99 protein-coding genes and 4 tRNA genes (2 of these 103 running past the window's edge) are annotated in these 115,343 nt (G+C 62.1%); 55 read left to right on the top strand and 48 right to left on the bottom strand.

All coding sequences use genetic code 11. The annotated features are described in order from the left end of the window. Positions 1–99, bottom strand: the 5' portion of a protein-coding gene (locus VPH40_RS27740; protein WP_328575020.1) for a DUF1175 family protein. It extends 576 nt beyond the left edge of the window; only the first 99 of its 675 coding nucleotides appear in the window; the start codon lies at positions 97–99; the stop codon falls past the left edge of the window. After that, positions 96–1,712: a DUF2138 family protein gene (locus VPH40_RS27735; protein ID WP_328575019.1), complete on the bottom strand. Its 1,617-nt coding sequence runs from the start codon at positions 1,710–1,712 to the stop codon at positions 96–98. Before VPH40_RS27735 ends, VPH40_RS27740 begins: the two co-directional genes overlap by 4 nt. Before the next feature lie 134 nt (positions 1,713–1,846). On the opposite strand from VPH40_RS27735, the gene VPH40_RS27730 reads away from it, so the two are divergent. The 9 genes from VPH40_RS27730 (at position 1,847) to VPH40_RS27690 (ending at position 10,540) form a co-directional block, all read left to right on the top strand. Then, on the top strand, positions 1,847–3,367 hold the full coding sequence (locus tag VPH40_RS27730; RefSeq protein WP_328575018.1) for a B12-binding domain-containing radical SAM protein: 1,521 nt from the start codon (positions 1,847–1,849) through the stop codon (positions 3,365–3,367). A gap of 57 nt (positions 3,368–3,424) precedes the next feature. Next, positions 3,425–4,558, top strand: a complete 1,134-nt coding sequence (locus tag VPH40_RS27725) for an MlaE family ABC transporter permease (protein ID WP_289913961.1) — start codon at positions 3,425–3,427, stop codon at positions 4,556–4,558. Beyond that, positions 4,558–5,454, top strand: coding sequence for an ABC transporter ATP-binding protein (locus VPH40_RS27720; protein ID WP_289913963.1), 897 nt, complete (start codon positions 4,558–4,560; stop codon positions 5,452–5,454). Before VPH40_RS27725 ends, VPH40_RS27720 begins: the two co-directional genes overlap by 1 nt. Continuing rightward, the gene (locus VPH40_RS27715) at positions 5,454–6,413 is read left to right on the top strand and encodes an MlaD family protein (RefSeq protein ID WP_099666176.1); all 960 of its coding nucleotides are present in this window, start codon (positions 5,454–5,456) and stop codon (positions 6,411–6,413) included. Before VPH40_RS27720 ends, VPH40_RS27715 begins: the two co-directional genes overlap by 1 nt. A gap of 12 nt (positions 6,414–6,425) precedes the next feature. Next, a complete protein-coding gene (locus tag VPH40_RS27710) occupies positions 6,426–7,049 on the top strand; it encodes an ABC-type transport auxiliary lipoprotein family protein (RefSeq protein ID WP_328575017.1) in 624 nt (207 codons plus the stop codon). Next, positions 7,046–8,233 (top strand): VanZ family protein, encoded by a 1,188-nt coding sequence (locus VPH40_RS27705; protein ID WP_099666174.1) that lies wholly within the window; start codon positions 7,046–7,048, stop codon positions 8,231–8,233. The genes VPH40_RS27710 and VPH40_RS27705 overlap by 4 nt, the downstream gene beginning before the upstream one ends. A gap of 40 nt (positions 8,234–8,273) precedes the next feature. Further along, positions 8,274–8,591 carry a (2Fe-2S) ferredoxin domain-containing protein gene (locus tag VPH40_RS27700; RefSeq protein WP_034781335.1) on the top strand — a complete coding sequence of 106 codons (318 nt, stop codon included), beginning with the start codon at positions 8,274–8,276 and terminating at the stop codon, positions 8,589–8,591. 35 nt (positions 8,592–8,626) lie between these two features. After that, positions 8,627–9,280 (top strand): alpha/beta hydrolase, encoded by a 654-nt coding sequence (locus tag VPH40_RS27695; protein ID WP_070280179.1) that lies wholly within the window; start codon positions 8,627–8,629, stop codon positions 9,278–9,280. 114 nt (positions 9,281–9,394) lie between these two features. Further along, entirely contained in the window at positions 9,395–10,540 is a 1,146-nt protein-coding gene (locus tag VPH40_RS27690; protein WP_099668326.1) for a D-alanyl-D-alanine carboxypeptidase family protein, read from the top strand. 70 nt (positions 10,541–10,610) lie between these two features. Here VPH40_RS27690 and VPH40_RS27685 read toward each other — a convergent pair whose 3' ends face one another. The 3 genes from VPH40_RS27685 to VPH40_RS27675 are packed head-to-tail and all read right to left on the bottom strand — an operon-like array spanning position 10,611 to position 14,541. Next, positions 10,611–12,008, bottom strand: a complete 1,398-nt coding sequence (locus VPH40_RS27685; protein WP_328575016.1) for a cytochrome c — start codon at positions 12,006–12,008, stop codon at positions 10,611–10,613. Positions 12,009–12,022: 14 nt separating this feature from the next. Further along, complete coding sequence (locus VPH40_RS27680; RefSeq protein WP_328575015.1) at positions 12,023–13,810, bottom strand: GMC family oxidoreductase; 1,788 nt, start codon at positions 13,808–13,810, stop codon at positions 12,023–12,025. 38 nt (positions 13,811–13,848) lie between these two features. Then, a complete protein-coding gene (locus tag VPH40_RS27675) occupies positions 13,849–14,541 on the bottom strand; it encodes a gluconate 2-dehydrogenase subunit 3 family protein (protein WP_289900485.1) in 693 nt (230 codons plus the stop codon). A gap of 230 nt (positions 14,542–14,771) precedes the next feature. Between VPH40_RS27675 and VPH40_RS27670 the strand changes: the two genes are divergently transcribed. Beyond that, the gene (locus VPH40_RS27670) at positions 14,772–15,335 is read left to right on the top strand and encodes a TetR/AcrR family transcriptional regulator (RefSeq protein ID WP_218965297.1); all 564 of its coding nucleotides are present in this window, start codon (positions 14,772–14,774) and stop codon (positions 15,333–15,335) included. 56 nt (positions 15,336–15,391) lie between these two features. Next, positions 15,392–16,318 (top strand): aldo/keto reductase, encoded by a 927-nt coding sequence (locus VPH40_RS27665; RefSeq protein WP_251351656.1) that lies wholly within the window; start codon positions 15,392–15,394, stop codon positions 16,316–16,318. Here the strand turns inward: VPH40_RS27665 and pssA are convergent. Beyond that, positions 16,315–17,055, bottom strand: coding sequence for a CDP-diacylglycerol--serine O-phosphatidyltransferase (pssA, locus tag VPH40_RS27660; protein ID WP_328575028.1), 741 nt, complete (start codon positions 17,053–17,055; stop codon positions 16,315–16,317). The two genes, VPH40_RS27665 and pssA, sit on opposite strands and share 4 nt — an antisense overlap. Before the next feature lie 269 nt (positions 17,056–17,324). Here pssA and VPH40_RS27655 point away from each other — a divergent pair, with 269 nt between their 5' ends. Together VPH40_RS27655 and VPH40_RS27650 are read left to right on the top strand one after the other, a co-directional pair. Continuing rightward, positions 17,325–18,278, top strand: coding sequence for a CAP domain-containing protein (locus VPH40_RS27655; protein WP_328575014.1), 954 nt, complete (start codon positions 17,325–17,327; stop codon positions 18,276–18,278). Between the two features lie 108 nt (positions 18,279–18,386). After that, positions 18,387–19,022 carry an Hpt domain-containing protein gene (locus VPH40_RS27650; RefSeq protein ID WP_099666169.1) on the top strand — a complete coding sequence of 212 codons (636 nt, stop codon included), beginning with the start codon at positions 18,387–18,389 and terminating at the stop codon, positions 19,020–19,022. A 9-nt stretch (positions 19,023–19,031) separates the two neighbouring features. Here the strand turns inward: VPH40_RS27650 and VPH40_RS27645 are convergent, their stop codons facing one another. Next, the gene (locus VPH40_RS27645; RefSeq protein ID WP_077408887.1) at positions 19,032–19,232 is read right to left on the bottom strand and encodes a hypothetical protein; all 201 of its coding nucleotides are present in this window, start codon (positions 19,230–19,232) and stop codon (positions 19,032–19,034) included. 179 nt (positions 19,233–19,411) lie between these two features. On the opposite strand from VPH40_RS27645, the gene VPH40_RS27640 reads away from it, so the two are divergent. Beyond that, positions 19,412–21,109 carry a M1 family metallopeptidase gene (locus VPH40_RS27640; protein WP_328575013.1) on the top strand — a complete coding sequence of 566 codons (1,698 nt, stop codon included), beginning with the start codon at positions 19,412–19,414 and terminating at the stop codon, positions 21,107–21,109. Between the two features lie 23 nt (positions 21,110–21,132). Here VPH40_RS27640 and VPH40_RS27635 read toward each other — a convergent pair whose 3' ends face one another. The 6 genes from VPH40_RS27635 to rpmH form a co-directional block, all read right to left on the bottom strand. Beyond that, positions 21,133–21,432, bottom strand: a complete 300-nt coding sequence (locus VPH40_RS27635) for a hypothetical protein (RefSeq protein ID WP_143451424.1) — start codon at positions 21,430–21,432, stop codon at positions 21,133–21,135. Positions 21,433–21,441: 9 nt separating this feature from the next. After that, positions 21,442–22,821 (bottom strand): tRNA uridine-5-carboxymethylaminomethyl(34) synthesis GTPase MnmE, encoded by a 1,380-nt coding sequence (mnmE, locus tag VPH40_RS27630; protein ID WP_099666166.1) that lies wholly within the window; start codon positions 22,819–22,821, stop codon positions 21,442–21,444. 185 nt (positions 22,822–23,006) lie between these two features. Beyond that, the gene (gene yidC, locus VPH40_RS27625) at positions 23,007–24,737 is read right to left on the bottom strand and encodes a membrane protein insertase YidC (RefSeq protein ID WP_077408891.1); all 1,731 of its coding nucleotides are present in this window, start codon (positions 24,735–24,737) and stop codon (positions 23,007–23,009) included. A gap of 11 nt (positions 24,738–24,748) precedes the next feature. Continuing rightward, entirely contained in the window at positions 24,749–25,009 is a 261-nt protein-coding gene (gene yidD / locus VPH40_RS27620) for a membrane protein insertion efficiency factor YidD (protein ID WP_010401993.1), read from the bottom strand. Further along, positions 25,006–25,443, bottom strand: coding sequence for a ribonuclease P protein component (gene rnpA / locus VPH40_RS27615; RefSeq protein WP_099380766.1), 438 nt, complete (start codon positions 25,441–25,443; stop codon positions 25,006–25,008). The genes yidD and rnpA overlap by 4 nt, the downstream gene beginning before the upstream one ends. Before the next feature lie 23 nt (positions 25,444–25,466). Continuing rightward, on the bottom strand, positions 25,467–25,601 hold the full coding sequence (gene rpmH / locus VPH40_RS27610; protein ID WP_010401996.1) for a 50S ribosomal protein L34: 135 nt from the start codon (positions 25,599–25,601) through the stop codon (positions 25,467–25,469). 513 nt (positions 25,602–26,114) lie between these two features. Between rpmH and dnaA the strand changes: the two genes are divergently transcribed. From dnaA to VPH40_RS27585, 5 genes are all read left to right on the top strand, one after another. Further along, complete coding sequence (dnaA, locus tag VPH40_RS27605) at positions 26,115–27,509, top strand: chromosomal replication initiator protein DnaA (RefSeq protein WP_034781304.1); 1,395 nt, start codon at positions 26,115–26,117, stop codon at positions 27,507–27,509. Between the two features lie 141 nt (positions 27,510–27,650). Then, complete coding sequence (gene dnaN, locus VPH40_RS27600; RefSeq protein ID WP_034754341.1) at positions 27,651–28,757, top strand: DNA polymerase III subunit beta; 1,107 nt, start codon at positions 27,651–27,653, stop codon at positions 28,755–28,757. A gap of 81 nt (positions 28,758–28,838) precedes the next feature. After that, the gene (gyrB, locus tag VPH40_RS27595; RefSeq protein WP_099666165.1) at positions 28,839–31,337 is read left to right on the top strand and encodes a DNA topoisomerase (ATP-hydrolyzing) subunit B; all 2,499 of its coding nucleotides are present in this window, start codon (positions 28,839–28,841) and stop codon (positions 31,335–31,337) included. A gap of 144 nt (positions 31,338–31,481) precedes the next feature. Beyond that, complete coding sequence (locus tag VPH40_RS27590) at positions 31,482–32,402, top strand: bifunctional helix-turn-helix transcriptional regulator/GNAT family N-acetyltransferase (RefSeq protein WP_289919951.1); 921 nt, start codon at positions 31,482–31,484, stop codon at positions 32,400–32,402. Positions 32,403–32,602: 200 nt separating this feature from the next. Further along, a complete protein-coding gene (locus tag VPH40_RS27585; protein ID WP_099666155.1) occupies positions 32,603–33,664 on the top strand; it encodes a GGDEF domain-containing protein in 1,062 nt (353 codons plus the stop codon). On the opposite strand, the gene VPH40_RS27580 is transcribed toward VPH40_RS27585, so the two are convergent. Continuing rightward, complete coding sequence (locus VPH40_RS27580) at positions 33,643–34,011, bottom strand: hypothetical protein (protein WP_328575012.1); 369 nt, start codon at positions 34,009–34,011, stop codon at positions 33,643–33,645. The two genes, VPH40_RS27585 and VPH40_RS27580, sit on opposite strands and share 22 nt — an antisense overlap. A 124-nt stretch (positions 34,012–34,135) precedes the next feature. Between VPH40_RS27580 and VPH40_RS27575 the strand changes: the two genes are divergently transcribed. Together VPH40_RS27575 and VPH40_RS27570 are read left to right on the top strand one after the other, a co-directional pair. Further along, complete coding sequence (locus tag VPH40_RS27575) at positions 34,136–35,146, top strand: hypothetical protein (RefSeq protein WP_328575011.1); 1,011 nt, start codon at positions 34,136–34,138, stop codon at positions 35,144–35,146. Positions 35,147–35,310: 164 nt separating this feature from the next. Beyond that, entirely contained in the window at positions 35,311–36,462 is a 1,152-nt protein-coding gene (locus VPH40_RS27570; protein WP_099666152.1) for an AI-2E family transporter, read from the top strand. Positions 36,463–36,591: 129 nt separating this feature from the next. Here the strand turns inward: VPH40_RS27570 and VPH40_RS27565 are convergent, their stop codons facing one another. The 3 genes from VPH40_RS27565 to VPH40_RS27555 all read right to left on the bottom strand — a co-directional run bounded on the left by VPH40_RS27565 (position 36,592) and on the right by VPH40_RS27555 (position 41,248). Further along, on the bottom strand, positions 36,592–38,325 hold the full coding sequence (locus VPH40_RS27565) for a methyl-accepting chemotaxis protein (protein WP_328575010.1): 1,734 nt from the start codon (positions 38,323–38,325) through the stop codon (positions 36,592–36,594). Positions 38,326–38,675: 350 nt separating this feature from the next. After that, complete coding sequence (locus VPH40_RS27560; RefSeq protein WP_328575009.1) at positions 38,676–40,292, bottom strand: toxin-antitoxin system YwqK family antitoxin; 1,617 nt, start codon at positions 40,290–40,292, stop codon at positions 38,676–38,678. Between the two features lie 41 nt (positions 40,293–40,333). After that, positions 40,334–41,248, bottom strand: a complete 915-nt coding sequence (locus VPH40_RS27555) for a DMT family transporter (RefSeq protein ID WP_328575008.1) — start codon at positions 41,246–41,248, stop codon at positions 40,334–40,336. 99 nt (positions 41,249–41,347) lie between these two features. Between VPH40_RS27555 and VPH40_RS27550 the strand changes: the two genes are divergently transcribed. The 3 genes from VPH40_RS27550 (at position 41,348) to VPH40_RS27540 (ending at position 43,429) form a co-directional block, all read left to right on the top strand. After that, a complete protein-coding gene (locus tag VPH40_RS27550) occupies positions 41,348–42,136 on the top strand; it encodes an AraC family transcriptional regulator (RefSeq protein WP_099666148.1) in 789 nt (262 codons plus the stop codon). 116 nt (positions 42,137–42,252) lie between these two features. Beyond that, positions 42,253–42,852 carry a MarC family protein gene (locus VPH40_RS27545; protein WP_077398149.1) on the top strand — a complete coding sequence of 200 codons (600 nt, stop codon included), beginning with the start codon at positions 42,253–42,255 and terminating at the stop codon, positions 42,850–42,852. Between the two features lie 31 nt (positions 42,853–42,883). Continuing rightward, on the top strand, positions 42,884–43,429 hold the full coding sequence (locus VPH40_RS27540) for a DinB family protein (protein ID WP_328575007.1): 546 nt from the start codon (positions 42,884–42,886) through the stop codon (positions 43,427–43,429). Here VPH40_RS27540 and VPH40_RS27535 read toward each other — a convergent pair. Both VPH40_RS27535 and VPH40_RS27530 read right to left on the bottom strand, forming a co-directional pair. Further along, the gene (locus VPH40_RS27535) at positions 43,394–44,596 is read right to left on the bottom strand and encodes an MFS transporter (RefSeq protein ID WP_328575006.1); all 1,203 of its coding nucleotides are present in this window, start codon (positions 44,594–44,596) and stop codon (positions 43,394–43,396) included. The genes VPH40_RS27540 and VPH40_RS27535 overlap by 36 nt on opposite strands. Continuing rightward, positions 44,593–45,774, bottom strand: a complete 1,182-nt coding sequence (locus VPH40_RS27530) for a serine hydrolase domain-containing protein (protein ID WP_328575005.1) — start codon at positions 45,772–45,774, stop codon at positions 44,593–44,595. The genes VPH40_RS27535 and VPH40_RS27530 overlap by 4 nt, the downstream gene beginning before the upstream one ends. A 124-nt stretch (positions 45,775–45,898) precedes the next feature. Here VPH40_RS27530 and VPH40_RS27525 point away from each other — a divergent pair, with 124 nt between their 5' ends. The 3 genes from VPH40_RS27525 to VPH40_RS27515 all read left to right on the top strand — a co-directional run bounded on the left by VPH40_RS27525 (position 45,899) and on the right by VPH40_RS27515 (position 52,222). After that, a complete protein-coding gene (locus VPH40_RS27525) occupies positions 45,899–46,789 on the top strand; it encodes a LysR family transcriptional regulator (protein ID WP_328575004.1) in 891 nt (296 codons plus the stop codon). A gap of 207 nt (positions 46,790–46,996) precedes the next feature. Beyond that, on the top strand, positions 46,997–48,709 hold the full coding sequence (locus VPH40_RS27520; protein ID WP_305054719.1) for a methyl-accepting chemotaxis protein: 1,713 nt from the start codon (positions 46,997–46,999) through the stop codon (positions 48,707–48,709). 174 nt (positions 48,710–48,883) lie between these two features. Continuing rightward, complete coding sequence (locus tag VPH40_RS27515) at positions 48,884–52,222, top strand: DEAD/DEAH box helicase (protein ID WP_328575003.1); 3,339 nt, start codon at positions 48,884–48,886, stop codon at positions 52,220–52,222. Positions 52,223–52,360: 138 nt separating this feature from the next. On the opposite strand, the gene VPH40_RS27510 is transcribed toward VPH40_RS27515, so the two are convergent. Together VPH40_RS27510 and VPH40_RS27505 are read right to left on the bottom strand one after the other, a co-directional pair. Beyond that, entirely contained in the window at positions 52,361–53,770 is a 1,410-nt protein-coding gene (locus tag VPH40_RS27510; protein ID WP_305054717.1) for a heavy metal sensor histidine kinase, read from the bottom strand. Continuing rightward, positions 53,767–54,477, bottom strand: a complete 711-nt coding sequence (locus tag VPH40_RS27505; RefSeq protein WP_289919929.1) for a heavy metal response regulator transcription factor — start codon at positions 54,475–54,477, stop codon at positions 53,767–53,769. The genes VPH40_RS27510 and VPH40_RS27505 overlap by 4 nt, the downstream gene beginning before the upstream one ends. Positions 54,478–54,615: 138 nt before the next feature. On the opposite strand from VPH40_RS27505, the gene VPH40_RS27500 reads away from it, so the two are divergent. Both VPH40_RS27500 and uraH read left to right on the top strand, forming a co-directional pair. Further along, positions 54,616–55,110, top strand: a complete 495-nt coding sequence (locus VPH40_RS27500) for a GlcG/HbpS family heme-binding protein (protein WP_328575002.1) — start codon at positions 54,616–54,618, stop codon at positions 55,108–55,110. Between the two features lie 11 nt (positions 55,111–55,121). Next, entirely contained in the window at positions 55,122–55,532 is a 411-nt protein-coding gene (gene uraH / locus VPH40_RS27495) for a hydroxyisourate hydrolase (RefSeq protein ID WP_328575001.1), read from the top strand. Positions 55,533–55,539: 7 nt separating this feature from the next. Here the strand turns inward: uraH and VPH40_RS27490 are convergent, their stop codons facing one another. Continuing rightward, positions 55,540–56,238 (bottom strand): glutathione binding-like protein, encoded by a 699-nt coding sequence (locus VPH40_RS27490; RefSeq protein ID WP_328575000.1) that lies wholly within the window; start codon positions 56,236–56,238, stop codon positions 55,540–55,542. 188 nt (positions 56,239–56,426) lie between these two features. Between VPH40_RS27490 and VPH40_RS27485 the strand changes: the two genes are divergently transcribed. Then, complete coding sequence (locus VPH40_RS27485) at positions 56,427–56,852, top strand: hypothetical protein (RefSeq protein ID WP_328574999.1); 426 nt, start codon at positions 56,427–56,429, stop codon at positions 56,850–56,852. 16 nt (positions 56,853–56,868) lie between these two features. Here VPH40_RS27485 and VPH40_RS27480 read toward each other — a convergent pair whose 3' ends face one another. After that, on the bottom strand, positions 56,869–58,515 hold the full coding sequence (locus VPH40_RS27480) for a methyl-accepting chemotaxis protein (protein ID WP_289900508.1): 1,647 nt from the start codon (positions 58,513–58,515) through the stop codon (positions 56,869–56,871). Positions 58,516–58,803: 288 nt separating this feature from the next. Between VPH40_RS27480 and VPH40_RS27475 the strand changes: the two genes are divergently transcribed. Together VPH40_RS27475 and VPH40_RS27470 are read left to right on the top strand one after the other, a co-directional pair. After that, positions 58,804–59,232: an EamA family transporter gene (locus tag VPH40_RS27475; protein ID WP_218965295.1), complete on the top strand. Its 429-nt coding sequence runs from the start codon at positions 58,804–58,806 to the stop codon at positions 59,230–59,232. A 73-nt stretch (positions 59,233–59,305) separates the two neighbouring features. After that, positions 59,306–59,671, top strand: coding sequence for a hypothetical protein (locus VPH40_RS27470; RefSeq protein WP_046683244.1), 366 nt, complete (start codon positions 59,306–59,308; stop codon positions 59,669–59,671). Here VPH40_RS27470 and VPH40_RS27465 read toward each other — a convergent pair. Further along, positions 59,665–60,102 (bottom strand): hypothetical protein, encoded by a 438-nt coding sequence (locus VPH40_RS27465; RefSeq protein WP_077398163.1) that lies wholly within the window; start codon positions 60,100–60,102, stop codon positions 59,665–59,667. The two genes, VPH40_RS27470 and VPH40_RS27465, sit on opposite strands and share 7 nt — an antisense overlap. A gap of 194 nt (positions 60,103–60,296) precedes the next feature. Between VPH40_RS27465 and VPH40_RS27460 the strand changes: the two genes are divergently transcribed. Beyond that, positions 60,297–61,115 (top strand): AraC family transcriptional regulator, encoded by an 819-nt coding sequence (locus tag VPH40_RS27460; RefSeq protein WP_442906697.1) that lies wholly within the window; start codon positions 60,297–60,299, stop codon positions 61,113–61,115. Between the two features lie 57 nt (positions 61,116–61,172). Here the strand turns inward: VPH40_RS27460 and folE are convergent, their stop codons facing one another. Both folE and nudC read right to left on the bottom strand, forming a co-directional pair. Continuing rightward, on the bottom strand, positions 61,173–61,736 hold the full coding sequence (folE, locus tag VPH40_RS27455) for a GTP cyclohydrolase I FolE (protein ID WP_099666133.1): 564 nt from the start codon (positions 61,734–61,736) through the stop codon (positions 61,173–61,175). A 74-nt stretch (positions 61,737–61,810) separates the two neighbouring features. After that, a complete protein-coding gene (gene nudC, locus VPH40_RS27450) occupies positions 61,811–62,650 on the bottom strand; it encodes an NAD(+) diphosphatase (RefSeq protein WP_328575027.1) in 840 nt (279 codons plus the stop codon). A gap of 292 nt (positions 62,651–62,942) precedes the next feature. Here nudC and VPH40_RS27445 point away from each other — a divergent pair, with 292 nt between their 5' ends. The 5 genes from VPH40_RS27445 to VPH40_RS27425 all read left to right on the top strand — a co-directional run bounded on the left by VPH40_RS27445 (position 62,943) and on the right by VPH40_RS27425 (position 71,443). Continuing rightward, positions 62,943–65,276, top strand: coding sequence for a catecholate siderophore receptor Fiu (locus VPH40_RS27445; protein WP_328574997.1), 2,334 nt, complete (start codon positions 62,943–62,945; stop codon positions 65,274–65,276). 384 nt (positions 65,277–65,660) lie between these two features. Then, positions 65,661–66,974 (top strand): dicarboxylate/amino acid:cation symporter, encoded by a 1,314-nt coding sequence (locus VPH40_RS27440; RefSeq protein WP_077398166.1) that lies wholly within the window; start codon positions 65,661–65,663, stop codon positions 66,972–66,974. Between the two features lie 108 nt (positions 66,975–67,082). Then, positions 67,083–68,075 carry a porin gene (locus VPH40_RS27435; protein ID WP_328574996.1) on the top strand — a complete coding sequence of 331 codons (993 nt, stop codon included), beginning with the start codon at positions 67,083–67,085 and terminating at the stop codon, positions 68,073–68,075. 121 nt (positions 68,076–68,196) lie between these two features. Next, positions 68,197–70,107, top strand: coding sequence for a sensor histidine kinase (locus tag VPH40_RS27430; RefSeq protein ID WP_289900512.1), 1,911 nt, complete (start codon positions 68,197–68,199; stop codon positions 70,105–70,107). Next, the gene (locus tag VPH40_RS27425) at positions 70,100–71,443 is read left to right on the top strand and encodes a sigma-54-dependent transcriptional regulator (RefSeq protein WP_077398169.1); all 1,344 of its coding nucleotides are present in this window, start codon (positions 70,100–70,102) and stop codon (positions 71,441–71,443) included. Before VPH40_RS27430 ends, VPH40_RS27425 begins: the two co-directional genes overlap by 8 nt. Here the strand turns inward: VPH40_RS27425 and VPH40_RS27420 are convergent, their stop codons facing one another. Continuing rightward, the gene (locus VPH40_RS27420) at positions 71,444–72,181 is read right to left on the bottom strand and encodes a metallophosphoesterase family protein (protein WP_328574995.1); all 738 of its coding nucleotides are present in this window, start codon (positions 72,179–72,181) and stop codon (positions 71,444–71,446) included. Then, positions 72,178–72,750 carry a GNAT family N-acetyltransferase gene (locus tag VPH40_RS27415; RefSeq protein WP_305063428.1) on the bottom strand — a complete coding sequence of 191 codons (573 nt, stop codon included), beginning with the start codon at positions 72,748–72,750 and terminating at the stop codon, positions 72,178–72,180. Before VPH40_RS27415 ends, VPH40_RS27420 begins: the two co-directional genes overlap by 4 nt. Positions 72,751–72,926: 176 nt before the next feature. Between VPH40_RS27415 and VPH40_RS27410 the strand changes: the two genes are divergently transcribed. Further along, entirely contained in the window at positions 72,927–73,775 is an 849-nt protein-coding gene (locus tag VPH40_RS27410; RefSeq protein WP_099666128.1) for a hypothetical protein, read from the top strand. Between the two features lie 6 nt (positions 73,776–73,781). Here VPH40_RS27410 and VPH40_RS27405 read toward each other — a convergent pair whose 3' ends face one another. Then, a complete protein-coding gene (locus VPH40_RS27405) occupies positions 73,782–74,270 on the bottom strand; it encodes a GNAT family N-acetyltransferase (RefSeq protein ID WP_328574994.1) in 489 nt (162 codons plus the stop codon). Between the two features lie 277 nt (positions 74,271–74,547). Between VPH40_RS27405 and VPH40_RS27400 the strand changes: the two genes are divergently transcribed. Then, positions 74,548–75,465, top strand: coding sequence for an ABC transporter ATP-binding protein (locus VPH40_RS27400; RefSeq protein WP_328574993.1), 918 nt, complete (start codon positions 74,548–74,550; stop codon positions 75,463–75,465). Positions 75,466–75,475: 10 nt separating this feature from the next. Further along, complete coding sequence (locus tag VPH40_RS27395; RefSeq protein ID WP_328574992.1) at positions 75,476–79,057, top strand: ABC transporter permease/M1 family aminopeptidase; 3,582 nt, start codon at positions 75,476–75,478, stop codon at positions 79,055–79,057. A gap of 89 nt (positions 79,058–79,146) precedes the next feature. Here VPH40_RS27395 and VPH40_RS27390 read toward each other — a convergent pair whose 3' ends face one another. Both VPH40_RS27390 and VPH40_RS27385 read right to left on the bottom strand, forming a co-directional pair. Continuing rightward, positions 79,147–79,578, bottom strand: coding sequence for a hypothetical protein (locus tag VPH40_RS27390; RefSeq protein WP_328574991.1), 432 nt, complete (start codon positions 79,576–79,578; stop codon positions 79,147–79,149). A gap of 105 nt (positions 79,579–79,683) precedes the next feature. Then, positions 79,684–79,947 (bottom strand): hypothetical protein, encoded by a 264-nt coding sequence (locus tag VPH40_RS27385; RefSeq protein WP_289900520.1) that lies wholly within the window; start codon positions 79,945–79,947, stop codon positions 79,684–79,686. 383 nt (positions 79,948–80,330) lie between these two features. On the opposite strand from VPH40_RS27385, the gene VPH40_RS27380 reads away from it, so the two are divergent. Further along, positions 80,331–80,747: a hypothetical protein gene (locus VPH40_RS27380; RefSeq protein WP_328574990.1), complete on the top strand. Its 417-nt coding sequence runs from the start codon at positions 80,331–80,333 to the stop codon at positions 80,745–80,747. 98 nt (positions 80,748–80,845) lie between these two features. Here the strand turns inward: VPH40_RS27380 and VPH40_RS27375 are convergent, their stop codons facing one another. The 4 genes from VPH40_RS27375 to ssb form a co-directional block, all read right to left on the bottom strand. Next, positions 80,846–82,087, bottom strand: a complete 1,242-nt coding sequence (locus VPH40_RS27375; protein ID WP_328574989.1) for an ArnT family glycosyltransferase — start codon at positions 82,085–82,087, stop codon at positions 80,846–80,848. After that, complete coding sequence (locus tag VPH40_RS27370) at positions 82,087–82,452, bottom strand: hypothetical protein (protein ID WP_328574988.1); 366 nt, start codon at positions 82,450–82,452, stop codon at positions 82,087–82,089. The genes VPH40_RS27375 and VPH40_RS27370 overlap by 1 nt, the downstream gene beginning before the upstream one ends. After that, positions 82,449–83,924, bottom strand: a complete 1,476-nt coding sequence (locus VPH40_RS27365) for a UbiA family prenyltransferase (protein WP_328574987.1) — start codon at positions 83,922–83,924, stop codon at positions 82,449–82,451. Before VPH40_RS27365 ends, VPH40_RS27370 begins: the two co-directional genes overlap by 4 nt. A 216-nt stretch (positions 83,925–84,140) precedes the next feature. Next, positions 84,141–84,650 (bottom strand): single-stranded DNA-binding protein, encoded by a 510-nt coding sequence (gene ssb, locus VPH40_RS27360; RefSeq protein WP_034781209.1) that lies wholly within the window; start codon positions 84,648–84,650, stop codon positions 84,141–84,143. A gap of 381 nt (positions 84,651–85,031) precedes the next feature. Between ssb and uvrA the strand changes: the two genes are divergently transcribed. Both uvrA and VPH40_RS27350 read left to right on the top strand, forming a co-directional pair. Further along, complete coding sequence (gene uvrA, locus VPH40_RS27355; protein WP_251351697.1) at positions 85,032–87,881, top strand: excinuclease ABC subunit UvrA; 2,850 nt, start codon at positions 85,032–85,034, stop codon at positions 87,879–87,881. 101 nt (positions 87,882–87,982) lie between these two features. After that, entirely contained in the window at positions 87,983–89,164 is a 1,182-nt protein-coding gene (locus VPH40_RS27350) for a hypothetical protein (protein WP_328574986.1), read from the top strand. 185 nt (positions 89,165–89,349) lie between these two features. Here the strand turns inward: VPH40_RS27350 and VPH40_RS27345 are convergent, their stop codons facing one another. Beyond that, positions 89,350–91,221 carry a phosphoenolpyruvate carboxykinase (GTP) gene (locus tag VPH40_RS27345; RefSeq protein WP_328574985.1) on the bottom strand — a complete coding sequence of 624 codons (1,872 nt, stop codon included), beginning with the start codon at positions 91,219–91,221 and terminating at the stop codon, positions 89,350–89,352. Between the two features lie 328 nt (positions 91,222–91,549). On the opposite strand from VPH40_RS27345, the gene VPH40_RS27340 reads away from it, so the two are divergent. Further along, complete coding sequence (locus tag VPH40_RS27340; protein ID WP_099666116.1) at positions 91,550–92,563, top strand: D-2-hydroxyacid dehydrogenase family protein; 1,014 nt, start codon at positions 91,550–91,552, stop codon at positions 92,561–92,563. Here the strand turns inward: VPH40_RS27340 and VPH40_RS27335 are convergent. Beyond that, positions 92,551–93,324, bottom strand: a complete 774-nt coding sequence (locus VPH40_RS27335; RefSeq protein ID WP_328574984.1) for an L-asparaginase — start codon at positions 93,322–93,324, stop codon at positions 92,551–92,553. The genes VPH40_RS27340 and VPH40_RS27335 overlap by 13 nt on opposite strands. A gap of 177 nt (positions 93,325–93,501) precedes the next feature. On the opposite strand from VPH40_RS27335, the gene VPH40_RS27330 reads away from it, so the two are divergent. Together VPH40_RS27330 and VPH40_RS27325 are read left to right on the top strand one after the other, a co-directional pair. Further along, the gene (locus tag VPH40_RS27330) at positions 93,502–93,987 is read left to right on the top strand and encodes an asparaginase domain-containing protein (protein ID WP_034781194.1); all 486 of its coding nucleotides are present in this window, start codon (positions 93,502–93,504) and stop codon (positions 93,985–93,987) included. A 522-nt stretch (positions 93,988–94,509) separates the two neighbouring features. After that, the gene (locus tag VPH40_RS27325) at positions 94,510–97,281 is read left to right on the top strand and encodes a TonB-dependent receptor (RefSeq protein ID WP_328574983.1); all 2,772 of its coding nucleotides are present in this window, start codon (positions 94,510–94,512) and stop codon (positions 97,279–97,281) included. Positions 97,282–97,413: 132 nt separating this feature from the next. Here VPH40_RS27325 and VPH40_RS27320 read toward each other — a convergent pair whose 3' ends face one another. Both VPH40_RS27320 and dinB read right to left on the bottom strand, forming a co-directional pair. After that, positions 97,414–98,310: a recombination-associated protein RdgC gene (locus VPH40_RS27320; RefSeq protein ID WP_034754435.1), complete on the bottom strand. Its 897-nt coding sequence runs from the start codon at positions 98,308–98,310 to the stop codon at positions 97,414–97,416. A 118-nt stretch (positions 98,311–98,428) separates the two neighbouring features. Further along, positions 98,429–99,613: a DNA polymerase IV gene (dinB, locus tag VPH40_RS27315; RefSeq protein WP_328574982.1), complete on the bottom strand. Its 1,185-nt coding sequence runs from the start codon at positions 99,611–99,613 to the stop codon at positions 98,429–98,431. A 181-nt stretch (positions 99,614–99,794) separates the two neighbouring features. Between dinB and VPH40_RS27310 the strand changes: the two genes are divergently transcribed. The 8 genes from VPH40_RS27310 to VPH40_RS27275 all read left to right on the top strand — a co-directional run bounded on the left by VPH40_RS27310 (position 99,795) and on the right by VPH40_RS27275 (position 104,999). Beyond that, entirely contained in the window at positions 99,795–101,966 is a 2,172-nt protein-coding gene (locus VPH40_RS27310; protein WP_328574981.1) for a S9 family peptidase, read from the top strand. 99 nt (positions 101,967–102,065) lie between these two features. After that, positions 102,066–102,141 (top strand) — tRNA-Val (locus VPH40_RS27305). Positions 102,142–102,195: 54 nt separating this feature from the next. Further along, a tRNA-Asp gene (locus VPH40_RS27300) sits at positions 102,196–102,272 on the top strand. Between the two features lie 217 nt (positions 102,273–102,489). Continuing rightward, positions 102,490–102,565 (top strand) — tRNA-Val (locus tag VPH40_RS27295). Between the two features lie 56 nt (positions 102,566–102,621). Continuing rightward, positions 102,622–102,698, top strand: a tRNA-Asp gene (locus VPH40_RS27290). Positions 102,699–102,803: 105 nt separating this feature from the next. Beyond that, on the top strand, positions 102,804–103,907 hold the full coding sequence (locus VPH40_RS27285; RefSeq protein WP_328574980.1) for a hypothetical protein: 1,104 nt from the start codon (positions 102,804–102,806) through the stop codon (positions 103,905–103,907). Continuing rightward, positions 103,898–104,524 carry an ABC transporter ATP-binding protein gene (locus tag VPH40_RS27280; RefSeq protein WP_328574979.1) on the top strand — a complete coding sequence of 209 codons (627 nt, stop codon included), beginning with the start codon at positions 103,898–103,900 and terminating at the stop codon, positions 104,522–104,524. Before VPH40_RS27285 ends, VPH40_RS27280 begins: the two co-directional genes overlap by 10 nt. 136 nt (positions 104,525–104,660) lie before the next feature. Then, on the top strand, positions 104,661–104,999 hold the full coding sequence (locus VPH40_RS27275) for a CzcE family metal-binding protein (protein ID WP_305063396.1): 339 nt from the start codon (positions 104,661–104,663) through the stop codon (positions 104,997–104,999). A gap of 72 nt (positions 105,000–105,071) precedes the next feature. Here the strand turns inward: VPH40_RS27275 and ahpF are convergent, their stop codons facing one another. From ahpF to VPH40_RS27230, 9 genes are all read right to left on the bottom strand, one after another. Next, a complete protein-coding gene (ahpF, locus tag VPH40_RS27270) occupies positions 105,072–106,667 on the bottom strand; it encodes an alkyl hydroperoxide reductase subunit F (protein ID WP_099666110.1) in 1,596 nt (531 codons plus the stop codon). Between the two features lie 106 nt (positions 106,668–106,773). Next, complete coding sequence (gene ahpC / locus VPH40_RS27265) at positions 106,774–107,337, bottom strand: alkyl hydroperoxide reductase subunit C (protein ID WP_077398190.1); 564 nt, start codon at positions 107,335–107,337, stop codon at positions 106,774–106,776. Between the two features lie 195 nt (positions 107,338–107,532). Further along, positions 107,533–107,925, bottom strand: a complete 393-nt coding sequence (locus VPH40_RS27260) for a DUF3597 domain-containing protein (RefSeq protein ID WP_099666109.1) — start codon at positions 107,923–107,925, stop codon at positions 107,533–107,535. 170 nt (positions 107,926–108,095) lie between these two features. Further along, positions 108,096–110,939, bottom strand: coding sequence for an EAL domain-containing protein (locus VPH40_RS27255; RefSeq protein ID WP_328574978.1), 2,844 nt, complete (start codon positions 110,937–110,939; stop codon positions 108,096–108,098). 134 nt (positions 110,940–111,073) lie between these two features. Beyond that, the gene (gene rbsD, locus VPH40_RS27250; protein ID WP_230506466.1) at positions 111,074–111,466 is read right to left on the bottom strand and encodes a D-ribose pyranase; all 393 of its coding nucleotides are present in this window, start codon (positions 111,464–111,466) and stop codon (positions 111,074–111,076) included. Between the two features lie 13 nt (positions 111,467–111,479). After that, on the bottom strand, positions 111,480–112,388 hold the full coding sequence (rbsK, locus tag VPH40_RS27245) for a ribokinase (protein ID WP_289906992.1): 909 nt from the start codon (positions 112,386–112,388) through the stop codon (positions 111,480–111,482). Then, entirely contained in the window at positions 112,385–113,443 is a 1,059-nt protein-coding gene (locus tag VPH40_RS27240) for a LacI family DNA-binding transcriptional regulator (protein ID WP_328574977.1), read from the bottom strand. Before VPH40_RS27240 ends, rbsK begins: the two co-directional genes overlap by 4 nt. A 14-nt stretch (positions 113,444–113,457) precedes the next feature. After that, positions 113,458–114,429, bottom strand: a complete 972-nt coding sequence (locus tag VPH40_RS27235) for an ABC transporter permease (RefSeq protein ID WP_099666105.1) — start codon at positions 114,427–114,429, stop codon at positions 113,458–113,460. An 18-nt stretch (positions 114,430–114,447) separates the two neighbouring features. After that, positions 114,448–115,343, bottom strand: the 3' portion of a protein-coding gene (locus VPH40_RS27230; RefSeq protein WP_099666104.1) for a sugar ABC transporter ATP-binding protein. 655 nt of this gene lie beyond the right edge of the window; 896 of the gene's 1,551 nt are visible here — the last part of the coding sequence; its start codon lies beyond the right edge, outside the window; the stop codon is at positions 114,448–114,450.

Here is a 115,343-nt window from a genome sequence, read left to right as displayed (position 1 = left end):
GGCGGCCGCGCGCAGGGCCCGGGCAGGGGGAAAGGTAACGGCGGCAGCGCCGCCAGCCAGCGCGCGCAAGGCGGCACGGCGCGCATGCCACACCGTCATCGCGCAGTCTCCTGCCATTCCAGCGTTTCCCATGACGTGCCGCTGTCTGGCTGCCGCTTGAGCACCATGCGCAGCGGCGGATATTTTTTCAAGGCGTTCAGGCGCGGCACCAGGTGTTCGTTGGCGGCCGCGCGCAGTACCGGTTCGTTATTCGCCGGCAGGGTATCGAAGGCTTCCAGCTGGATCAGCCGGGCCAGCGATGCCGGGGCGATCAGGCCGATGGTATGCGCGCCATCGGGCAGCAGGTCGCTGGCCGCCGGGGCCTGCTTGCGGCGCACGGCCAGCACCTGGTCCACCAGCTTGCCGTCGGCCGAGAAGACAACCGTATTGCCGGCCACGGCCAGCGCCGGCGTGGACTGGCCCAGGGCCGTGGCGACGCTGCGTTCCCAGCGTACGAACTCACCTTTACTATCCTTGCCGGTCGTCTTGCGCACGGGGTCCTTGCCGCCGATGGCCGCCTCGAACAGGCTGCCATATGCAGCGTCATCCCCGGCCTGCGCACTGCGCGTGGCGACAAACACCGGCGTATGCAGGCGCGAAGTGCCGTACCAGCAGGCGGCGGCCGGCCCTTGCAAGTGCCCGGCCAGCGGCACCACCGGCTCGGAAGTCTTGCTCCCCAGGCGCTTGAGCACGGGTTGCAGCGCGGACCAGTCCACCGGCACGCTGAAGCAGGCGCTGGGACTGTGCGGCAGCACGGGCCACAGGGCGCTGCTGTCATAGCCGCCGTTTTTCAGCTTGTCGGCATTGAGCAGCACCTTGGACTGCCAGGCGCCCTTTTGAAAATCGAAGCGCAGCGCTTCGAGCGCGCCGAAGAAGGGCTGGTAGCCGAACGACAGGAAGTCCGCCTTGACGGCGATGCTGTGGCCCTCGGGCGCGGCGCCGTCGAGATGGAATTGCGCATGAAAGACGTTCTGTTTGGCCGCTTCCGGCGCCAGCAGGCTGGCCACGGTTTTCTCGGCCGTTCCATCGCCGCTCTTGCCGTCGCTGCCGCCATACAGCATGCCGGGATGGGACAGGATGACCAGGCGCTGGCCGTGCGCGGCAAACAGCAAGGTGCGCTGGTAGGCGTAATTGAGCGCATACACGGGCACCTGGCCGCCATCGACGCGCAAGCTGCCGGCCACGCGCATTTGCGTATCCTTCAAGGCGATCTTGCCCGCTTCCTCGAGCAGGCGCGTCAGCTGGTTGCGCGACACGGCGATGGCGAAATGCTTGAGCGAGCCGTCGGCGTCGCGCCACAGGGCCACTTCCGCGGGCTGGTCCAGCACCATGCGCAGCAGCTGGTCGCCCCAGCCCAGTTCATGTTCGTAGGCGATGCGGCGCAAGCTGCCCTTGAGCCCCAGCCGGTCTTCGCTCTGCTCGTAATAGAACAGGAAATCCTCGCGCAGCACGTCGCGCGCCAGCGGTACCGTCAGCAAGTCGCGCGGCAAGGTCGACAGGCTTTTCGTGCGGACCAGCGCATCGGGCCTGGACAAGTCCAGCTTCAAGCCGTTGACCGGCCCCAGCATGCCCCAGCCGAAGACCCGGTAACCGACCAGCGCGGCAGCCACCACGGCCACGCCAGCCAGCGCCCCGAGCAGAACTTTCTTATTGAGTACTTTTTTCGCCAGCACCGTATATCCCTTTTACCCGCCGTAGCATTGACAAGTTAGTAATTATTGACAAATGGTAACATGGCATTTGTGGCCGCAGCGCACAGCTGACGCGACAGCGTAAAATAGCGGTTTCGCCGTTTCAATCGCCTCCCATGACCATCCTGCTCTCCACCCTGAACGCCCGCTACACCCACGCCTCGCTGGGATTGCGCTATTTGCTGGCCAATATGGGGCCGCTGCAAGCGCAGACGCGGCTGCAGGAATTCGTCATCGGCACGAAAACCACGGAACTGGTCGAGCGCATCCTCGTCAACAAGCCGCGCATCATCGGTTTTGGCGTGTATATATGGAACGTCGAGGAAACAACGAAGCTGGTGGCCATGCTCAAGCGCGTGGCGCCCGAGGTCATCATCGTGCTGGGCGGGCCGGAGGTGTCGCATGAGGCGGGCGAGCAAGAGATCGTCAAGCTGGCCGACTACCTGATCACGGGCTGGGGCGACGTCACCTTCCCCAAGCTGTGCGGCGAGATCCTCCACGGCCCGAAGCCGCTGATGAAGATCCACGCGGGCGTGCAAGCCCCGCTGGCGGAACTGCAACTGCCCTACTCCTTGTATACAGACGACGATATCCGCCACCGCACGATTTACGTGGAAGCGTCGCGCGGCTGCCCGTTCAAGTGCGAATTCTGCCTGTCGGCGCTGGACAAGACGGCCTGGCCCTTTGCGCTGGACAACTTCCTGGCCGAAATGGAGTCCCTGCATGCGCGCGGCGCGCGCCTGTTCAAGTTCGTCGACCGCACCTTCAACCTGAACATCAAGACCAGCCTGAAGATCATGCAGTTCTTTCTGGACAAGATCGAGGCGAATCCGGACGATCCGATCTACGCCCACTTCGAGCTGGTGCCCGACCACTTGCCCGACGCCTTGAAAGAAGGCATCAGCAAGTTCCCGCCCGGCGCGCTGCAATTTGAAATTGGCATCCAGAGTTTCAATCCGGACGTGCAATCGCTGGTCAGCCGCAAGCAGGACAATCAAAAGGCGGCCGACAACATCCGCTGGCTGTGCGAAGAATCAAACGCCCACCTGCACGTGGACTTGATCGCCGGATTGCCGGGCGAGGATGAAGCGAGCTTCGCGGCCGGTTTCAACAAGCTGGTGGCCCTGAAACCGCATGAAATCCAGTTCGGCATATTAAAACGGCTGCGCGGCACGCCCATCATCCGCCATACGGAAAACTATGGCATGGTGTTCGACCCGCACCCGCCCTATACCATCCTGGCGAACAAGCAGCTCGATTTCATGAGCATGCAGCGCCTCGTGCGCTTCGCCCGCTACTGGGACCTGGTGGCCAACTCGGGCCGCTTCGCCAATACGGTGCAATGGATGCTCGGTGATGCACCTTTTGAAAACTTCATGGATTTTTCGAACTGGCTGTACGCCCACACGGATGCCACCCACCGCATCGCCATGGAACGCCTGGCCAAGCTGGTGGCGCAATGGCTGCAGACGCGCGGCATGAGTGCGGTCGAGGCCAATGCCCTCGTGGCCAGCGACTATGCGGGCGGCGCGCAGGCGGCCGCGCATGGCAAGCCAAGCGAAGTGAGTACTAGCAATGCCAAGGTGCGCCCGGACGTGGCCCTGCCGCAGCGGCAGGCACGCCACCTGGCGTCCTGAGGGGCCGGCGATTGAACAGCGGTGGCGGTCTGCGCCATTCTCCCTTAAACTGGCACGATGCCGACTGTACAATCGCCGAAACTGACCCTCTCCCAGACCAGCTCCCAACAGGGAGCCCTTGTCACTGCCAGCGGCACCTGGCAGGTGCACGCGCTGGCGCATGACAATGCGATCAAGGCCATCGATGCCCAGCTCAAGCCCTTGCAGGGCGATGCGAAGGCGCAATGGGACCTGTCCGCCATCGACAGCATGGACCATATCGGTGCCCAGCTGTTCTGGAATGCCTGGGGCAAGCGGCGTCCCGCGCAACTGACCCTGGCGCCGTCGCAGGAAGAGTTTTTCCGGCGCATCGAGGAAACGGGACCGCTGCAAACGCCGCCCTCGCGCGCCAACCGCCTCACGCCCGTGATGAAGCTGGGCATGGCTATTTTGCTGTTTTTCCAACATTTGAAGGGTTTTATCGCCCTCGTAGGCCAGGTCACGCAGGATATCGGCCGCTTTGCGCGCCATCCCATGCGCGGGCCGTGGCGCGAAATTTCCGCCAATATCTTCCATGCGGGCTTCCAGGCGCTGGGCATCACAGCCCTCGTGGGCTTCCTGATCGGCGTCGTGCTGTCCTACTTGTCCGCGCAGCAACTGCGCGCCTTTGGCGGCGACATTTACCTGGTCAACCTGCTGGGCATGAGCGTCATCCGCGAACTGGGGCCATTGTTGGCCGCCATCCTCGTGGCCGGCCGCTCCGGTTCGTCCATCACGGCCCAGCTGGGCGTCATGCGCGTCACGGAAGAGCTCGACGCCATGCTGGTGATGGGCATTTCGCACGGTTTCCGCCTGATCATGCCAAAAGTGCTGGCCCTGGCCATTTCCATGCCCCTGCTCGTCATCTGGACGGACACGGCCGCGCTGATCGGCGGCATGGTGGCGGCCAAGGTGGAACTGAATCTGTCGGCGCGCTACTTCATCCAGAAGCTGCCGGATGCCGTGCCGCTGGCCAACTACATGATCGGCCTGGGCAAGGGCGTGATTTTCGGCATGCTGATCGCGCTGGTCTCGTGCCATTTCGGCCTACGCATCAAGGCCAACACGGAAAGCCTGGGGCGCGGCACCACCACCGCCGTCGTCACGGCCATCACCGTGGTGATCCTGGCCGACGCCGTGTTCGCCATCGTCTTCAATGGAGTGGGCTACTGATGGCGGACGACACCAATATCGCCTGTGGCACGGGCAAGGAAGGCCAGTTCAACCTGCATGGCGACGCGCCCGTGGTGGAAATCACCAATCTGTGGACCAAGTTCGGCCGCACCGTCGTGCACCAGGACTTGAACCTGGAAATCGAACGGGGCGAGATCCTGTCCATCGTGGGCGGCTCCGGCACGGGCAAGACGGTGCTGCTGCGCCAGATGCTGGGCCTGGAACATCCGGCACGCGGATGCGTCAAAGTCTTTGGCGAAGATATCAACCAGGCAAGTTCCGACCAGTTGCAGCAGTTGCGCAACCACTGGGGCATGCTGTTCCAGCAAGGCGCCCTGTATTCGGCCCTGACCGTGTTCGACAACGTGGCCCAGCCGATGCGCGAATTGCGCGTGCTGCCCGAGGCGCTGGTGCACGACGCGGTACTATTGAAGATGAATATGGTGGGCCTGGGCCCGGAACATGCGCTGAAAATGCCGTCGGACTTGTCGGGCGGCATGATCAAGCGCGTGGCCCTGGCGCGCGCCCTGGCGCTGGAACCGAAGCTGCTGTTCCTCGACGAGCCGACGGCCGGCCTGGATCCGGACCTGTCGGAAAGTTTCGTGTCGCTGATCCAGTCGCTGCACCGCGAACTGGGCTTGACGGTGGTGATGGTCACGCATGACCTCGACACTTTGTTCGCCCTGTCCACGCGCATCGCCGTGCTGGCGGAAAAACACGTGATCGCCATCGGCCCCACGCGCGAGGTGATCGAAGTCGACCACCCGTTCATCAAGCAATTTTTCCTCGGCGACCGCGGCAAGCGCGCGCTGGCCGTCCTCGACGAGAAACAGGCGGCCGGCAAGGCGGCGCAGCCGGGCGACGACGCCGGCACAGACAAGAAAGCGGAGAAGTAATGGAAAACAGATCACATGCCCTGATGACGGGATTTTTTACACTCACCCTGCTGGTGGCCGCCATCCTGTTCGGCGTCTGGTTCAACCGCGACCGCGTGGAACGGGTGCCGTACCTGCTCGCCACCACCCTGTCCGTGCCGGGCCTCAATCCGCAGGCGACCGTGCGCTACCGGGGCCTGGAAGTGGGCAAGGTCGACGCCATCGACTTCGACACGCAAAAAGCGGGGCAAATCCTCGTGCACATCAGCGTGGCGCCCGACACCCCCGTCACCAACACCACCTTTGCCACCCTGGGCTACCAGGGCGTGACGGGTATCGCCTACATCCAGCTCGACGACGAGCACGTGGGTTCGACACTGCTGGGCACCAGCAAGGACAAGCCCTCGCTGATTCCCCTGCGCGCGGGCTTGCTCGACCAGCTGGAAAAACGCGGCAAGCGCATCCTCGACCAGGCCGAACAGATCACCAACAAGGTGAATAACCTGCTCAGCCCCGACAACCAGGCGGCCATGCTGGGCGCCTTCAACGAAGTGGGCAAGGCGGCCAAGGCCTTTGGCGCCATTCCGCAGCAGCTGGAACCGACCCTGACGCAATTGCCGCAGCTGACGGAACAAACGCGCCAAACCTTGACGGCCGTCAGTACGGCCAGCAAGAACGTGTCGGACTTGACGGCCACGTGGAAAAAGCTGGGCAACGATATCCAGGCGCCCGGCGGCGTGCTCGAGAAGGTCAATGGCACGGTCGACCGGGTCGGCAATTCCGTGGAAACGGTGGCCAATGGCGTATCGCTGGAAGTCTTGCCGCAGGTAATCGAGCTGAGCGGCGAGGCGCGTTCCTCGATGCGCGCCCTGAAAACCACCATGAGCACGCTCAATGAACAGCCGCAGAGCATCTTGTTCGGCGCCCCAGACATTCCGCCCGGTCCGGGCGAGCCCGGTTTTTCGGCGCCGGGCAAATAAGGAGATTGCACGATGAACTTCCCCCGCTTTTCCCCTGTCAGCGTGCTGGCCCTGGCCACGGCATTGTTGCTCGGCGGCTGCGCCAGCCGCGGCCCCGTCCCCACTTTCTATGACTTCGGCCCGCCGGCGCCGCAGGCGGCGGCAGTACAACCGGCCGCGCCCGCCGTGCCCGTGCTGGTGATCGCCGACGCCAACGGCCCATCCTGGCTGGACAGCCAGCGCATGTATTACCGATTGCTGTACGCCGACGCGCAGCAATCGCGGCCGTACGCCTACAACCGCTGGAACACGCCGCCGCTGCAGCTGCTGAGCCAGCGCCTGAAGACGCGCGTGGCGCAAAGCGGCGTGAAAGTGCTGTCGACCACGGACGCGGCCGCCGGCATGCCCCTGCTGCGCATCGACGTCGATGATTTTTCGCAAAACTTCGATACGCAGACGCAGAGCAGCGGCCACGTGTCGCTGCGCGCCTCGCTGTTCCGCGGCCACCGCCTGATCGACCAGAAAACCTTCAGCCGCAGCGGCCCGGCAAGCAGCGCCGACGCGCAAGGGGGCGCGCAAGCGCTGGCGGCGGCCTCGGACGCCATCGCCGCCGACCTGCTGACCTGGCTGGGCACGCTGACCATCCCGAAAGAATGACGGCGCCAGCTTCCCCCGCCAGTCCGGCGGCACCACTGCCGCCCGCCCGCTCCTCGCCCGTGTCGCGCGCGACCCTGCTCGCCTACGTCTTCCTGATCGTGTACGCCAGCTGGTTTCCATTCACGGGCTGGCACAGCAATGGCTTGTCGCCGCTGACGTTCCTGGAAAACACGCGCATGCCCCGTTACTGGACGGGCTTCGACGTGGGCATCAACGTCGTCGGCTACATCCCGCTGGGCGCCTTGATCGTGTATTCGCTGTTTCCAAGGATCACAGGTTTCTTTGCAGTCATCGTCGCCAGCCTGTGCGGCGTGCTGATTTCCGGCAGCATGGAAGCCGTGCAAACCTATTTGCCCAGCCGCGTCTCGTCAAACCTGGATTTTTATACGAACTCGGCCGGCTGCTTCATCGGTTCCCTCATCGGCGCCTTGACGGCGCGCAAGCTGCTCGACCATAGCCATTTGTACCGCCTGCGCCAGCGCTGGTTTGCCCAGCACGCCAGCCAGGGCCTGGTGCTGGTGGCCCTGTGGCCGCTGGCGCAAATCTATCCGCAAGGCTATCTGTTCGGCCTGGGCCAGCTGCTGCCCATCCTGTCGGACTGGCTGTCGCGCCTGGCGGGCATGGAGATCGACCTGGCCACCTATCTGCGGCCCGACGTGATCTTAACTGTCGAGCAATATTGGCTTTCAGAAACCATCATCACAGCCTGCGGCATGACGGGCGCCGTGCTCACCTTGCTGTGCCTGCTGCGCCGCGCCGCGCCCCGCGCCGTGCTGATGCTGATCCTCATCGCCGCCGCCCTGACCGTGCGCTCGATGGCCAGCGCGCTGCTGTTTTCGCCGGAAAACGCCTTCGTCTGGATCACGCCGGGCGCCCAGGGCGGTTTCCTGATCGGCCTGATCATGCTGGGCGGCCTGGCGTTCGCACCGCACGTGGCGCAACGCCGCATCGCGGCCGCCACCTTGCTGCTGAGCCTGGTAATGGTGAATACGACGCCGATCAACCCGTATTTCATGTCGACCTTGCAAGGTTGGGTGCAAGGCAAGTTCCTCAACTTCAATGGCGCGGCGCAATTCCTCGCCTTGCTGTGGCCCTTCATGGCCCTGTGGTTCCTGTGCCTGCCCTCGCACCGCCTGAACCGGCAGGAAGACGCGCAGCGCCAGCGTCGCGAAGACCACCCATAAGCGTTATCATGGCGCATTGATGAATCAGCAGGAGAATAGTATGAGCGACGCACCGTATTTTGAACGCCACGTTTTTTTCTGCATGAATAAACGTGAAGACGGCCGCAACAGCTGCGGCGACCATGGCGCGGAAGCGGCGCAAAAGCATTGCAAGCGCCGCATCAAGGAGCTCGACATGAATGGCGCGGGCAAGATCCGCATCAACCAGGCCGGCTGCATGGACCGCTGCGAAGAAGGCCCGCTGCTGGTGATCTACCCGGAAGCGACCTGGTACACCTATGTCGATACCAGCGATATCGATGAAATCATCGATACGCACCTGGTGGGCGGCAAAATTGTCGAACGCCTCAAGATTTAATGCCAATTTAAGAGATACCCACCAGTATGAGCATCATGAACAGAAACTCGGAAAAATTTACCCTCGCCGGCCATGCAGGCAGCATGGAAGGCTTGCTCGATTTCCCGGCAGACACTCCGCGCGGCATCGCCCTCGTTGCCCATCCGCATCCGCTGTACGGCGGCACGATGGATAACAAGGTCACGCAAACCCTGGCGCGCGCGTTTGTCGCCCTCGGTTATGTGGTGGCGCGCATCAACTTCCGCGGCGTCGGTGCTTCCGAAGGCGTGCATGACCATGGCGCGGGAGAGACGGACGACATGCAATTGCTGTATGAACACATGCGCGGCCTGTATCCGGGCTTGCCCGTGGCCTTGTCCGGTTTCTCGTTCGGCACCTTCGTGCAATCGAAGCTGCAGGAACGCCTGGCCGCCGCCGGCACGCCCGCCGAGCGCCTGGCGCTGATCGGCAGCGCGGCCGGCAAGTGGGCCATGGCGGACATTCCCGCCGACACCATCTTGATCCACGGCGAACTGGACGACACGATTCCCCTGTCCGCCGTCTTCGACTGGGCCCGTCCACAAGACATTCCCGTGATCGTGATCCCCGGCGCCGACCATTTTTTCCACCGCAAGCTCAATCACATCAAGAACCTCGTGATTGCCCTGTGGCATGGTGACAAACCCGCAATAGCAGCAGATGATCATTGAAGTGTGGGCTTACTAGCGCCTCCACGGCTATAATTGATCCGTTTTTTCCACGCGGCCATGCAGGTAGCAACAGCATGGCCCTCAGCCTTCATCTTTTTCTCGCAGACCAGCCCCATGAAAAAACTTTTAGCGGCACTGGCCTCCAGTGTATTGTTCTTTTCCGCCGCCTACGCCCAGAGCGTTCCAGCCCCGACCATTGCCGCCAAGTCCTGGCTGTTGCTTGACGCCACCAGCGGCCAGATCATTGCTTCGCAAGATCCGGACGCGCGCATCGAGCCGGCTTCGTTGACCAAGATCATGACGGCTTACCTGACGTTTGCCGCCATCCGCGAAAAGAAACTGGCGCTGGACCAAAAAGTGAATGTGTCCGTGCGTGCCTGGAAAGTCGATTCGAGCAGCTCGAAGATGTTCATCGACCCGGCCACGCCCGTGTCGATCGACGACTTGCTGCATGGCCTGATGATTCAATCGGGTAACGATGCCGCCGTGGCCCTGGCTGAAGCCGTGGCCGGCGATGAAGGCACCTTCGTCGTGCTGATGAACCGCGAAGCGCAACGCATGGGTCTGAAAAACACGCGTTTTGCCAATCCGCATGGCTTGCCTAGCCCCGATAACTATTCCACAGCGCAAGACCTGTCCGTGCTGGCCAAGCGCGTGATCGCCGACTACCCGGAATTCTACAAAATCGATTCCGTGAAAAGCTTTACGTACAACAAGATCACCCAGCCTAACCGCAACCGCCTGCTGTGGCTGGACCCAACCGTGGACGGCATGAAGACGGGCCACACGGAAGCGGCCGGCTATTGCATGATCGCCTCGGCCCGCCGTCCAGGCGGCACGGGCGAGCGCCGCCTGATCTCCGTGGTGCTGGGCACCACGTCGGACCAGGCCCGCACGCAGGAAAGCCAGAAGCTGCTGAACTGGGGCTTCCAGAACTTCGATACGGTCAAGCTGTACTCGAAAGGCCAGGCCGTGGCCACGCCGGAAGTGTGGAAGGGCTCGAAAGGCACCGTGAAAATCGGTTTCGCCCGCGATGTGCTCGTCACCGTACCAAAAGGCACGGCCGCCAAGATGAAACCTGTGCTGGAACGCAAGGACCCGCTGGTCGCGCCACTGGCTGAAAACGCGCCTGTCGGCAAGCTGAAAATGATGGTCGACGACAAGGTCTTGCTGGAACTGCCGGTCGTTGCACTGGAAACCATCAACCAGGCCACGATCTTCGGCCGTGCCTGGGATTCGATGCGCCTGTGGTTGAAATAAGCAGTTAGCGTCCCCCATAAAAAATGCCCGCAGATGCTGCGGGCATTTTTTTCGTCTTGCGTTACGTCAATTACTTCGCCGGCGCATCCTTCAAGTGCGGCTGGCGCGCCACGGGCGGGAAGGTGCCGTGGCGGCCTGCCGCAAACGTCGCTTCCGTCTGCGATGGCTCCACCGGCACGGACACCTTGCGCACCTTGGCCACCTGCGCCGCCGTCACGGGCGTGCCGCGGTTGCCCCAGCTGGTCTGGATGAAGGTCACCACCTGCGCGGTCTGTTCATCGTTGAAGATGTCGGCATACGGCGCCATCGTCAGCGCCGACGGCGCCGTGCGCGTGGCGGGCACGGCGCCGCCCGACAGCACGATGTTGATGGCTGACGTGGGATCGTTCGTCTGCAGCACGGCATTGCCGGCCAGCGCAGGGAAAGCCTTGTCGTAGCCCTTGCCGTCGGAACGGTGGCAACCGGCGCAACGGTCCAGGTACAGCTGCGCGCCCGTGGAATTGACGATGCCGCTGAACAATTGCTTGCCCAGCTTGTCGTCCGCCACGAAGGCAGGCGTGGCCGGATTCGATGGCGGCAACGATTTCAGGTATTTCGCCATCGCCGCCAGGTCGCCATCCGTCATGTGCTGCATGGAGTGGGCCACCACGTCGTTCATGGCGCCGAACGAGGCCGTATGGCTGTTGCGGCCCGTCTTGAGGAATTCGGCGATCTCCGCCGCGCTCCAGCGCGCCAAACCGCCGCCGTGTTCATTGCGCAGCGAAGGCACGGACCAGCCGTCGATCACGCCGCCGCCCGCCAGGAAGGTGGTATTGCCCTCATCCGTCAGCGATTTTTCCTGCATGCCCACGCCGCGCGCCGTATGGCAAGCGCCGCAGTGGCCCAGACCCTGCACCAGGTAGGCGCCGCGCAGCAATTGCGCGTCGCCCGTGACCGGCGTTTTATACGGCTGCGGCGTGGGAGCGAAGGCCCAGCGCCAGATGGTCAAGGGGAAACGCATCGACAATGGCCACGGGATGTCGGCCGCCTTGTTCGGCGTCGGGTCCGCCTTCACGCCATGCATGAAATAGGCGTACAGCGCCTGCATGTCCGCCTCGCTCAGGCGCGAGTACGACGGATACGGCATGGCCGGATACACGGTATAGCCGTGCTTGGTCACGCCCGTGCGCATCAGCTTGTCGAAATCGGCAAAGCTCCAGTCGCCGATGCCGGCCTTCTTGTCCGGCGTGATGTTGGTGGAATACACCTTGCCGATCGGCGTTTCCATGCCCAGGCCGCCCGCGAACGGACGGCCTTTCGTGCCGGCCGTGTGGCAGGCGATGCAATCGCCCGCGCGGGCCAGGTATTCGCCCTGGCGTATCAGCTGGGCGTTCGGAGTGGTGGCAGCGGCCGTGGTGGCGGACCAGGCAGTGCCGGAGGCGAGCGCCAGCAGCAGCGCGCCCACGGTATGGGTGAATGTGTTGTTCATCTTCTTGTTCTTTATCAAGCGACCAGGGGACGGGGATCTTTCAGGTATTGCTCGCGGATGGCCTTGGCCGACCAGTAGGTCAGCGCGCAGACGAGGCCCGTCGGGTTGTAGCCGATGCCGACTGGGAACACGCTGGAGCCGACGGCAAACACGTTGTGCACGTCCCAGCTCTGCAGGTAGCGATTGACGACGCTGGTCTTGCGGTCCGCGCCCATGGCCGTACCGCCCGCCCAGTGGGTGGTCTGGTAGTTGCGCAAGTCGAGGTGGTCGCCCACGTTCTTGACGGACACCTTGATAGCTTCCGGATTCATGGCCTCGGCCACCTTCATCATCTTGTCGGTGACGAAACGGCTCATCTTGATGTCGTTTTCCTTCCAGTCAAAGGTAAAGCGCAGCAATTGCTGGCCATACTTGTCCGTGTAGGTGGGGTCGAGGTCGACATAGCAGTCGCGATACGTCATGTTGGCGCCGTGACAGTCGAAGGAGACCGTGTTCAGGTAGCTCTTCTTGACGGCCTTTTTCCAGGCCGAACCCCAGGCGGGCGTGCCGTCCGGCGTGGCAATGCCGGAAATTGGCTTGGAGCCGGCCGGGTTGCACCAGGCGGGCGAGCCGCCGACAAAACCCAGCGGGCCATGGTCGAAGTTGTCGCCATTCCAGTCGTCGAGCGCGACGCCGGTGCCGCCGGCGCCGATGAACGGGTTCGTGTTCGTGTCTTCCTTGAAGAAGGTCTGGATGGTGGACATCATCTGGTAGGCGATGTTGCGTCCCACCACGCCTTCATTGCTGACGGGGTCATATGGCTTGCCAATGCCCGACAACAGGAACAGGTGCGCATTGTTGTAGGCAAAGGCGCTGGCGATGACCAGGTCAGCCGGCTGCTCGACGGCCTTGCCGTCCGCATTGATATAGGTCACGCCCGTCGCGCGTTTTTTGCTGCCGTCGAGGTTGATGCGCACGACGTTGCAGTTGGCGCGCAATTCGAAGTTGGCCACCATGCGCAGGGCCGGCATGATGTTGACGTTGGGCGAAGCCTTGGAATAGTTGTAGCAAGCATAGCCGGAGCAGAAACCGCAGAAGTTGCACGGTCCCATCTGGCAGCCGTACGGGTTCGTGTACGGGCCGGATGCGTTCGACGAAGCGTTGACGAACGGGTGGTAGCCGACGGCCTTGGCCGCGCGGCGGAACAGTTCGGCCGTGTACGGCACTTTTTGCGGCGCCAGCGCGTAATTGTCGGAGCGGTCGCCCTCGAACACATTGCCGTCGCCGACGACGATGCCGTTGACCTTATATGCCTGGCCCGAGGTGCCGAAGACTTTTTCCACAAAATCGAAGTGCGGCTCCAGCTCGGCGTAGGTCACGCCAAAGTCCTGGATCGTCATGCCTTCGGGGATGAATTTCTTGCCGTAGCGGCGTTCGTAGTGGCTGCGGATCTGCAGCTCTTCCGGCAAGACGCGCCAGTGCATGCCCGACCAGTGCAAGCCCGCGCCGCCCACGCCCGTGCCGGGCTTGAAGGCGCCGATCTGGCGGTAGGGCACGGCCACGCCCGTGATGCTGTGGCGGAAGGTGAACGTGCTTTTCGACATGTCCTGGAACAGCTTGCTGCGCTGGATGTAGGTCAGCTCGTCGAGGGTCTTCGGATAGGCGCCGTCGGGATAGGTGTCGCGGTACTCGCCGCGTTCCAGCGCGACCACGTTCAGGCCCGCTTCCGTCAATTCCTTGGCCATGATGGCGCCGGTCCAGCCGAAGCCGACAATCACGGCATCGACAGGCTTCATTTTTACATCTGGTTTGATATCACTCATGATGGTTTTTCTTTTTCTTTGATCTGCTACAAAAAGTCTTATGCGATAGAAACAGGGGGCAGCGGGTATTTCTTCCCATACTGTTCCACCCAATCCATGTAGTCGGCGCGCGCGCCGGGGAAACCGACCATCTTCCAGGCCAGCATGTCCTTGTTGCCGCCGTGCACGGGATCGCAAAAGTAACCTTCGCGCGTGTTTTGCAGCAACTGGTTGAAGAAGACCTTGGCCGGCACTTCGCCGATGTCCAACGTTCCCTTTTGCAATTGCGTGATGACGGCGTCGCGCTCGGCCCCGTTCAGCTGCACGAAAGGCTTGCCCGACTGTTTATGGACGGCTGCGTTGACGCCGGCCAGGGCGCTCTTGTACAGCTCGCGCGGCGCCATGTGGAACTGGTAGCCGAACTGTTCGATCGACGGCACGAACGGTCCCTGCATGTACCACAGCGCGCCATACGCGTAGGGCGTGTTCATCTGCGCATCGATGAATTCATGCGCGCCCGATTCCAGCGCGCCCGGCCCTTCGCCGTCGGCGGGGATCAGGCGGTCGACCAGCGCCGTCAGGGTGGCCCATTCGGTGGCGTCGAAAAAGCGCGGTTTGTAGGCAGGCTGGTCCTTGGAGACGGCCATGGCCAGGCCGCCGCCGGCGCCGGCCAGCAAGGCCACGGCAGGCGCGGCGCCGACGGCCTTGCGCAGGAAGTTACGCCGATGGGGCGATATCCCGATGATTTTCATAGGTTTTCCTCAGGCGGCACGAGCCGCCACAGTGATGGATGTGGGAGTCAGAAAGAAAATGCGGGCATGCGCCGCGGAGAGTGCAGATTTCACGTAGAGATGACTGGAGTATCGCGGCGCGGCGTACCCACCTGTCGGTTAATTGATCAGGATGATTGACAAGCAGTTGCTTTGCATTTACGGTGCGCATCGTACCATAATTAAAAGAAACATTCAGAGACAGGTTAGACGTGATCAAAAAAGAGGCAGTGGCGCGTGGCCGCCCGCGCAAGGCGGGTGTGGAAGATGCGGTATTGGAAGCGATCGTCATGCTGGTGCGCCTGCATGGGCTCGACGCGGTGACGATACAGATGGTGGCCGACGCTGCCGGCGTGGGGCGCCAGACGATCTACCGGCGCTGGCCGCGCCGCGAAGACATGCTGCTCGACGCGCTCGTCAAGCGCACGGCGGAAAAGCTGCAGCGCGCGCTCGACATGCCGGACGGCCAGGAAATCGAGGCGATCTGCGCGCGCATCTTCGACAACCTGAACGCCGACGGCCGCTTCACCTGCGACCTGCTGGTGCTGATCCACAACGATGCGGCGGCGCAACTGCGCTTTCGCGAGCAGATCGTCGCGCCGTGGATCAGCCTGGTGGTGCAGCGCCTGCTCAACATCGGCGTGCGCGCCGACCTCGACCTGCGCCTGTTCGCCTTCATGCTGCAATCGGCGCTCGTGTACCAGATGCAGCTGGGCGGCCAGCTCGATGCGGCCTTGCAGGAGCGGTGTTGCCGCTTTATCCGCAGCATGCTCTAGATTAGCTGGCTATAATCGTGGCGAGTCCCCTCACGTCACCATCAGAAAGCCAGCCCATGAGCCATGTATTTCCCGCCAGCCTGCAAGCGCCGCGCAGCCGTTTGAGCAGCAACGGTCCCGAACTGTCGCGCATCGTCGCCGGCATGTGGCGCATCGGCGAGTGGAATATGTCTGCGCAGCAACGCCTGGCCTTCATCGAGCAATGCCTGGCGCTGGGCGTATCGAGCTTCGACCATGCCGACATCTATGGCGATTACAGCGCCGAAGGCCTGTTCGGCGAAGCGCTGGCACTGCAGCCGGGCTTGCGCGACAAGATGGAGCTGGTCAGCAAATGCGGCATCAAGCTGCTGTCGCCGCACCGTCCCGGCCATGCCATCCAGCATTACGACACGAGCGCGGCGCACATCACCAGTTCCGTGGAACACACCTTGCGCCAGTTGCAGACGGACCGCCTGGACTTGCTGCTGATCCACCGCCCCGACCCGCTGATGGATTTCGACGAGATCGCCGGCGCCTTCACGCAATTGAAAGCGGCGGGCAAGGTCTTGCACTTTGGCGTGTCGAATTTCAGCCGCCACCAGTTCGAATGCCTGCACCGGCGCTTCCCGCTGGTGACGAACCAGGTGGAATTTTCGCCGCTGCACGTGACGCCACTGTTCGATGAAACCTTCGACGGCTTGCAGGACGTGGGCGTGGCGCCGATGATCTGGTCGCCGCTGGCGGGCGGACGGCTGTTCCAGGGCGGCGATGCGAATGTGGAGAACTTGCGCAATGTCATCAAGCAGATCGCGGATGAACTGCAGCGTCCGTTTGCCAGCGTGGTATTCGCCTGGATCATGCAACTGCCATGCCGCCCCCTGCCGCTGACGGGCACGGGCCGCATCGAAGCCGTCGGCGTGGCCGTGGAGGGCACGCAATTTGCGCTCAGCCGCAGCGACTGGTTCGCCATCCTGCGCGCCGCGCGCGGGCACGAGGTGGCTTAGTCTATCTCGTCCGGGTCGTTGAAGACTTGCGGCAACGCAATACCCCGCCAGCCCAGGTGCCACGCCAGGTTGAGCAACAGGGTGGCGGCGATGTAGACGGCGAAGAACAGCGCGAAGAAGCTGGTCTTCAGCCACACCAGCAGGGCGACGGCGACGATCAGCACCAGCAGCGCGGCCAGGCTTTTCTTTTGCTTGGAGCTGGGGAAGCGCAAGGTCGACACCATCAGGCTGCCCACACCCACCAGCAATAGCATCAGCAGATAGCTGTGCAGCATGGAATCGATGGGTGCCGGCCAGGCCACCACGACGGCCGCCACGCAGGCGGCCCCGGCCGTGATCGGCATGCCGACGAAATACAGGGGATCCGTCCGTCCCACGTTCACATTGAAGCGCGCCAGGCGCATGGCGCCACACGCGACAAAGAAGAAGCTGGCCATGCCGCCAAAGCGCAGCAGCAGCGGATCGTGCACGCCCATCTGCACGAAGCCGTAGCAGTACAGCAATACGGCCGGGGCGCAGCCGAAATTCATCACGTCGGCGATGGAATCGAGCTGCACGCCGAACTGCGAGCTGGTATTCGTCAGGCGCGCCACGTAGCCGTCGAGCGCGTCGAACACCCCGGCCAGCACCAGCAGCGCGGCCGCCAGCCGGTAATCGGCGGGGTTGCCGACACCGGCGTTATCGACGGAGATGACGATGCTGGCAAAACCGCAGGCTATCGAAAGCAAAGTCACCATGCTGGGCAAGGCGTATTTGGCGCGCTGCAGGCGCGACTTGGGCAATGTGTTCAAATTTGTGGGCAATCAAAGTAGCGGAAATGAGGCAACGCAGCGGCAAACGCTGCACTATGCTCATTCTACCCTGCGCAGCTGCGGCACCGTCTGCGCACGAGCACGCGACATATCTTGTCATTGATGCTCTACGGCATATAAAAATGCCTTAGAATCGTTTCACAGGGCAGCACGCCGGCCCCCACCGCTGCCCGCCTACCTATACAGGAGTCAACTTGATTGTCTCGTCACTGCGTTGGAAGTACTGGATACCCGCCCTGCTGAGTGCAGCCCTGCTGAGCGCCTGCGGCGGCGGCGATAACGGCGGCAAGACGTCGCTGAACACCTCGACCCAGGCCGGGCAGCTGACACAGGAGCCGGGCGCTCCCGTCCTCAGCAACAATATCGCCACCGATGGTTTCAACTGGATCAATTACCGGCGCAGCCAGATCGGCCTGGCGCCGCTGGTGCGCAATAGCCAGATCGACAACGCGGCACTCGGCCACTCCAATTATCTGAACAGCAATAATGTGGTGGTGCACAATCAAGTCAAAGGCAAGCCCGGCTTTACCGGCGAAACACTGTATGACCGCCTGACCGCGTCCGGCTATGGCGTCACTTCCGTCTGGGGCGAAGTCATCGCGGGCGTGTCGACCAATTCCGGTTTCTACATGGCGGAAAACCTGATCACGGCCGTGTATCACCGCTTCCTCATCTTTGAACCGGTCTTCAAGGAAGGCGGCGCCGGCGCGGCCGTCAACACCAGCGGCTATGCGTATTTCACCACCGACCTGGCGGGCAACAGCCGCTACGGTCCCGGCTTGCCGGCCGGCCAGATCGTCAGCTACCCGTTCGATGGACAGACCAAGGTCGCCACCAGTTTCGCCAGCAATGAAGAGGAACCCGATCCCGTGCCCAACCAGGACGTGGTCGGCTACCCCATCAGCGTCCATGCGAATTTCGACGCCACCCTCAGCGTGACGACATTCACCGTGCGCCAGCGTGGCGCCGGCGCGGACCTGGCGGTACGCCTGCTCAGCAAGGAAACCGATGCCGTCAATACATCGCGCTCGGTGGCCGCCATCATCCCGCTGGCCCCCCTGCTGGCGGCCACCACCTATGACGTGAGTTTCATCGGCAAAGTCAATGGCGCGAGCGTCACGCGCAGCTGGTCATTCACGACGCGTTAGTCTGGCAGCGTCTGCCAAGCGGACGCAGTAGCGAGGGCAACTGGATGTAAAATAGTGGATATTGCATGAATGCAATTGACAAGTTTTGGGGCCCTCTGCACACCAGGCATGATGAAACCACACGCCACTTGCGATGATGATGCCGCCCTCGCGGCATCCGACATGGTCCGGATTCTCGATGTCGAGAACGGACTGGGCCGCATCATGGGCGACCGCATCCTGTACCTGAAAATCCTGCGCCGCTTCCTGCATGACCACGGCACCACGCCGTGCCAGATCCGCGCCGAATTCGACACGGGCAACTATGCCTCCGCGCGCCTGAAGGCGCATACCTTGAAGGGCGCCGCCGGCATGATCGGCGCGCACCACGTGCACGGCCTGGCGGAAACGCTGGAATCGGCACTGCGCGCGCAGGCGCCCGACCTGGCCCGGCAGATGCTGCAGCTGGAACTGGCGCAAGATCAATTGCTGGGCGCGGTCAGCAGCATGCTGGGCACGCCGGAGGCGACCCACACGGCGGCGCAGGACGTGGCGCCCGATCCGGCCGCGCCTGCCATCCAGCTGCTGCTGGCGCGCCTGGCCAGCCACCTGCGCGAAGGCGACGGCGCGGCCATCGACATCCTGGAAAACTCGGCCAGCCTGCTGGCGGCCAGCCTGGGCGTGCACGTCTACCAGGAAGTGGCGGCTGCCGCACATGAGTTCGACTACGACGGCGCGCTGGCGGCGCTGCTGCGGCGCCGCTAATTACCGAACTCAAGGGTGGTATTGCGCCTCTTCCGCGTAAGCCATGCCACAGCTCTTGCCGCAAAAGCGGCGCACGGCGTCGAGCGGCTTGTCGCAGTACCAGCACGCGCCTTTCGGCGGCAAGGTGGCGATCAATTCCGGCATGGCGGGCAATCGTCGCGCCACGACCTCATCCCCGCATTCAACGACATCCGGCTGTTTGCTGTCCATGGCGCTTCCTTTCCTAGCGGCACTTCAAGGCCGCTCAGCAAGATTACGTCAGCGCAGTTTGAAGCCCATGACATTTCTCAACGGCGGCCACGCTTGCCCCATCGGCGCCTTGAAATTTCCAAACGACAACGTTGTCACTTCACACTACAATCGGTGTTCCGTTCACTTGCGCGCCTGCCATGAAACCCATCCCTCTGCTGCTCTCCTGCTTGCTGCTCAGCGCCTGCGCCACGCAGGCGCCCACCGCCTACACCCTCAATTCGGGCGCCGAACGCACGCCGGAACAATTGGCGGTGGTGTTCGAACACGCCGACCTGACCTTGCGCATCGACCCGGCCAGCCGCAGCATCGCCGGCGACGCGCGCCTGACCTTCCTGGCGACGCAGCCGATCTCGCGCTTCGCGCTGGACCTGGACCGCAACCTGCCCGTCGATGCCATCGAAATCGACGGCAAGGCGCTGCGGCCGCAAGACTATGCCAACCCGGACGGGCGCCTGAGCATGACCTTGCCGGCCACCCTCGCGGCCGGCGCGCGCACCACCATCCGCGTCGTCTACCACGGCGTGCCGCACGTCGCCGTGAAGGCGCCGTGGGATGGCGGCATGGTGTGGTCGAGCACGGCAGATGGCGCGCCGTGGATCGCCAGCGCCGTGCAAGGCGAAGGCTGCGACCTGTTCTGGCCCTGCATCGACCACCCGATGGGCAAGGCCCAGCTGATCGACCAGCACATCCAGGTGCCGGCGCCGCTGGTGGCGGCCGGCAACGGCGTCGCGCTTGGCATGGATGAGGCCGACGGCTGGCGCACCTGGCACTGGCGCGCCAAGCACCCGAGCACCTATGGCATCGCCCTCAACGTGGCGCCCTACCGCAGCCTGCAGGGCGAGTACGCCAGCCGCTACGGCAACCGCATCCCCCTGCAATTCTGGTATCTGCCGGAAAGCGAAGCCAAGGCGGGCGCCCTGTTCGCGGAATTGCCGCCCATGCTAGATTTTTTTGAAAGCGTCATCGGCCCCTACCCGTTTGGCGATGAAAAGGTCGGCATCGCCGAAACGCCGCACAAGGGCATGGAGCACCAGACCATCAATGCCTATGGCAACAAATTCGCCAAGAGCAGCTATGGCTACGACGAACTGCTGCAGCATGAATTTGCGCACGAATGGTTCGGCAACCAGCTCACCAACAGCAACTGGGACGATATGTGGCTGCACGAAGGTTTCGGCACCTACATGCAACCGCTGTACATGCAATATCTGCGGGGAGAACAGGAATATTTTGCTTCGTTGCAACAAATGCGCGCCAGCATCGTCAACAAGGCGCCCATGGTCTCGGGCAAGCCGAAAAGCGAGGAAGAAGTCTACGACCTGAAAAAGGGCGGACCGGGCGGCGACATTTATGTGAAAGGGGCGCTGGTGCTGCACACCTTGCGCGGCCTGATCGGCGACGACGCCTTCTTCCGCGCCGTGCGCCTGCTCGTCTACGGCACGGAACAGCCGCAGCCGGGCCAGTTCCAGCCCCGCTATGGCAGCACGCAGGAATTCATGGCCATCGTCAACAAAGTCACGGGCAGCAATTACGACTGGTTCTTCCAGACCTATCTGTACCAGGCCGCGCTGCCGGAGCTGTCCGCCGTGCGGGACGGCGACACCCTGCGCCTGCTGTGGAAGACGCCTGCCGACCTCGCCTTCCTGATGCCGGTGGAAGTGCGTATCGGCAAGGAAATCCATACCGTTTCCATGGCGCTGGGCTTTGGCGAACTGCCCCTGCCGGCTGGCGCCACGTACACGCTCGACCCGCGCTCGCGCGTGCTGCGGCGGGCCGAGCATATCGAAGCCTTCCAGACATTCAAGGAAGAGCAAGCCAAGCGCAAGAAGAGCTGAGCCGCCGCAAGCCAGGGCGGCCGTTATTTCCGGAAACTGCGCACCGCGTCATTGGCATTGTCGGCAATGACTTTTTCCAGCTTCGGCTGTCCTGCATACTTGGCGGACAGCCGTTTCCACTGCCGCTGCGCCTGGCCGCAAAAAGCAGCCACGGCTTGCGTGATCTCGCGCTGGCGCGCCTTGTCATTGTCATCCCACTCGCCGGCAAAGTGCTCGCACATTTGCGCATGATCAATGAACTGCACCACGTCGCGCGGCAGCTTTTCCTCTGCCTGAACCAGCAAGGGCAGACAGCACAGTGCGGCAGCGATCAACATTTTCATCGTGTGCCCTTACTTGCCGATGCAGAAACGGCTGAAAATCACGCCCAGCAGATCGTCAGGCGAAAACTCGCCCGTGATGCTCGACAGCTGCACTTGCGCCAGGCGCAGTTCTTCGGCAAACAAGTCCAGCGACTGGTCGTCCTGCGCCGCGTGTTCGGCCGCGATGTCCAGGTGCTTGCCGGCCGATTTGAGCGCGATCAAATGGCGTTCGCGCGCCAGGTACAGCGATTCTCCCGTCTGCTGCCAGCCGGCGATGCGCAACAGCTCGGCACGCAGCAAGTCGATGCCGATGTGCTCGTGCGCGGACAGATACACGTGGGTGGCGTCGGGCAGGCTGTCGACGCTGGGCTTGTGACCCGACAGGTCGATCTTGTTCCACACGCGCACCACCGGCACGCCCTCGGGGAAGGCGGCGACGATGGTTTCATCGGCCAAGGTCGGGCCATGATCTGCGTCAAGCAAGTGCAGGATCACGTCGGCCTTGCCGATCTCGCCCCAGGTGCGTTCGATGCCGATGCGCTCGACAGCGTCGATGGTATCGCCCGCGCTGCGGATGCCGGCCGTGTCGATGATGTTGAGCGGAATGCCTTCAATCTGGATCGTTTCGCTGACCTTGTCGCGCGTGGTGCCGGCGATCGGCGTGACGATCGCCACGTCGGCGCCCGCCAGCGCGTTCAGCAGCGATGATTTGCCCACGTTCGGCTGGCCCGCCAGCACGACATTGAGGCCTTCGCGCAGCAGCGCGCCCTGCGCCGCCTGCGCAAACACTTTATGCAACGCTGCGATGACGGCCTTCAACTGGCCGCGCGCATTCGATTTTTCCAGGAAGTCGATCTCTTCTTCCGGGAAATCCAGGGTCGCCTCGACCAGCATGCGCAGTCCCGTCACCTGCTCGACCAGCGCGTGGATGGTGTTCGAAAACGCGCCCGACAGCGATTGCGAAGCGGACTTGGCGGCCGCCTCCGTGGAGGCGTCGATCAGGTCGGCCACGGCTTCGGCTTGCGCCAGATCAAGCTTGTCATTCAAAAACGCGCGACGCGTGAATTCGCCCGGTTCGGCCAGGCGCAAGCCGCTGTCACGGCCCGCTTCCAGCACGCGCGCCAGCAGCAGCTGCAGCACCACGGGGCCGCCGTGCCCCTGCAATTCCAGCACGTCTTCGCCCGTGTACGAATGCGGGCCCTTGAAGTGGATGGCGATGCCCTGGTCGATGATGGCGCCGTCGCTTTCCGTGAATGGCAAATAGGTGGCGTGGCGCGGTTTCAGCGCCTGCGCGCCGAACAGGGCCGTCATTAACGGAGCGAGATTTTTGCCGGAGGCGCGTACCACGCCGATGCCGCCGCGCCCGGGAGCGGTGGCGATGGCGGCGATAGGGGAAGAGTCGAGTTTCATGGGGATATTGTAGATTATTCGGGGAAGGCTGCGGGAGCCGCGCTATGTTCAGCGACAAACCGGGTGCACATGAAGGGGGGCAGTGGAAAACCGGCAAAACCCACTTTTTTTTTGACATCGTACCCACTGGGTAGGATGTCAAAAAAAAGCCCGCGCGAGGCGGGCTTTCGATTCGCTGGCCGGACTTACTTGACGGCAGGCGCGTATTTCTTGGTGATCACCCATTGCTGGCCGATCGACAGGACGTTGTTGACGACCCAGTAGAGTACCAAGCCCGACGGGAAGAAGAAGAACATCACCGAGAATGCCAATGGCATAAACAGCATCATCTTCGCTTGCATCGGATCGGCCGGGGCCGGGTTCAGCTTGGTCGTGATGAACATCGAGATCGCGTACAGCACGGGCAGGATGCACCATGGGTCATGCTGGGCCAGGTCGGTGATCCAGCCGATCCATGGCGCGCCGCGGATTTCCACGGACGCGTTCAAGACCCAGTACAGGGCGATAAAGACAGGCATCTGGATCAGGATCGGCAGGCAGCCGCCCAGCGGATTGATCTTTTCCGTCTTGTACAGCTCCATCGTGGCCTGGTTCATCTTTTGCGGATCGCCCTTGAAGCGTTCGCGGATCGCTTGCATCTTCGGCGTGACCAGTTTCATCTTCGCCATGCTGCGGTAGCCGGCGGCCGACAGCGGGAAGAACAGCAGCTTGATCAGGATCGTGAAGGCGATGATGGTCCAGCCCCAGTTGCCCAGCACGCTGTGGATCTGTTCCATGACCCAGAACATCGGCTTGGCGATGATGGTCAGCCAGCCATAATCCTTGACCAGTTCCAGGCCAGGCGAGACGTTTTCCAGCAGGTGCGCGATTTGCGGACCCGAGTACAGCTTGCTATCCATGCTGGCCGAAGCGCCTGGCGCCAGGGTAGGCAGGGGCAGCACGTTGCCGATGGCGTACAGGTTGGGGCCGACCTTCTTCGTGAAGATGTCGCGCTTGGCGTTCTCAGGCGGAACGAAAGCGGACACGAAGAAGTGTTGCGAAATCGCAAACCAGCCGCCATTCGCCGTCGCCGGGTGCAGGCCCTTCATGGCATTGTCGTTGCCCTTCTTCTCGTCTTCCAAGGCCGCTTTTTCGATTTTCTCGAACGTCAGCTTCTGGTACTTGTCTTGCGGCGTGTACAGGGTCGGGCCCGTGAAGCTGCTGTTGAAGAAGGAGTCGCCGACCGGCTTGTTGCCGTCATGCGTCAGTTGCAAATACAACTGCGGCGTGACAGGGGCCGCGCCCACGTTGGACACGTCATGGCGCACGTCGATGACGTAATCGCCGCGCTTGAAGGTAAACGTCTTGGTCAGCTTGACGCCGCCTTCGACCGCTTCCATCACCAGTTGAATTTGCTTGCCATCGGCCAGGGTACGCACGCCAGGCTGCACGGTGAAACCGCTCGCATGGGTAGGGAAGGGACCGCCGACCAGGCCCGATTGCGCCAGGTAAGTGTGGTTCGCGCCTTCGTCGAACAGCACTTCGTTTTGCTTGCCGTCGTCCGGCTGGCATACCTTGAACAGGCCGAAGCAGCCGCCAAACCAGCCCGGATTACCCGCGCCCTTGAATTTCAGCAATTCCAGACGCTTGACCTGGCCGCCCAGGGTGTCGATATCGACCTTGATGACGTCGGTGGTGATGGTAATCACTTCGCGCTTGAACGCGGCGGGATCGACAGCGTCACCCGGCAGGGCAGGCACGCCTGCCGCGGCTGGCAAGGCAGCCGTCTTGGCAGGGGTCGCAGGCGCCTTGGCGGTTTGTTCCGTGTTCGCGGAGAACATCGACGGCTTGCCGTTCGAGATCATCCATTCGTTCCAGAGAATTACCAGCGAGACGGAAAACACGATCCACAGGATGGTACGTTTATTGATATCCATTAGGGTATTTGTCAGGAGTGGTTGCAACCGCAAGCGGTCGTTGAAGATTGTTTGCAATCGGCCGGCGGCACCGGGTCGACGCCCCCTTCATTCCAGGGGTGGCAACGGCACAGGCGCTTGGCAGCCAGCAGGCTGCCCTTGGCAGTACCGTGCACGCGCAGCGCTTCCATCGCGTAATGCGAACAGCTCGGATAGAAACGGCAATTCTGTCCCAGCATGGGGCTGATCAGCAACTGATAAGCGCGCAGCAGGAACAGCAGCAGGGTTTTCATGGCGCGGATGGTGGTGGCGCAGCAACAGAACGGGCCTGGGCGGCGATTTGCGCCGCGAACAGGCGGCTCAATTCCTCGCGCAGCTCGGCTTTGAGCTGCGTCGTGGTGGCCGGGCCATCCTTGCTGTTGACGGCGCGCGACAAACGCACCACGCAGTCGACCGGCGGCATCGCGCTGTTGCGAAACAGCTCGCGCGTGACGCGCTTGATCGTGTTGCGGGTCGCCGCGCGCGGCGCGAAACGCTTGGCCACAACGACGCCCAGCCGCGCATGCGGCAATTGATTGTGTCGGGTGTACAGCACAAAATGCGCTGTTTTTTGCGAAGGGCGCAAACGAAAAACGGATGAAAATTCATCCGTTTTAACGATACGCCGAACGCGCGCGAAGTCGTGTGAACCTTCGCGTTGATTGCCGACTGGAGTACAGCTAGCCACGCGATCAGCTGTCAACGACAAGCCTAGACGGCCAGACGTTTGCGGCCCTTTGCGCGACGTGCGTTGAGCACATCACGGCCACCACGGGTAGCCATACGAGCGCGGAAGCCGTGCGTACGCTTGCGGCGAACGACGGAAGGTTGGTAAGTACGTTTCATGTTGGTCTCGCTAAAAACAAAAAAAATGCAAAATCGGGTCTGACGTCCCGTCAGTTTTTGGTGCCAATGACAATCGCGCACTTATGCCAAGGCACAAGCTGGCCAATCTCATCGCCCGCTTAATCCACGCTTAGTCCATATTGTCGTTCCAAATGAATAAACACGGAATACGGGCGGGGAACCCTGAATTATTCAGCATATGCCCCCCTCTTGTCAAGGATTGCCGTGATCGCCCGGAAATTTGCGCGCCGGCCCCCATCTGCCGGCAAGGCCCCGCCACAGGCCGCGCCAGCACTGCCTGTGACGGGATAACCGGGGGATAAGTCGCCTCTTATGCACACGGCGCCCCACCCCGCCACACAAAAATAACAGCCGTGCCTGTGGATAACTTTCGCAGTCGGGAGTAGAATAGCGCGTTACGTGTGGCGAGCCCTCGCGCGACGCCGGCCTTGCAACACGGTGAACGCAGGGCAGAATCGATACGCCCTCCCACACCTTTTCACATAGACATACATGGATAATTTCTGGCAGGCCTGTTCCGCGCAGTTGGAACTGGAGCTGACACCGCAACAATTCAGTGCGTGGATCAAACCGCTTATCCCTCTCGATTACGAAGAGGGCAAGCTGCGCATTGCTGCGCCCAATCGCTTCAAGCTCGATTGGGTCAAGACCCAGTTCGCCAGCCGCATCACTGCCCTGGCCATTCAGTACTTCGAAGCGCCGACGGAAGTGCAGTTCGTGCTCGACCCACGCCTGGCCTTGCCGAAGAAACCCGTCACCGCCAGCACCCCGGCCAGCGATCCGAATGGCGGCGCGCCCAGCGCGCGCGCCGCGGAGCCGCAGCCGAGCGTGCCGGAGTTAAGCATCGGCGCCGCGCCGCGCCGCGAGCAGAGCCGCATCAACACCGACCTGACCTTCGACAGCTTCGTGACGGGTAAGGCCAACCAGCTGGCGCGCGCCGCCGCCATCCAGGTGGCGAACAACCCGGGCGTGTCGTACAACCCGCTGTTCTTCTATGGCGGCGTCGGCCTGGGCAAGACCCACTTGATCCACGCCATCGGCAACCAGGTGATGGCCGACAATCCGGGCGCGAAGATCCGCTACATCCACGCAGAACAGTATGTTCGCGACGTAGTGACCGCTTACCAGCGCAAGGGTTTCGACGACTTCAAGCATTACTATCACTCGCTCGACATGCTGCTGATCGATGATATCCAGTTCTTTGGCGGCAAGAGCCGCACGCAGGAAGAGTTCTTCTATGCCTTCGAGGCATTAATTGCCGCAAAGAAACAGATCATCATCACCTCGGATACGTATCCGAAGGAAATCACGGGCATGGACGACCGCCTGATCTCGCGCTTCGACTCGGGCCTGACGGTGGCCATCGAACCGCCGGAACTGGAAATGCGCGTGGCGATTCTGTTGAAAAAGGCCAAGCAGGAAGGCGTGACCTTCTCCGACGACGTGGCCTTCTTTGTCGCCAAGCACTTGCGTTCGAACGTGCGCGAACTGGAAGGCGCGCTGCGCAAGATCCTCGCGTATTCGCGTTTCCATGGCAAAGATATCACCATCGATATCGTCAAGGAAGCGCTGAAGGACTTGCTGTCGGTGCAGAATCGCCAGATTTCCGTGGAAAACATCCAGAAAACGGTGGCCGACTTCTTCAATATCAAGGTTGCCGACATGTATTCGAAGCGCCGCCCCGCGAATATCGCCCGGCCGCGCCAGATCGCCATGTACCTGGCCAAGGAATTGACACAGAAGAGCCTGCCGGAAATCGGCGAGCTGTTCGGCGGCCGCGACCACACCACGGTGCTGCATGCCGTGCGCAAGATCGCGCTGGACCGCACCAAGAACCCGGAATGCAACCATGAATTGCATGTGCTGGAACAAACGTTAAAAGGCTAAGCGCCGCTTGGGCAAGGCTGGCTCAAAACGTGCTTTACCCTTATTATCTGGGAGAGCGCCGCAGCCGGCCTGCCGGGGCTCCCCTTGCAATGATTGTTAAATTACTACGTTAAACTTCATACCTATACATTGAGGATAAATATGCAATTGGTCAAAACCACCCGAGATACCCTTCTCCGGCCACTGCAGATCGTGAGCGGTATTGTCGAGCGTCGGCACACTATGCCGATTCTGGCCAATATCCTCATCCGCAAAGACGGTGAAAATGTCTCCTTCCTGTCGACCGACACCGAAGTGCAGATCACCACGCACGCGGAAATCGGTTCCGGCGCGGACGTCACCGGCACCACCGTGGCCGCGCGCAAGCTGCTCGACATCCTGCGCGCCCTGCCCGAATCGGGCGACGTCACGATGACCCTGCTGAACAAGCGCCTGACCGTGCAAACGGGCAAGTCGCGCTTCGCCCTGCAAACCTTGGCGGCGGAAGAGTTTCCAACCGTGCAACAAGCGGAAAGCTACAACGCGTCCGTCACCCTGCCCCAGAAAACCTTGAAGCACCTGTTCAACATGGTGCATTTCTCGATGGCGCAGCAAGACATCCGCTACTACCTGAACGGCTTGCTGCTGGTTCTGGATGGCAATAATGTGATCGCCGTGGCCACCGACGGCCACCGCCTGGCGTTTTGCCAGGTCGCTACCGAGCAGACGTTTGCGCGCCAGGAAGTGATTATTCCGCGCAAGACCATCATCGAACTGCAGCGCCTGCTGGAAGAGAACGATGAGCCGGTGCAGCTGGACATCGCCGCCAACCAGGTGAAACTGACCTTTGCCGACATCGAGCTGATCTCGAAGCTGGTGGAAGGCAAGTTCCCCGACTACACGCGCGTGATTCCTAAAGGCTACAAAAACGACTTCACCATCGGCCGCGATGAACTGCTGCGCTCGCTGCAACGTGCCGCCATCATGACCAGCGACAAGTTCAAGGGCGTGCGCTGCATCATCACCCCGGGCAGCATGAAGATCAGCTCGACCAATGCGGACCAGGAAGAAGCCGTCGAAGAGCTGGAAATCGATTACGGCGGCGACTCCGTCGACATCGGCTTCAACGTGACGTATCTGCTGGACGTGCTGAACAACCTGAAATGCGAATACGTCAACATCGCGCTGGGCGACTCGAACTCGTCCGCCCTGATCTCCATCCCTGACAACGCGGACTTCAAGTACGTTGTCATGCCGATGCGCATTTAAGCGTAACCCAATGCAAAACTGGGGTCTGATCCGACAGGGTCAGGCCCCGCAATCAGCAATCGTTATTTGAGAAAGCAGTCCATGTCCGAGAATCCACAAGACACCCCGATCCAGGCCAAAACGGAAGAATACGGCGCCGCCTCCATCCAGATCCTGGAAGGCCTGGAAGCCGTACGCAAACGCCCGGGCATGTACATTGGCGACACCTCGGACGGCACCGGCTTGCACCATCTGGTATTCGAAGTGCTGGACAACTCGATCGATGAATCGCTGGCCGGCCACTGCACGGAAATCCACGTCACCATCCACAGCGACAATTCGATCTCGATCACCGACAATGGCCGCGGCGTGCCAACCGGCCTGAAAATGGACGACAAGCACGATCCGAAGCGTTCGGCGGCGGAAATCGTCATGACCGAACTGCACGCGGGCGGCAAGTTCGACCAGAACTCGTACAAAGTATCGGGCGGTTTGCATGGCGTGGGTGTGTCCTGCGTCAATGGTCTGTCGAAATTGCTGAAACTGACCATCCGCCGCGATGGCAAAGTGCATCACATGGAATTCGTGCGCGGCGTGCCGCAAGACCGCCAGATCGTCATGGTCGGCGACATCGCCACCTCGCCGATCAAGGTCATCGGCGAAACGGACAAGCGCGGCACCGACGTGCATTTCTGGGCCGACGAGGAAATCTTCACGCACGTGGAATTCCACTACGAAATCCTGGCCAAGCGCATCCGTGAACTGTCCTTCCTGAACAATGGCGTCAACATCAAGTTGTCGGACCAGCGCACGGGCAAGGAAGAAGTCTTCGCCTTCGAAGGCGGCACGCGCGGCTTCGTCGAGTACATCAACAAGGCCAAGTCGGTCTTGCACCCGACCATTTTCCAGGCCACGGGCGAGCGCATGTCGGACCAGAACACGAATATCTCGGTCGACGTGTCGATGCAGTGGAACGATGCCTACAATGAACAGGTGCTGTGCTTTACGAATAACATCCCGCAACGCGACGGCGGCACCCACCTGACTGGCTTGCGCGCGGCGATGACGCGCGTGATCAACAAATACATCGATGAACACGAGTTCGCCAAAAAGGCGAAAGTGGAAATCAACGGCGACGACATGCGCGAAGGCTTGACCTGCGTCCTGTCCGTGAAAGTGCCGGAACCGAAATTCTCGTCGCAGACGAAAGACAAGCTGGTGTCGTCGGAAGTGCGCGGCCCCGTCGAAGAGATCGTCGCCAAGACGCTGGCTGATTACCTGCAAGAAAAACCGAACGACGCCAAGATCATTTGCGGCAAGATCGTCGAAGCGGCGCGCGCCCGCGAAGCGGCCCGCAAGGCCCGCGACTTGACGCGCCGCAAAGGCATCATGGATGGCCTGGGCCTGTCGGCCAAGCTGGCCGACTGCCAGGAAAAAGACCCCGCCCTGTGCGAACTGTACATCGTCGAGGGTGACTCGGCAGGTGGCTCGGCAAAACAAGGGCGCGACCGCAAGTTCCAGGCGATTCTGCCGCTGCGCGGTAAAGTCTTGAACGTGGAAAAAGCCCGTTTCGAAAAAATGCTGTCGTCGGAGCAGATCACCACCCTGATCGCCACGCTCGGCACCTCGATCGGACCGGACGAATTCAACGTCGAGAAACTGCGCTACCACCGCATCATCATCATGACCGATGCGGACGTCGACGGCGCCCACATCCGTACCCTGCTGCTGACCCTGTTCTACCGCCAGATGCCGCAACTGGTCGAGCGCGGCCACATCTACATCGCGCAACCGCCGCTGTACAAGGTGAAAGCGGGCCGCGACGAGCGCTATCTGAAAGATGACGCCGAGGAAGCGAGCTACATGATGACCGTGGCGCTGAACACGGCCGTGCTGGTGCCGCGCGAAGGCGCGGAAGGCATTTCCGGCGAAACGCTGACGGAACTGGTGCGCAAGTTCAACCTGTCGAACACCATCATGACGCGTCTGACGCGCGTCATCGACCGCGCCGCCCTGACGGCCATCATGACGGGCGTGCAGCTGGACCTGTCGACCCTGGACCTGGCGGAAACGTCCGCCTTGGCCCTGCAGACGGCCATCAACGACAGCGCCGTGCGCGTGCATGTGCGTTCCGACGACTTGTCGGAAAAACACAAGCTGCACATCGAGCGCATGTACCACGGTAACGTCAAAGTGACGGCCATCGACGCCGACTTCGTGCAAGGCCCGGACTACGCCGTGCTGAGCAGCGGCGCCGCCACCTTCGAAGGTTTGATCGGCGAAGGCGCGTTTGTGCGCCGCGGCGAAGGCGAGCGCATCAAGGAAATCGCCGTGGTCGACTTCCACCAGGCCATGCAATGGCTGCGCGACGAAGCCGAACGCACGGTCTCGAAACAGCGCTACAAAGGTCTGGGCGAAATGAACCCGGATCAACTGTGGGAAACGACGATGGACCCGACCGTGCGCCGCTTGTTAAAAGTGCAGATCGAAGACGCCATTGCGGCGGATCAAATCTTCACGACCTTGATGGGCGACGACGTGGAGCCACGCCGCGCCTTCATCGAAAACAACGCGCTGCGCGCGGGCAATATCGACGTGTAAGCCAGCTTCCCTGGTTTGCGTGACTGCCGAGGCGGCCCTCTTCAGGGCCGCTTTTTTTATGCCTGCCAGAATCCTGCCGCCCTATTGACATACTTGCTTTAAGCAAGCAATAATCTGCCACAAGCAAGTAAATGGAGGTGTCACATGCAGGCGGATCAACTCGGCGAACGCACGGAGATCGTGCGTCGTTTCAACCGTTTCTATACGCGCCAGATTGGCGTGCTGCATGAACACTTGCTGGACAGCGCATTCTCTCTGACGGAAGTGCGCATCCTGTATGAATTGGCACACCGGGAGCAGCTGACCAGCGCGGACCTGTGCCGCGAGCTGGGCTTGAATGCGGGCTATCTGAGCCGGGTCATTGCCGGGTTCGAAAAGCAGGGGCTGATCGCCAAGACGCGCTCGCCCACGGATGCGCGCGCGGCCCGATTGCAGCTGACCGGGCAGGGACAGCGCACCCTCGCGCCCCTGGTCGACGCCTCGCGGCGCGAAGTGGCCGCCATGCTGGAACGTTTGCCGCCGACGGCACAGCAGGAGCTGGTCGCTGCCATGGAGCAAATCCAGGGTTTGCTGGGGGAACCATCGCCCAGCTATCTCCTGCGCAATCCGCAGCCGGGCGACATGGGCTGGATCATCCACCGGCAAGCCGTGCTGTATGCGCAGGAATATGGCTGGAACAATGAATACGAGGCGCTCGTTGCCGACATCCTCGCCAAGTTCGTGCGGGAATTCGACCCGGCCCGTGAGCGTTGCTGGATCGCCGAGAAGGACGGCAAGGTAATCGGTTCGGTCTTCATCGTGCGCCAGGACGACACGACGGCCAAGCTGCGCCTGCTGTATGTCGATCCCTGCGCGCGCGGCCTGGGCATCGGCAGCCGCCTGGTCGACGAGTGCCTGCGCTTCAGCCGCCAGGTCGGCTATACGAAAATGGTATTGTGGACCAACAGCATCCTCACCGATGCGCGCCGCATCTACGACAAGGCCGGCTTCCAGCTGGTCGAGGAAGAGGCGCATCACAGCTTTGGCAAGGACTTGATCGGCCAGGTGCTGGCGCGCGACCTGTGACGACCCGCGCTGCCGCCGCCATATGCCACTGTGGCGGCGGCAGGACAGTGTCAGCCGTTTTCCACGCCACTCTCCCACTGCCCCCAAGAAACCAGTACACTAGTTCCTGAGCGCAACTAATTTTGTGCGCGCGCCATGCCGCCTGCCGTTGCCGGGAGGCGTCCCTGCCGCAAGGCGTGTTGTCTGCCTGGACAAATGCAATGTTCACTTCGCGCAGCCTGTCTCCTGCCTTCTATTACCTGTTCTTTTCAGGAGAACGGGAGCAGCAGCAGCGCTTTTTCAAGGAACTGCATTTCATTTCGATAGCCATCCTGACGTTTGGCCTGGCTTGCTGGCTGGTCACGTTCAGCCTGACCTTGCCGCGCGCTTCGCTCGATCATGCGCAGGCGGCGCTGGGCTTGACGGGCATGCTGGTCGGGCTGCTGCTGACCGTGTATGCGAAGTCCTTGCAAGCCATCATCGCCAGCGGCACCATCAGCGTGCTGTTCATCGCTTTCAGCTTTCGCGTGCTGATGCTGGGCACGGAAGATCCCGCTTTCTGGGTCTTGCCGCTGGGCGTGATGATCACCCTGACGACGGCGCCCATCTTCAGCGGCATCGCGTATTACCTGGGCGTATCGCTGTGCGTGTGGGCCATCCTGGGACTGGGGCAATTTCCCGTGCATGCGGGCCAGGCCGACCAGCATTGGCCCGTACTGGCCGTCACCATCAGCGTGATCATCGGCCTGGCGCTGAATATCTATTTTCTCGTCTTGCGCATCAACAACTACCGCGCCCAGCGCGAGCTGGCGACCATGGCCTACAAGGATGGCTTGACGGGGCTCAACAACCGGCGCATGTTCACGCAAAGCGCCCGTACCTTGCAGCGCACGGCGCATACGCCCGCGTATTTCCTGATGATCGACATCGACGACTTCAAGCAGATCAACGACGTGTACGGCCATGACGTGGGCGACGAGGTGCTGAAAAAGATCGCCGAGGTGATCGGTGAACTGTCGGGCGAGCACCTGTGCGGCCGCCTGGGCGGCGAGGAGTTTGCCGTCATTTACCTAGGTGAAAAGAACGCCGCCTGCGCCTTTGCCGCGCAGCTGGTCGACAGCGTCGAGGCGGCTTTCGTGCCGGAACGCAAGGTATCCGTCAGCATCGGCATGGCGGAACTGATCAAGGAAGCCGACTTGTCGCACAGCTACCGGCGCGCCGATGAATCCTTATACCAGGCCAAGAAAAGCGGCAAGAACCGCTACGTGCTCAACGCCGCCTGAGCGCCACCGTCCGGCACCGCATCGAGCAGCGCCAGCAAGGCTTGCGGCGCAATCTTCCAGGGATCGCGCCGCTCGGGGTCCACTGCATACCAGCTGTCCTGGGGGCCGATCTTGAGGATGGTCAAGGGGATATCCTTGCTCTCGAAGAAGGCCAGCATGCGGTGGATCAAACGGCTCACCTTGGCGTGCTCGTCCGTATACAAGGAGCCCGTATAGAAACAGCCCTTCTCGCCCATGCGCAACAGTTTGGCCGTGCCGATGCGCGAGCGGCCCAGATATTTGTGCAGGAACTCGGTCACTGCCTCATCGTCGACGGGAATACTGCAGGAAATAGTGATTTGGGCCATGACAACGGGGGACAGTGATTCAATAGCCAAGCTTAGCAGAAAGAGATTCATTCCTGAAATGCTAAGATCGCGGCCCGCGCATGCCGGCAAGCCCTCCGGCATGGCGTCTCGACAAGGATAGTCATTGAATACCCCCGGAAAAATCACTGTTCGCATGCTGTCGCTGTGCGCCGCCCTATGCCTGCCGCTTGCCAGCATGGCGCAAGCCATTCCTGCCGAGGATGCGGCTTTCGTGGCCGCCACCGTGCCCGTGCCGTCGCCGCCGCTGCGCCTGAGCGCGCATCCTGAAATCCGCACCGATGTCTTGAAACTGCTCGGCTACGCGCGCGGCAGCTATACGCAGGGCAACACCCTGATCGCGCGCCAAGTGCTCGACAGCATGCAGTCGCTCGACGACATCACGCGCACCATGTTGCCCGACGGACGCTCCGTGCTGGCCTCCATCGATGCCAGCACGCACGGTGCATGGCGCGCCGCCATGCTGTTCGACCCGCAACGCAAGCTGCTGGCCCTGGGCCTCGTCAACGGCCATTGCCGGACCGCCACAGGCGACGCCGCTCCCGCCTGTCTGCCGTCCACGCACGCCGTGCTGACGGTGTTCCTGCCGCCGGGCGCAGAGGACGAGATGGCCGCGCCGCTGCTCGTGTGGGCGCGGCAACTGCCGGCCATGCTGGCACAGGCCGCGCCGGAACGGCGGCAAAGCATTGCTGCGGTGGAATACATCACGACCCGCCCCGGCCAGCCCGGCTGGGAAGCGCGCGACGTGCCGCCCGGCTTTCCCACCAGCTTGCAGCACCTGCTGCTGCCGAATGCGGAACTCAACGGCAGTTCCAGCGGCGGCAAGCTCATCGCACCGGCGGGCCTGGCGGGTTTGCCCATGCGCACACAAACGGAAGCAACCGTGGCTGGCGACGAGCCCCTGCCCGATGCCGACATCACCCTGCGCAGCTATGCCGATTTCCACTGGGTGCTCAACACCTACGCCAAACTGGCCAAGGGCGCACAAGTGAAGGGCCATGACGACAAGGTCGTGTTCACGGGCAGCGATGCGAGCGGCCGCTATACGGTGACCTTGCGCGAACCCGACAAGGACGATGGCGTCTTCATCACCGTCGCCAGCTGGCGGACCCAATAAGCGGGAGGAGAACCGGGAAAGCATTGCCATTACGCACAAGAGCATGGCATTTTGGCATTTTGCGGTATGATTTCCGGCCGTGCGGCGCGGCCCGATCCCTGCCTTGCCCGCCCTGCCCTTCAAGCCAGTCACGCTTGCGTCGCATCCTGCCCTAAGGAATTCATATGTTCGGTTTTAACTTGCGCGTTGCCAAGATGGTGTGGACGGCTTTCCTCATCGCCTTCCTGCTCTTTCTTACCTACAAGGTCTCGTCGACCCTGATCGTCGTGGTCTTTGCCATTTTCTTCAGCTACCTCGTGTATCCGCTGATCGGCCTGCTGGAGCGCCATGGCCCGAAGCGCTTGCCGCGCACGGCTGCCATCGGCATCGTCTTCCTCGTGGTGATCTTGCTGGTGGCAATACTGGGCTCCATCTTCGGCGCCCGCATCGAGGAAGAAGCCAGCAAACTCAGCGCGCAATTGCCGACCCTGCTCAAGGGCAATAATTTTGCCGAGCGGATTCCTTTGCCGGAATTCATGGAACCGTTGCGCGCGCGCCTGCTGTCGTTCATGCAAACGCAGCTGAGCAGCGGTACGGGACAAGCCATGCCGCTGGCGAAGGAACTGGGCTTGACCGTCATGCATGCGGCCAGCAACCTGATCTATCTGGTGCTGGTGCCCGTGCTGAGCTTTTTGCTGATCAAGGAAGGCCCGGACATGCGCGACGGCTTGCTGTCCCTGCTGAACCGTCCCAACAAGAAGTTGTGGGGCGCCATCATCGACGACCTCGACATCTTGCTGTCGCGCTATGTGCGCGCCCTGCTGCTGTTGTCGATCGCCACCTTTGTGTCCTACAGCATCGCCTTTTCCCTGATGGGCGTGCCGTACAGCCTGCTGCTGGCCGGTGCGGCCGCCTTGCTGGAATTCATCCCGTTTGCCGGCCCGCTGGCGGCCGCCGTCATCGCCGTGGTCGTGGCCGGTTTCAGCGGTTTCGAGCACGTGTTCTGGCTGATCGGCTTTATCGCCGCCTACCGCTTGTTCCAGGATTACGTGGTCAACCCATACTTGATGAGCGAAGGCGTGGAAGTGAGCCCGCTGATGGTGATCGTCGGCTTGCTGGCCGGCGACCAGCTGGGGGGCGTGGTGGGCATCTTCCTGTCCGTGCCCGTGATGGCGGCCATCAAGATCGTCTTCGTGCGCGCCCGGGCGGCGCTGCAAGCGCGCCATGATGCACTGGAGAAAGCGGAACAGGCCGCAGAGGAAGCGCGCGCCCAGGCCCTCGCCGAGGCGGCGCGCTTGCAGGAACAGGGCAGCAAGGTGGCCCTGGAGCAACAATAATCTAGAATCAACAACGCCTAAAAACCGTAGCGAGCGGCAGCAAGTTGTGGCTGAGAAGCGCAACTGTGCTAGAGCACGGTGAGCATCGCAAGCCGCAAATTGCGACGCGCAGTAGGTTTTTAGGTGTTGTTAAAACTCTTCCCACTCGCCGCTGTTGTCTGCGGCAGGCTTGGCCGGACGCGGTTTGGCGGCAGCGGCAGGGGCAGCAGCGGCACCGGCCGGCGCCAGGCGCAGGGCCGGGCGTTTCAAGGCCGTGCTGGCAGCAGACACGACAGGCTTGCGCAAGGCAGGCTTGGCCGCTGCCGGGCCGCTATGGTTGGCGTCAAGCTTGAAAATGCTGACCATTTCGGCCAGCGCCGCCGCCTGTTCCTGCATCGATTCCGAGGCCGCCGCCGCTTCTTCCACCAGCGCCGCATTCTGTTGCGTCACGGTATCCATTTCCGCCACGGCTTGATTGATCTGCCCGATGCCCAGTTCCTGCTCGCGGCCGGCGGCGCTGATTTCGCCCATGATGTCCGTCACGCGGCGGATGCTGGAGACGATTTCATCCATCGTCGTGCCCGTCTGGCTGACGAGCGCGCTGCCGGCGCCCACGTTCTGCACCGACGCTTCGATGAGCACTTTAATATCCTTGGCGGCGCTGGCCGAGCGGTGCGCCAGGTTGCGCACTTCCGTGGCGACGACGGCAAAGCCACGGCCTTGCTCGCCGGCACGGGCCGCTTCCACGGCCGCGTTCAAGGCCAGGATATTCGTCTGGAACGCGATGCCGTCGATCACGCCGATGATGTCGGCGATCTTTTTCGACGATTCGCTGATGGTGCCCATGGTATCGACCACTTGCGCCACCAGTGCGCCACCCTTGACGGCCACGTCCGATGCGGAGACGGCCAGCTGGTTCGCCTGGCGCGCATTGTCGGAATTCTGCTTGACGGTCGAAGTCAGCTCTTCCAGCGAGGATGCCGTTTCTTCCAGGCTCGACGCTTGCTGCTCCGTGCGGCTCGACAGATCCAGGTTGCCCGAGGCGATTTCATTGCTGGCCGTGGCGATGGCGCCGCTGCCGTCGCGCACGCCGCGCACGGTGCTCGACAGGCGTTCCTGCATTTTCTGCAAGCCCGTCAGCAAGGCGCCCATCTCGTCGTGGCGCGTGATGACGATGTCGTTGGCCAGGTTACCGTCGGAAATGGCGCCAAAATGGCGCAGGGCCTGGTCCAGCGGGCCAAAGATGGCGCGCAGCAGCAGGATGCTGGAAATGATGGTCAGCAAGGCGCCGACGATCATGCCGCCGATGGCCATGGTCACCTGCGTGTGGTAGCTGGACTGGCTTTCCGCATACATCGCGGCGGCCGACGTGGCCTGGTATTGGGTCAATGTTTCGGCGGCCTGGTCCAGGGTGCGGTACAGCGGCGTCAGCCCCTTCATCATCAAGCCGTCCGCTTGCTCGATGTTGCCTTCACGCAAAGCCTTGCTCATGACCAGCACGCCGTTGTTGATATAGTCGCTGCGCTTCTTGTCCATATCGTCGGACAGGCGCTTTTCATCCGCGCTTTGCGGCAAACCCAGGTACACCTTCCAGGACTTGTTGGACGCTTCCAGGAATTGTTCCGCGCGGGCCAGGGTATCCTTGGCATCCGGCGCATCCGGGTGCACCATCACGCGATCCATCGTGAAACGGGCGCGGCCCAGGGCAATTTGCGATTCGCCGATCGCTTGCGTCGATGCCAGCTGATTGCTGTAGACCTCGTTGAGGCTGTTGTTGGCCGATTTCAGGCTGATGATACTCATGACGCCCAGTACAGCGATCAGCAAGCCCAGCACACTCATGGTGGCGATCAGGCGCATTTTTATTGTTATGTTCGACAACATGCAGTTTCCTTGGTAAGGGCGCAACCATGCCTGCGCATGCCGGACGAGATAGCGGCAAACGCCAGATGGGCGGGTCACGTGAATTGTTCAGGACAGGTCGATACGGCGTGTGCGGCAGCAGGGGGGAAGGCGGCCCGCGCATATCGTCAGGAGTGCAATACAGGGCAACGAGGTTGAGGTTTCCCGTACTTTTAATTTCCTGACTGCAAGATACAGGGAAAGATTACCAGTAGCAACATCCAGCATGGATTTTCACGATTTGTAACAAGTGGATGATGTTTTTTGCGCAGAACTGGCATTCCGCTGTCGTGCGCGGTCGCGGCGGAATGCCATTTATGCTAGTCAGCAAGTTAATACATGGTTTCTTCGATCAGCTGGCCATCGTCGCGGAAATACTGGAAGCGGCCCGTTTTCCTGCCCATGTCGTAGGCGCCGATCTGCTTCGGTTTTCCGTTCTGGAAATTCTCGATGTTGACGCCATGCAACACGCCCTGCTGCCAGTTGCGGTGAAATTGCGGCAATTCGCCATCGGGATAAAACAGGGTTTCCGCGCCATCGCGCTCGCCGTCGACAAACGCCCCCTGGTAGCGCCGCTTGCCATCCGGATAAAAACTCTCCATCGGCCCCTCCAGCTTGCCCAGGCGGTAATGTTCGACCAGTTCCAGCTGGCCATCGGCCCCGTATTGTTCCAGCTTGCCTTCCGGTTTGCCATCGAGCATGGTCAGCACTTGCCAGCCGCCGTCCGGCGTCGCCTTCTTCCACGGCCCCTGCTTGACGTCGTCGACATAACGGCCGCCACCGCCAGGTTCCACCCACTGACCCTGCTTCTTGCCGTTCACATAGTTGCCCTGCCATCGCACCACACCATCGATGCGGCGCTCGCTGGGGCCGTCCAGGCGATCTTTCACGAAATGGTCGTAACCGGTGAAGCTGTGCATGTCCGCTTCGCGCCATTCGGCCACGCCAGGACTCACTTCCCAACGGCCCGTGCGCTGGCCCTTGAGCATCTGTCCCGTCGTCGTTTCATCGCCGCTTTCATACGTCCATGGTCCTTCCGCTTTGTCGTCGACAAAGGCGCCAGACGAGCGGATGGTGTTCGGCTCTTCGTAGTGCCATACGCCGGTACGCTTGCCATGCGCATACTTGCCGCGGGCAAACACGCTGCCCACGCAGCAATTCACGTCATATTCGATAAATACGCCATCCTGGCTGGCGGCAAAATGCTGCGGTTGCGTTTCCCAGGTGATCCACTTGGCGTGATAACTGGGCGCGCGCCCCCCTTGCCAGCCCTTGCCCAGCAGATAGGTGACCGTGAGGAAATGACCATCCTTCTCCTGGAAAGTCTTTTTATAGGCAAACGCGGGCTTATCGGCCGGCTTGCCGGGCAATAACTCGCCATCGATATTGAAATAGCCGACCAGGGTGCCATGGCCATGCTCGATGGCGTCGAATTCGGCCACGCCCGTGGGCGCGTAATCGATGCTGTAGTCGATCAGCTGCAAACGGCCCAGCGCGGCGCGCACCCGCGCTTCATCCATGACCTTGGCGCCGCGCACGAGGGCGTCCAGGGTGGGCTGCAAGGTCACCACCTTGAACATCTTGCCGCCGCTGGATTCGTAGCGGTAAGCATGCAAACCATACGCCGCGCCACTGCCAGCGCTGCGGCTAAGCACGAACGTCGTTTCGCCTTCGCTGTCGAGGTCGACCTGGAACACGGCCGCGATGCTGGCCTTGCCATACTTGTCCAGGTTCATGCGCTTGTCGCTGATGCCCTTGCACTGGCAATAGTAGCCGTTGACTTCGCCGTTTTCCCGCAGGAAAGCCAGCACCACGCCGCCGTCGCGGCGCTCGACAACCTTGGCGGTGGCCATGGGGACGCCTTCATAGAAACGCGCCGCCTGCGCCGGCGCCGCATTTCCCAGCGCCAGCAGCGCCGCCATCGTGCTCATCCAAAATGTTTGCCGCATGTCAACTCCACTGCCGAAAAACCGCCATTATGCATGGCCGTTCAGGCAAGACCGGACACGCGAGGACGCTGGCGCCACAGGGGCCGCTGCACCGTCTGCGCCAGCAGCACGCCCAGCAGCGAAATCCCGCCGCCGACCAGGTGGTACACATGCATGCTTTCGTGCAACCAGACGATGGCCAGCAAGGCCGTCAGCAAAGGCAGCAGGTTGACGTAAATGCTGCAGCGGTTCGGCCCCAGCAGTTTTACGCCTTCGATCCACAGGTAGGACAGCACGATGGACGAACCGATGCCCGCATAGCCGATCAGCGGCAAGGTGGTGGCGTCCAGCCTGGCGCTGCCGGGCGGCAACAGCAGGAACAGCGGCAGCATGCACACCAGCGCCGCCAAGGCCTGGCAATAAATGGCTTGCCAGGCAGGAATCGATAAACGCCAGCGGCGCAGCAGCACGCCGTACAAAGCGAAGACCAAGCAAGCCAGCAGCATCAGTGCATCGCCCGCATGCACGCCCTGCTGCAGCAAGGCCAGCACGTCGCCGCGCCCCACCAGGTACAGCAAGCCGCCAAACGACAGCACGCCGCCGGCCGCCATGCCCAGCGTCAGGCGTTCGCCCAGCAGCAGCACGCTGAGCAGGGCCGTCATCAGGGGCGCCAACGCCGTGACAATGGCCATATTCGTCGCCGTCGTCGATTCGGCGGCGCGGTAGGACAGGCTCTGGAACAGGGCCATCGACATCAGGCCGCACAGGACCAGCTGCCACCACTGGCGGCGCAGGGCGGCGCGGTTGCGCCACAGGGGACGGGCGATAAACGGCGTCATCACCAGCAAGACCAGCACCAGGCGGTAAAAAGTGATGGCCGTGGGGGCGATGCTGGACGCGGCCAGCTTCGAGACGACGACGTTGCCGGCCCACAGCAGCATGGCCAGGAACGGGTACAGATAGGCGCGCACGGGCATGTGTTACTCCGGGAATAGTTGCGGGGAACCATCATGCCGCAGGCGCGCGGCGCCTTCTCGCGCTAAGATGTCCATACCTATCGCAAAACTGACCTTCATATGGATTGTTCCTCCGCCGCCTTTCAGGAATTGCTGCCCGTCACGGCGCGCGCCATGGCGCTGGCCGTCGACTATGCGCATGGCCACGTGATTTCCGTGCACCGCCACACGCATGCGCAATTGCTGTACGCCATCGAAGGCGTGATGACCATCGAAGCGCAGGGCGGGCGCTGGGTGGTGCCGCCCACGCGCGGCGTGTGGCTGCAGCCCGGCATCGCGCACCAGGTGCGCATGAGCGGTGCCGTGAAAATGCGCACCGTCTTCATCGATTGCGCCAGCTCGCCATTGCTGCCGCGCCACAGTTGCGTGCTCGACATCAGCCCCCTGCTGCGGCAACTGATCGTGGCGGCCGTCGACATCGCGCCCGATTTCGCGGAAGGCAGCCGCGACTGGCATCTGCTGCAATTGCTGTTGCACGAGCTCGACAGCCTGCCCGTGCTGCCCCTGTATCTGCCGCTGCCCATCGATGCGCGCCTGCGCGGCATTTGCGCGCGGCTGATGGAGCAACCGGGCGAACAGCAGACGGTGGCGCACTGGGCACAGGAACTGGCGATCACCGAGCGCAGCCTGCACCGCTTGTTCCAGAAACAGACGGGCATGCGCTTTGGCCAGTGGCGCCAGCAGGCGCGCTTGCTGCGGGCGCTGGAACAATTGGCGCACGGCAGCAAGGTCATCGACGTGGCCATGGACAATGGCTACACGAGCCAAAGTGCGTTCACCGCCATGTTCAGGAAGCATTTCGGCACCACGCCCACCGCGTTTTACCAGGCAAAAGTCATCGCTGCGTAAAAAAAATGCTGCTATGCATCAATAATCATGGGCGATAACCGCCGCTCTTGTTATCATCGCAAGCCTTATCGCACCGCGCCCATCCTGGCAGCGGTGTTGACCTCAATCACACCACCATGACACAGAATTTCTTCCAGACTTTTATCCTGCTCTTGCTCGTCACCGATCCGTTCGGCAACGTTTCCCTGTTCGTCAATGCCCTCAAGCGTGTGCCGGTCGAGCGGCGCTGGAAAGTCGTGGTGCGCGAGTGCATGATCGCCTTCGGCATCCTGCTGCTGTTTATGTTCTTCGGCCGCCATTTCCTCAACGCCTTGCAATTGTCGGAAGTCGCCCTGCGCATCGGCGGCGGCGTGATCCTGTTCCTGATCGCCATGCGCATGGTGTTTCCGCAGCCCAACGCCGGCAATAGCGACCACGAGATGGGCGGCGAACCGTTCATCGTGCCGCTGGCCATCCCCGCGCTGGCCGGCCCGTCGGCCCTGGCGACCGTCTTGCTGTTTTCCTCGCATGAAATGAACGACGTCATCGCCCACGTGGCGGGCTTGACAGCCGTGGCCGCCGTCTGGCTGGCCGTCTTCCTGTGCGCGGAACGCTTGCAGCGGGCGCTCGGTCCAAGGGTCATGACGGCATTCGAGCGCCTGATGGGCTTGATCCTGACGGCGATGGCCATTGAAATGTTGCTCGCTGGCATACGGGCGTTCCTGAAATCCGTTTAACATAGTCATTCATCCACTGAAGGAGTCCAGCATGAGCCGTTGCGCCCACCTTTGCCTGATGGCCGATTACAACCAGTGGATGAATGCCAAGGTCTACGCGGCGGCGGCCCGCCTGCCGCCCGAAGAGCTGCAACGCGAACGGGGCGCCTTCTTCGGCTCCCTGCTGGCCACCCTGAACCACGTGATGGTGGGCGACACCCTGTGGATGCAGCGCTATGCGAAGCATCCGGCCGGCTTCCCCCTGCTCGACCCCATCCGCGCCATCACGCCGCCCGCGTCGCTCACGCACCCGCTGTTCGCGGCCGAGGATTTTGCCGCCATGCACGCGCACCGGCAATGGCTGGACCGGCTCATCGTCGACTGGGCCGCCTCCATCCGGGAAGAAGACCTGGACCACTTGCTCGATTACCGCAACAGCAAGGGGCCGAACCGGCGCGAATTTTTCAGCCTGCTCATGCATTTCTTCAATCACCAGACCCATCACCGGGGCCAGGCCAGCACCCTGCTGTCGCAGGCGGGCGTGGACATCGGCGACACGGATCTACTGTTTCGCATCCCCAACCATATTCAAGACTGACGATGGGCGGTAGCGCCACGCCTTGAGCAAGATCAAGCCCAGCGCCAGCGCACCGAACAGCCCGCCGCAAGCCAGCGCCCCCGGCATGCCGTAGCGGGCGATGGCCACGCCGCCCGCCAGCGCGCCCACCGTCACGCCCAGGTTGATGGCGGCGATATACACGCCGATGGCGAACGCGGGCGCCTCGCGCGCTTCGCTGCTGAGCCATACTTGCGTGACGATCAGTCCGCTCGTGTGCGCCGCGCCCCAGAACAGCAGCAAAACGGCCAGCGCCGCCCAGCCGAGACCAGTTCCCGCATGGCGGTACAGCAGCCAGTACGCCAGCCCCAGCAGCAGTGGCTGCAGCACGACCGTGCGCAGCACATGCGTGCCCAGCTGGCGCCCCGCGTACAGATTGCCCGCCACGCCGCCCACGCCAAACACCACCAGCGCCAGCCCCGTCTGGCGCGCCGACAAGCCCGCCACCTGCTGCAGGTAAGCGGCCGCATACGCATACACGGCAAACATGGCGGCGAACACCAGCACGGCGGCGGCAATGGTGAACCACAGGGCGGATTTGCGCAGCACGGCCAGCTGGCGGCCATACGCCATCGGCGCTTCGCGCGGCGTGTCCGGCAAGAACAGGAACAGCCCCAGCGCGGCCAGGGCGTTGACGAGGGCGCAGGCAAGGAACGATGCCTCATAGCCATACTGCGCGGCGATCCAGGTGGTGAGCGGGATGCCCAGCACCATGCCCATGCTGGTGCCCGTGAACGCATGCGCGCCGGCCCGCGCCGCATCGCGTGGCGGATACAGGGCGGCGGCCGCCACCATGGCCAGCGAGAAATACACAGGATGGAACAGGGCCGGCACGATGCGCAGCGCCAGCAGCCACTCGAAGCGGGGCGCATAGGCGGATGCCGCGCTGGCCAGCGCGAACACGAGCAGGGAAACGATCAGCACGCGCTTGCGGCGCCAGCGCGTGGCCAGCAGCACGAGGAAGGGGCCGCCCACGGCGATCATCAGGGCGAACAGGCTCACCAGCGAGCCCGCCTGCGCGGCCGTCACGGCATAACGCTGCATGATCAGCGGCAAGATGCCCACCACGCCAAACTCGATGCAATACACGCCGAACAAGCCCAGCGCGAGGAAAACGATAGGATGCGGGCGCGTCATGGCCGCCGTCATTGCCCCTGCTCCACGCCATACACTGCCTGGCACAGTTCCGTCACGAACGGCCCCGCCATGCCCTCCAATGCCGTATTCGTGAACGCCACCACGGATAATTCTTGCGCAGGGTCAACAAACCACGAGTGGCCATACGTGCCGCCCATGCGCCAGCTGCCCGCCGACTCGGGCGTGGCGGCCAGTTGCGGGTCCGTCAGCACGGTAAAACCCAGGCCGAAGCCGCGGCCGGGCCAGAACGGCAAGTCGAAATCCCCCGTCTGGTTTTCGCCCATCTGGCGCGCCAGCGCCGGCGGCAACAGCGGCGCGCCGCCCAGCCGCAAGGTTTCCAGCAGGCACATGAAGTCGGGGGCGGAACCGACCATGCCGGCGCCGCCGGACGGGTAGGTGTGCGCATCGCGGGCACGCGCCGGCGACAGAATAAAACCTGCCATGCCATCGAGAAACGGCAGATGGTCTTCCCCCGCGTCCAGCAAACGGCGCGGCCGGGATTCTCCCGCTGCGCGGTCCGCATAGGCGACGGCCAGGCGCGCCGGATCCATCACCAGGAAACCCGTGTCGCGCATGGCCAGCGGCGCCGTCACCAGGTATTCCACGGCGCGCGCCAGCGGCAAGCCCGTCACCGCTTCGATCACGGCGCCCAGCACGTCGGTGGCGATCGAATACGCCCAGCGCTCGCCCGGCGCATACGCGAGCGGCACGGTAGCCAGGCGGCGCAGGTTGTCTGCCAGGGTCATGCGGGAGGCGTCCATGCCGTCCGACATCCCCGCCTGCGCATACGCGCCGCCCGGCGGCTGGAAGAAGCCGTAGTCGAGGCCAGCCGTGTGCGTGAGCAAGTGGCGCACGGTCATCGCCGCCACGGCGCCGTCCGGCTGGCGCGGCGCAAAATACGGCAGCCAGCGCACAACCAGGTCATCCAGCCCCAGGCGCTGCTGCCCCACCAGCGCCAGCGCGGCCGTGGAGACGATGGGTTTGCTGACGGACGCCAGGCGGAAGATGGCGTCCTCAATCATGGGCGTGCCCGCCTCGCGGTCCAGGTGGCCTGCCGCGCGGCGGTACACGTCCTGGCCACGGTGGCGCACGAGCACCACGGCGCCCGCCAGGCGCTGCTGCTGCAAAACAAGGTTCAGCAAGGCATCGATGCGGCCGGACATGGCCGCGGGAGAGAAGTTGTACAGCATGGCAGAGCCTTTCAAATGATCAGGCTGCCAAGGTAAGCCAGGCGCGATCAAAGAAAAACAGGCTATAGTTTCTGTCTGTGCGGACGCTGACATCCGCAATCAACGGTAATGAAACGGAAACGACATGGATAACCTGGCGGGATTCACGGCCTTCGTGCAGGCGGCCGAAACGCGCAGTTTCGTGGCGGCGGGCCGGGTGCTGGGCATTTCCGCCTCGGCCGTGGGCAAGAGCATCGCGCGGCTGGAACAGCGCCTGGACGTGCGCCTGTTTCAGCGCAGCACGCGCAGCATCGCGCTGACGAGCGAAGGCACCGTGTTTCTCGAACGCTGCCGGCGCATCCTGGGCGAGATCGAGGCGGCCGAGCTGGAGTTATCGAACAGCAAGAGCGCGCCCCGAGGCCGGCTGCGCGTCAGCCTGCCGCAAGTGGGCAGCCTGCTCAATCCTGTGCTGGCGGCCTTTGCGCGCGCCTATCCGCTGGTGGAGCTCGACCTCGATTTCAGCGACCGCCGGGTCGATGTCATCGAGGAAGGCTACGACGCCGTCGTGCGCGCGGGCGAAAGCGCCGACAGCCGTTTGATGAGCCGCCAGCTGGGCCAGTTCCAGCTGCAGCTGGTGGCCGCGCCCGCCTATCTGGCGCAGCACGGCACGCCGGCGCTGCCCGCCGACCTGGCGCAGCACACTTGTTTGCTGTACAAGTTTCCCAGCAGCGGCAAGGTCGAGGCCTGGCCTTTCGCCGAATGGCCCGCCTTGCAGGCGGCGGGCTTGCCGGCGCTACTGAACTGCAACAATGTCGAAACCCTGCTGCACTTTGCCGAAAGCGGCCTGGGCATCGCCGCCCTGCCCGACTTTGCCGTGCGCGCGGCGCTCGCTAGCGGCCGCTTGCAGCCGGTGCTGGACGCGCACCGCCGGCACGACGGGACCTTTCGCATCCTGTGGCCCAGCAGCCGCCACCTGACGCCGAAACTGCGCGCCTTCATCGACTTCCTGGCGACGCACGTGTTTCCGGAAAGCTGAGTCCGCATCCTGCGCCGCGCTCGTTGTTTCCACACGACAACTTATTTAATTTGCTACCAATTTTTAAACTTTTCGGGGAATTGATACAAGTTTTTGTATTGCAGTGCGGAATTTTGAGGAACAATTACAGGCTGGTCGCCCTTACGTATAAACCCGTAGCCCTGGCCTGTCGACGTTTTCCTTCACTTCCGCAACACGAAAGCAATCATGTCACTCACACAATTCAAAATCGGCACCCGGCTCGGGATCGGGTTTGCTGTCGTCCTCGGCCTGCTGGTGGCCGTCTTGCTCGTCGGCCTGTATTCCATGGGGCAATTAAGCGCGCGCACGCACGACATCGTGGCCGACAAGAACGTCAAGATGGCGGCCGCCAATACCATGAGCGACAACGTGCGCAACATTACCTTGGCGATCACGAGCATTGTGGTGGCGCCGACGGAAGCGCTGGTGCAGGCGGAACTGGCGAAGATCGGCGAAGCGCGCAAGAAATACGGCGCCGCCAAGGAAACCTTGCAAAAGAAGATTTCGACGGACAAGGAAACGGCGCTGATGGCCGAACTGGACGCGGCCCTGAAATCGGGCGCGCCGCTGAACAACAAGGTCATCGAACTGCGCAATGCGGGCCAGACGGAAGAAGCGATCGCCTTTTTGACGCAGCAGGCGGCACCGAGCCTGAAGATCGTGCTGGGCGCGCTCGACAGCCTGGTCGCCTATGAAGCGCAGCAGGCGGCGCAGGCGGCGACGGACGCCGAAACGCTGAGCACGAGCGCGCGCGCTTCCATGATAGCCCTGGGCAGCGTGGCCGTGCTGCTGGGCGCGTTCGTTGCCTGGATCATCACGCGCTCGATCACCCAGCCCATCAATGCGGCCGTCAGCGTGGCCGAAACCGTGGCCTCGGGCGACCTGTCGTCGCACATCGTCGTCAATTCCAGCGATGAAACGGGCCGCCTGCTGGGCGCCTTGAAAGCCATGAACACGAGCTTGCTGGGCGTGGTGGCGCAAGTGCGCCACGGCACGGAGGCGATTTCCACGGCGTCGAGCGAAATTGCCGCCGGCAACCTCGACCTGTCGTCACGCACGGAAGAGCAAGCCAGTTCGCTGGAAGAAACGGCGTCGGCCATGGAAGAGCTGACTTCGACCGTGAAACAGAACGCGGACAATGCGCGCCAGGCGAACCAGCTGGCGAAAAGCGCGTCGGAAGTGGCCGTGCGCGGCGGCAGCATCGTTTCGCAAGTGGTCGACACCATGGGCACCATCAATGCATCGTCGCGCAAGATCGTCGACATCATCGGCGTCATCGACGGCATCGCCTTCCAGACCAACATCCTGGCCTTGAACGCGGCCGTGGAAGCGGCGCGCGCGGGCGAACAGGGACGCGGCTTCGCCGTCGTGGCCACGGAAGTGCGCAACCTGGCCCACCGTTCGGCCTCGGCCGCCAAGGAAATCAAGGAATTGATCGCCGCGTCCGTCGCCAACGTGGACACGGGTTCGCGCCTCGTCAATGAAGCAGGCCAGACCATGGGCGACATCGTCGACAGCATCGTGCGCGTGACCGACATCATGGGCGAAATCACTTCCGCCACGCACGAGCAGACCATCGGCATCGAACAGATCAACATGGCCATTGCCCAGATGGATGAAGTGACGCAGCAAAACGCGGCCCTCGTGGAAGAGGCAGCCGCCGCTTCGCAAAGCATGCAGGAACAGGCGGGCGAGCTGGCCCACGTGGTGGGATTCTTTAAAACCGGCAACCATGTCGCCAGCGCACCCAAGTTGACGCCGGTACGCACCGCAGCGGCACCAGCGGCGGCAAAAATCGCGCCTCCCGCAACCCGGCCCGCGCCCGCGCGCAAGGCCGTGGCGGCCGCGCCGGCACGCCGCAGCAATGCCAGCGCCGAGAGCGAATGGGAAGAGTTTTAACCAATAGCAACATCCTCACCACGGGAAAGCCAGGCAGGAAGTTGCTGCCTGGCTTTTTTTCGTCCGCAATCATCACTTTTTTTGCGGCAAAGCCCGCGCAATAGACAAAAGTGCAAAACGTGCACCGCGCATACGCTTTACAATCCTCGCTCGCTTTACAAAATATTGGTCATCATGAATCAGGCAGAACAGCAGCGCCTCCTGGCTATCCTGGAGTATTGGCACAAGATCGAATTCTTTATCCCGTTTGACCTGAATCAAATCACGGACGTTGAAGACCCGTCCACCGTGCGCCTCCTGCAGCGCGAACAGCTGGCGCAATTGCCGCCGCAGTTCGCCACGCAATGGCAAGTGCCGTCCGACCGCGAGATCGACGGCTTCAGCCTGTTCCTCGGCGTGTTCGACAAGGCCGAAATCAACAAGGCTTGTCCGCCGGCCAACGGCCCGGAAAACATTGCCGAAACAGAAAAAACAGAACTGCTGGGACGCTCGTGCTTTGCCCGCCTGAACCTCAATGCGCTGGGCGAGCCACAGTTCGATCCCGTCTCCGTGTCGACCTTGCCGTGGGCCCTGGGCCGCGCCCGCACGCCGGACTGGTCCGGCCTGAGCCTGGACGCCTTCAGCGACAGCCAGCTGGCGCTGCAAGACAGCCTGCGCAACTTCGCGGCCAGCCGCGCACCGCAGCCGGTGACGGACGAGGCGGGCAATGTCTCGTCGCCCCTGTCCGGCATGGAAATCGCCGCCCTGGCCGACCTGCTGATGGACTGGGCCGGTTTCCGCCCGTCCGCCGGCCAGCCGCTGGCCGTGCTGGAATTACGCACGCGCAAGAAACGCGTGGCCGCGACGGACGCCGATACGCTGGAGGCCAGCCAGAACCGCACGCTGGACTTCGGCGACGCGGTGGAACCCTCGATCGATATCCTCAACAGTTTTTACCTGGATGACCTGGAACAAATCATCCGCGCCTTGCGTGGCGGCAAGCTGCCCGCGACGGTCGCCGCCTATTTGACGCCGCTGGCACAGGATGAACGCATCGACCTGTACAGCCCGGCCGGACGCCAGGCGCTGGCCGCCATGCTCAATCCGGCCAACATGAACCGCGGGCACTGGCTGGAAGACGCCAGCTACGCCATGAGCCTGATGCAGCAGTTCGCCATCCACGGCGCGCGCACGGGCTTGCATGAACGGGGCATTTTTTCCCTCAACGGCCCACCGGGCACGGGCAAGACGACCTTGCTGCGTGAATTGTTCGCCGACAACATCGTGCGCCGCGCCAGCGTGCTGTCTTGCCTGGACCGCGCCGGCGACGCCTTCATCGGCAAGGTGGCCGTGGCCTTCGAAGGCGTGCGCGACCCGATTACCATCGCCCGCTTGCGTCCGGAACTGACGGGCTTTGAAATGGTCGTCGCTTCGTCGAATAACGCGGCGGTGGAAAACATTTCCGGCGACCTGCCAAAACCGAAGCAGCTAGGCAAGGAATGGGCGCGCACGCGCTATTTTGAAAGCGTGGCGCGCCGGGTCGTGGCCGATGGCAATGGCGCCAACCGCGCCCTGGGCGAGGCGGAAGCGCCATGGGGCTTGATGTCCTGTGCGCTGGGAAACAGCGCGAACCGCCGCCGCTTCGTCAGCAATTTCTATGACGACGACTGGGACAAGACCACGCCGCGCAAGACGCCGAACGCGCAGAATATCCGCCAGTGGCTGGCCAGCTACCAGGGCGTCAGCTTCGCCCAGGCCGCGCGCGAATTTCGCGAGACGGAACACGTGGTGGAAAAGGCCCTGACCGAACACGCCCAATACGCGGCCCTGTGGCAAACCGTGGGTACCTGCACGGAAGCCGATTTCATCGAGGCCAGCCAGCACGCGCTAATTGCCGCGGAACAAGAAATGGATGCGGCCAACGGCGCCCTGTCCGGCGCGCTAACGCAGCAGGACACCTTGCTCGCCAGCAAGAAGGATTTGCTGGAAGAGGAACGCCTGGTGGCGCTGACGCAGCCCGGTTTCTTTGCCCGCCTGTTCCGCACGGCCCCGGCGCGCGCCTACAAGGATGCCGTCGTGGCCAATGCCGAAGCGCAACGCCAGGCTGCGCGCGACGTGTCCGCCATCAAGCTGCTGCTGAAAGGCGAACTGGAGCCGCGCTGCGAGCGCGCCCGCAACAGCCTGCACATCGCCCTGCGCACGGCGCAATCGCGCCAGCGCGAATGGGATGACAGCACTGAACTGCTGCGCCGCGCGCGCATGCGCTTCCCCACCATCGTCGCTCCGGAGTCACTGGAAGCGCTGGACGGCGACGCCCTGCAAATTGGCGGCCTGTGGCATGAACCGGCGCTGGCCCGCCTGCGCTCGCGCCTGTTCGCCAAGGCCCTGGCCCTGCATGAAGCGTGGCTGGCCGAGGTGGCGAAGAAGGGCGGACCCGGCTTTGGCGGCAACTTGCTGGCCGTCTCCAAATTGCTGAAAAACAAGCGCGCCTATGACCAGTCGCATATCGCCATGGTGTGGCACAGCCTGTTCATGGTGGTGCCCGTCGTGTCGACCACGTTTGCCTCGTTCGCGCGCCAGTTCCAGGGCATGGGTCCCGAATCGCTGGGCTGGCTGTTCATCGATGAAGCGGGCCAGGCCGTGCCGCAAGCGGCGCTGGGCAGCCTGTGGCGCGCCAAGCGCGCCGTCGTCGTGGGCGACCCGCTGCAGATCGAACCCGTATTCACGGTGCCGGGCCGCCTCGTGCAAACCTTATCCGCCCTGTCGCCGCACACGCGCGATGGCAGCTATGCGCCAACGTCCGTGTCCGTGCAGACCCTGGCCGACAAGGCCAACCGCTATGGCGCCGTCGTCGGCGCCGGCAGCGCACAGCCGCTGTGGATCGGCAGCCCCCTGCGCGTGCACCGCCGCTGCGTGGAACCGATGTTTTCGCTGGCCAACAGCATCGCCTACGAAGACAAGATGGTCTACGGGCTGGCCGAGCGCACGCCGCCGGCCGGCGCGCGTGGCCTGACGCGTGGCCCAAGCTGCTGGATCGACGCCGTCGGCCCCGTCAGCTACAAGCAGGTGGTGCCCGTGCAGCTCGATTTCGTGCTGGAAGTGCTGTTGAAACTGTACCGCCGCGACGGCAAGCTGCCGGACATGTATGTGATCACGCCGTTCAAGGCCGTGCGCAACGAATTGCGTTCGCGCATCGTCGATATGGACTGGGACCGCCGCCTCGGCTATGGCAAGGCGCCGACGGCGCGCGAATTGCGCCAGTGGAGCAGCCAGATGGTGGGCACCGTGCACACCTTCCAGGGCAAGGAACAAAGCGTGGTGATGCTGGTCCTCGGCGCCGATGACAGCACGGCCGGCGCCGCGCAATGGGCGGCGGCCACGCCGAACCTGCTCAACGTGGCCCTGACGCGCGCGCAGCATTACGTGTATATCGTCGGCAACCCGCTGCTGTGGGGACAGTTGCCGCACTTTGCGCCAGCCTGCGCGCAATTGCCGCATACGGGCATGCATGAGTTTTTGGTGGAAATGGGGTAAAACACCTGAGCAAACCTGCTGCGCATCGCGATTTGCCGCCTCCGATGCCCACTGCCTCGGCGGCCCCGTGCCTGCGCACAGTTCCGCGTCTCGACACAATGGGGGCGCCGAACCTCTCTTGTGCTCGCTACGGTTTTATCAGGCGTTCTCAACGGGGAAAACAAGGGTAAACGTCGTGGCGGCCGCGTCGGACGCCACGCTCGCGCTGCCGCCATGCAACTGCATGATGGCCGTGACGATGGCCAATCCTAAGCCGGTGGAAGCGGCCGAATCGCTGCGGGCCGGGTCGGCGCGGTAAAAGCGCTCGAACAGGTGCGGCAGGTGGCGCGCGGGGATGGCGGGACCGAGGTTGCTCACGCTCAATTCCACACCCTCGTTCGTCGCGTGCGAACGCAGCAGTATCGTGCTGCCGGGCGCCGCGTGGCGGATGGCGTTCGACAGCAAATTGCCCAGCGCGCGGCGCAGCAGTTGCGGCTCGGCCGTCACCGCGCCGCTGCCGTGGCAAGCCAGCGCCAGCTCCCGCTCTTCGGCCAAGCCTTCAAAGAAATCGGCCAGCCTTAAAAACTCGTCCTGCACGGGCAAGACTTGCTTGACGAGCACCATTTCATCCTGCTGCGCCCGCGCCAGGAACAGCATGCTGTCGATCATGCGCGACAGCCGCTCCAGCTCTTCCACATTCGACGACACCAGCTGTTCATACTCGTGCGCACTGCGGGGCCGGGCCAGCATGACCTGGCTTTGCCCCAGCAGATTGGTGACGGGCGTGCGGAATTCATGCGCGAGATCGGCGGAAAACTGCGACAGCCGCGCATAGCCTTCCTGCAGCCGCGCCAGCATGGCGTTCAGCGCCTGGATCAAGGGCAAGAGCTCCGTCGGTGCCCCGCGCGCATCGAGTTGCTGCTCCAGCTTGCCCGGCCGCACGAGAGCCGCATGCGCGGCGATATTGCGCAGCGGCCGCAATCCCCGCAACAACATCACGCTGGCCAGCAAGGCCGCCACCAGCGCGCTGACGGCCACCGATACGACGATCTGCCAGCGGTAGGCGGCAAACATGGCCGTGCGGTCGCCATAGACCCGGGCGACGGAAATGTCGGCCATCTGCGCGGGATCGCCGATGCGCGCGCTGGCCGCCACGACCCTGGCCGGATAACCGTCGCGGCTGATCCAGCTGACGATGTCGCCGGCCGTCACGGGGACATCGACGGCCACGGGAACAGCATGCGCCACCATCTCGCCGTGCGGGTTGACATCGATCAAACGCGTGCCATCGGCGCGCACGATGCGCACCAGGGAATTCTCTTGCCCGCTCATGGTGTCGCGGAAATACTGGGGCCGCTCGCGGATGATATCGAGGGTGCCCGCATTGCCCAGCAACTGCTGGATTTGCCGCAGTTTTCCCAGCAATAAAATGTCGTCGCGGCGCTCGATTTCCGCCACAAATGAACGGTACAGATGCATGCCCAGCCCGGCCGACACGAGCGCCACGATCAGCACGAACACGAGCGTGACGCGCAGGGTCAGCGAGCGGCGCAGTTGCGAGAATTTCATGCGCCGGCGCCGCTGTCGGGTACGGTCGGCGCGCGCAATTCGCAGACATAGCCCATGCCCCGCAAGGTGTGGATCAGCTTGGGTTCGAAGGGGTCGTCGAGCTTGCTGCGCAGGCGGCGGATGGCCGCATCGATGACGTTGGTGTCGCTCTCGAAATTGATGTCCCACACTTGCGAGGCGATGATGGAGCGCGACAGCACTTCGCCCTGGCGCCGCGCCAGCAGATGCAGCAAGCCGAATTCCTTGGCCGTCAGGGTGATGCGCTGGCCTTGCCGGCTGACCTTGCGTTTCATCACATCGATTTCCATGTCGCCGATGCGGATGACGTCGTCTTCACGCGGTGGCCCGCGCCGCAACAGGGTGCGGATGCGCGCCACCAGTTCGGCAAATGCAAACGGTTTCACCAGGTAATCGTCGGCGCCCAGTTCCAGCCCTTTCACGCGGTCCTGCACCTCGTCGCGCGCCGTGAGGAAAATCACGGGCACATCGGCGCCGCCCTCCTGCAGCCGCAGCGCGCGCAAGACTTGCCAGCCATCCATGATGGGCAGCATGACGTCGAGCACGATCAGATCGGGCGCCTCGCTGCCGGCCATGTGCAGGCCGTCGCGGCCGTTGCGCGCCAGGCTCACCGTGAAACCGGACTCGGCCAGGCCGCGCAACAGGTAGTCGCCCGTCTTCGGTTCGTCTTCAATGACCAGGATGCGCATGGCGGCTTTCTAATGGGAATATGAAACCATTTTACGCCGCACGCACGCCGCCGCGGATGATAAAAATGTCATGCGGCGATCATCTTCCCGTAGGGCAAGCCTGGCCATACTGGCGTCATCTTGTTTCCTGGACGCCACATGAAAGCCCTTATTTTTGGCAGTACCCTGCTGTGCCTGCTGGCCAGTCCCGCCCACGCGCAATTGCGCAATATCAATGACCTGTCGCTGGCGGCGGCCAACAAGCTGGCCAGCGCGGCCATGGCCGCGTGCCAGGCGCAGGGCCGGCACATCGTCGTCACCATACTGGACCATGGCGGCAATGTCGTCGCCGTGCAGCGCGCCGACGGCGTCGGACCGCACAACACGGAAGCCAGCCGGCGCAAGGCGTACACGGCCTTGTCCACCAAAAACGATACCTATGCGCTGGCCGTGGCGGCCCGCAACAATCCGGACATGAGCAATTTGACCACCGTGCCGGAACTGTTGCTGCTGGGCGGCGGCTTGCCGTTGATGGCACAGGGGCAAGTGGTTGGCGCCGTCGGCGTCGCCGGTGGCGGTGGCGCCCTGCAAGACCGTGCCTGCGCCCAGGCGGCGCTGGCCGCCCTCCCTGAACTCGATTCCACCCCACCTTGAAAGCAACAACGATGACCTGTCTGAAAAAAATCACCGCCGCCCTGGCCTTCGCCAGCCTGTCCAGCACGGCCCTGGCCGCCGCCAATCCCTTGAGCGTGCACATCCTCGACCTGCAAAGCGGCCAGCCGACGGCGGGCGTGACGGTAACCCTGGAGCAAAAGAAGGGAGATGACTGGAAGCAATTGAGCAGCGCCGTGACGAATGCGCAGGGGCGCATCGCGGCCATGTATCCGGCCGATACGCCCTTGCAGGCGGGCGATTACCGCATCGTGTTTAAAACAGGCGAGCACTATGCGCGCCTGAAACAGGAAACTTTTTTCCCGGAAATCCCCGTGCAATTTCACGTGGAGAAGACCGACCAGCACTATCACATTCCCTTGCTGCTCAGTCCTTTCGGTTTTTCCACTTACCGGGGAAACTGACCGTCGATCACGCCACCGTCTTCGCCGTCTGTCCGAACAGCACGCTTTTCGCGTCGCCGCTGACGGTCGGCTGCACATTGATTTCGGCCGCCCGCGCATACGCGCGCACGGTGGCGGGACGGGCGGCAATGGCCGCGAACCAGCGCGCCAGGTGCGGGAAATCTTCCAGCTTCTGGCGCTGGCGGGCGTGCGGCACGATCCACGGGTAGATCGCCATGTCGGCGATGGAATAGTTGTCGCCAGCCACGAATGCACGGTCCGCCAGGCGCTTGTTCAGCACGCCATACAGCCGGTTCGTTTCATTCACGTAGCGCGTGATGGCGTACTCGATGGGTTCGGGCGCATATTGCACGAAATGGTGGTTTTGCCCAGCCATGGGGCCCAGGCCGCCCATTTGCCAGAACACCCACTGCATGACTTCGGCGCGTCCGCGCACGTCGTCCGGCAGGAATTGCCCGCTTTTCTCGGCCAGGTATTGCAAAATGGCGCCCGACTCGAACAGGGACAGCGGCGCGCCGCCATCTGCCGGCGCCTGGTCGACGATGGCGGGGATGCGGTTGTTCGGCGCGATGGCGAGAAACTCGGGCTGGAACTGTTCGCCCTTGCCGATATGCACGGGAATAATGTTGTAGGGGATGCCCGCTTCTTCCAGGAACATCGTCACTTTGTGCCCGTTGGGCGTGGTCCAGTAATACAGGTCGATCATCGTGGTCTTTCCAGGTAGATAAGTAGGGCAGGCGGCCTCCGCATCACTATTGTCGCGCCGCAACTGATATGCATGGATATAATGCCACGTAAGCGAAAAACAAGACGGCGCCCAAGCGAGGCAAGCGCCCACTCGCGCCGTCACGCAGGCATCCCGACATTCCAGAGCACAAACAAAGAAAGCCGACCATGCGCAAACTCCTGATCGTCACGCTGTCCGTCCTGCTGTCAGGCTGTGTCCAGGACTTCGCCATCTATATGTTCGATGGACAAGACCATTCCCTGACCGTGCGCCGCCAGCAACGTTATTTTTGGCAAGATACGGTGGAAGTGCAGCTGATGGCGACCAATTTGCCACAATGCCAGCGCCTGCATACCTTGTCGACGGATGCGCCGGCCGACATCACCGTCGAGCTGTTTGCGGCCGGCGACGGCATCTGGAATATCCGCATGGGCAAGCAGCTGTGGCAGGCGGAAACGAATACCTGCAATGAGCTGACGGAAATGGAAAACGACCCGAAAGCCGACCTGGGCCAGCCGATCGGGCAATTCATGGTCGTCGATGACAAGCTGGAATTCGAACCGGCGCCGCAAGCGGCGGCGCCCGCCCAGTAAGTCCTGAACGAAACCCCTAGCGCGCCGCCAGGCTGCGCAGCGGCTTTTTCGCCACGGCGCGTGGCGCGCCAGCCGAGCTTGCCGCCAGGCGCGGCGCCGTCCCCGATTCCTGCGCCGACAGCTTGAAGCGCGCCACCAGTTGCGCCAGCACGGCCGCCTGGTCTTGCATGCTCGACGCCGCTGCCGCCGCCTCTTCCACCAGTGCCGCATTTTGCTGCGTCACGCTATCCATCTCCGTGATTGCCTGGTTGACGTGGCCGATGCCCGTGCTTTGCTCGTGCGAGGCGGCCGTGATGTCGGCCATGATGTCGGTCACGCGCGAAACGGAAGCGACCACCTGATCCATGGTCGTGCCCGCCTGTGCGACGAGGGTGCTGCCGGCCGCGATGCTGTCGACGGAAGCGCCGATCAATTCCTTGATTTCCTTCGCCGCGCCGGCCGAGCGTTGCGCCAGATTGCGCACTTCCGACGCCACCACGGCAAAGCCGCGTCCCTGCTCGCCCGCGCGCGCCGCTTCCACGGCCGCGTTCAAGGCCAGGATATTCGTCTGGAAGGCGATGCCGTCGATGACACCGATGATGTCGACGATCTTGCGCGACGAAGCGTTGATGGTATCCATGGTGCCGATCACTTGCGCCACAACGGCACCGCCCTGGCGGGCCACGGCGGAAGCGGACTGCGCCAATTCATTTGCCTGCACGGCGTTGCCCGCGTTCTGCGTCACGGTCGACGTCAATTCCTCCATCGAGGCGGCCGTTTCTTCCAGCGAACTGGCTTGCATTTCCGTGCGCGCCGACAAGTCCATATTGCCGCTGGCAATCTCGCTCGATGCCGTGGCAATCGTCTCGGCGCTGTGGCGGATTTCGCTGATCGCATCGACCAGGTTGGTCTGCATGGTTTTCATCGCGTACAGCACGCTGTGGCGGTCGTTGGCATGCGTGCGCACGACGCCGCTCAAATCGTTATTCGCGATCTTTTCCGCCACGTCGGCCGCATACTCGGGATCGCCGCCCAGCGCATGGCGCAGGCTGCGGTTGATCACCACGACGACGGCCGCCAGCAAGCCGCATACCAGTACCAGCACGCCCAGCGAGGTGAGCAGCGACTGGCGGAAGGCCGCATCGATATCATCCATGTACACGCCCACCACCAGGGTCCAGGCCCATGGCTTGTAGGCCACCACACGGCTCATCTTCGGTTCGGGGGTTTTCTGGCCGGGACGGGGGAAATAATAGTGGACGAAGCCCTTGCCCGCATCGCTCTTGCCGACGGTAACGATGTCGCGGTACAGATAAGTACCGTTGGCATCTTTAAAATCCGACATGTTCTTGCCGTTCGTTTGCGGCGCGGCGGGATTCATCACGACGACGGCATCGAGGTTGATGATGGACAAATAACCGGTCTCGCCGAAACGCATGCTCTTGATGACGGCCGTGGCCTGCTTCTGCGCTTCTTCCTTCGTCAGGGCGCCGCTGGCGGCCAGGTCGCCGAACATCTTGACGGCGCCCAGGCCCAGGTCGGCGGCATTGCTCAGGTCGGCGCTGCGCTCTTCGATGCGGATCTTGCGCACTTCCAGGGCGTTATAGACAAAAATAACGGTGATGCACAACAGGCTGCAAATCAGGGGAATCCATAACTTTTGCTGGAACGTCAATTTCTTCATGCTGTGTCTCCAACTATCTATTTGCGGCAAAGGGGCGTGGCCCGCTTCCAGCTCGGCTGGCCAGGAATGCGGCGGCGACGGTGCTCTGGCGGCACCGTTCAGACTGCTTCAGCATACGCTCGAACGACCGATATTTACAATGCCGGGAAGCAATGAATTTTGCCCAGTGTTGTTAATGCGTTGCGACAATTGATGAGAATTGATGGTGCGTTGCAATAAAATTGGGGCCAGCGGCCGCCGTTCTTTTACGCTACAGTCACTCCCATTCCCCACCGCGCAAGGAGTTCCATGTCCACCACCATGAGCTGGCAAGGCTTTGCCATCCTGTCGGCCGTGTTCGCGGCCCTGACGGCCATCCTGGGCAAGCTGGGCGTGGCCCACCTGAACAGCAACATGGCCACCTTGATACGCACGGGCGTCATCCTGCTGGTGACGGCGGCCATCATCTCGCTGCGCGCGGAATGGCAGCGGCCCGCCGGCGGCAACTGGGTGGGCTGGACCTGCCTGATCGCCTCGGGCGTGGCCACGGGCTTGTCGTGGCTATGCTATTTCCGCGCGCTGCAGCTGGGGCCCGTGTCGCTGGTGGCGCCCGTCGACAAGCTCAGCGTGGCGCTGGTGATGCTGGCTGGCTGGCTGGTGCTGGGCGAACCGTTCACGCTGAAAGGGGCCCTCGGTGGCGGCCTGATCGTGCTCGGCTCGCTGATTTTGCTGCTGTGACGCATTCCACGGCACGCGGCGGCGCGCCTGTGTCAGAATGCACGCCGCATAGATCGAATCACGAAAGAACAGCATGACCAAGAATGAAGCCATGAAACGCATCAACGACCGCCTGGGCAAACCCACCCTGACGGACAAGAACACGCACTTTGCCAGCGTCGCCAGCTATGGCACGGACGAAGGCTGGTGGCTGAAGATCCCCTTCCTGACGTTCAAGCAGGAATTGCACTTCATCCTCAACAATGAAAAAACGAAAAGCTTCCAGCACCTGAAAATCGGCGCCAACCAGATCCTCAGCCCCGGCATGAAGTTCCGCAGCACGGGCGGCGCGGCCGACGCCTTCATGTCGGCCTCGGCGCCGAAACGCCTGGTCGACTTGCTCGACGGCGGCAGCAAGTACAACTTCACCAAGCATTTTATTAATGACTACCGCTACTGATGCGCAGCCGTGCTGCCGCCGCCCGGCGGCAGTTGCGGCGGCAGCCACGCCCTGAGCAAATGCTGGGCGATGTCGAGCGCATCGTCGCGGCTGGTGCCGAAATGCAGGGGATAGCCCCAGAACTTGCCAAATAGAACGGCAAAGGCCTTGCCGGCCAGGCGCTTGGCGGCGCTCGGTTCGATCAACACCATGCCCTGGATATACGCGCGGATGGCGGCCTTGTTCTGCTTCATCCACAGCGATGCGCGCTTGCGCTCCGCCTGCGGGTGTTCATGCCCGCCCTCGTCAAAACCTTCTTCGCTGAGGATGACAAACGCCTGCCGGCGGGCCAGCAGCGCGTCGAACTGGGCAAACAGCACATCGGCCTGGGTACCTGCCGCGCCGTCGCGGCGCATCCAGACGAGGGGGAATGTGGAAAAATCGAGTTGCATGGGATGACTCCTTCAAGGGGGTTGCCGTTCCTCCTCACCTTCATCAGAACACTGGCGGCGGCGGTTGCCGTGGAAGCGGGGCTGCGGATGCCCATACGATAGCGTTGGCAGTGCTGCGCGTCATTGCATAAAATAGCCACAATATTATTCAATCCAGCCAAAGTCTTCCCATGCCCCATCCCCTTTTGCCCAGCATGCTGACGGCCCGCCTGGGCCTGGACGACGACGCCTCCATCCTCGATTTCGATGTCGATGGCGTGCTGCGTCCCTTGCTGGCCGTGGGCCTGGCCAGCGTGCGCGAGGATGCGGAGCAGGCGCCGCACCAGCACCGCAAGGGGCAGCTGCTGTATGCCACGCGGGGCGTGATTCATTGCGAGGTGGAAAGCGGCGTGTGGATCGTGCCGCCCCAGTGCGCCGTGTGGATACCGGGCGGCCTGATGCACGCGGCGCAGGGCGTGGGCGAGGCGCAATGTTATTGCCTGTTTGTCGAGCCAAGCATGGCGCCGGCCTTGCCCGCCGTCTGCTGCACCGTGGCCGTCTCGCCATTGCTACGCGAACTGATCGCCAAGGCGGCCGGTTTCCCCACCCTGGCCGCGCTGCAGGGCGCGCAGGAACGCCTGGTGCTCACCCTGCTCGATGAATTGGCGGCCGCTCCCGTGGAAGACTTGCATTTGCCGATGCCGCGCGATGCGCGGCTGCGCCGCCTGGCCGCCCTGCTGCTGGCGCAGCCTGCCGATAAACGCACCCTGGCCGAGTGGGCCAGCCGCATCGGCATGAGCGAGCGCAGCATGACCCGGCAATCCCTGGAGGAAATGGGCATGAGCGTGGGCCGCTGGCGCCGGCAATTGCACGTCATCCTGGCCTTGCAACGGCTGGCGCAAGGGCGCAGCGTGAAAGCCGTGGCGCTGGAACTCGGCTATGAAAATACCAGCGGTTTTGTCACCATGTTCCGCAAGGCGGTGGGCAAGCCGCCGGCCCGCTACCTGGCGGAACGGGAATCCAGGAGAATATAAAAACGCATAAAAAAAGGCGGCATATGCCGCCTTCGTCTTGCATTGTCGCTTAAATCATCACACTTCGCGCGCCAGCGCCAGGAACTCCGTGCGCAGCGCCAGGTTCGGCTGCATCTCGCCCAGCATGGCCGAGGTGATGGTTTCTTCGCCCGGCGTGCGGATGCCGCGGCTTTCCATGCACAGGTGGCGGCAGCGTACGACCACGCCGACCGACTTCGGTTCCAGCACTTCCATCAAGGCATTGGCGATCTGCATCGTCATACGCTCCTGCACTTGCAGGCGCTTGGAGAAGCAATCGACGAGGCGCGTCAGTTTCGACAGGCCGACGATCTTGCCGTTGGGCACGTAGCCGATGGTGGCCTTGCCGAAAAACGGCGCCAGATGGTGTTCGCAATGGCTGTAGACGGGGATGCCGCGCACGACGATCAGCTCGTTGTACTGTTCCGCGCCATCTTCAAAGGCTTTCAACAAATCGACCGGGTCCTGGCCATAGCCGGAGGTCCAATGTTTCCAGGCTTTTGCCACGCGCGCCGGCGTTTCCAGCAAGCCAGGACGCTGCGGATCTTCACCAAAGCTGCTGATGAGCCGGCGCCAGTCGTTTTCGGAGAATTCTTGAGACATGCTAAACCACCCTAAAATTTGCAATTGCCGCCAGTATATAGAAAATGCGGCAAGCTGCCTGAGCAGCCCCCGCTTTACGGCACTGCCGGCGGGCGGTGCGCCTGCACCAGCAGCGCGGAAATCGACACGCTGGAACTCGCTTCCGGCCAGGCATCGCCGGGGCCGAACCAGCGCGCCTCGGCGATCTCGTTCTCGTCGAGGCGGATCTCGCCATCGAGGTAATCGGCCGTAAACGCGATCATCAGCGAATGGGGAAACGGCCAGGATTGGCTCATGAAGTACTGCAGGTTATGCACGCGCAAGCCCACCTCTTCCATCACTTCGCGGTGCACGGCTTCCTCGATCGATTCGCCCGCTTCCAGGAAACCGGCCAGGGGACTGAAACGCTGCGATGGCGAATGCTTGTGCATGGCCAGCAGCACTTGCTCGCCCTTGCGGATGAGTACCATCATGGCGGGCGAAATGCGCGGATACGCGAGCATGCCGCAGGCGGCGCAGGTGAAACAGCGTTCGCCGCGCGTGCGCTGCATGGGCGTGGCGCACACGCCGCAATGACGGTGCGTGCGCGCCCACTCGGCCAGCTGCGCGGCGCGGCTGGCCAGGCCCAGGAAAGCATCGTCGACGGCATGGAACAGCGAGCGCATGCCGTGCCAGGCCAGGGGGCCGTCGGCGGGCAAGGCCTCGTCATCCGTCCAGACGGTCCGGCAATAGCGGCCCTGCCACAAGCCCACGGGCTGGGCGCGGCTCAGGTCGATATCGAGCGCGGCCGCCTCGACAGCAGTGGGCAGGGTCAGCTCGGGCGTGCGCAACAATAAACGCCCGCGGTGAAAGACGAAGGTGAGCGTGTCGGCTGCCGCCGGGGCCGGTTCGGGAGGATCGATCAGGGGGACGAAGGCATCGGGTGTCTGCAGCATGCTTGGCGGAAATTTGTAAAGGTTGCTCATCATACTCCCGCTGCCGGACGCCTGCGCGCGTAGCAGCGGCCATGCAGCAAAGCAAGCATTCATGGGCCATGACAGTGTTTTTTTTACGGCACACCCAATCCGTTGCGTAAACGAGACTGATAACGATTCTCATTTACGAATTAGCGCCCAATAATTACAATGTCTGCCAACCCGTCCATCGCCAGCCACTTGCCCGCTTGCCACAGCACAGCGTCGCGCAGCCAGCCAGGAACCACTACCCTGACCTTATCGAGAGAGCAAGATGGCAATCAAGAGCCGCAAACACGTCCAATCCCGTTTCAACCAGCACATCGGCGCCGCCCTGGCCGTGATGCTGCTGCCCGTTGCCGCCCAGGCCGCCGATCCGGCCGGTCAGAGCGCGCCTGCATCGCAGCAAACCCTGAACGAAGTCAAGGTCATTGGTTCCAAGGAAAATGATTTCAAGGCCGAGAAAGCCTCGTCGCCGAAATACACGGAAGAGCTGGTCAACACGCCGCAAACCATCGTCGTGATCAAGAAGGAATTGATCGAACAGCAAGGCGCGCTGACCCTGACGGATGCGCTGCGCAACACGCCGGGCGTGGGCACTTTCTTCCTCGGTGAAAACGGCAACACGAACACGGGCGACGCCGTCTACATGCGCGGTTTCGATTCGTCCGGCAGCATCTATGTCGATGGCGTGCGCGACGTGGGCTCCATTTCGCGCGACGTCTTCAACATCGAACAGATCGACGTCTTGAAGGGCCCGGCGGGCACCGACAGCGGCCGCGGCTCGCCGACCGGCTCGATCAATCTGGTCAGCAAGACGGCCACTATGGAAAACAAATTCAATTCGCTGCTGACGGCGGGCAGCGGCAAGCAGAAACGCGCCACGGCCGACTGGAACCGCATCCTCGACAGCGATACGGGCACGGCCTTGCGCCTGAACCTGATGACGCAGGACAGCGGCAACCCGGCACGCGATGAAGTCAAGAACAAGCGCTGGGCCTTCGCGCCCACCGTCACCTTCGGCATCGGCAAGCCGACGCGCATCACGGCCAGCTACCTGCACGTGGATCAAAACAACGTGCCCGACGGCGGCGTGCCGACCATCGGCTTGCCTGGCTACTCGACGCCGGACGTTCCAACGAAGGATCAACCGATCATCCGCAGCTTCCTGAACAGCGCCGCCAGGGTCGATCCGAAGAATTTCTACGGTTCCACCTCGGACTACGACAAGATCAAGGCCGACATGGGCACCTTGCGCATCGACCATGATTTCTCGCCCAACGTGCAGCTGCAGAACACCACGCGCTACGGCAAGACCCAGCAGGACTACCTGCTGACGGCCTTCATGGGCAGCATGGGCAACCTGAAGACACCGGTCACCACCGATCCGTCGACCTGGACGCTGGAGCGCTCGCTGCGCACCGTGAAGGACCAGGAAAACACGATCCTGACCAACCAGACCGTGGTCAGCGCGCAATTCGACACGGGCGTGCTGAAGCACTCCGTGGTAGCCGGCGCCGAGTTCATCAGCGAAAAACAGACCAACTACAGCTATGTGCCCGCCACCCTGGGCACCTTGCCGGCAGCGAACCTGTACCACCCGAATCCGCGCGACACCGTCACCGGCCATAACCCCGTGCGCAGCGGCGCTTTCAGCGAACGCGAAGTCAACACGCAAAGCCTGTATGTATTCGACACCATCAAGTTCGGCGACAAGTGGCTCTTCAACGGCGGCGTGCGTTTCGACCATTTCAACACCACGTATGACGCCGTCGCCCTGCAAGCGGCCGTAGCCAAGGACCAGGTGCAAAAATTGCCGGTCGGTACGCCTATTCCCACCCACCTGACCCTGAGCGACACCCTGGTCAACGGCAAGATCTCGGCCATGTACAAGCCGACGCCGGAGAGCAGCGTATATGCCTTGCTGGCCACGTCGAAAGCGCCACCGGGCACTAACAGTGACCTCAGCACCGCCGCCAGCAGTGCGCAAAACCCGAAATATGACCCGCAGGAAACCATCACCAAGGAAATCGGCACCAAGTGGGACTTCCTGAAGCAAAAACTGTCGCTGTCGGCCGCCGTCTACCAGACCACCGTCAAGAATGAAGTGGAGCAAGATCCTGTCATCTCGACCATTTATTACCAGACCGGCAAGAAGCGCGTGCAAGGCCTGGAACTGGGCGTGGTGGGCGAGATCATGCCGAACTGGCTGGTCAGCGCCGGCTATACCCGCATGAATACCAAGGTCGAGTCGAACAAGGTCTTCACGGCCAGCGGCGAGAAGAGCCTCACCTACACGCCAAAACAGGCGTTCACCAGCTGGACTTCGTACACCCTGCCGTTTGGCCTGAAGATCGGCGGCGGCGCGCGTTACGTGGGTGAAATGCTACGCGGCACCGACGGCGCCGTCGGCACGCCGGCCCGCGTGGATGCCTATTGGGTCTTCGACGCCATGGCAACCTACACCGTCAACAAAAACCTCGACGTGCAGTTGAACGCCTACAACCTGGCCGACAAGACCTATGTGGCGGCCATCAACAAATCCGGCTTCCGCTACACCCCGGGCCAGCCACGTTCGTTCAGTCTGACGGCGAATATCAAGTTCTAACGTCAAGAGAACACGCATTGCGTCACATCAAGCCCCTCTTCGGAGGGGCTTTTTTATTGTCCTGATAATCTTGTCTTTTTGGCGCACCGCCGCCCTGCCACGACTAGCGTATGAAAAGTCATACAGCGATATCCCATCGCGTCCAATATTTCGCGCAAGCACGCCAAGTTGCGACATCTAAACAACAAAAAAGCTTCCTTAAATCAACAACTTAAGAAGTTAGGTTCCAAATTCCCATTTCAGGCATATCCTTTGCTATGTACAGGTTTTGCTGCAAATAATCGCTGGCACGCAAGGGCTTGTTTTTGAGAAATATTGACTCCAAGCTTGAGTTGCTCGCTATCAATAATCCGCTCACAGCGGCGTTTCACCGGAGGAGTCAAAATGAAAAAGAAACGGCCATTAACCCTGTACATCCTGATTGCCATGATCCTCGGCATTGCCGTGGGCTATGGATGCAACACCGCTTTCCCTGATGCCAAGCTCAGCGCTCAAATCGCTGGCAATATTTCCATCGTCACCGACGTCTTCCTGCGCCTGATCAAGATGATCATTGCGCTGCTGGTGTTCTCCACCCTGACCGTCGGTATCGCCCACATGGGCGACGGCAAGACGGCGGGCCGCATCGGCCTGAAAGCCATGTGCTGGTTCGTGGTGGCCTCGCTGGTGTCGCTGGCGCTGGGCATGGTGCTGTCGAACCTGATGCAGCTGGGAACCAACCTCGGTTTGCCATTGCCGGACATCCACGCGTCGACCAATCTGAAAACGGCCGCCTTCACCTTGAAAGATTTCTTCACGCACCTGGTGCCGAAGTCGCCGATCGAGGCCATGGCCAACAATGAAATCCTGCAAGTACTGGTATTCTCGATCTTCTTCGGCGGCGCACTGGCCGGCCTGGGCGAATCGGGCAAGACCCTGACGGCCGTCGTCGACCAACTGGCGCAAGTCATGCTGCGCATCACCGGCACCATCATGAACCTGGCCCCGCTGGCCGTGTTCGCCGCGATGGCTTCCGTCATCACCACCCACGGCCTGGGCGTGCTGGTCACGTTTGCCAAGTTCATGGGCGGTTTCTACGTAGGCCTGCTGTGCCTGTGGGCCCTGCTGATCGGCGCCGGCTTCGTGGTCATCGGCCCGCGCATCTTCAAACTGGTCGGCCTGATCCGCGAACCATTCCTGCTGGCATTCTCGACGGCCAGCTCGGAAGCGGCCTATCCAAAACTGCTGACGGCGCTCGACCAGTTCGGCGTGGACCGCAAGATTTCCAGCTTTGTGTTGCCAATGGGCTACTCCTTCAACCTCGACGGTTCGATGATGTACTGCACCTTTGCCGTGCTGTTCATTGCGCAAGCCTACGGCATCGACCTGTCGATCGGCACCCAGATCACCATGCTGCTGCTGCTGATGCTGACCTCGAAAGGCATGGCCGGCGTGCCGCGCGCCTCGCTGGTGGTGATTGCCGCTACCCTGAACCAGTTCAATATTCCGGAAGCGGGCTTGCTGCTGTTGATGGGCGTCGACCAATTCCTCGACATGGGCCGTTCGGCCACCAACGCGGTCGGCAATGCCGTCGCCACGGCCGTCGTCGCCAAGTGGGAAGGTGGCCTGGCCACCGAGGAAGAAGCCGCCGCGGCCAACGCGGCCAGCCTGAACACGGAAAGCCATTGGGGCGAAGCGGATCACGCTAGCAAAGCCTGATAGCGCCATGGCCCGCCACAAGCGGGCCATTTATTTGTTGTCGATGTTGAGTAACAAGCAGTCAGGTAGTGCGATCAGTAGTCATTCCAACTTATTAGAGAGATTTTCATGAAAAAAGTCCTGTTTACCCTGCTGACCCTCGGCGCAGCCTCCACTGGCGCCATGGCCCAATCGAGCGTGACCATCTACGGCGTGGCTGACGCCGGCCTGGTGTTCGACAAGGATGCGGCTGGAGACCGCCTGAACCGCGTCGCTTCCGGCGTCGCTTCCGGCTCGCGCATCGGCTTCAAGGGCAAGGAAGACCTGGGCGGCGGCCTGGCCGCTACCTTCGTGCTGGAAAGCGGCTTCAATATCGACACCGGCACCTCGGGCCAGGGCGGTCTGCTGTTCGGCCGCCAGGCATATGTCGGCCTGACCGGCAGCGCCGGCGCCGTCACCCTGGGCCGCCAATATTCCCCGTACTACCTGGCCCTGCGCGACGTGGCCGATCCGTTCGTCATCGGCCTGGCCGGCACGGCATCGAACCTGATGGTGACGAATATCCGCGTCGATAACATGGTGCAATACACCACGCCGACCTATAGCCACCTGTCGGCCGACCTGGCGTATGGCTTTGGCGAAGTAGCTGGCGACAATGCGAAAAACCGCAGCATGGGCGGCGCCGTGCATTACATCGACGGTCCGCTGAACGTGACCCTGACGCACCACCGCAAGGAAAATGCGCTGGCGACCCAGCAAACGCGCAACACCCTGCTGGCCACGCGCTACGACTTTGGCGTGCTGCAAGGCAACTTCGGCTACGCCGACAACCGCGCCCTCGACAACAGCAAGAGCAACGACATCCTGGTCGGCTTCAGCGCACCGTTCGGCGCCACCAAGCTGGTCGCGTCCTACATCCGCCACAACGACAAGAGCAATGCCAACCGTGACGCCCAGCAATGGGCCATCGGCGCCTTCTACGCCCTGTCCAAGCGCAGCGACCTGTACACCGGTTACGGCCACATCAGCAACAAGAACGGCGCCACCTTCGTCGTCGGCAATGCCACGGACAATGGCACTGGCAACAGCGGCTTTAACCTGGGCATGCGCCATACCTTCTAAGGACGTCGAGCTGTCCGTGACATAGAAGTGTGAGCCGCCGGATGCATATCCGGCGGCTTTTTCTTTTTACGCAATATTTAAATGCGATACTGTGGGTTCTTGCAAGTTGGCAGCTGATTTTATGAATAGCAGTACTACGAAACCCTCCCTTTCCTGGCGCCAGCGCCTGTCGCAACGGTCGGGCCGCGAAACGCTGGCCTGGGGCGTGGTGCTGGCCGCCTGTCTGGCCACCGTCTGGCTCGTGTATTTCTGGACCGAACGCATCGCCATCGGCAAGCTGCAGGCCAGCGGCGCGCAGCGCCTCGAGGTATATGTCAGCAGCCTGGAAAATGCGCTGGAGAAATACGACTTCCTGCCCAAGACGCTGGAACTGAACCGCGACGTCATCCGCCTGCTGCAGCATCCGGAAGACCCGGTGCTGGTCGATACGGTCAACCATTACCTCGAGCAAATGAATGCTCAGGCGAAATCATCGACCATTTTCATCAGCAACCTCGACGGCAACACGCGGGCCGCCAGCAACTGGCAGCAGCCCGACAGCTTTATTGGCGACAATATCTCGTTCCGCCCCTACGCCCAGGACGCCCTGCGCGGCACGCCGGGCCGCTTCTATGGCGTGGGCACGACGCGGCTCGAGCCCGGTTATTTCTTTGCCCACGGCATCTACCAGAATGGCCACATGCTGGGCCTGGCAACGGTGAAGGTGAACCTGGAAAACCTGGAAAAACGCTGGGTGCAGGGCGCCGACAAGGTCATGCTGGCCGACGAGCACGGCGTGATATTCCTCAGCTCCATGGCGGACTGGAAATACAAGACCCTGGCGCCGCTGTCGCCCGCCATCGTCGAGGAACTCAACCGCACGCGCCAGTATTATTCGAAGCAGCTGGCAGCCATCCCCTTCGTTTCCGACCGCCAGCTGGGCAATGGCGCCCGCGTGATCAGCGTGCGCGAGCAGGAACACGCCGACACGCCGCCGAAGATCAGCTCCAGCGTCATGACGCAGATCAAGCTCAAGTCCCCGCAAGGCTGGACGTTTATTTACCTGTCCGACCTGGCGCAGGCCAAGGCCAGCGCGCGCGCGGCGGCCGCCTTCTCTTGCGTGCTGCTGGGCTTTTTCATGTTGCTGTTCTTTTACCTGCGCCAGCGCCGCGCGGCCGTGGCGCAAAAATTGCGCGCCCGCGAAGACTTGCAGCATGCCTATGACAACCTGGAAGCCATGGTCGAGGAACGCACGTCGGAACTCAATGCCATGACGCAAAGCCTGAGCCAGGAAATCGACGTGCGCAGCAAGGCCGAGCAAAAACTCCACATCACGCAAAACGAACTGTTTCAAGCTGGCAAGATGGCCGTGCTGGGGCAAATGTCCGCCAGCATCACGCATGAACTCAACCAGCCGCTGACGGCGCTGCGCACCATGTCCGACAATGCCGTCATCCTGCTCGAACGGGGACGGCTCGACGACGCGCGGCGCAACTTGGCGAAGATCTCGCAAATTGCGGCCAGGATGGGGACCATTACGGGTCAATTGAAGATTTTTGCACGCAAGTCGACCACCAGCCTGACCTCCGTGTCGATCCCCACGGCGATCAGCAACGCCCTGTTCCTCGTCGAACGCCGGCTGCAGGTGGAAAATGTGCGTTTTACTTTGCAATTGCCGCCCGAAGACATCTTCGCCATGTGCGAAAGCAACCGCCTGGAACAGGTGCTGGTGAACCTGTACGCCAACGCGCTCGACGCCATGAACGGCAGCGACGTGCGCAGCCTGCGCGTGGCCGTCGAATGCACGCAGGAGCACGTGCTGATCCACGTGGCCGACACGGGACCTGGCCTGTCGACGGAAGTGTGCGAACACCTGTTCGAACCGTTCTTCACCACCAAGCCGCAAGGCCTGGGGCTGGGACTGGGGCTGGCCATTTCCGAACAGATCACGCGCCAGTTCGGCGGCGTGCTGCGCGCCGAAAACGCCCCCGGCGGCGGCGCCATCTTCACCATCGAACTACAGATTGCAACGCAGGAGGAAAAACATGTTTGACGGCTTGAAGGTCTTGCTGGTCGAGGACGACCCCACCGTACGCGAAGGCAGCGAGCAGGCGCTGCAACTGGCCGGCCTGGACGTGCTGGCGTTTCACTCGGCCGAGCTGGCCTATAAACTGCTGACGCCGGATTTCCCCGGCATCGTCGTCAGCGACGTGCGCCTGCCCGGCATGAGCGGCCTGGAATTGCTGCAGGCGGTCAAGACGCTGGACGCCAACCTGCCCGTGATCCTCGTCACGGGCCACGGCGACATTACGATGGCCGTGCACGCCATGCGCACGGGCGCCTACGATTTCATCGAAAAACCGTATTCGTCCGAGCAACTGGTCGACGTCATCCTGCGCGCGCTGGAAACGCGGCGCCTGACCCTGGAAGTGCACAGCCTGCGCCGCCAACTCGAGGACGGTGGCGGCATCGAAGCGCGCCTGCTGGGCAATTCCGTGGCGATGCGCGACATACGGCGCCTGATACTCGACGTTGCCGACGAACCGGCCGACGTGCTGATCTATGGCGACACGGGCACGGGCAAGGAAATGGTGGCGCGCTGCCTGCATGACTTCAGCCACCGCCGCAAGCACAACTTCGTCGCCGTCAACTGCGGCGCGATTCCCGAAAGCATTTTTGAAAGCGAAGTCTTCGGCCACGAACCGGGCGCGTTCACGGGCGCAGCCAAGCGGCAGGTGGGCAAGATCGAGCACGCGGATCAAGGCACTTTCTTCCTCGACGAAATCGAATCGCTGCCCCTGTCCCTGCAAGTCAAATTGCTGCGCGTGTTGCAGGAACGCTATATCGAGCGCCTGGGCTCGAACGTGCCCACGCCCGTCGACGTGCGCGTCATCGCGGCGGCCAAGCTGGACCTGGAAGACTTGTCGCAGCAACAGAAATTCCGCAGCGACCTGTACTACCGCCTGAATCTGATCGTGCTGCATCTGCCGCCGCTGCGCGAACGACGCGAGGACATTCCCATCCTGTTCGAACACTTCGTGCTGGCCGCCGCCGCCCGCTACAACCGCGCCGCGCCCGTCGTCTCCAGCGCGCAGATGCGCAACCTGATGGCACATTCCTGGCCCGGCAATGTGCGCGAGCTGCGCAATATCGCCGACCGCTTCGTGCTGGGCATCGCCGGCGGCGCCTCGAGCTTGCTGGCGGCCGGACTGGCCAGTCCCCTGTCGCTGGCGGAACAGGTCAACGGCTTCGAACGCGCACTGATCGAACAGGAACTACGCGCATATTCCGGCAACGTCAGCGAAGTGAGCGCAGTGCTCGGCTTGCCGAAGCAAACCTTGTACCACAAGATGCAGAAGTACAACCTGGTGGCCGAAGAGTTCCGCTGATCAGCCGACCCGGCCCGTGCGCAAGGGCGTGACCCAGTCTGGCCGCCCGTTCGCCAGCGCCAGCCGGGCCGCCTTTTCCCAGTCATATGCCACGGCGTGCAACTGCGCCGTCCAGGCACCATCGGCACCCTGCTCGGCGATCGCATAGCGCGCATGCGGCGTGCCGTTTTCCATCACGTGCGGATAACCATGGTCATCGTCGTAGGCTTGCAAGCCCACGCTGCCCGGATTGACGACCAGCCGGCCATCGGGCAAGCGCACCTGGCGCGGCATGTGCGTGTGGCCGCACAGGATCAGGGCCGCGTCCGTCGTCCCCGCGCGCTCGGCTACCTCTTCCGGCGTGGCGGCGCGGCTGCCTTGCGGCGTGACGCTGTCGAGAAAATACACGAGATCGCTTTGCGGCGTGCCATGCACGAGCAGCACATCCTTGCGCAAGCGCAAGGTGGCAGGCAGGGCATTGATCCACGCGAATTGTTCAGGCAGCAGTTGCGCGCGCGCAAAGGCGTCCGACACGCCCATGCGGGCCGGGTCGCCGAACAATTGCCGCTCGTGGTTGCCGCGGATGGTGGGCAAGTCCAGCCCCATCAGGCGCGCCGCCGTGGCGCGCGGCTGCAGATGGCCCGAGACGATATCGCCCAGGTTGACGATCACGTCCACGCCACGCAGGGCGATGTCGGCCAGCACGGCTTCGAGCGCATCGAGGTTGCCGTGGATATCGGAAATGGCGGCGATTTTCATGATGTGACTCCCTCCCGTGCGCACCATTCTGCGCGCGTCAGCCGATACAGGCAATGCGTGCGCAAACGGTGGCCAGGCGGCAGGGCCGGATGCTCGAACGTGGCCGCATCGCGATGCATGCCCAGGCGCCCCATCAGCGCGCTCGAGCGCACGTTGGGCAAGGCGGTGAACGAGACGATTTCCGGCAATTGCAAATGGGTAAAACCCGCCTGCAAGGCGGCCTGCGCCGCTTCCTGCGCGTAGCCTTTGCCCCAGTAATCGAAGGCCAGGCGCCAGCCGATTTCCACGCATGGCGAGCACGGCAATTGCGCGTCGGGAATATGCAGTCCCGTCATGCCGATGAAGGTATTGTTTTCGCGCAAGGACACAGCCCACCATCCCCAACCCCGCTCGGCGATGAGGCCGCGGCAACGCTGCGCCACGGCGTCGCTGGCCTCGCGCGATAGGGTAGCGGGAAAGCAGGCCATCACGCGAGGGTCCCCATTCAGGGCCGCAAATGGCGCCAGGTCGCTGTCGCGCCATTGGCGCAGCAGCAAGCGCGGCGTCGTCAGTTCGATGATCTGTTGCATGTTTTTTCCTCTCTTGACTAATGGTGACATCGGGTAGGACAAGTCCGACGGCCAGTTGCGTCGTGCGGCTACGTGATCCAAAAGTAACAATTGCTACCATTTCCTCATTGCATTACCGCATCACGCCAGCCGCCCCGACGTCGCGGCCCGTTCACTTTATTTTGAGGAGTAGCCCCATGTTTGCCACGCCCGTCCCCGCCCGCCTGACCCCGCCACGTTTGCGCCATCTTGCCTTGCGCAGCACCATGATGCTGGGCGTGCTGGGCGTCGCCACGGCCGCCGCCACGGCGCGGGCGGAACCGTCGCCCGCGCTGGATCGCGTCAGTATCTCGGTAGGGGCGTTTTCCGCCGATCCGCGCATCAATATCGGCGCCGACACGCAGTTTGGCCGCATCGATGCGCCCGAATCGAAGCAAAGCCACACGACCATCCCCCGCATCAAGGCGGACTTGCTGATCGGCGACCGCCATGGCCTGGCATTCGACTACTACCGTTACGACAAATCCTACACGCCAAGCCTGACAGGCGACACCATCATCAATGGCCAGCCCGTCACGGGCACGGCCACGGCGAATGCCGATTTAAAACTGGACCTGGCCAAGCTGGCCTATAAATGGTGGCTGGGCAGCGGCAACGACACCTTCGGCATCGGCCTGGGCGCCGCCTACTACCACGCCAGCCTGAACGGCACGGCCACCGGCATCGTCAATGGCGAGACGGCCACGGCGCGCGATTCCATCGGCGAGCACGCGTTTGCGCCGCTGCTGGAAGTGGGCTGGCGCCATGCGTTTACACCGGACTTGCGCATGTACGCGGAAGCGTCGGGCATCAAGAAAAACGGCGGGCGCATCAACGGCCACATCTACGGCGGCAATATTGGCGTGGAATGGTTTCCGTTCAAAAATATCGGTTTCGTGGCCGACTACGGCATCTCGAAAATCAAGCTGCACCGCGACAGCGAACGCGATGCCGACCTGAACGTGCGCCTGACGGGGCCGTCGGCGTATGTGAAAGTGCGCTTCTAAACGCGCTCAAGCCGCCGGTTTCAGCACGGTCAGCTGGAACTGCGGCAAGGCAGGGTCGTCATACGCCTCGACCCTGGCAAACGGCAGACGCGCAAACGCGTGACGCCAGAACGCGCAGGCAGCGGCATCGTCGCGAAACGTCGCCACCAGCCACGTCTGCGCGCTGTCCAGCAGCACCCTGCGCAGCACTTCCAGCGCCACGCCCCGGCGCCGGTATTTCTTCAGGATAAAAAAGTCGCTGAACTCCTGCACCGGCAGCTCACCCGCCATGCCAGGTTCCGTGAGGAAAAAGCCGGCCAGTTCGCCATCGACCTCGATCCAGCTGGCCGTGTGGCCGGCCGCGTGCACATACGACGCCAGTCCTGCGTCGCACACGTCATAGTGGCCATCGGCCAGCAGCGCCTCGCCGCTCCAACTAGCATTGTCGTAACAATACAGCTGGAACAGCCGGGCCAGCGCTGCCTCTTCGCCAGGCACGATGGCGCGCAAAGTCATGTTTCCCGGCGCTGCACGCATATCCCCACCCTTTCCGCACCATGGCGTCATTGAAGCTGGCGAGTGTAGCACCGGGGCATTCATCCCGCCCCTCCGGTATTTCATCCCTGCATTTCCTTCCTTGGTCACAAAACCGTTTTTCCCTCAAGTTGCCTATATACCATCCCCTTTCATTAACGTCCGCCATGGCGGTTGATAAAAACAAGGGTGATCCCCTTTCACAGGCCGGCAGGCACGCCTCTGCCGGCGTTTAGACCCACGTCCTGGAGAGTGCTGCATGCTAAAGATCAAACAGCTGAACAAAACGTATGCGAATGGCGTCAAGGCCATCAACAATGTCAGCCTGGAGATTCCCAACGGAATGTTCGGCTTGCTGGGGCCTAACGGCGCGGGCAAGTCCTCGCTGATGCGCACCATTGCGACATTGCAAGATCCCGATAGCGGCAGCATCCATTTCGATGGCGTCGATGTGCTGCAGGACAAAGCCGGCCTGCGCCGCCAGCTCGGCTATCTGCCGCAGGATTTCGGCGTGTATCCGAAGGTCAGCGCGGAAACCCTGCTCAACCACTTTGCCGTTTTGAAAGGCTTGACGGAGAAGGGGCCGCGCAAGGAAGCCGTGGAAGCCCTGTTGCAGCAAACCAATCTGTGGGAAGCGCGCAAGCGCAACCTGGGCACGTATTCGGGCGGCATGCGCCAGCGCTTCGGCATCGCCCAGGCGCTGCTGGGCGCGCCGCGCCTGGTGATCGTCGATGAGCCGACGGCCGGCCTGGACCCGGACGAACGCAACCGTTTCCTGAACTTGCTGGCGAAGATCGGCGAGCAGGTGGTGGTGATCCTGTCGACGCACATCGTCGACGACGTGACGGATCTGTGCCCGCGCATGGCCATGATCGTCAAGGGGCAAGTGCTGGTGCAAGGCGAGCCGCAGGCGGCCATCGACACCCTGCTCGGCAAGGTGTGGCGCCGCAGCGTCGGCATGGACGAGCTGGCGCAGTACCAGCAGTCGCACAATGTGCTGTCGACGCGCCTGGTGGGCGGCAAGCCGCAAATCAATGTGTATGCCGACAGCCAGCCCGACAGCGGCTTCGTGCAGATCGCCCCGGACCTGGAAGACGTGTACTTCTTGCATGTGCGCAACGCTGCCCGCAACGGCGCCGCCGTTCCCGCTGCGGCACCGTCCGCCGTCGCGGCGTAAGGAGCGCGCCATGTGGAAGGAATTTTTCAAGTTTGACCTCGGCTATCAGCTGAAACAGCCGCTGCTGTGGGTATTTGCCGTCATCCTGGCCTTGCTGGCCTTTGGCGCCAGCAGCAGCGATTCGATCCAGATCGGCGGCGCCATCGGCAACATCAACCGCAATGCGCCCACCGTGGTGGCGCAGCTGCTGACGATGTTCAGCCTGCTGTCGATGTTGCTCATCACCATCTTCATTGCCGGCGCCGTGCTGCGCGACAGCGAAGTGGGCATGGCCGACATGCTGTTCGCCACGCCCATGCGCAAGTGGGATTACCTGTTCGGCCGCTTCGCCGCCGGCTTTGTCGCCTGCCTGGTCATCTTCGCCTGCATCGCCTTCGGCACCATGCTCGGCCCCCTCATGCCCTGGGTCGATGCGCAGCGCGTGGGCGCGTTCCCGCTGCAGGCGTATGCATGGAGCTTCGCCGTGATGGTGATCCCCAACCTGCTCTTCATCGGTGCCCTGCTGATGCTGCTGGCGGCCACCACGCGCTCGATGATGCTGGTCTACGTGGGCGTGCTGGGCTTTTTCGTGCTGTGGGGCACGGCCGGCGCCTTTACGCGCGACATCAACAACGAATGGATCGCCGTCCTGCTCGACCCGTTCGGCATGCGCGCCCTGGGCCGCATGACGCGCTACTTCACGTCCGCCGAAGCGAACGCGGGGCTGCCGCCGTTTGCCGGCTTCCTGCTGGCCAACCGCCTGCTGTGGCTGGGTATCACGGCGGTGCTGTTCGCCGCCACCGTGATCCTGTTCAAGCCGCAGCGCACGGGGACGGGAAAACGCCTGTTCGGCAAGCACAAGGCCGAAACGAGCGGCCCCGCCGTCACGGCGCCGCGGGACCTGCCGCGCAGCGTCCCCACCTTGACGTCCGCGACGGCCTGGCGCCAGTGGTGGCAAATCCTGCGCTTCGACGCCGTCGGCGTCTTCAAGAGCCTGCCCTTCCTCGTCATGCTGCTGTTCGGCATGATCAACCTGATCGCTGCCGCGAATGTCGGCAAGAACATGTATGGCACGGCCGTGTATCCGATGACACATTTGCTGTTGCAGCAGATTAGCAACAGCTTCAGCTTCCTCCTGATCATCATCGTCACCTTCTATGCGGGCGAACTGATCTTCAAGGAACGGCAAGCGCGGATCGCCGACGTCAGCGACGCCATGCCCGTGCCCGACTGGGTTCCCCTGCTGGCCAAATGCACGGCCCTGATCGGCGTCATCGCCGGCTACCTGCTGGCGGGCGTCCTCACGGCCATCGGCTTCCAGCTCGTCAAGGGCGGCGCGCCCGTGGAACTGGGGCTGTACCTGAAAGGCACCCTGCTGGGCGCCCTCTTCTTCGTGCTGATGGGCTTGTGCGCCCTTACCCTGCAAGTGTTGTCGAATAACAAGTTCATCGGCTACCTGCTGGTGATCCTGCTGATGGTGGCGCAAGCCGTGCAGGGCATGCTGCACTTCGAACACAATCTGTACGCCTTTGGCGGCACGCCGGCCATCCCGTATTCGGACATGAATGGCTATGGCCACTTCTTGACGGGCTGGGCCTGGTTCGCGCTGTACTGGAGCCTGTTTACCGTGGCCCTCGTCATGCTGGCGCAGGCGTTCTGGGTGCGCGGCCTGCCGAACGGCTGGCGCGCGCGCCTGGGCCTGGCCCGCCAGCGCCTGCAGGGCCGTGCAGGCGCCGCGCTGGCCGTGGTGCTGCTGTGCTGGGCAAGCACGGGCGGCTGGATCTTCTACAACACGAACGTGCTGAACAAGTACGAGACGTCGAACATCCGCATGGACAAGCAGGCGCGCTACGAAAAACTGTACCAGCGCTACCAGCACTTGCCCCAGCCGAAGATCACGGATGTCCAGGCCAATGTGGATATTTATCCTGAGCAACGTAAAGTCTTGATCAAGGGCCATTATGTGCTGCAAAACAAGACGGCGCAGCCGCTCGATACCCTGCGCATCCAGCTCGACCCGCAACTGAAGACGACGTGGTTGAACTTGCCCGCGCACAAGGTCGTACTCGACGACAAGGAGCTCGGTTTCAGCATCCTCAAGCTGGCGCAAGCGCTGGCGCCCGGCGCCACCCTGCCGCTGGACTTTACGGTGGCCGTCACGCACCAGGGCTTCACCAACAGCGGCGCGCCGGACCAGGTCAACCTGAACGGCAGCTTCTTCAACAACCAGGCTTATTTCCCCCACTTCGGCTATGCGAAGGAAATGGAATTGCTTGACCGTAATGAACGCCGCAAGCGGGGCCTGGGCGAACCGCAGCGCATGGCCAAACTGGAAGACACGTCCGCGTATGGCAACACGGTGCTGGGCGGCGATGCCGACTGGATCCATTTCGACACGACGGTGTCCACCAGCGGCGGGCAGATCGCCCTGGCGCCCGGCTATCTGCAAGGCAGCTGGGAAAAGGATGGGCGCCGCTATTGCCGCTACAAGATGGACCAGCCGATGTTGCCGTTCTTCGCCTACCTGTCGGCGCGCTGGGAAGTCAAGAAAGGCGCGTGGCGCGGCTTGCCAATCGAAATCTATGTCGACAAGAAACACGGCTACAACACGGATCGCATGATCACGTCCGTGCAAAAGTCGCTCGACTATTACAGCACCGAGTTTACGCCCTACCAGCACAAGCAGGTGCGCATCCTGGAATTCCCCGGCTACCAGAGCTTCGCCCAGTCGTTTGCCAATACGATTCCGTATTCGGAAGGCATCGGCTTCATCGCCGACCTGCGCAACAAGGAAGACATCGACTATGTGTTCTACGTCACGGCGCATGAAATGGCGCACCAGTGGTGGGGCCACCAGGTGATCGGCGCCAATGTGCAGGGCGCCAGCATGCTGATGGAATCGCTAGCGCAATATTCAGCCTTGATGGTGATGGAAAAGGAATACGGCCGCGACAAGATGCGCCGCTTCCTGCGCTATGAACTGGACCGCTACCTGAGCGGACGCGGCGGCGAAGCCATCGAGGAATTGCCGCTGGCGCGTGTTGAGGGACAGCAATACATCCACTACAACAAGGGTAGCCTGGTGTTCTACCGCCTGCGCGACGAGCTCGGCGAAGCCGCCCTGAACCGTGCCCTGAAACGCTATCTGCAAGACAAGGGTTACCAGCAGGCGCCGTTCACCACGTCGTCGGAATTGCTGGCCTATATCCGCGCCGAAGCACCGCAGGACAAGCAAGCCCTGATCACGGACCTGTTCGAGAAAATCGTGTTCTACGATAACCGCGTCACGCAAGCGACGGCCGTCAAGCGCCCGGATGGCCAGTGGGATGTCACCATGCAACTGCACCTGGCCAAGCTGGAGTCCGACGGCAAGGGCAAGGAAAGCCCGCGTGCCTACGACGAACCGGTGGAGATCGCCATCTTCGCGCGCGCGCCGGGCGCCGGGGAGAAGGACGAAAAAGTCTTGTTCACCGACAAGCGCATGTTGTCGGGCAGCGACCCCGTGCTCACCATCACGGTGAAGGAAAAACCATTTGAAGTGGGTGTCGATCCGTACAACAAGATGATCGACCGGGTCTCGCGCGATAACCGCAAGGAAGTCAGCGTGAATTAAGGCTGCAATGAAACCTTGAGGCAACGCAAACAGGCCGCCCTATCCGTGATAGCGCGGCCTGTTTTTTTTACGACGGGCCCGGTACTTTTTCAGGCCAGAAAAAAGATCTGGCGCAGCGCACAGCCCACCTGTACCACACAGAACACCATGGCAAGGAGCAATAGCCCCAGATGGATCTTTAAAAAGATATCCAGTCTTTCCCGGCTGGCCACGGGCGGCACGGCGGCCGTTTTAAAACGCAGCCCTTTTCCGGCCAGTAGCAACAACACTATGCTGACTGGAAAAGATTGCAGAAAAATACGTCCTGGATACAAAGTCCACGCCAGTCCGATCAGGATGGAAATCAATGCCAGCACATCGCACAAGAGAAATAGATATTTTCTTTTTTGAAAATTCGCCAGCGATGCAAGCAGCCATCCCTTTTCCTTGCCGAATATGCGCTCCAGAACCAGCCATTGCGAACCTGATGAATCGACAGCTATATGCATTGCAAGATTTTTCTTCAATTGAGCCAGTGACATTATCTTCGCACCAATAGCCGCAATATACGCACAGCATATTGCGGCCACGCTGCGGTCAGCGGTATATATCAAGCGGGCATGTTCAACCCGCCATTATCTGTCCGCTTATGCCGAACAATAGGAATTATAGGCATACATCACGCCCGCGCCAATCAAGATGCCGCCACCGAGCGCCTGGCCGCCTGGCACGGTAGCCACGCCCGCACCGACAGTGCCGACACCGCCCCAGAAACCTGCCGTGGCGGTATATTCGCTCGAGGACATGCTATCCGAACAAAATGCACGACCGCCCGAGATGTCTTGAATTTCCATTTCCGATAAAACTTGCATTCTTACTCCAGTAATTACATCAGCATGGAAAATGTCCATGCGCCACGTCTGCAGAAAACACGATATCGGTAAACAGCATGCTTTCCATCAGATTCGTATTCATCGCATGCGTGAATTACATGCAATGCATCCCTCCGATAAAATTTATTCAGAGAAACATTGCAAACAATATACCACCGCACAAACAATCACCAAAATAACTTTATTGGCGAAATAAACAATGGCAAAGCGATTATTCTCCTTATGCGAAAATATCATAAGAATATTTGCATTTCGTCTTATTCAAACCGGGGCTTGAAGAGAAGCGCAATCCGCACCATGCGATGGAAATGCGGATGGCGCTGCGGTACAGGCAAAGCCTGGCGTAAGATGGACGGTATCGTCGGCGAGTGCGCCGGCACCACGTTCAAGGGGAATTGCTTATGCTGCATCGTCACCTGCCCATCCGCGCCAGCCTGCTGCTGGCGGCCCTCGTTTTCACGGCGCCCGCCTGGAGCGCCGATGCTGTCCACAAGGAAACAGTAGAACTGACGGCAGGCAAGGCTGCACTCAGCGTGAAAGGCAAGATCAAGGGCTACGCCACGGCCGAATACACGCTGGCAGGCAAGGCGGGCCAGACTCTCGGCGTCAAGCTCAAGACCAATCAACCGTCGAATTATTTCAACCTCCGTCAAGCCGGACAACAGGACGCCCTGTTCATCGGCTCGAGCGGCGGCAATAGTTACGAGGCAACGCTGCCGGCCGATGGCGAGTACACAGTGCAAGTGTATTTGATGCGCAACGCGGCGCGCAGGAATGCGGTAGCCAGCTACAGCCTGGAGATGCGGCTGCGCAATTGAGTCTCTGCGGCCATGACAGCGCAAGAAGCGCGTTCGCCACCACATGCTCCCCATGTTATTGCAAGGGGCCAATAAGATGCGGGAGCGTCGCCCCTGTCTTATCTGGCCGGATGCGCGGCCTGGCGTCGGGCGGTCACGAGCGATTCCAGCACCAGGCCCGTCATCACGGCCAGGACCGGCATCATGGGCTCACGGTATCGGAAGATCACGTAAAACAGCATGTGAACGCCCGTGTAGCACGCAAGCGCCAGCCAGAGCAGGGCGACCTGCCGATTCCTGAGCCTTGGCATCAGCACAGTCCCGATAGCACCGGCAATCAGGAGCAGGAACTGTATCGCCCACAGCAGACGCACAAGCTTTTCTGCCGGCGACTGGTTGCCTTTTCCCGCATGCAGGGGAGGCGTCCAGAAGTACGCCGCTTTTTTCACCGCCAATGCCAGGAACGCTGCCGGGTGGGACTTCACCCAGGATATAGCCTCCTGTTTCAAGGTCTCGGAAGCCTGGACTTCCCCCGTTTTCCGAAGGGCATCCCAGGTGGAGCCGCGTGGAGTTTCCGAGATGGAAATGAACATGCCTGTCGCTGCCGGGTTGTTACCCAAATACAGATTGAAGCCGCCATTGGTGTTCAAGACAGGGGCGCCTATCACTTGCATGTTCCGGAGCAGCCATGGGGCGGAAATCACCAGCGCCGCTGACAGCGCGAGCATGGCCAGGCTTGCCCGCCGAACCGTCGATGCGGGAGACAGCAGCAACGCCCATGCAAGGACTGCAAGCAGTGACAAGGCGGCATTGCCCGTCAGTGCCAACAGACCGAAGAGTACTCCGCACCCGGTCGCCACGCTCTTCGAGGGCTGGCGTGCCAATCTCAGCGCACACCACATGACACCCAGCATCAGGGGAATCATCAGGTTTTCCTTCGCCAGGTAGATCCCGTAGATGCCGCTTGGCAGATAGAGCGCCCAGGCAGCCGCGGCGATGAGACGCCCCGACCGGCCTGCGCCAGCCTCTTTGGCCACCAGGTAGCACAGCACGATTGCCGCGCCGCCCAGGCACATGTTCACCAGGCGAACCGCCAGCAGATCGTCGCCAAAGAGAAAAAAGACAGGCGCGAGTATCAACAGGGGATAGCCCACGTTATACATCGCGCGGTTGCCCATGCTGTCGACGATGCCATTCCCGCCAAGCAAGTTGAGCGCCATGCTCCTATAGGCAAGTTCATCGCCTTCCGGCACATGCTGGAAGCCCGCAATCGCCGCCGCCCTCAGGGCAAGGCCGATGCCGGCGATGATTGCCAGCCACAGCCAATCTCGCTGTTGTTGGGCATCATGCTTGTCATTCATCAACTCCTCCCCACCAAAAACACCCCGGCACAAATCAGCGCAACGCCCATCACACGGGGCAGGCTGACCTGCTCGCCCAGCAGGCAGGCGATTGGCAGGGTGAGCACGAATCCCAGGCCTGCCAGGGGATAGGCCTTGCTCACCTCCCATTGCGACAGTACGCCTAGCCAGGCCACCGCTCCCAGGCCATACAAAAGAAATCCTCCCAGCACATACTTGTCCGAGAGGATATGCATGAGGGTCATGAAGGACTTGGGCTGCGCCATCATCGCCTGCACCCCGTCACCGGACATGCCGGTCTTCAATGAGAACTGCGCCATGACGGATAGCGCAATGCTCAGGATGGCAATGCAGAACGTGTTCATGGGTAAGTACCCAACACCAGAAAATGCGCGCCCAGCATGACGGCCACCATGGCGCAGACGGTCATGCGGCTGCCGTGGTCCTTGAGGGCGTAAATCACCGGGTCATCGTGCATTTCACCTCGGGAAGTTTTCACCCACAGGCGCGCAAGCCAATAAATCAATCCCAGGGCGACCAGCCACAGCATCTGCGGGGTGCCGTAGCGCCCCTGCGTTTCCGGTGCACTGATGAACAGCCCGAACACCACCACGGCGGAGAGTGCCGCCCCGCCCCCCAGAGGCCACAACACGGCCAGGTCGCTCACCCGGTAATCGCGTCCACGCGTGGCTGCCTTGCCATTTCCTTCCAGGGTGACCAGCTCCGCACAGCGCTTCACGAGGGCGAGGCTGAGGAACATGAAGACCGAGAAAGCCAGCAACCAGGAACTCGTGGCAGTGCCAATGGCAACGGAACCGGCCAGGATGCGCAAGGTATACAGCAAGGACAGCATGAGCACGTCGATCAGCACGTATTCCTTGAGCACCCAGCTATACGCACTGCTCAGCACTAGGTAAAGCACGAGCATCAGGAGAAAGGCATTCGACACGGACCAGGCCAGAACGAGGGCCAGGAGCAAGGCCCCCGCAGCCACGGCCAAGCCCTTCAGAATCGGCAGGCGGCCGCTGGCAAAAGGGCGAAGCCGCTTGCGGGGGTGCGCCCTGTCGCTTTCCAGGTCCCACAGGTCGTTGACCATGTAGGTGGCGGAAGCCGCCAAGGAAAATGCCAGGAAGGCCACGCCCATGGTGCCCATCTTGCCCAGGTCGAGGAAGGAAAATGCCGTCAGCAGGGGCACGAACAGCAACAGATTCTTTAACCACTGGTGGACACGCAGGGCTTTGAGCCACACGCCAAGCCCGCCGCTCTCGCCCGGAAACTCGCGTTCGATCGGAACGTGCCGCCGCACGGCTTGGGTCGTATTCCAGGCGACATCCACCAGCACCGCCGCCTTGGCGGCTTGCCAGATGGGAATATCTGCCTTACTGTCGCCGGCATACACAAAGCATGGCCCGACCTGCTCCCGGATAGCTTGCAGCTTGGCCTTGCCCTTGAGGTTGCGACCGGCCTGCGTCGCCAGCACCTTGTCGAACAGGCCCAGGTGCCCGGCCACGTTGCGGGCAATCGAATGGTGGGCCGCCGTCGCCAGGACAATCATGCGGCCCTTGCGCTTTTCCTCGCGCAGGTAATCCAGCAGGCACGCGCGGTAAGGGAGGTGTTCGCCCGAGATGCCGGCACGCACCGCAATGGCTTCCTTGAAGCCCGCCAGCCCTCGCATGAGCCAGAACGGCATGCGGAGCACATTGAGCGGGGATCGCTTCAGCACCTGGATGACGGATTCCAGCAGGGTATCGGTTGGCGTCAGCGTGCCGTCAAGATCGACAACCAGGGGCGCTTTGGTCGAAATAGCCACCATTTTCTCCCGATTCTGGTGTGGCATGGCAGATGGAGTGCTGAAAGCAGTGATTAAATTATAGGGGGAGCCACGATGGCGATGACCAACATATATCAAGGAAGAGAGCGGTTATCTGCTTGAGCTGAACGCCCGTAGCACCTGAAAGAGACCCGCAAAAAAAGAGACCCGCAGCAACAAATAAAAACGCCTCGCAAATCCAGGATTTGCGAGGCGTTATGTGGCAACGAGCCGTAGTGCGTCTTAGAACGGAATATCGTCATCCATGTCCGAGAAGTTCGGCGCCGGCTTCGGTGCCGGACGTGGCGCCGGGGCTGGTGCCGGACGCGGGGCCGGTGCCTGGCGTGGGGCCGGGGCTTCGTAGCCGCCGCCACCGCCGTAGCTGTCATCGCCACCGCCGGCGTCGCCGCCCATGCCGGAACGGCCGCCCAGCATTTGCATCTGTTCCGCGATGATGTCGGTTGCGTACTTCTCGACGCCGTCCTTGTCCGTGTATTTACGGGTTTGCAGACGGCCTTCCACGTAGACGGACGAACCTTTTTTCAGGTATTGGCCGACGATTTCCGCCAGGCGGCCGAAGAACGAGATACGGTGCCACTCTGTCAATTCTTTTTGTTCGCCCGTGTTGCGGTCCTTCGATTTGTACGAAGTGGCCACGGCGATGTTGGCGATCGCGTCGCCGCTAGGCATGTAGCGGATTTCCGGGTCACGGCCCAGATTGCCGACGATGATGACTTTGTTGACTGATGCCATGAATAACTCCTGATGAACTGCAGCGGGAGCCGGTGTCCCGCGCGTTAGTTTAGTGTACTAAACGAGGATTATAAGCGACCACGCGGCGCAAAGCACCCGCTTTCTGGCGGACGCCCTCTCCCGTGCGGCAGCACGTTTTTTTCACGGCAGGTGAAAACAAGAAACTTGAATACTGGTATTATATACAGTGTTTGAACGTCTGCACGCATCTGTATCAAACTTTGTCAGGGCACGTTCGCCTGGCGGCGCAATCCGCCCATGGCTGCCTCAGGCATGCAGAGCAAAACCCGGCTATAGTAACAGGTTGACCCGTTGTGGCTCCTCATCTGCACCCAGGCACAATGCGCCGGCCGCACCACTCACTGAAAGCAAGGCAATCACATGGAACAGATCCGCATTCGCGGCGCTCGCACGCATAACCTCAAGAATATCAATCTCGATTTGCCGCGCAATAAACTGATCGTGATTACCGGCTTGTCCGGCTCCGGCAAGTCTTCGCTGGCCTTCGACACCCTGTATGCGGAAGGCCAGCGCCGCTATGTCGAATCGCTGTCGGCGTATGCGCGCCAGTTCCTGCAGCTGATGGAAAAACCGGACGTCGACCTGATCGAGGGATTATCTCCCGCCATCTCCATCGAACAGAAGGCAACGTCGCACAATCCGCGCTCGACGGTGGGTACCGTGACGGAAATCCACGATTATTTGCGCCTGCTGTATGCGCGCGTCGGCACGCCCTACTGCCCCGACCACCCGGAAAACGCGCTGGCCGCCCAGTCCGTCTCGCAAATGGTCGACGCCGTGCTGGCCATGCCGGAAGACACCAAGCTGATGATCCTGGCGCCCGTCGTCGCCAACCGCAAGGGCGAACACGTGGACCTGTTCGAGCAGATGCAGGCGCAGGGCTTCGTGCGTTTTCGCGTGCAGAGCGGCACGCACGCGGCCAAGATCTATGAAGTCGATGACCTCCCGAAATTAAAGAAAACGGAAAAACACACGATCGACGTCGTCATCGACCGCGTCAAGGTGAACCAAGAGATCAAGCAACGCCTGGCAGAAAGTTTCGAAACGGCCCTGCGCCTGGCCGACGGCCGCGCCATTGCCTACGAAATGGATACGGCCCAGGAACATGTGTACTCCAACAAGTTCGCCTGCAATGTGTGTGGCTACTCCCTGCAGGAACTGGAACCGCGGCTGTTCTCGTTCAACAACCCCATGGGCGCCTGCCCCGAATGCGACGGCCTGGGACATATTGAATTCTTTGACCCGAAACGCATCGTCGCGTTCCCGAACCTGTCGCTCGCCTCGGGCGCCGTCAAGGGCTGGGACCGCCGCAACCAGTTTTACTTCCAGATGCTGTCGAACCTGGCCGCATATTACGAGTTCGACCTGGACATGCCGTTCGAACAGCTGGCACTGAATGCCCAGCAAGCCGTGTTGTACGGTTCCGGCAAGCAAGTGATTCCGTTTACCTATGTCAACGAACGGGGCCGCACCGTCATCAAGGAACACACGTTCGAAGGCGTGGTCAACAATCTGCAGCGCCGCTACCGGGAAACGGACTCGATGGCCGTCAAGGAAGAGCTGGCCAAGTTCATCAATGAAAAATGCTGCCCCTCATGCGATGGCGCGCGCCTGCGCGTGGAAGCGCGCTTCGTCAAGGTCGGCACGGGCAAGCAGCAGCGCGCCATCTATGAAGTGGCGGAAAAACCGCTGCGCGAGACGCTGGAATTCTTTGAAAAGCTGAAACTGACGGGCGCCAAGAAAGAGATCGCCGACCGCGTGGTCAAGGAAATCATTTCTCGCCTGAAATTCCTCAACAATGTGGGCCTCGATTACCTGTCGCTGGACCGCAGCGCCGACACGCTGTCCGGCGGCGAAGCACAACGCATCCGCCTGGCGTCGCAGATCGGCTCCGGTTTGACGGGCGTCATGTATGTGCTCGATGAACCGTCGATCGGCTTGCATCAGCGCGATAATGACCGCTTGATCGAAACCTTGAAACACTTGCGCGACATCGGCAACAGCGTGCTGGTGGTCGAGCATGACGAAGACGCCATCCGCACGGCCGACTATATCGTCGACATGGGCATCGGCGCGGGCGTGCACGGCGGCGAAATCATCGCCGAAGGCACCTTGCCCGAGATTCTGAAGAACAAGAAATCGCTGACGGCGCAGTACCTGAACGGCAAGCTGAAAATCGCCGTGCCGGCCAAGCGCCACGCCAGCAATCCGGAAAAGCAGTTGCTCATTACTGGCGCGACGGGCAACAACCTGAAGAAAGTGTCGCTGAGCTTGCCGGTGGGCTTGATGACGTGCGTGACGGGCGTGTCCGGCTCGGGCAAGTCGTCGCTCGTCAACGATACCTTGTATCCTGCCCTGTCGCGCCATTTGTATGGTTCGCAGACGGAACCGGCGCCGCACGACTCGATCAGCGGACTGGAACACTTCGACAAGGTCATTTCCGTCGACCAGGCGCCGATCGGCCGCACGCCGCGCTCGAATCCCGCCACCTACACGGGCTTGTTTACGCCGATCCGCGACCTGTTCTCCACCGTGCCGACGGCCAAGGAACGCGGTTACAGCGCGGGCCGCTTCTCGTTCAACGTGAAGGGCGGACGTTGCGAAGCGTGCCAGGGCGATGGCGTGATCAAGGTCGAGATGCATTTCTTGCCCGACGTCTACGTGCCATGCGACGTGTGCCACGGCAAGCGCTACAACCGCGAAACGCTGGAAGTGCAATACAAGGGCAAGAACATCACCGAAGTGCTGGGCATGACGGTGGAAGAGGCGCATGAATTCTTCAAGCCGGTCCCCTTGATCGCGCGCAAGCTGCAAACCCTGCTCGACGTGGGCCTGGGCTACATCAAGCTGGGGCAAAGCGCCACCACCCTGTCCGGCGGCGAGGCGCAGCGCGTGAAACTGTCGCTGGAATTGTCCAAGCGCGACACGGGCCGCACCCTGTACATCCTCGATGAACCGACGACGGGCTTGCACTTCCACGACATCGACTTGCTGCTGAAAGTCATTCACCGCCTGCGCGACCAGGGCAACACCCTCGTCATCATCGAGCACAACCTGGACGTCATCAAGACGGCCGACTGGATCGTCGACCTGGGTCCCGAAGGGGGCGCCGGCGGCGGACAGATCATCGCCACGGGCACGCCGGAAGACGTGGCCCTGAATCCGGCCAGCGTGACGGGTAAATACCTGGGGCCGCTGCTCAAACAATAAGCCGCGCCTCCCGCTCGATCCCCCGGCCAATGATCTTGCCCGGGGGATTTTTCTATGGGAAACTATTTTCTCTGGTCACAGCACCGGCTTTCAGAGAAAACATGCCGCACTTCCCTTCACGTTTATCCAGCTGGGTTCGCCATTGCGTAACCACGTCATGGTTGCTGTCGTCCAGCGTGGCGGTGGCGTGTTCCTGCATGCAGGGGATATCCGGCGAGTTCCTCCATGCGGCACCGGCCGCATCCGGCAAGCCGGCCGTGGTCACGGTGCCTGCCAATGCACGCGGCATCCTGTTTCTTCCAAATCAATCTCCCGATTTCCTGCTCAGGGATCAGGATGGCCATATCCTTGTCGGCCCGCCAGTCCCCCTTTCCGCCAAGCGGTTTCGTATTATCGAGCGCGGTACGGGGCGCAAGCTGACACCGGTGGCGGTACGATTGCGCGTGGAAAAACAGGTGGGCGTACAGCCCTATATTTACTATCTGGCCAGCCCGGAAATGCAGCAATGCGCCGAAGAGAAGAACGCGTCCATGCCGATATGCCGCAGAGTGAAAGCCATGGAACGGAGCTGGGACAAACCGGAACCGGAGGGGCCGAGCGATGCCGTCAAGCGCTTCGCCATGCAGCAGGGCTTGCGTGAGGTCAGCGAGGAAATCGATGCCTCCTATGGCTTATACAGGATCGAGGCGCGCGAAGGCTTCAAGCCTGGCAAGCTGTACGACATCAGCTATCGCTCTACAGAGCGCAAGCTAACAGCGGTGCTGCGCATGGGCACCACGCCCTTGCGCATCAATGCCCCAGGCCAATTTTCCATTCGCACAGACGGCGCACCGCGGCGTGAGCGTTTGCAGATGGCGCAGGGTGGCACTTGCTCCAGGACCGCCAAGCTGGCCAGCCAGCCCTTGCAACTGGCTTGGCCACCAGCCTACGACGCGTATGAGTCGCTTGTGATGTACTTCATGCGGCACAAATTACATCAGGAAGACAGGCAGCAAACCACGCCGCCAGGACGCTTTTTTTCATTCCAATACTGGCCGTCCCTGTGTACCGACATCGCCCATGGCAGCAGCTTTCATGGCAATGGCCGCGAACTGGCGGTCGGCGATTGCCAGGCGCCTGCCGCACGCGAGGTCAAGGCCTACGCAGGCGTGCTGGAAGTGGAGGACCGCTTGCATGAGACAGCGCCCCTGTCCGTCACATTTCCAAAGGCAAAGCCGGATGAATGTCCAGCAATGATGGACGAGGTCTATCCGATTTATTTCGTGCCGGCCCAGACAGGCTAGACGCCTCGAACGCGCCATAAAAAACGGCGCGGATTGCTCATGCAATCCGCGCCGTTTCTCTTTTTGCTAGCACCCCAGTCATTGCCGGCGTGTCATTTATCTCACGCCAGTCTTTGCCGGCGTGTTTCTCCCCCACTACAACTCTTCACACCTGACAAGCTTGTCAGGCGCCGCTTGACGCTAACTTACGCACTCAGCCGCTTTTCCAGCGCAGCCTTGTGACCTGCCAATTCCTGCGGCAGATGATACGCGAGTTTTTCAAACAACTCCGTATGCAATTTCAATTCTTCCACCCACGCGGCCTTGTCGATCGAGGTGATGGTGTCGAACTGTTCTTGCGTGAATGGCAAGCCATCCCAGTTCAGGTCGCCATACTGCGGCGTCGTGCCGAACAGGTTTTCCACGCCGCCCGCCTTGCCTTCGATCCGCTCCAGCATCCATTTGAGCACGCGCATGTTGTCGCCAAAGCCAGGCCAGACGAATTTGCCAGCCTCGTCCGTACGGAACCAGTTGACGCAATAGATCTTCGGCAGGGCAGCCGGGTTGACCTTGCCCACCTTGACGCCCATGTCCAGCCAGTGCTGGAAGTAATCGCTCATGTTATAGCCGATAAACGGCAACATGGCAAATGGATCGCGGCGCACGACGCCCATCTGGCCCACGGCCGCGGCCGTCGTTTCCGAGCCCATGGTGGCGGCCATGTAGACGCCCTCGACCCAGTTGCGCGCTTCAGTGACGAGCGGCACAGTGGTCGAGCGGCGACCGCCGAAGATGAAGGCCGAGATCGGCACGCCGGCCGGATCGTCCCAGGCTGCGTCGATCACAGGGTTTTGCGTTGCCACAACCGTGAAGCGCGCGTTCGGGTGCGCCGCCTTGGTGCCGGACGCGGGCGTCCAGTCCTTGCCCTGCCAGTCGATCAGGTGGCTTGGTGCTTCTTTCGTCAAGCCTTCCCACCAGACGTCGCCGTCGTCCGTCAGCGCCACGTTGGTAAAAATCGTGTTGTCGCGCATGGACGCCATGCAGTTGTAATTGGTTTTTTCGTTGGTGCCCGGCGCCACGCCAAAATAACCGGCTTCCGGGTTGATGGCGTACAAGCGGCCGTCGGCGCCCGGCTTGATCCAGGCGATATCGTCGCCGATGGTGGTCACTTTCCAGCCGTTAAAACTTGCCGGCGGAATCAGCATGGCGAAGTTGGTCTTGCCGCAAGCGGACGGGAACGCTGCCGCCACATAGTGTTTCTTGCCTTCCGGCGATTCCACGCCGAGGATCAGCATGTGTTCGGCCAGCCAGCCCGGATTGCTGTCCGATGCTTGCGCTTCCTGGTAGCCCATGTTCGAAGCGATGCGCAGGGCGAAACATTTCTTGCCCAGCAAGGCGTTGCCGCCGTAGCCCGAACCGAAGGACCAGATTTCGCGCGTTTCCGGGAAGTGCACGATGTATTTGGTGCTGTTGCACGGCCATTTCACGTCGGCCTGGCCGGCGGCCAGCGGTGCGCCCACGCTGTGTACGCACGGCACGAACTCGCCATCCGTGCCCAGCACGTCGTACACGGCACGGCCCATGCGGGTCATGATCTTCATGTTGACGGCGACATAGGGCGAATCGGACAGTTCCACGCCGATGTGCGCGATCGGCGAACCCAGCGGGCCCATCGAGAAGGGCACGACGTACATGGTGCGGCCGCGCATGCAGCCATCGAACAGGCCATTCAAGGTGTGGCGCATTTCGCCGGGCTCGGTCCAGTTATTCGTCGGGCCGGCCGCTTCTTTCGTTGCCGAGCAGATATACGTGCGGTCTTCGACGCGGGCCACGTCGCTCGGATCGGAGCAGGCCAGGTAGGAATTCGGGCGCTTTTGCGCATTCAGTTTTTTCATGGTGCCGCTGGCAACCATTTCAGCGCACAGGCGCTCATACTCTTCTTGCGAACCATCGCACCAGTAAATACGCTCTGGCTTGGTCAGCGCAGCAATGTCGGCCACCCAGTTGATCAGTTTCTGTTGTTTAATATAAGCTGGGACGTTGAGTGCGGCGACGCCACCCATGACGGGCTGATTCATATTACCTCCAATACCAATAAAAGAAATTCTGGTCATTCCGGCAAGACAGGCAGCATCGTTGAGAGGTGGCTGCGGCTCACTGCGGGCGGTATGCTCACGCGGGCAGGGCTCTGGTGTCGTTTACCTGGATCATGCACCCAGGCTGCAGGAACAGTTTGCGCTATAACTATAATCAGGAAGCTTCAAAAGTGCCGGCGATTGTACACCCGCGTAACGGCTATTCTCGCAAAAATGTAGGAGAATAGCTTGACTAATGTAGTAGGCTATTCAGCATTTCCCGTATCCTGTTATTTCCCTACCAAATCCTCACTCAAATCGGCCATCCACCATGAAAATTGCCATACTCGATGATTACCAGGATGCCGTGCGCGGCCTCGATTGCTTCCAGTTGCTCGATGGCCACGAGGTCAAGGTCTTCAGCAACACGGCGCGGGGCCTGGGCCAACTGGCGATCCGCCTGGCGCCATACGACGCGCTTGTGCTGATTCGCGAACGCAGCAGTTTCAACCGCGCCTTGCTGTCGAAATTGCCGAACCTGAAACTGATTTCGCAAACGGGCAAGGTCAGCGGGCACATCGACGTGCCGGCCGCCACCGAGCTGGGCATCGCCATCGCGGAAGGCATCGGCTCGCCCACGGCGCCGGCCGAACTGACGTGGGCGCTGATCATGGCGGCGCAGCGCAAGATCGTGCCGTACGCGCAACATTTACAGGAAGGGCTGTGGCAGACGTCGTCGCTGGAGCCACAGCGCAATACGCTCGGCACGGTATTGAAAGGGCGTACCCTGGCGATCTGGGGCTACGGCAAGATCGGGCAATTGATCGCCGGCTATGGCCGCGCCTTCGGCATGACCATCCTCGTGTGGGGCAGCGAAGCGAGCCGCGCGGCGGCCGTGGCGGCCGGCGATACGGCGGCCACGTCGCGGGAAGCCTTCTTTGAACAGGCCGACGTCTTGACCCTGCACCTGCGCCTGTCCGATGCGACGCGTGGCCTGGTAACAGCCGAGGACCTGGCGCGCATGAAGCCGACGTCCCTGTTCGTCAACACGAGCCGCGCCGAGCTGGTGATGGAGGGCGCGCTGGAAGCGGCGCTGCCGCAGGGTCGCCCGGGCGCCGCCGCGCTGGACGTATTTACGGACGAGCCGCTGCCGCCAGGCTCGCCATTGCTGCTGCTGCCGAACGTGCTGGCCACGCCGCACCTGGGCTACGTCGAGCGTGACAGCTATGAACTGTATTTCCGCTACGCCTTGCAAAACATCGTCGATTTTGCGCAAGGTCAATGCACGCGCCTGCTCAATCCCGAGGCGCTGGCGCATGCGCGGCAAGCTCCTCAGGAACGCTGAAAGCCCTTCAGCAGGTCCGGCTCGCCCGTGATGCGGATGGCGGGCGCGGGCAGCACGTGGCGGCCGCGCCACAGGCCGGCCCAGCCGGGCGGCCAGGCGATGTCCGGCCCGCTGTACGGCGCCACGCCGGCGCGCACGGCGACGACCGGCACGGGCGGCATGTCGGGCAAGGGCTCGCCTGGCGTGCGCTGCATGTCCAGGCTGTACATGTAATCGGGCAATAACGCATCGCAGACGCGGCCAAACCAGTCGCTATGGTCATCGTCGCGTCCCAGCGCTTGCGCCAGGCCCTGCGGGTCGAAACGGGCCAGGGCATCGATCAGTTCGCCCGTGGTGGCGCCGGGCGTATCGCCCCAGCCCATCACGGGATTGACGTTGTAATCGGCGCCCGAACCGTACCAGCCTTCGCGCCAGGGCCGCTGCATCCAGTCGCGCGGCCCCGTAAACAAATGCCAGCGCCAGTGCAGGCCGGACGGCTTGGGCCACGAGTACAGATACAGCTTCTGATAGCCGGCCTGGTGCAGCTCGCGCACCATGGCCATCAGGCGCGCATGCGGCATGCGGTCCGGCGGCGCGCGGCGAAACAGGATCGCTTCGCCATCGGCAAACTGCACGTCGTCGGTCGACAGGTTCAGGTCCAGGGTCCGCGCTTCGCTGCCGAAACGGGCGGCGATCCAGCCCGTCAGCAAATTGACAGACGTGATCACCCCGTAACCGCGGTGGCGGTGAAAAATGACGGTGCCGGGAGCGAGCGCTTTCATACGGAGTCGGGGTGGCAGGCAAACAAAGAAACCAGTGTACTCACAGATGACCAAATTTTCCAGATGCGGCGCGGTAGCGGGGCCCAGGCACGCTGGCCCATCTGCGGCAGCATTCACGCAACGCTGCCAATCCACGCTATCATGCGCGTCATTCTCCACTGACATCGTGACCACATCATGACTTTGCGCATACTCGCCACTGGCGGCACTTTCGACAAACACTACAACGAATTGAACGGTACCCTGGGCTTTTCCGACAGTCATTTGCCGGCAGCGATTGCCCGCGCGCGCATGACGGCGCCCGTGGCGCTGGAGCAATTGCCCCTGCTCGATTCGCTCGACATGCAGGATGCGGACCGCCAGCGCGTGCTGGCCTCGTGCCGCGCGGCACAGGAAAAAGCCATCGTCATCATCCACGGCACCGACACCATGCGCGAAACGGCGCAGGTGCTGGGCGCGGCGAACCTGCAGCAAACGGTCATTTTGACGGGCGCCATGATTCCCTACGAAATCGACAACTCCGACGCCCTGTTCAACCTGGGCTTTGCCTGCGGCGTGGCGCAAACCTTGCCAGCCGGCGTGTACGTGGCCATGAATGGCCAGATCTTCGCCTGGGACAATGTGCAAAAGAACCGCGCCGCCGGCGTGTTCCAGCCCTTGTAAGCCGATGGCAGGACAGGGCGTAAAAGCAGACCGGCCCACGGCCTGACTGGCCCTCTGTCACAATTCGATCAGCCCGTTTTCAACGGGCTTTTTTTATGTCTTTTTGCCTTTCACAAATTCTGCGAAACCACAGAACTCGTCGAATTATTGCAGGTAAAACATCAAATTGCCAATATAATAATTTTGTGTTGTAAAAAAACGCCATTGATCATTTTTAAAAACACCGATATTATTAAATATAAAACTGCAATTTAACAATTAAATTAAATATTCTTCTGTATCCATAATTTATTGCCAAATCCGACACGGTTGATATGCATTTTTTCTTGCTGAGACGACATAATGTTCGCCTCGACAAGTCAAAAGTGCATTTATAACAATATTGCGCTAAGTAGTCTTCCACCTCCCACCGACGTGGTTCCGCCTACCGTACACGAGCACCGCTGGCCATCTACCCGATGGCCAGAGCGGTGCTCGTGTACTGCTTGTCGTTATTAAAACTACTACGGAGTAATTGTTACAATGGCATTTAAAGAAAAAATTGGCGTGCGCAGCGTACGCCTGGCCCTGACCGTTCTGGCAGGTAGCGTCTTGTTCTCTGGCCAATCCATGGCGGACGAAGCAATTCAAAAAGTTGAAATTACCGGTTCGAGTATCAAGCGTATCGCTGTCGAAGGCGCCTTGCCTGTGCAGCGCCTGACGCAAGAAGCGATCGCCAAATCGGGCGCCACTTCGGTAGCCGACCTGATCCAGGCCCTGCCAGCCATGCAAGGCTTCACCATCGGCGCAGTCGCAGCAGGTTCCGACTCGGGTGGCAATACCAGTGCTTCGCTGCACGGTATCGGCGAGTCCTACACCCTGGTACTGCTGAATGGCCGCCGCATCGCGCCACAAGGCTCCGGCACCACGGTCAACCTGAACGCCATTCCGATGAGCGCCGTTGAGCGCGTCGAAATCCTGACCGACGGCGCTTCGGCCCTGTACGGCTCGGACGCCATCGCCGGCGTACTGAACTTCATCCTGAAGAAAAACCAGCAAGGCGCCACCCTGGAGGCCACCTACGGCGGTCCGGAAGACAAGGGCGGCAACGCCTGGAACACCAGCGTCACCTATGGTTTCGGCGACCTGGACGAAGACCGTTTCAACGTGCTGGTATCGTACCGCCACGATGAGCAGTCGAAACTGATCGCGACCGACCGCGATTTCGCCAATACCTCTTTCCTGAAATTCAAACGCGGCGGCAACAACTACATCTGGGACCGCACCAGCACCTCGGCATCGCCAGCAGGCGCCACCGTAGCCTACAAAACGAAGAACAGCGCATCGACTTCCTTCACGCCTTACTTGCGTCAAAACGGAAATTGCCCTGACGATTCCTTCGTCACGACCGGCAATTCACGCGCTTGCGGCTTCGACACGGGTTCCACCGTGGAAATCGTGCCACAATCGAAACGCGACAGCCTGTTTTCCAAAGCAACGTACAAGCTCAATGACAGCCTGAACGCGTTCGCCGAACTGGCCTACTCGCGCTACGACCTGACGGCGCGTATCGCCGCCAACCCGATCCCCATCTCGATCGCGCAAACGGTAAAGAACCCTAAAACCAACCTTGACGAGCTGGTGTTCAACAATCCAGCTGCCTACGCGAAATACGTGCAACCTTACCTGACGCCAGCGCAACAGGGCGATCTCAAATCGGTCACGGCCAACTACCGCAGCACCGACTTCGGTTTGCGCGCAAGCCAGACCATTACCCAAACCAAACACATGGTGGTTGGCGTGGAAGGCGAACTGGGCGCGTGGAACTTCGAAAGCGGCCTGACCTGGTCGCAAAACTCGATCGACGAGCGTTACACGGGCGGCTACGCGACAAATCAGGGCTTCAATGCGATCCTGGCCAATCCGGATTTCGATGCGTTCGCGTTGGGCCAAAAGCCATCCGTGCAAGCGCAAGTCGCCGGCGCGCAGTTCGTCGGCTCCGTGCGTACCGCATCGACCACGATGCGCGGCGTCGACACGCACGGTTCGCGTGAACTGTTCTCCTTGCCAGGCGGCAAGGCCAGCCTGGGTATCGGCGGCGACTACCGCACCTACCGCTATGAGCAGTCGCCAGGCGCCACCGGTGACGATATCTACAGCTTCAACACGAAAGCTTCCTACGACATGAGCCGCGACACCTACGGCGCGTTCGTCGAGTTGCTGGCTCCTCTGACCAAGTCGTTCGAAATGACCGTCGGTGGCCGTTACGATGCTGTCAAGGCGATCGATGACAAGCTGAACAGCAAAACTGTCGGTAAAAAAGACAGCGCCAATACCTACAAGGTATCGGCACGCTGGCAGCCGGTACAAACCGTGCTGATCCGCGGCTCCTACGGCACGGGCTTCAAGGCGCCAAGCATGCTGGACATCGCTCAGCCACTGGTCAATGCCGGCTTTACCGCCAAGAAATTTACCTGCCCATACCCAGGTACCGAGTTCTGCCGCGGCGAACCAATTCAATACAACGCCGTATCGGAAGGCAATCCAGAACTGCAGTCGGAAAAATCGAAACAGTTCACCCTGGGCTTCCGTGTTGAGCCTAGCTCGGCCTTCTCGTTCGGCGCCGACCTGTGGGATGTGAAACTGCGCAATGCCGTCTCGGAAATCACCGAAGATCAGGCATTTGGCGATCCGGTCAAGTATGCGACAAGCTTCGATTACTACAAGGAGCCATCGACCGGCAATACCTACTACGCGTTCAAGAAACTGTCGGTCAACGTCGGCAAGAAGGAATACCGTGGTATCGACTGGGATCTGTCGGCCAACCACAAGTTTTCCTTCGGTAAGCTGACCGCCCAATTGAGCGGTACGCACATGTTGCACGCGAACTACACCAAGGCAGGCAGCAACAACGTGTTCACCAGCAACATGAACTTCTTTGGCGACACCAACGAAGTCACGTTCCGCAACCTGATGAAGCTGACGACGACCCTGGATACGGGCCGCCTGAGCAACACGATAACGGTCAACTACCGTAACGGCTACACCGATGCGGCAGCAAGCGTGTACAACGAGGACACCAAAACCAAAATAGACGACTTCCGCCTGCAAGTACCGTCGTACACGACGTTCGACTGGCAAGCACGTTTCGCCTTTGACAAGCAAACCACGATCCGCGCAGGCATCAAAAACCTGTTCGACCGTGCACCGCCGCTGTCGCTGCGCGCTTCGTCGGGCCACCAGGTTGGTTTCGACCCACGCTACGCCGATCCAATGATGCGTTCGTTCTACATCACCGGCAACTACAAGTTCTAATTTGACGTTGTGAATTAGCTTGTCCGAAAGCGCCTTGCACTTCACCGTGCAAGGCGCTTTTTTTATCTTTTCGCAATCCACAGGCGAAAAAAAAGGAGCCGCAGCTCCTTTTTCGTACCGGCATGGCTGCGCTTATGCAGTCGCTTCGCCGCCCAGGGCTTCGACCACGTCGGCCATCAGCTTGCTCAGTTCGCCCGTCATCAGCATCACGTCGCCGTCGAAACGCTCTTCGTCGTTCTTCGTGCTCGATTCCGTTTCCTTGATCACGTCCAGCGGCTTGACGCTCTTGATGGCCAGCGATTCCGTCAGCACGAACGAAATCTTGTCGTTCCACGTCATGGCCAGGCGCGTGCACTGCTTGCCGGCCGCGATGTGGCGGCGCACGTCATCCGCTTCCAGGGTGTGGCGCACGTAGCGCACGGTGGCCTTGCTCTCGCCCGTGGCGCGCAATTCCGTATCCATGTCGACCGTGAAGCCGGCCGGCGCATCGTCCGCCTGCAGCCATTCCGTCATCACCGCCACGGGCGAGCGCTGCACGCGCAGGCTTTCCAGCGGCAATTTATCCACGGCCTTGAGCAGCAGCTTGATGACTTCATCGGCTTTCGCCGGGCTGGCGGCATCGACCACCAGCCAGCCATTGACGGGGTCGATCCACGTCCAGACGTTGCTGCGGATGCTGAAGGCGCGCGGCAACAGCTCGTCGGCCACGCGTTCCTTCAATTCCTTCATGGCTTTCTTGCCTGGTGCAAAGCCTTGCGCTTCTTCCATCTCGGCGGCGCGGGCCTTGGCCACCTGGTTGATGACGGTCGCTGGCAACAGTTTCTTTTCCGTGCCCAGCAAGATCAGCATCTGCTTGTTGACCACGTGGACCAGGCCGCCATTCGGGCGTGGCGTATCCCAGCCCTGGCGCATCAGATCCATGCTGGTCGCCGGCGTAAATTTGTTCGAGGACAAGGCCTCTTCCAGTTGTTCTGGCGTATAGGCCCATGGTGCGGGCAGGCGGTAAATCTGAAGATTCTTGAACCACATAGTTTTTGTCTTCCGTTTGTTTCAGTAGTGCCAGGGGAACGCCATTCTACACTTTCGACACGGGAATGCCGTCAAAAGCGCGGACTGGCGCGGTGTTGTTGATGCGTGGGGAATGCCGCTACAGGGCGGGAAACAGCTCCGCCTGGGCCGGCGCCTGCCGCATCGCGATGGCCGGATCGGACAAGGTCGAGATACGCACGCCCAGCAGGCGGATTTTCTTTTCAAATGGCACGCGCCGCAAGCAATCGCGGCTGGCCCGCAGGATGGCGGCGGCGTCCGCCGTGGCGCTGGGCAAGGTGATGTCGCGCGTGACGGTGCTGAAATCCTCGAAACGCAGCTTGATGCCCACCGTGCGCCCCGCCAGCGACTGTTTATCCAGGTCGCCCGCCACCCGCGTGCACAGGCTTTCCAGCTTTTCCGACAGCGTGGCGCGGTCGCGCACCACCTGCAAGTCGCGCTCGAACGTCGTTTCGCGGCTGACGGACTTGGTTTCCCGGCTCGTCTGCACGGGCCGCTCGTCGATGCCCAGCGCCGCCTGGCGCAGCCAGCCCGTGTACAGGTCGCCAAACTGCGTGCGCAGCATGGCCAGGTCGGCTTGCGCCAGCTCGCCGATGGTGATGATGCCCAGGGCTTCCAGCTTGGCCGTCGCCTTCGGGCCGATGCCGTTGATCTTTTTCGCCGGCAAGGGCCACACGCGCGTGGCGATATCCTCGGGCGACAAAATGGTGAGCCCGTCGGGTTTTTCCAGGTCGGAACAGATTTTCGCCAGCAATTTGTTGGGCGCCAGGCCAATCGAGCACGACAGGCCCGTCGCCTCGAACACGGCCGCCTTCAGGCGCGCCGCCATGGCTGGCGCCTGCGCGCCGTGTTCCGTCAGGTCGACATAGATTTCATCGATGCCCACGTTCTGGATGATGGGGCACAACTGGGCCACGGCTTGCTTGAAGCGGGCCGAATACTCGCGGTAGGCCTCGAAATCGGCCGGCAGCAAGATGCTGTCGGGCGCCAGCCTGGCCGCCTTCATGATGCCCATGGCGGAAAACACGCCGAACGCGCGCGCCGCGTAGGTCGACGTGGTGACGACGCCGCGCCCCACGTAATCGCGCATGCGCGCAAACTGCCGCGTGCCGTCAATCTGCAGCACGGGCTGCTGCAGGCGCCCGCCGCCGATGACGACGGCTTCGCCGCGCAATTCCGGATATTTCAACAGTTCCACGGAGGCGAAGAAGGCGTCCATGTCCAGGTGGGCGATCCAGCGGCGCGCGGCGGGTGCTTCGGCAAGTGTGGGGGCAGATGGAATCAAAAAACACCTCGCGGCGGATCGGCTTGCCTTCATTGCGGCAAGATACTGTGCATACATACAGTATTACCGGAAATGACCGCGGATGCAAGTTGAAACGCACGGGACCCGATGGCGACGATCAGCGGTTGCTTTTCTCAATAGCAAGATTACAATCCTGACACAACTATTCAAAGGAGTTGCCTTGTCCACAGCACATCATGCCTTGCGCCGCCGGTCCGTCTGGTCATCCATCCTGCCGGCCCTGCTACTGTCCACGCTGGCGCCATCCGCGCTGGCCGCCGACACCACCACCACCATCGCCACGGTCGCCGCCCCCGTCGCCGCCAAGACAGCCTGGCAGGAAACGCGCCACGGCACGGTCGTCACGGACGACTACCGCTGGCTGCAAAAGAAAGCCGATCCTGCCGTGATCGACTACCTGAATGCGGAAAACGCCTACACGGCCGCCGTCACGGCGCCGATCCAGCCGCTGGCCGACAAGGTAACGGCGGAAGTCAAGGGACGCATGCAGGAAGTGGACTTGTCCGTGCCTGCGCGCCAGGGCAATTTCTACTATTACACGCGCATGGAAGCGGGCAAGCAATATCCGATTCACTGCCGCCGCCCCGTCGGCGCCAGCGGCGCCTATGATGCGCAGGCGGCAGAGGAAGTCTTGCTGGATCAGAATCAATTGGCCGAAGGCCACAAATTCTTTGCCGTGCGCGCCTTCAGCATCAGCCCGAATGAACAGTTGCTGGCCTACACCACCGACACGACGGGTTTTCGCCAGTACGAGCTGCATGTCAAGGATTTGAAAACGGGCAAGTTGCTGGGCGACAGCATGCCGCGCGTGACATCGCTGGCCTGGGCGGCGGATAACGCCACCCTGATGCTGGCACAGGAAGACGCCACCACCAAGCGCTCGGACCGCTTGTTCCGCCTGGCCCTGGGCGGTGCGCCGCAACAGGTCTACCACGAGCCGGTGGAGCAGTTCGCCATCAACGTGGGCCGCACGCGCGACAAGCAATTCTTCGTGCTCACCTCGGGCAGCACGGACACGAGCGAAGTGCTGCTGCTGCCAACGAGCAAGCCGCAAGGCACGTTCCAATCCGTGCTGAAACGTGAAAAAGGCCACCGCTACGGCATCGAGCACCGCGACGGCCAGTTGTATATTCTGACCAACAAGGGGGCGAAGAATTTCCGTGTCGTCAGCGCGCCGCTGTCTGCGCCGCAGCCGAAGAACTGGAAGCCCGTCGTGCCGCATAACAAAGATGCCGTGATCCAGTCCATCGACGTCTTCCAGGGTTACCTGGTGGTGATGGAAAAGGCACGCGCCCTGAACCGCGCCCGCATCTTTGATTTTGCGCAAAAGAACTGGAAGGCAGTGCAATTCGACGACCCCGTCTACCTGGCCACGGCGGCCGGCACGCCGGAGTTTTCCGCCACGCAATTTCGCATGTCCTACCAGTCACCCGTCACGCCGCCCACCGTCATCGACGTCAGCATGCAGGACGGCAAGCGCACGGTGCTGAAGCAGCAGGAAATCGTCGGCGGCTTCGACAGCAGCCGCTACACCACGCAGCGCTTGTGGGTGAAGGCGCGCGATGGCGTGCAAGTGCCGCTGTGGGTCGTCTACAAGAAAGGCGTCAAGCTCGACGGTTCCGCGCCGCTGCTGCTGTACTCGTACGGCTCCTACGGCATTTCCACGGAAGCCACTTTTTCCATCAGCCGCATCAGCCTGCTGGAACGGGGCGTCATCTATGCGCAGGCGCATATCCGCGGCGGCACCGACATGGGCGAAGCCTGGCATGAAGACGGCATGCTGATGAAGAAGAAAAACACCTTCCATGACTTCATCGACAGCGCCGACTACCTGGTGCGCGAAAAATGGACCAGCCCGAACCGCCTCATCATCCAGGGCGGCAGCGCGGGCGGCTTGCTGATGGGCGCCGTCGTCAACATGCGCCCCGACCTGTTCCACGCCGTGCACGCGGCCGTACCGTTTGTCGACGTGATGAACACCATGATGGACGCCAGCCTGCCCCTGACGACGGGCGAGTACCTGGAATGGGGCGACCCGAACCAGAAGGCCGCGTACGACTACATGCTCAGCTACTCGCCGTATGACAACATTGCGCGCAAGAACTATCCCGCCATGCTGGTGACGACGGGCCTGAACGACAGCCAGGTCATGTACTGGGAACCGGCAAAATATGTGGCCAAGCTGCGCGCGTATAAAACGGACAGCAATCCCCTGCTGCTGAAAACGAATATGGGTGCCGGCCACGGCGGCGCGTCGGGCCGCTATAACGCCATCGCCGAGAATGCGTTCAATATGGCGTGGATGCTGTCGCAATGGGGCATCACAGAGTAAAGTGAAAAAAGCGCTTGCACAAGGATTTTACCCGTCCTATAATAGCGCCTCTTCCAGACGTGGTGACAAACGTCGGGATGGTTTTCTGAGACAAGCAACGGGTGCTTAGCTCAGTTGGTAGAGCGGCGCCCTTACAAGGCGTAGGTCGGGAGTTCGAGCCTCTCAGCACCCACCAAATCAGAAAACTGTCCAGTGCTTCATGGATCAGCAATACAGATCATACGAGCTTGGAGTGGTAGTTCAGTTGGTTAGAATACCGGCCTGTCACGTCGGGGGTCGCGGGTTCGAGTCCCGTCCGCTCCGCCAATAAAAGAAAAGCCCTTTGGTTCCTGGAACCGAAGGGCTTTTCCCATTTCAGAAGCCAAAAACACGTCCATCCCCCCTCGCCTGAACATTTTTGCGCTTTTCAGCAAAAAAACTACCATTCCCCCTCAAGAATAGTTGCACAAGCATGAAAGCGCCCCCTATAATAGTGCCTCTTCCAGACGTGGTGACAAACGTCGGGATAGTTTTCTGGGTATGCGGGTGCTTAGCTCAGTTGGTAGAGCGGCGCCCTTACAAGGCGTAGGTCGGGAGTTCGAGCCTCTCAGCACCCACCACCAAACAGAAAATTATCCAGTGCTTCATGGATCAGCAACACAGATCATACGAGCTTGGAGTGGTAGTTCAGTTGGTTAGAATACCGGCCTGTCACGTCGGGGGTCGCGGGTTCGAGTCCCGTCCGCTCCGCCAATAAAAGAAAAGCCCTTTGGTTCCTGGAACCGAAGGGCTTTTCCCATTGTGGGAGCGCAAATGCACTAGAATCAGCGCTCTTGCCGACTCCGCCGTTCCTGCCTGATGCGCCTGCCCCGCAGCTTTTCCCCCTACCTCGCCCTGCGCTTGCGCCTGGCCCATCATGCTTTGCTGCAATTTGCCGCCAGCCTGGCCAGTTCCATGGAAATTCTCGTGTTCCTGGCCGGTCCCGTCCTGCTGGGCCTGCTCAGCGTCATCGCCCTGCCGGGATTTCTCGCCATGAACCTGCCCTGGCCAGCGGCCCTGGGCTTGCTGGCGGCGCAAGTACTGCTGACATGCCTGCCCGCCTGGCTGCTGCGCAAGCGATTGTTGCCTGCCGCCACCGCCGCGTGGCTGCGCCAGCTGCCCTTGCCGCGCCACCTGCGCTGGCAAGCCGACATCGCCGTCGCCGGCCTGCTGATGCTGCCGCTGGGCCTCGCCTATGCCGTCTCGGCCACCATCTGGCTGCTGCAGTCGCCGCCCTGGCTGCGCCCCGTTGCCGCGCCCGGCATGGCCGCCACCCTCGCCGTCTGGCTGCTGGCGTGGCTGCTGACGGCGCGCATCGTGGCGCAACGCCTGCGCGCGCCGCGGCCCGCCCACAGGGCGCGTGCGCCCACGATGACGGCGTATGTGCCGCAACGGCCCCGCTGGCGCACGATATTCCTGTGGCGCCAGCTGTTCTGGCTGCCGTTCTGGCGCAATGAAAACGTGATCGGCCTGCAGCAAAGCGTGCTGCTGGCCACGGCTGGCGCCAGCATGCTGGCCTGGCTGCTGCGCGCGCCGCTCGTGCCCGCGCCGCTGCTCGGTTTGCTGGCCAGCGCCAGCCTGGTCATCGTGACGGACCGGGGCGACAAGGCCGTGCGCGAACAGATCGCCGTGCTGCGCCCCGCATTGGACGCCTGGCCCCTGGCCAGCACGGCCCTGACGCGCCTGGCCTGCGCCGCCAGCCTGCTGCCCGCCTTTGCCGTGCTGCTGGGCGCTGGCATCTTGCTGTATTGCATCGATCCAGCCGCCCTGCAGCGGCGCGTGACCTGCGTCTACGCCCTCACCGCCAGCGCGGCCCTGCTGGCCATCGTCGGCCTGTCCCGCCTGACGCCGCGCGGGCGCGTCGCCCTCGTCGTTTTCTCCATCCTTGCCTTGAGCGCCATCGGAAGCGAATTATGGAATTGAACCTGCCTACTCCCGTGCTGCACCTCGAGCACCTCGATTTTCACTTCCCCACGCACAGCGTCTTCCAGGGCTACAACCAGCAATTCGGCCCCGGCGTCACCTGGCTGCGCGGCGCGAACGGCGCCGGCAAGACAACCCTGCTGAAGCTGGCGGGCGGCGCCCTGCTGCCCGCGCGCGGCGCCATCCGCCTCGATGACGTCGACAGCGTCGCCATGCCGCTGGCCTACCGTGCCCAGACCTTCTATTGCGGCGGCGACACGCCCGCCCTGCCCTGGCTGCAAGTGCACGAGTTTCTCGACCTGCACCTGGCCCTGTACCCAGGCAGCGACCAGTCGCTGCTGAACGCGGAATTGCACGCCTTTGCCATGACATCAACCTTGCAGCAAAGCATCACCGCCCTCTCGCTGGGCCAGCATAAAAAACTGCAACTGGCCCTGGCCCTGGCCTTGCCCGTGCGCCTGCTGCTGATCGACGAACCGTTCAACGGCCTCGACGCGGCCGCCATGGCGCACCTGCGCGCGCGCCTGGCCGAACCGTCCCGCCTGGCGCGCCAATGCATCGTGCTGACCAGCCATTTGGCGCCGGACGTGCCGCTGGCGGCGACACTGGAAATATAGACAGGAAATACAGCTTTGCAGATCGACCAAGGACAGCTTACGATGCCGTGTTGCAAAAACCGGCGATCCCGGTGCAGCCATTACCCATAACACGGCGCGCTTATTCACCGCGCCTGGCTTATTCTTGGAGATTACTATGTTGAACACCCACCGCCGCGCCCTGGCGATTTTGTGCGCCGCCTTCGCCACCTCGGCCATCGCGGCCGGCCCCACGGGCACGGCCGCCGACTATGGCAGCAGCGCCCCGCACGCCGCCGCCCAGCGCACCATCGAACTGCAGGCCGACGCCCGCCACATCAACGTCACGCACGGCGAAACCGTCACCATCGCGCGCGCCGGCCAGCGTTTTACGTGGCACGTGCACACCTTCAACAACAGGACCGTCTTCGCCCTGGCCGACATCGCGCCGAAGGACATGCCCGTCGATGGCATTCAGGTGTATGTGGCCGGCAATCCGCTGTACGCGGGCAGCTAAGTTTCTTCTGTGCATAAAAAAACCGGAACCCCCTTGCGGCAGTTCCGGTTTTTTCTTGATACGGCTCAATAGTTACGCCGTCAGTGCTTCCTTGGCGGCAGACTCTTCGACCACTTCCTCATCGTCCGAGCGGATCAGGTGGTCAAAGGCGGACAGGGCTGCCTTGGCGCCTTCGCCGGTGGCGATGATGATCTGCTTGTACGGCACCGTGGTGACGTCGCCTGCCGCAAACACGCCGGGGATCGAGGTCTGGCCGCGGGCATCGACTTCGATTTCGCCGTGGCGCGACAACGCTACCGTGCCCTTCAGCCATTCCGTGTTCGGCACCAGGCCGATTTGCACGAAGACGCCTTCCAGCTCGACCTTCTTCGATTCGCCGCTGACCCGGTCCGTGTAGCTCAGGCCATTGACGATCTTGCCGTCACCGTGGATCTCGGTGGTTTGCGCCGAGGTGATCACGGTCACGTTAGGCAAGCTGTGCAGCTTACGTTGCAGCACCGCATCGGCGCGCAATTCCGCGCCGAACTCGATCAGGGTCACGTGTTTCACGAGGCCGGCCAGGTCGATCGCCGCTTCCACGCCCGAGTTGCCGCCGCCGATCACGGCCACGCGCTTGCCCTTGAACAGCGGGCCATCGCAGTGCGGGCAGTAGGCGACACCGTGGTTGCGGTATTCCTTCTCGCCCGGCACGTTGATTTCGCGCCAGCGGGCGCCGGTGGCCAGGATGACGGTCTTGGCTTTCAGGATCGCGCCATTCGCCGTTTCGATCTGCACCAATTTGCCCGGCGTCAATTTCGCGGCGCGCTGGGTGTTCATGATGTCGACTTCGTATTCCTTGACGTGCTGTTCCAGCGCCATGGCGAACTTCGGACCATCCGTTTCCTTGACGGAAATAAAATTCTCGATGGCAAGGGTGTCGAGCACCTGACCGCCGAAACGCTCGGCCAGCACGCCCGTCTTGATGCCTTTGCGGGCCGCGTAGATGGCCGCTGCCGCGCCGGCAGGGCCGCCGCCGACGATCAGCACGTCAAAGACATCTTTCTTGTTCAGCGCTTCGGCCTGGCGGGCGCCGGCGTTGGTGTCGAGCTTGGCGAGGATTTCCTCCACATTCGTGCGGCCCTGGCCGAAGTGTTCACCGTTCAGGAACATCATCGGCACGGCCATGATCTGGCGCGCTTCCACTTCTTGCGGGAACACGCCGCCATCGATGGTGGTGACCTTGATGCGCGGGTTGATCACGGCCATGGCATTCAATGCCTGCACCACTTCCGGGCAGTTATGGCAGGAGAGCGAAATAAACGTTTCAAACTCGTAATCGCCGTCGAGGTTGCGGATCTGCTCGATCACGGCATCGTCGAACTTGATGGTGTGACCGCCCACTTGCAGCAGCGCCAGCACCAGCGAGGTAAATTCATGGCCCAGCGGCACACCGGCGAACCGCACGCCGATATCGGTGCCTGGGCGGTTGATGCTGAACGACGGGGTCCGTACGCCAGCGTCAGTGCGCTCGACCAGCGTGATCTTGTCGCTCAACAGGACTATTTCCTGGAGCAATTCTTTCATCTCGCGGGCTTTTGCGCTGTCATCGAGAGAAGCGACCAACTCAAGCGGATACACCACTTTTTCCAGGTAGGATTTCAGTTGGGTTTTGAGGGTGGCGTCTAACATGATGTTTTCCTTTTCTACAAATATTTAGGCGAATGCCGGGCCGGACACCCGGTCCGGCATCGCGGTAACTACTTGTTTGCTGCTAGATGTTGCAAGGTTTCAAGACTTAGATCTTGCCAACCAGGTCCAGCGATGGGGTCAGGGTCGCTGCGCCTTCCGTCCATTTGGCTGGGCACACTTCGCCTGGGTGGTTCGCCACGTACTGAGCGGCTTTGACTTTGCGCAACAGTTCCGCTGCGTCACGGCCGATGCCGTTGTCATGCACTTCCAGCACTTTGATGAAGCCGTCAGGATTGATGACGAAGGTACCGCGCAGTGCCAGGCCTTCTTCTTCGATCATGACTTCGAAGTTGCGCGACAGGGCGCCGGTCGGGTCGCCGATCAGTGCGTATTGCACTTTCTTGATCGCGTCCGAGGTGTCGTGCCAGGCTTTGTGCGCGAAGTGGGTATCGGTCGAGATACCGTAGACATCGACGCCCAGTTTCTGGAATTCAGCGTGGTGATCGGCCAGATCTTCCAGTTCGGTTGGGCAAACGAAGGTGAAGTCGGCTGGGTAGAAGACGAATACCGACCACTTGCCTTTCAGCGACGCTTCCGTCAGGTCGACGAATTTGCCATTGTGGTAAGCGGTTGCCTTGAATGGTTTAACTTGGGTATTGATCAGCGACATAGTCATTTCCTCTCGTGTGGTGAATCAGTAAGACTCTAGTGTAAGGGGTTTTAACCCATATGCAAAATTGATTGTCACAATAGTTTCAATTAGTTTTAGCTATCATGACGCCATGGGAACTCCATGATAGGCAGTTCCCACGGGATTGGATAGCGGTGACAGTGGATACCCCTGCCGCCGCCAGGTGTTCAGTTCTTAGTTTTTCAGCTCTTCCGGTACCTTGCCGCCGTTTTCCGCCAGCTTGATCATCACCTGGCGGTGCAGCCAGATATTCATGCTGGCCGAATCGTTGGTGTCGCCCGTGAAATGAAGCTCTTGTGCCAGTTCCTTGCGCGAAGCCAGGCTGCTGTCCAGTTGAAGCAGTTTCATCAGGTCAACGATGGACGTGCGCCAATTGAGTTTTTCCGCGTTCTTGCTGGCCAGGTCGACCAGCACCACTTCCACGTCCACCACCGGCACGGCAGCCGCTGGTGCAGCGGCCGGTGCGGCGGCCGCTGGCGCGTCGGTAGCGGCGGCTGGCGTGGCTGCCGGGGCAGCGTCGGACGAATGGTGGAAGATCTTGTTGTAGATATTGCTGAAAATGCCCATGAGGTCACCTCGAGTTGAGTGAATGGAAGAAATACTGCCTGCGCTCCCGGTGTAGGTACCGGTGACAGCAAAGCCGGGCGCAGGCGCCAGCCCGTCGAGTATAAGCCCGTTCAAGCCGGGAGCCCTGTCCCGCAGGCGTGCATGCCATCTGGTGGCAGGCGATGCCTGTTTCAAGGGTGCAAGGGCCGCTGCGCGCGCAGCAGCGCATCGAACGCTTCGATGGCCAGCGGCGGCGCAAACAGCTCGCCTTGCGCAAAATCGCAGCCGATCTCCAGCAGCCGCGCGCGCTGCTCATCGGTCTCCACCCCTTCGGCAATCACCCGCAAGCCCAGCTTATGGGCCATGGTGACGATGGCTTCGCACAGCACCAGCTCGCTGGCGCCTGGCGCCAGCTTGCGCACCAGCACGCCGTCGAGCTTCAGGTAATCGATGCCGCATTGCTGCAATTGCGTCAGCGAAGCATGGCCGCTGCCGAAGTCGTCCAGGGCGATCTGCAAGCCCGCTTCGCGCAAGTGCTGCAAGCGTGGCGCCATGCTGGTGCCGCCAGGTAAAAGCACATCTTCACGCATGTCGAGCACGATGGCCGAGGCCGGCACACCGAGCGCCGCCAGCTGGCGCAGCCAGGTGCCGGGCGCCTCGACTTCGCGCTGCAATTCCAGCGACGACTGGTTCAGGCACAGTTGCAGCCCCGGCAAGCCGATGGCATGGCCCTGCGCACGCCAATGCAGCAGTTGCGCCGCCGCCGTGCACAGCACCCAATCGCCGATCTCCACGATCAGGCCGCTGCTTTCGGCCAGCGCGAGGAAATCCGGCGGGCACACGAGGCCCCGCTGCGGATGGTGCCAGCGCAGCAAGGCTTCCGCCTTCTCGATGCGTCCGCCATGCAACGCGACGATGGGCTGGTAATATAGCTGCATCTGCTGTTCGCGCAGGGCCGTGCGCAAGTCCGCTCCCAGGCGCATGCGGTTGACGGCCGCCACCTGCATGGCGGGCGTAAAGTAGCTGTAGCGGTTGCGCCCCGCCCCTTTCGACACATACATGGCCTGGTCCGCATGCTTGAGCAATTCCTCGATGGTGCCCGCGTCATCCGGATACAGGGTGATGCCGATCGAGGCCGAAACGAACGCCTGCTCCTGCCCCAGCAGGAATGGCGCCAGCAAGCCGTCGAGTATCTGCCGCGCGATGCGGTCGACTTGCTGCAGATCATCGAGGTCGGACAGGATCACCGTGAATTCATCGCCGCCCAGGCGCGCCACCGTGTCCGTCTCGCGCACGCCCACGCGGATGCGCCGCGCCGCCTCGATCAGCAGGATATCGCCCTGGTGGTGGCCGAGGGTGTCGTTGACTTCCTTGAAATGGTCGAGGTCGATGAACAGGATAGCCACGCGGCTCGTATCGCGCCGCCCCTGGGCCAGCGCCTGGCGCAGGCGTTCGTGGAACATGCGCCGGTTCGGCAATTGCGTCAGGGTATCGAAGTTGGCTTGCTGCCAGATCAGCGCTTCCGTTTGCCGCTTGTCCGTCACGTCTTCCAGCATGCACAGGTGGTGCGGGCCGCCATGGCGCGCCGTGGCGATGGCCGTCACCGAAGCGTCGACCCACACCACGCCGCCATCGGGCCGGACGATCCGCTTGGCGTGGCGAAAGCCCTGCAGGCTACGCGCCAGCAATTGCGCCACCTGCTCCTGCTCGCCGGGCACATCGTCGGGATGGCTGATTTCCATCCAGCTCGTTTGCTTCATGTGTTCCAGGCTGCGCCCGCTGATGGCCAGGTAGCGTGGATTGATGTCGAGAAACTGTCCGCTCACGGTATCGATCAGGGCGATGCCCATGGGCGCTTCCTCGAACATGGTGCGAAAGCGCAATTCCCCCTGGCGGATGGTTTCCTCCGTGCGACGGCGCTCGCGGGCCAGGTTGTTGAAGTGAAAGGCCGCCGACACGGCCAGCAAGCTGCCCGCCAGGCCCAGCGACAGGTATAACCAGCCCAGGTCGGCGCCCGGCACGGGGCGATACAGGAAACCCTTGTAGGCGCGGCTGTCCGTGGCATTGCGCGGCAGCACGCCCATGCTGGCATACGTGTCGGCGATGTGCTTCCAGCGCTGGGGATTCATGTAGCCGAGCTCCACCAGCACGGGCTGCAGCAGCAATTCCATCTGCTGCGCCTCGTACAGCAGGTGCGCGCGGTCGTGGCGCTGGCTGTACTTGACGTGGATCAGTTGCGCCATTTCCTCGCGGTGCGCCATCGCGTATTGCCAGCCGCGCAGGCTGGCCGCGCGGAACGCTTTCACGCGCTCGGGATGGCGGCGCAATTCATGCTCGCTGGTAAACAGGTTGTCGCCGTAGAAATCGATGCCGGCCGTGCGCGGCGTGAACTGGTAATAGGGAAAGCCCGCCCGGTCCAGGTAGTCCGGTTCGTTGGTGGAATACGCGGCGACGGCGTCGACCTTGCCATCGATCAAATCCTCGATGCGGTAGCTGGGCGGCAAGTGGCGCATCTGCTGCGGCGCGACGCCCATTTTCGCCAGGAACAGCGACACTTCATCGGCGGCAAGGGCCACGTCGCCGGCCGCACCGATCATCACGGGCGCCCCCACCAGCTTGCGCACGTCGGGCGCGCCGCCCTGCTGGCGCATCAGCAGCACGCTGGGCGAATGCTGGAACACGACGGCCAGCACCACCAGGGGCTTGCCGGCCAGGCGGCTGAGCAACAAGGTGCTGTTGCCCACGCCATACTCGGCCTGGCCCGCCAGCACGGCCGCCTCGGCCAGCGGCCCGCCGCCGCCTTCGACCAGCCTGACTTCCAGCCCCGCCTCGCGGTAATAGCCTTGCTCGATGGCCGCGTAATAACCGGCAAACTGGAACTGGTGCGTGAAATTGAGTTGCAGGGTAACGGGTTCCAGCGCCCGGGCTGGTGTGGGCAGGCACAGCAGCAGGAAGACAAAGCCGCGCCAGGCGCGCGCCAGCCTGCCGGCGAGCGGCAAGACAAGGCGGAAAGCGTCGCGGGCTTTCATCGGCATGGCGGAACACCACAGGAAGCTGCCGAGCTGGCAGGGGTAAGGCTATTGTAGCCGCCCCTTTTGCCAATGGATAACTATTTCAGTGAGGACAATAGCGTTGATGTTTTTGGCAAACAATGTCGCCATTGTTTGCGCTAGAACACGACGCCGGCCACCAAAATGATGTTGGCGTACGGACTGCACTCGCCCGTGCGCACGATGGCGCGCGCGCCCTTGCTCAATTGCTTGAACTCCTCATGCGTCACCTGGCGCGCATCGGGCAAAGCCAGGGCTGCCACCTGCGCCGCCATGGCCGGATTGTGCTGCGGCAACTCGCTGGCGAGCAAATGGTATTCCACCTGCATTTCAGTCAATACCGTGTTGACGGTATCGATGAAGCCGGGGATGCCGCGCGTCAGGGCCAGGTCGATCAGGGGCACGCCCGGCTGCGACGGCAAGCCCGCGTCGCCGATGACGAGCATGTCGCCATGGCCGAGCGACGCGATCAGTTGCGACAGTGCGATATTAAGCAGCGGTGATTTTTTCATGGGCGTCGTGTCGTTAGAACAGCTCGTGCAAGTGGGGAATCGAGGTTTGCGCGCCCGGCTTGGTGACGCTCCAGGCGGCCGCGCGCTGGCCTTGCTGGATCGCTTCCGCCTCGTCCATGCCGGACGCCAGGCCCGCCACAAAACCGCCGATGAAGGTGTCGCCGGCGGCCGTCGTGTCGACGGCTTGCACCACTTCGGCGGGGAAGGTGTAATCGCCGCCGTACAGGGCCGCGTGCACGCCCTTGGAACCGAGGGTAATGATGACGTTGTCGCTACCCAGCTTTTGCAGCGCGGCGGCCAGCGCCTTGGCATCCGCGCCATCCGGGCTGACGCCGGCCAGCATGGCCGCTTCGATTTCATTCGGAATCAGGTAGTCGACCAGTTCCAGCACGCCATCCGGCAAGCTGGCCGCCGGGGCCGGGTTCAGCACCACGGTCTTGCCCAGCGAACGGGCCAGCTTGATCGCATGCACGACGGTGGCCATCGGCGTTTCCAGCTGCAGCACGACGATATCGGCCTGTTCGATCAAACCTTGCGCCGCATCAATGTGTGCAGGGCTCAACAGATCGTTGGCGCCGCCGGCGATGACGATGCTGTTCTGGCCATTGTCATCGACGAGAATCGAGGCGATGCCGGACGCCACGCCCGGCAAGGTGGTGATGTGGCTGTCGATGATGCCGTCGCCGACGAGCGCCGCGCGCAACGTCGCGCCGAACGCGTCGTCGCCCACGCAGCCGACCATGGCCACTTGCTGGGCGCCCGCCACTTTGCCGCTCAGGCGCGCGCAGGCCACGGCCTGGTTGGCGCCCTTGCCGCCAGGAATGGTGCGAAAGGCGCCGCCCGTCAGGGTTTCGCCGGGGAGGGGCATGCGCGGCACGCGCAAGACCAGGTCCATATTGATGCTGCCGATAACCACGATCATGATGTCATTCCCATCAGTTCAGTTGCAGGTGAAGAAGTAGGTGCGGAAGAAGGTAGCGTGACGGCCGCGCTGGAGCCGCGCACGTGCAGCTCCGGGGCGATGCTGCGCTGCTGGCGCGGCAAGGCGGGGTCGGCGATGCGCGCCAGCAGGCAGGCGGCCGTGATGCGGCCCAGTTCGCGCGTATTTTGCGCCACGCTGGTCAGGGCCGGATGCACGAAGCTGGCCAGGTCGATATCGTCGAAGCCGACGACGGCCAGTTCGCCCGGCACGGCAATGCCCCGCTCGGCGGCGGCGCGCAAGGCGCCAAAGGCCATCAGGTCATTGCAGCAGAACAAGGCATCGGGGCGCTGGTCTGGCGGCAGCGCCAGCAAGTCCAGCGCGGCCGCATAGCCGCCCGCGCTCGTAAAATCGCTGTGGCGGCACAGGGCGTCGGCCAGGGCCACGCCGGCGTCCGCCATGGCGCTGCGCACGCCGGCTATGCGGTCGTTGGAAATGCTCACTTCGCGGGGACCGGCGATGCAGGCGAGGCGCCGGCGTCCCAGGCCCAGCAAATGGCGCGCGGCCAGCACGCCGCCGGCGCGGTTGTCGACGGCCACAGCATCAATGGACAGGTCGCTGGGCGCGCGGTCGAGCAACACGGCCGGCACCTTCATCTTGCGCAGCAATTCGCCGTCGCTGTCGGCCAGCGCGGACAAAATCAGGCCGTCGCAGCGCTTGGTCAGCAGCACGTTCAGGTAATCGCGCTGCTTGACGGGGTCGTCATCGGAATTGCACAAAATGACGCTGTAGCCGGCCGCGTAGCAGCTGTCCTCGATGCCGCGCGCCACTTCCGAAAAATACGGGTTCGTATTATTCGGAATGATCAGGCCGATGGTGCCCGTGCTGCGGCTGCGCAGGGAACGCGCCAGCGCGCTGGGCACGTAATGCAATTGCTCCGCCGCCGCCAGCACGGCGCGGCGCGCCTCGTCGCTGACGGGGCGGGTATTGTTGAGGACGTGCGACACGGTGGTAAACGACACCCCCGCCGCCTGCGCCACTTGCTTGATGGTTGCCATGGGCGATGTGGCGCTTAGGCGCGTTCGCCGCGGCGGCGGTAGGTGTCGAGCACCACGGCGGCGACGATCACCAGGCCCGTGACGATGCGTTTCACGGGTTCCGACACGCCCACTTGCGCCAGGCCCGCTTCCAGCACGGAAATGATCAACACGCCGATAAAGGTGCTGATGACGGAACCGCGCCCGCCCATCAGGCTCGTGCCGCCGATCACCACGGCGGCGATCACTTGCAATTCCATGCCCACGCCGCCGTTCGGGTCGGCCGCTTCCAGGCGCGACACCTGGAACAGCGCGCCCACGCCGGCCAGAAAGCCCATCAGGGCGAACACCAGCACCTTCGACGGTTTTGTATTGATGCCGGACAAACGCACGGCTTCCTCGTTCGTGCCGATGCCGATCCAGTGGCGGCCCAGCACCGTGCGCGTGAGCACCAGGTGGCCGATGACGACGATGGCGATCGAGGCGATGAAGGCGGGCGACAGGCCGAACGCGATTGGCGAGCTGATGCCGTCAACGGCGCTGCCGATGTATTCCGTGCGCGAGTTCGTCACTTGATACGCCATGCCGCGCGCCATTTCCAGCACGCCCAGCGAGACGATGAACGAGGGAATGCGCCAGCCGACGGAAATGAGGCCCGTGGTGGCGCCGCACAGGGCGGCGACGAACATGCCCAGCAGGGCCGCGCTCCACACGGGCCAACCCCAGTGCACGACGGCCAGCGACAGCACGGACGCGGCCAGCGCCATGACGGAACCGACGGACAGGTCGATGCCGCCGATGATCAGCACGAACGTCATGCCGACGGCCATCACCACCAGGGTGGGAATATTGTTCGACAGGGTGCTCAGGGTGGCGAGCGTGAAGAAGTTTTCGCTGGCAAACGAGAACAGCACGCACATGGCGACCAGGGCGCCGATCAGGCCCGCATAGTTTTTCAGGTCGGCCAGGCTGCGCTGCAGATACGAAGGAGAGGAGTTGGTGGTCATGGGAATCTTTCCGGCGGATCAGGCCGCAGCTGGAGTGGAAGTGGGGGTCAAATAGCCGGAGAAGGCGGCCGACAGCAGCGCGTCCTGGCTCCAGGCGCCGCGCTCGAAGGTGTCGACGATGCTGCCGGCGCTCATGACGGCGATGCGGTCGCAGATCAGCATCAGTTCGCGCAAGTCGCTCGAGACGATGACGAGGCCCTTGCCCTGGCGCGCCTGTTCGGCCAGCACCTGATAAATATCAAACTTGGCGCCGATATCGATGCCGCGCGTGGGCTCGTCGAACAGCATGACGGGGCAGTCGCGGTACAGCCAGCGGGCGATCACCACCTTTTGCTGGTTGCCGCCAGACAATTCGGCCACCGTTTGCGCGCTGTTGCGCGAGCGGATGCCCAGGCGCTGGATATAGTCGTCGGCCACCGTCGCTTCGGCCGCGTCGTTGAGCCAGCCAGCGCCGCTGACGGTGTCGAGCGAGGCCAAAGTCGTGTTGACGGCGATGGACTGGCGCAACAGCAAGCCTTGGCCCTTGCGGTCTTCCGTGATCATGGCGATGCCCGCTTGCACGGCGGCCTGCGGCGAGTGCAAGGCGGCGGGCGTTGCGCTGTCGCCGAGGAACACGTCACCGGCGTCGGCGCGGTCGGCACCGAAAATCAGGCGCAGCAATTCCGTGCGGCCCGAGCCGATCAAGCCGGCGATGCCGAGGATTTCGCCGGCGCGCAAGTCGAACGAGGTGGGGTTGACGACCTTGCCGCGCGCCAGGCCCCGCACGCGCAGCAGCGGTGCGCCGATGGTGCGGCCGCTCAGGTCGACGGCGTCGTCGGCCGAGCGGCCCACCATCAGGCTGACCAGGTCGGCTGCGGAGTGGCCCGCGATATCGTCGTCGCACACGAGCTGGCCGTCGCGCAGCACGGCGATGC

Source organism: Janthinobacterium sp. P210005 (genome assembly GCF_036231865.1).
In the GTDB taxonomy this organism is placed as follows: domain Bacteria; phylum Pseudomonadota; class Gammaproteobacteria; order Burkholderiales; family Burkholderiaceae_D; genus Janthinobacterium; species Janthinobacterium kumbetense.
Note: the sequence above shows the minus strand (reverse complement) of the source record. Positions and strands in the feature narration are given on the sequence as shown.

Coding starts and splice junctions, on each gene's coding strand:
- VPH40_RS27240 (WP_328574977.1), bottom strand. CDS start 113,443: ATGGCAACCATCAAGCAAGTGGCGCAGGCGGCGGGGGTGTCGTTTACC.
- VPH40_RS27260 (WP_099666109.1), bottom strand. CDS start 107,925: ATGGGCATTTTCAGCAATATCTACAACAAGATCTTCCACCATTCGTCC.
- VPH40_RS27395 (WP_328574992.1), top strand. CDS start 75,476: ATGTGGAAGGAATTTTTCAAGTTTGACCTCGGCTATCAGCTGAAACAG.
- VPH40_RS27340 (WP_099666116.1), top strand. CDS start 91,550: ATGAAAATTGCCATACTCGATGATTACCAGGATGCCGTGCGCGGCCTC.
- VPH40_RS27415 (WP_305063428.1), bottom strand. CDS start 72,750: ATGCAACAGATCATCGAACTGACGACGCCGCGCTTGCTGCTGCGCCAA.
- VPH40_RS27510 (WP_305054717.1), bottom strand. CDS start 53,770: ATGAAATTCTCGCAACTGCGCCGCTCGCTGACCCTGCGCGTCACGCTC.
- VPH40_RS27665 (WP_251351656.1), top strand. CDS start 15,392: ATGAGCCATGTATTTCCCGCCAGCCTGCAAGCGCCGCGCAGCCGTTTG.
- VPH40_RS27720 (WP_289913963.1), top strand. CDS start 4,558: ATGGCGGACGACACCAATATCGCCTGTGGCACGGGCAAGGAAGGCCAG.
- VPH40_RS27335 (WP_328574984.1), bottom strand. CDS start 93,324: ATGAAAGCGCTCGCTCCCGGCACCGTCATTTTTCACCGCCACCGCGGT.
- VPH40_RS27285 (WP_328574980.1), top strand. CDS start 102,804: ATGCGCCTGCCCCGCAGCTTTTCCCCCTACCTCGCCCTGCGCTTGCGC.
- VPH40_RS27690 (WP_099668326.1), top strand. CDS start 9,395: ATGAAAAAACTTTTAGCGGCACTGGCCTCCAGTGTATTGTTCTTTTCC.
- VPH40_RS27550 (WP_099666148.1), top strand. CDS start 41,348: ATGGATTGTTCCTCCGCCGCCTTTCAGGAATTGCTGCCCGTCACGGCG.
- VPH40_RS27440 (WP_077398166.1), top strand. CDS start 65,661: ATGAAAAAGAAACGGCCATTAACCCTGTACATCCTGATTGCCATGATC.
- VPH40_RS27700 (WP_034781335.1), top strand. CDS start 8,274: ATGAGCGACGCACCGTATTTTGAACGCCACGTTTTTTTCTGCATGAAT.
- VPH40_RS27675 (WP_289900485.1), bottom strand. CDS start 14,541: ATGAAAATCATCGGGATATCGCCCCATCGGCGTAACTTCCTGCGCAAG.
- VPH40_RS27635 (WP_143451424.1), bottom strand. CDS start 21,432: ATGAAAATGTTGATCGCTGCCGCACTGTGCTGTCTGCCCTTGCTGGTT.
- mnmE (WP_099666166.1), bottom strand. CDS start 22,821: ATGAAACTCGACTCTTCCCCTATCGCCGCCATCGCCACCGCTCCCGGG.
- VPH40_RS27685 (WP_328575016.1), bottom strand. CDS start 12,008: ATGAACAACACATTCACCCATACCGTGGGCGCGCTGCTGCTGGCGCTC.
- VPH40_RS27555 (WP_328575008.1), bottom strand. CDS start 41,248: ATGCCCGTGCGCGCCTATCTGTACCCGTTCCTGGCCATGCTGCTGTGG.
- nudC (WP_328575027.1), bottom strand. CDS start 62,650: ATGCTGCAGACACCCGATGCCTTCGTCCCCCTGATCGATCCTCCCGAA.
- VPH40_RS27565 (WP_328575010.1), bottom strand. CDS start 38,325: ATGTTGTCGAACATAACAATAAAAATGCGCCTGATCGCCACCATGAGT.
- VPH40_RS27500 (WP_328575002.1), top strand. CDS start 54,616: ATGAAAGCCCTTATTTTTGGCAGTACCCTGCTGTGCCTGCTGGCCAGT.
- ahpF (WP_099666110.1), bottom strand. CDS start 106,667: ATGTTAGACGCCACCCTCAAAACCCAACTGAAATCCTACCTGGAAAAA.
- uraH (WP_328575001.1), top strand. CDS start 55,122: ATGACCTGTCTGAAAAAAATCACCGCCGCCCTGGCCTTCGCCAGCCTG.
- VPH40_RS27585 (WP_099666155.1), top strand. CDS start 32,603: ATGTTCACTTCGCGCAGCCTGTCTCCTGCCTTCTATTACCTGTTCTTT.
- VPH40_RS27350 (WP_328574986.1), top strand. CDS start 87,983: ATGCCGCACTTCCCTTCACGTTTATCCAGCTGGGTTCGCCATTGCGTA.
- pssA (WP_328575028.1), bottom strand. CDS start 17,055: ATGGTGACTTTGCTTTCGATAGCCTGCGGTTTTGCCAGCATCGTCATC.
- VPH40_RS27645 (WP_077408887.1), bottom strand. CDS start 19,232: ATGGACAGCAAACAGCCGGATGTCGTTGAATGCGGGGATGAGGTCGTG.
- VPH40_RS27650 (WP_099666169.1), top strand. CDS start 18,387: ATGATGAAACCACACGCCACTTGCGATGATGATGCCGCCCTCGCGGCA.
- VPH40_RS27425 (WP_077398169.1), top strand. CDS start 70,100: ATGTTTGACGGCTTGAAGGTCTTGCTGGTCGAGGACGACCCCACCGTA.
- VPH40_RS27730 (WP_328575018.1), top strand. CDS start 1,847: ATGACCATCCTGCTCTCCACCCTGAACGCCCGCTACACCCACGCCTCG.
- VPH40_RS27725 (WP_289913961.1), top strand. CDS start 3,425: ATGCCGACTGTACAATCGCCGAAACTGACCCTCTCCCAGACCAGCTCC.
- rbsK (WP_289906992.1), bottom strand. CDS start 112,388: ATGATCGTGGTTATCGGCAGCATCAATATGGACCTGGTCTTGCGCGTG.
- VPH40_RS27590 (WP_289919951.1), top strand. CDS start 31,482: ATGCAGGCGGATCAACTCGGCGAACGCACGGAGATCGTGCGTCGTTTC.
- VPH40_RS27255 (WP_328574978.1), bottom strand. CDS start 110,939: ATGCCGATGAAAGCCCGCGACGCTTTCCGCCTTGTCTTGCCGCTCGCC.
- VPH40_RS27515 (WP_328575003.1), top strand. CDS start 48,884: ATGAATCAGGCAGAACAGCAGCGCCTCCTGGCTATCCTGGAGTATTGG.
- VPH40_RS27470 (WP_046683244.1), top strand. CDS start 59,306: ATGACCAAGAATGAAGCCATGAAACGCATCAACGACCGCCTGGGCAAA.
- VPH40_RS27365 (WP_328574987.1), bottom strand. CDS start 83,924: ATGCCACACCAGAATCGGGAGAAAATGGTGGCTATTTCGACCAAAGCG.
- VPH40_RS27405 (WP_328574994.1), bottom strand. CDS start 74,270: ATGACTTTGCGCGCCATCGTGCCTGGCGAAGAGGCAGCGCTGGCCCGG.
- VPH40_RS27505 (WP_289919929.1), bottom strand. CDS start 54,477: ATGCGCATCCTGGTCATTGAAGACGAACCGAAGACGGGCGACTACCTG.
- VPH40_RS27430 (WP_289900512.1), top strand. CDS start 68,197: ATGAATAGCAGTACTACGAAACCCTCCCTTTCCTGGCGCCAGCGCCTG.
- VPH40_RS27330 (WP_034781194.1), top strand. CDS start 93,502: ATGACTTTGCGCATACTCGCCACTGGCGGCACTTTCGACAAACACTAC.
- VPH40_RS27385 (WP_289900520.1), bottom strand. CDS start 79,947: ATGGACATTTTCCATGCTGATGTAATTACTGGAGTAAGAATGCAAGTT.
- folE (WP_099666133.1), bottom strand. CDS start 61,736: ATGTCTCAAGAATTCTCCGAAAACGACTGGCGCCGGCTCATCAGCAGC.
- dnaA (WP_034781304.1), top strand. CDS start 26,115: ATGGATAATTTCTGGCAGGCCTGTTCCGCGCAGTTGGAACTGGAGCTG.
- VPH40_RS27235 (WP_099666105.1), bottom strand. CDS start 114,429: ATGACCACCAACTCCTCTCCTTCGTATCTGCAGCGCAGCCTGGCCGAC.
- VPH40_RS27535 (WP_328575006.1), bottom strand. CDS start 44,596: ATGACGGCGGCCATGACGCGCCCGCATCCTATCGTTTTCCTCGCGCTG.
- VPH40_RS27525 (WP_328575004.1), top strand. CDS start 45,899: ATGGATAACCTGGCGGGATTCACGGCCTTCGTGCAGGCGGCCGAAACG.
- VPH40_RS27390 (WP_328574991.1), bottom strand. CDS start 79,578: ATGTCACTGGCTCAATTGAAGAAAAATCTTGCAATGCATATAGCTGTC.
- rpmH (WP_010401996.1), bottom strand. CDS start 25,601: ATGAAACGTACTTACCAACCTTCCGTCGTTCGCCGCAAGCGTACGCAC.
- VPH40_RS27695 (WP_070280179.1), top strand. CDS start 8,627: ATGAACAGAAACTCGGAAAAATTTACCCTCGCCGGCCATGCAGGCAGC.
- yidC (WP_077408891.1), bottom strand. CDS start 24,737: ATGGATATCAATAAACGTACCATCCTGTGGATCGTGTTTTCCGTCTCG.
- VPH40_RS27480 (WP_289900508.1), bottom strand. CDS start 58,515: ATGAAGAAATTGACGTTCCAGCAAAAGTTATGGATTCCCCTGATTTGC.
- VPH40_RS27540 (WP_328575007.1), top strand. CDS start 42,884: ATGAGCCGTTGCGCCCACCTTTGCCTGATGGCCGATTACAACCAGTGG.
- VPH40_RS27445 (WP_328574997.1), top strand. CDS start 62,943: ATGGCAATCAAGAGCCGCAAACACGTCCAATCCCGTTTCAACCAGCAC.
- VPH40_RS27370 (WP_328574988.1), bottom strand. CDS start 82,452: ATGAACACGTTCTGCATTGCCATCCTGAGCATTGCGCTATCCGTCATG.
- ahpC (WP_077398190.1), bottom strand. CDS start 107,337: ATGTCGCTGATCAATACCCAAGTTAAACCATTCAAGGCAACCGCTTAC.
- VPH40_RS27580 (WP_328575012.1), bottom strand. CDS start 34,011: ATGGCCCAAATCACTATTTCCTGCAGTATTCCCGTCGACGATGAGGCA.
- VPH40_RS27520 (WP_305054719.1), top strand. CDS start 46,997: ATGTCACTCACACAATTCAAAATCGGCACCCGGCTCGGGATCGGGTTT.
- VPH40_RS27530 (WP_328575005.1), bottom strand. CDS start 45,774: ATGCTGTACAACTTCTCTCCCGCGGCCATGTCCGGCCGCATCGATGCC.
- VPH40_RS27420 (WP_328574995.1), bottom strand. CDS start 72,181: ATGAAAATCGCCGCCATTTCCGATATCCACGGCAACCTCGATGCGCTC.
- VPH40_RS27680 (WP_328575015.1), bottom strand. CDS start 13,810: ATGAGTGATATCAAACCAGATGTAAAAATGAAGCCTGTCGATGCCGTG.
- rbsD (WP_230506466.1), bottom strand. CDS start 111,466: ATGAAAAAATCACCGCTGCTTAATATCGCACTGTCGCAACTGATCGCG.
- VPH40_RS27400 (WP_328574993.1), top strand. CDS start 74,548: ATGCTAAAGATCAAACAGCTGAACAAAACGTATGCGAATGGCGTCAAG.
- VPH40_RS27560 (WP_328575009.1), bottom strand. CDS start 40,292: ATGCGGCAAACATTTTGGATGAGCACGATGGCGGCGCTGCTGGCGCTG.
- uvrA (WP_251351697.1), top strand. CDS start 85,032: ATGGAACAGATCCGCATTCGCGGCGCTCGCACGCATAACCTCAAGAAT.
- ssb (WP_034781209.1), bottom strand. CDS start 84,650: ATGGCATCAGTCAACAAAGTCATCATCGTCGGCAATCTGGGCCGTGAC.
- VPH40_RS27485 (WP_328574999.1), top strand. CDS start 56,427: ATGCGCAAACTCCTGATCGTCACGCTGTCCGTCCTGCTGTCAGGCTGT.
- dnaN (WP_034754341.1), top strand. CDS start 27,651: ATGCAATTGGTCAAAACCACCCGAGATACCCTTCTCCGGCCACTGCAG.
- VPH40_RS27710 (WP_328575017.1), top strand. CDS start 6,426: ATGAACTTCCCCCGCTTTTCCCCTGTCAGCGTGCTGGCCCTGGCCACG.
- VPH40_RS27640 (WP_328575013.1), top strand. CDS start 19,412: ATGAAACCCATCCCTCTGCTGCTCTCCTGCTTGCTGCTCAGCGCCTGC.
- VPH40_RS27545 (WP_077398149.1), top strand. CDS start 42,253: ATGACACAGAATTTCTTCCAGACTTTTATCCTGCTCTTGCTCGTCACC.
- VPH40_RS27325 (WP_328574983.1), top strand. CDS start 94,510: ATGGCATTTAAAGAAAAAATTGGCGTGCGCAGCGTACGCCTGGCCCTG.
- VPH40_RS27410 (WP_099666128.1), top strand. CDS start 72,927: ATGTTTGCCACGCCCGTCCCCGCCCGCCTGACCCCGCCACGTTTGCGC.
- VPH40_RS27345 (WP_328574985.1), bottom strand. CDS start 91,221: ATGAATCAGCCCGTCATGGGTGGCGTCGCCGCACTCAACGTCCCAGCT.
- VPH40_RS27490 (WP_328575000.1), bottom strand. CDS start 56,238: ATGATCGACCTGTATTACTGGACCACGCCCAACGGGCACAAAGTGACG.
- VPH40_RS27705 (WP_099666174.1), top strand. CDS start 7,046: ATGACGGCGCCAGCTTCCCCCGCCAGTCCGGCGGCACCACTGCCGCCC.
- yidD (WP_010401993.1), bottom strand. CDS start 25,009: ATGAAAACCCTGCTGCTGTTCCTGCTGCGCGCTTATCAGTTGCTGATC.
- VPH40_RS27375 (WP_328574989.1), bottom strand. CDS start 82,087: ATGAATGACAAGCATGATGCCCAACAACAGCGAGATTGGCTGTGGCTG.
- VPH40_RS27475 (WP_218965295.1), top strand. CDS start 58,804: ATGTCCACCACCATGAGCTGGCAAGGCTTTGCCATCCTGTCGGCCGTG.
- VPH40_RS27380 (WP_328574990.1), top strand. CDS start 80,331: ATGCTGCATCGTCACCTGCCCATCCGCGCCAGCCTGCTGCTGGCGGCC.
- VPH40_RS27280 (WP_328574979.1), top strand. CDS start 103,898: ATGGAATTGAACCTGCCTACTCCCGTGCTGCACCTCGAGCACCTCGAT.
- VPH40_RS27715 (WP_099666176.1), top strand. CDS start 5,454: ATGGAAAACAGATCACATGCCCTGATGACGGGATTTTTTACACTCACC.
- VPH40_RS27570 (WP_099666152.1), top strand. CDS start 35,311: ATGTTCGGTTTTAACTTGCGCGTTGCCAAGATGGTGTGGACGGCTTTC.
- VPH40_RS27435 (WP_328574996.1), top strand. CDS start 67,083: ATGAAAAAAGTCCTGTTTACCCTGCTGACCCTCGGCGCAGCCTCCACT.
- VPH40_RS27460 (WP_442906697.1), top strand. CDS start 60,297: ATGCTGACGGCCCGCCTGGGCCTGGACGACGACGCCTCCATCCTCGAT.
- VPH40_RS27465 (WP_077398163.1), bottom strand. CDS start 60,102: ATGCAACTCGATTTTTCCACATTCCCCCTCGTCTGGATGCGCCGCGAC.
- VPH40_RS27275 (WP_305063396.1), top strand. CDS start 104,661: ATGTTGAACACCCACCGCCGCGCCCTGGCGATTTTGTGCGCCGCCTTC.
- gyrB (WP_099666165.1), top strand. CDS start 28,839: ATGTCCGAGAATCCACAAGACACCCCGATCCAGGCCAAAACGGAAGAA.
- VPH40_RS27320 (WP_034754435.1), bottom strand. CDS start 98,310: ATGTGGTTCAAGAATCTTCAGATTTACCGCCTGCCCGCACCATGGGCC.